The sequence below is a fragment of the Niabella sp. genome (assembly GCF_030150205.1).
Classification (GTDB): Bacteria; Bacteroidota; Bacteroidia; order Chitinophagales; family Chitinophagaceae; genus Niabella.
The window spans coordinates 173,015-288,357 of the sequence record NZ_JASLGT010000011.1 but is presented as its reverse complement, the minus strand read 5'-3'; the positions used below and the strand labels follow the sequence as shown (position 1 = coordinate 288,357).

Annotated in this window: 91 protein-coding genes and 2 tRNA genes (2 of these 93 running past the window's edge); 38 read left to right on the top strand and 55 right to left on the bottom strand. The window is 46.1% G+C overall.

Annotated features, from left to right (window positions below):
• From Q1V85_RS11550 to galB, 7 genes are all read left to right on the top strand, one after another.
• Positions 1 to 1,952: the 3' portion of a hypothetical protein gene (locus Q1V85_RS11550; RefSeq protein ID WP_300600043.1), read on the top strand. It extends 376 nt beyond the left edge of the window; the window shows 1,952 of its 2,328 coding nt (coding positions 377-2,328); the start codon falls outside the window, past its left edge; the stop codon is at positions 1,950 to 1,952.
• A 275-nt stretch (positions 1,953 to 2,227) separates the two neighbouring features.
• The gene (locus Q1V85_RS11545; RefSeq protein ID WP_300600041.1) at positions 2,228 to 2,434 is read left to right on the top strand and encodes a hypothetical protein; all 207 of its coding nucleotides are present in this window, start codon (positions 2,228 to 2,230) and stop codon (positions 2,432 to 2,434) included.
• Positions 2,435 to 2,666: 232 nt separating this feature from the next.
• Complete coding sequence (locus tag Q1V85_RS11540; RefSeq protein WP_300600038.1) at positions 2,667 to 4,880, top strand: glycoside hydrolase family 95 protein; 2,214 nt, start codon at positions 2,667 to 2,669, stop codon at positions 4,878 to 4,880.
• A gap of 94 nt (positions 4,881 to 4,974) precedes the next feature.
• Positions 4,975 to 7,293 carry a family 20 glycosylhydrolase gene (locus Q1V85_RS11535; RefSeq protein WP_300600037.1) on the top strand — a complete coding sequence of 773 codons (2,319 nt, stop codon included), beginning with the start codon at positions 4,975 to 4,977 and terminating at the stop codon, positions 7,291 to 7,293.
• Between the two features lie 142 nt (positions 7,294 to 7,435).
• Positions 7,436 to 7,558, top strand: a complete 123-nt coding sequence (locus Q1V85_RS11530; protein WP_300600035.1) for a hypothetical protein — start codon at positions 7,436 to 7,438, stop codon at positions 7,556 to 7,558.
• A 169-nt stretch (positions 7,559 to 7,727) separates the two neighbouring features.
• Positions 7,728 to 9,830, top strand: a complete 2,103-nt coding sequence (locus tag Q1V85_RS11525) for a family 20 glycosylhydrolase (protein ID WP_300600034.1) — start codon at positions 7,728 to 7,730, stop codon at positions 9,828 to 9,830.
• Positions 9,831 to 9,915: 85 nt separating this feature from the next.
• Positions 9,916 to 12,435, top strand: coding sequence for a beta-galactosidase GalB (galB, locus tag Q1V85_RS11520; protein ID WP_300600032.1), 2,520 nt, complete (start codon positions 9,916 to 9,918; stop codon positions 12,433 to 12,435).
• Positions 12,436 to 12,621: 186 nt separating this feature from the next.
• Here the strand turns inward: galB and Q1V85_RS11515 are convergent, their stop codons facing one another.
• The 3 genes from Q1V85_RS11515 to Q1V85_RS11505 all read right to left on the bottom strand — a co-directional run bounded on the left by Q1V85_RS11515 (position 12,622) and on the right by Q1V85_RS11505 (position 15,237).
• Positions 12,622 to 14,136: an FAD-dependent oxidoreductase gene (locus Q1V85_RS11515; protein ID WP_300600030.1), complete on the bottom strand. Its 1,515-nt coding sequence runs from the start codon at positions 14,134 to 14,136 to the stop codon at positions 12,622 to 12,624.
• Between the two features lie 9 nt (positions 14,137 to 14,145).
• Positions 14,146 to 14,625 carry a hypothetical protein gene (locus Q1V85_RS11510; protein ID WP_300600028.1) on the bottom strand — a complete coding sequence of 160 codons (480 nt, stop codon included), beginning with the start codon at positions 14,623 to 14,625 and terminating at the stop codon, positions 14,146 to 14,148.
• Positions 14,626 to 14,874: 249 nt separating this feature from the next.
• Positions 14,875 to 15,237 carry a hypothetical protein gene (locus Q1V85_RS11505; protein WP_300600026.1) on the bottom strand — a complete coding sequence of 121 codons (363 nt, stop codon included), beginning with the start codon at positions 15,235 to 15,237 and terminating at the stop codon, positions 14,875 to 14,877.
• A 547-nt stretch (positions 15,238 to 15,784) separates the two neighbouring features.
• Here Q1V85_RS11505 and Q1V85_RS11500 point away from each other — a divergent pair.
• Entirely contained in the window at positions 15,785 to 16,024 is a 240-nt protein-coding gene (locus Q1V85_RS11500; protein ID WP_300600024.1) for a hypothetical protein, read from the top strand.
• Between the two features lie 256 nt (positions 16,025 to 16,280).
• On the opposite strand, the gene Q1V85_RS11495 is transcribed toward Q1V85_RS11500, so the two are convergent.
• Genes Q1V85_RS11495 through Q1V85_RS11485 form a run of 3 tightly spaced genes read right to left on the bottom strand, consistent with a single transcriptional unit; the run spans position 16,281 to position 17,978 of the window.
• A complete protein-coding gene (locus Q1V85_RS11495; RefSeq protein WP_300600022.1) occupies positions 16,281 to 17,165 on the bottom strand; it encodes an alpha/beta hydrolase in 885 nt (294 codons plus the stop codon).
• The gene (locus Q1V85_RS11490) at positions 17,162 to 17,656 is read right to left on the bottom strand and encodes an SRPBCC domain-containing protein (RefSeq protein ID WP_300600021.1); all 495 of its coding nucleotides are present in this window, start codon (positions 17,654 to 17,656) and stop codon (positions 17,162 to 17,164) included. Before Q1V85_RS11490 ends, Q1V85_RS11495 begins: the two co-directional genes overlap by 4 nt.
• On the bottom strand, positions 17,631 to 17,978 hold the full coding sequence (locus Q1V85_RS11485) for a metalloregulator ArsR/SmtB family transcription factor (protein ID WP_300600112.1): 348 nt from the start codon (positions 17,976 to 17,978) through the stop codon (positions 17,631 to 17,633). Before Q1V85_RS11485 ends, Q1V85_RS11490 begins: the two co-directional genes overlap by 26 nt.
• Positions 17,979 to 18,324: 346 nt before the next feature.
• On the opposite strand from Q1V85_RS11485, the gene Q1V85_RS11480 reads away from it, so the two are divergent.
• Both Q1V85_RS11480 and Q1V85_RS11475 read left to right on the top strand, forming a co-directional pair.
• The gene (locus Q1V85_RS11480) at positions 18,325 to 18,882 is read left to right on the top strand and encodes a dihydrofolate reductase family protein (RefSeq protein WP_300600019.1); all 558 of its coding nucleotides are present in this window, start codon (positions 18,325 to 18,327) and stop codon (positions 18,880 to 18,882) included.
• Positions 18,883 to 19,225: 343 nt separating this feature from the next.
• The gene (locus Q1V85_RS11475; protein ID WP_300600017.1) at positions 19,226 to 19,750 is read left to right on the top strand and encodes a hypothetical protein; all 525 of its coding nucleotides are present in this window, start codon (positions 19,226 to 19,228) and stop codon (positions 19,748 to 19,750) included.
• 75 nt (positions 19,751 to 19,825) lie between these two features.
• On the opposite strand, the gene Q1V85_RS11470 is transcribed toward Q1V85_RS11475, so the two are convergent.
• Positions 19,826 to 19,911: transfer RNA gene (locus tag Q1V85_RS11470), tRNA-Leu, on the bottom strand.
• Positions 19,912 to 20,114: 203 nt separating this feature from the next.
• Between Q1V85_RS11470 and Q1V85_RS11465 the strand changes: the two genes are divergently transcribed.
• Positions 20,115 to 21,413, top strand: coding sequence for a folylpolyglutamate synthase/dihydrofolate synthase family protein (locus Q1V85_RS11465; protein WP_300600015.1), 1,299 nt, complete (start codon positions 20,115 to 20,117; stop codon positions 21,411 to 21,413).
• A gap of 493 nt (positions 21,414 to 21,906) precedes the next feature.
• Here the strand turns inward: Q1V85_RS11465 and Q1V85_RS11460 are convergent, their stop codons facing one another.
• The 3 genes from Q1V85_RS11460 to Q1V85_RS11450 form a co-directional block, all read right to left on the bottom strand.
• On the bottom strand, positions 21,907 to 22,326 hold the full coding sequence (locus tag Q1V85_RS11460) for an SH3 domain-containing protein (RefSeq protein WP_300600013.1): 420 nt from the start codon (positions 22,324 to 22,326) through the stop codon (positions 21,907 to 21,909).
• A gap of 15 nt (positions 22,327 to 22,341) precedes the next feature.
• On the bottom strand, positions 22,342 to 22,821 hold the full coding sequence (locus Q1V85_RS11455) for a BON domain-containing protein (RefSeq protein ID WP_300600012.1): 480 nt from the start codon (positions 22,819 to 22,821) through the stop codon (positions 22,342 to 22,344).
• Positions 22,822 to 22,973: 152 nt separating this feature from the next.
• Positions 22,974 to 24,569 carry an MFS transporter gene (locus Q1V85_RS11450; RefSeq protein WP_300600110.1) on the bottom strand — a complete coding sequence of 532 codons (1,596 nt, stop codon included), beginning with the start codon at positions 24,567 to 24,569 and terminating at the stop codon, positions 22,974 to 22,976.
• Between the two features lie 84 nt (positions 24,570 to 24,653).
• Between Q1V85_RS11450 and Q1V85_RS11445 the strand changes: the two genes are divergently transcribed.
• On the top strand, positions 24,654 to 25,502 hold the full coding sequence (locus Q1V85_RS11445) for an AraC family transcriptional regulator (protein ID WP_300600010.1): 849 nt from the start codon (positions 24,654 to 24,656) through the stop codon (positions 25,500 to 25,502).
• A 65-nt stretch (positions 25,503 to 25,567) separates the two neighbouring features.
• Here Q1V85_RS11445 and Q1V85_RS11440 read toward each other — a convergent pair.
• Together Q1V85_RS11440 and Q1V85_RS11435 are read right to left on the bottom strand one after the other, a co-directional pair.
• A tRNA-Lys gene (locus tag Q1V85_RS11440) sits at positions 25,568 to 25,640 on the bottom strand.
• 47 nt (positions 25,641 to 25,687) lie between these two features.
• Complete coding sequence (locus Q1V85_RS11435; protein WP_300600008.1) at positions 25,688 to 26,311, bottom strand: DUF3347 domain-containing protein; 624 nt, start codon at positions 26,309 to 26,311, stop codon at positions 25,688 to 25,690.
• A 116-nt stretch (positions 26,312 to 26,427) separates the two neighbouring features.
• Here Q1V85_RS11435 and Q1V85_RS11430 point away from each other — a divergent pair, with 116 nt between their 5' ends.
• Positions 26,428 to 28,383 carry an ABC-F family ATP-binding cassette domain-containing protein gene (locus Q1V85_RS11430; RefSeq protein ID WP_300600006.1) on the top strand — a complete coding sequence of 652 codons (1,956 nt, stop codon included), beginning with the start codon at positions 26,428 to 26,430 and terminating at the stop codon, positions 28,381 to 28,383.
• A 412-nt stretch (positions 28,384 to 28,795) separates the two neighbouring features.
• Here Q1V85_RS11430 and Q1V85_RS11425 read toward each other — a convergent pair whose 3' ends face one another.
• Positions 28,796 to 29,725: a bifunctional riboflavin kinase/FAD synthetase gene (locus Q1V85_RS11425; RefSeq protein ID WP_300600005.1), complete on the bottom strand. Its 930-nt coding sequence runs from the start codon at positions 29,723 to 29,725 to the stop codon at positions 28,796 to 28,798.
• 93 nt (positions 29,726 to 29,818) lie between these two features.
• Here Q1V85_RS11425 and Q1V85_RS11420 point away from each other — a divergent pair, with 93 nt between their 5' ends.
• A complete protein-coding gene (locus tag Q1V85_RS11420; protein ID WP_300600002.1) occupies positions 29,819 to 30,988 on the top strand; it encodes an AIR synthase related protein in 1,170 nt (389 codons plus the stop codon).
• A gap of 155 nt (positions 30,989 to 31,143) precedes the next feature.
• On the opposite strand, the gene Q1V85_RS11415 is transcribed toward Q1V85_RS11420, so the two are convergent.
• Entirely contained in the window at positions 31,144 to 31,713 is a 570-nt protein-coding gene (locus tag Q1V85_RS11415) for a four helix bundle suffix domain-containing protein (RefSeq protein WP_300600000.1), read from the bottom strand.
• Positions 31,714 to 31,935: 222 nt separating this feature from the next.
• Here Q1V85_RS11415 and Q1V85_RS11410 point away from each other — a divergent pair, with 222 nt between their 5' ends.
• Entirely contained in the window at positions 31,936 to 33,816 is a 1,881-nt protein-coding gene (locus Q1V85_RS11410; protein WP_300599997.1) for a hypothetical protein, read from the top strand.
• Positions 33,817 to 33,824: 8 nt separating this feature from the next.
• Complete coding sequence (locus Q1V85_RS11405; RefSeq protein ID WP_300599995.1) at positions 33,825 to 36,116, top strand: DUF2357 domain-containing protein; 2,292 nt, start codon at positions 33,825 to 33,827, stop codon at positions 36,114 to 36,116.
• A gap of 237 nt (positions 36,117 to 36,353) precedes the next feature.
• On the opposite strand, the gene Q1V85_RS11400 is transcribed toward Q1V85_RS11405, so the two are convergent.
• From Q1V85_RS11400 to Q1V85_RS11365, 8 genes are all read right to left on the bottom strand, one after another.
• Entirely contained in the window at positions 36,354 to 38,636 is a 2,283-nt protein-coding gene (locus Q1V85_RS11400; RefSeq protein ID WP_300599992.1) for an AIPR family protein, read from the bottom strand.
• Positions 38,637 to 38,710: 74 nt separating this feature from the next.
• On the bottom strand, positions 38,711 to 39,667 hold the full coding sequence (locus Q1V85_RS11395) for a PD-(D/E)XK motif protein (protein ID WP_300599991.1): 957 nt from the start codon (positions 39,665 to 39,667) through the stop codon (positions 38,711 to 38,713).
• Positions 39,667 to 42,444, bottom strand: a complete 2,778-nt coding sequence (locus tag Q1V85_RS11390; protein WP_300599989.1) for a Z1 domain-containing protein — start codon at positions 42,442 to 42,444, stop codon at positions 39,667 to 39,669. Before Q1V85_RS11390 ends, Q1V85_RS11395 begins: the two co-directional genes overlap by 1 nt.
• A gap of 2 nt (positions 42,445 to 42,446) precedes the next feature.
• Positions 42,447 to 42,641 (bottom strand): hypothetical protein, encoded by a 195-nt coding sequence (locus tag Q1V85_RS11385; RefSeq protein WP_300599988.1) that lies wholly within the window; start codon positions 42,639 to 42,641, stop codon positions 42,447 to 42,449.
• Between the two features lie 5 nt (positions 42,642 to 42,646).
• The gene (locus tag Q1V85_RS11380; protein ID WP_300599985.1) at positions 42,647 to 44,128 is read right to left on the bottom strand and encodes an ATP-binding protein; all 1,482 of its coding nucleotides are present in this window, start codon (positions 44,126 to 44,128) and stop codon (positions 42,647 to 42,649) included.
• 166 nt (positions 44,129 to 44,294) lie between these two features.
• A complete protein-coding gene (dcm, locus tag Q1V85_RS11375; RefSeq protein ID WP_300599983.1) occupies positions 44,295 to 45,572 on the bottom strand; it encodes a DNA cytosine methyltransferase in 1,278 nt (425 codons plus the stop codon).
• A 3-nt stretch (positions 45,573 to 45,575) separates the two neighbouring features.
• Positions 45,576 to 45,992: a very short patch repair endonuclease gene (vsr, locus tag Q1V85_RS11370; protein ID WP_300599981.1), complete on the bottom strand. Its 417-nt coding sequence runs from the start codon at positions 45,990 to 45,992 to the stop codon at positions 45,576 to 45,578.
• A 221-nt stretch (positions 45,993 to 46,213) separates the two neighbouring features.
• Positions 46,214 to 46,630, bottom strand: a complete 417-nt coding sequence (locus tag Q1V85_RS11365) for a helix-turn-helix transcriptional regulator (protein WP_300599979.1) — start codon at positions 46,628 to 46,630, stop codon at positions 46,214 to 46,216.
• 162 nt (positions 46,631 to 46,792) lie between these two features.
• Here Q1V85_RS11365 and Q1V85_RS11360 point away from each other — a divergent pair, with 162 nt between their 5' ends.
• On the top strand, positions 46,793 to 47,098 hold the full coding sequence (locus tag Q1V85_RS11360; protein WP_300599977.1) for a SymE family type I addiction module toxin: 306 nt from the start codon (positions 46,793 to 46,795) through the stop codon (positions 47,096 to 47,098).
• A gap of 87 nt (positions 47,099 to 47,185) precedes the next feature.
• Here Q1V85_RS11360 and Q1V85_RS11355 read toward each other — a convergent pair whose 3' ends face one another.
• From Q1V85_RS11355 to Q1V85_RS11335, 5 genes are all read right to left on the bottom strand, one after another.
• Positions 47,186 to 48,013: a KilA-N domain-containing protein gene (locus Q1V85_RS11355; RefSeq protein WP_300599976.1), complete on the bottom strand. Its 828-nt coding sequence runs from the start codon at positions 48,011 to 48,013 to the stop codon at positions 47,186 to 47,188.
• A gap of 12 nt (positions 48,014 to 48,025) precedes the next feature.
• On the bottom strand, positions 48,026 to 48,289 hold the full coding sequence (locus tag Q1V85_RS11350) for a KilA-N domain-containing protein (RefSeq protein WP_300599974.1): 264 nt from the start codon (positions 48,287 to 48,289) through the stop codon (positions 48,026 to 48,028).
• Positions 48,290 to 48,449: 160 nt separating this feature from the next.
• Positions 48,450 to 49,001, bottom strand: a complete 552-nt coding sequence (locus Q1V85_RS11345) for a helix-turn-helix transcriptional regulator (protein ID WP_300599972.1) — start codon at positions 48,999 to 49,001, stop codon at positions 48,450 to 48,452.
• Positions 49,001 to 49,342 carry a type II toxin-antitoxin system HigB family toxin gene (locus tag Q1V85_RS11340; RefSeq protein ID WP_300599970.1) on the bottom strand — a complete coding sequence of 114 codons (342 nt, stop codon included), beginning with the start codon at positions 49,340 to 49,342 and terminating at the stop codon, positions 49,001 to 49,003. The genes Q1V85_RS11345 and Q1V85_RS11340 overlap by 1 nt, the downstream gene beginning before the upstream one ends.
• 365 nt (positions 49,343 to 49,707) lie before the next feature.
• Positions 49,708 to 50,100 (bottom strand): VOC family protein, encoded by a 393-nt coding sequence (locus Q1V85_RS11335; RefSeq protein ID WP_300599968.1) that lies wholly within the window; start codon positions 50,098 to 50,100, stop codon positions 49,708 to 49,710.
• Positions 50,101 to 50,718: 618 nt separating this feature from the next.
• On the opposite strand from Q1V85_RS11335, the gene Q1V85_RS11330 reads away from it, so the two are divergent.
• On the top strand, positions 50,719 to 51,057 hold the full coding sequence (locus tag Q1V85_RS11330) for a hypothetical protein (RefSeq protein WP_300599966.1): 339 nt from the start codon (positions 50,719 to 50,721) through the stop codon (positions 51,055 to 51,057).
• A gap of 12 nt (positions 51,058 to 51,069) precedes the next feature.
• Here the strand turns inward: Q1V85_RS11330 and Q1V85_RS11325 are convergent, their stop codons facing one another.
• A complete protein-coding gene (locus Q1V85_RS11325) occupies positions 51,070 to 52,257 on the bottom strand; it encodes a hypothetical protein (RefSeq protein WP_300599965.1) in 1,188 nt (395 codons plus the stop codon).
• 425 nt (positions 52,258 to 52,682) lie between these two features.
• Between Q1V85_RS11325 and Q1V85_RS11320 the strand changes: the two genes are divergently transcribed.
• On the top strand, positions 52,683 to 53,282 hold the full coding sequence (locus tag Q1V85_RS11320; protein ID WP_300599963.1) for a hypothetical protein: 600 nt from the start codon (positions 52,683 to 52,685) through the stop codon (positions 53,280 to 53,282).
• A gap of 463 nt (positions 53,283 to 53,745) precedes the next feature.
• Complete coding sequence (locus Q1V85_RS11315; RefSeq protein ID WP_300599960.1) at positions 53,746 to 54,759, top strand: HEPN domain-containing protein; 1,014 nt, start codon at positions 53,746 to 53,748, stop codon at positions 54,757 to 54,759.
• 119 nt (positions 54,760 to 54,878) lie between these two features.
• Here the strand turns inward: Q1V85_RS11315 and Q1V85_RS11310 are convergent, their stop codons facing one another.
• From Q1V85_RS11310 to Q1V85_RS11285, 6 genes are all read right to left on the bottom strand, one after another.
• On the bottom strand, positions 54,879 to 56,102 hold the full coding sequence (locus Q1V85_RS11310; protein ID WP_300599959.1) for a DUF763 domain-containing protein: 1,224 nt from the start codon (positions 56,100 to 56,102) through the stop codon (positions 54,879 to 54,881).
• A 283-nt stretch (positions 56,103 to 56,385) separates the two neighbouring features.
• A complete protein-coding gene (locus Q1V85_RS11305; RefSeq protein ID WP_300599957.1) occupies positions 56,386 to 57,147 on the bottom strand; it encodes an SDR family oxidoreductase in 762 nt (253 codons plus the stop codon).
• A gap of 16 nt (positions 57,148 to 57,163) precedes the next feature.
• A complete protein-coding gene (locus tag Q1V85_RS11300) occupies positions 57,164 to 58,876 on the bottom strand; it encodes an IlvD/Edd family dehydratase (protein WP_300599954.1) in 1,713 nt (570 codons plus the stop codon).
• A 476-nt stretch (positions 58,877 to 59,352) separates the two neighbouring features.
• Entirely contained in the window at positions 59,353 to 60,099 is a 747-nt protein-coding gene (locus Q1V85_RS11295) for a hypothetical protein (protein WP_300599953.1), read from the bottom strand.
• Positions 60,100 to 60,253: 154 nt separating this feature from the next.
• Positions 60,254 to 60,769, bottom strand: coding sequence for a hypothetical protein (locus tag Q1V85_RS11290; RefSeq protein WP_300599951.1), 516 nt, complete (start codon positions 60,767 to 60,769; stop codon positions 60,254 to 60,256).
• A gap of 116 nt (positions 60,770 to 60,885) precedes the next feature.
• Positions 60,886 to 61,437: an alpha/beta hydrolase gene (locus Q1V85_RS11285; RefSeq protein ID WP_300599949.1), complete on the bottom strand. Its 552-nt coding sequence runs from the start codon at positions 61,435 to 61,437 to the stop codon at positions 60,886 to 60,888.
• 225 nt (positions 61,438 to 61,662) lie between these two features.
• On the opposite strand from Q1V85_RS11285, the gene Q1V85_RS11280 reads away from it, so the two are divergent.
• Together Q1V85_RS11280 and Q1V85_RS11275 are read left to right on the top strand one after the other, a co-directional pair.
• Positions 61,663 to 62,067, top strand: coding sequence for a VOC family protein (locus tag Q1V85_RS11280; protein ID WP_300599947.1), 405 nt, complete (start codon positions 61,663 to 61,665; stop codon positions 62,065 to 62,067).
• Positions 62,068 to 62,172: 105 nt separating this feature from the next.
• Positions 62,173 to 62,562: a VOC family protein gene (locus Q1V85_RS11275; protein ID WP_300599945.1), complete on the top strand. Its 390-nt coding sequence runs from the start codon at positions 62,173 to 62,175 to the stop codon at positions 62,560 to 62,562.
• Between the two features lie 40 nt (positions 62,563 to 62,602).
• On the opposite strand, the gene selD is transcribed toward Q1V85_RS11275, so the two are convergent.
• The 4 genes from selD to Q1V85_RS11255 form a co-directional block, all read right to left on the bottom strand.
• Positions 62,603 to 63,646: a selenide, water dikinase SelD gene (gene selD / locus Q1V85_RS11270; protein ID WP_300599944.1), complete on the bottom strand. Its 1,044-nt coding sequence runs from the start codon at positions 63,644 to 63,646 to the stop codon at positions 62,603 to 62,605.
• A 212-nt stretch (positions 63,647 to 63,858) separates the two neighbouring features.
• Positions 63,859 to 64,884, bottom strand: coding sequence for a tRNA 2-selenouridine(34) synthase MnmH (gene mnmH, locus Q1V85_RS11265; protein WP_300599942.1), 1,026 nt, complete (start codon positions 64,882 to 64,884; stop codon positions 63,859 to 63,861).
• A gap of 845 nt (positions 64,885 to 65,729) precedes the next feature.
• Complete coding sequence (locus tag Q1V85_RS11260; protein ID WP_300599940.1) at positions 65,730 to 66,317, bottom strand: hypothetical protein; 588 nt, start codon at positions 66,315 to 66,317, stop codon at positions 65,730 to 65,732.
• 27 nt (positions 66,318 to 66,344) lie between these two features.
• The gene (locus tag Q1V85_RS11255; protein ID WP_300599939.1) at positions 66,345 to 68,744 is read right to left on the bottom strand and encodes an ABC transporter permease; all 2,400 of its coding nucleotides are present in this window, start codon (positions 68,742 to 68,744) and stop codon (positions 66,345 to 66,347) included.
• Between the two features lie 290 nt (positions 68,745 to 69,034).
• Here Q1V85_RS11255 and Q1V85_RS11250 point away from each other — a divergent pair, with 290 nt between their 5' ends.
• A complete protein-coding gene (locus Q1V85_RS11250) occupies positions 69,035 to 69,775 on the top strand; it encodes a sulfite exporter TauE/SafE family protein (protein ID WP_300599936.1) in 741 nt (246 codons plus the stop codon).
• Between the two features lie 48 nt (positions 69,776 to 69,823).
• Here Q1V85_RS11250 and Q1V85_RS11245 read toward each other — a convergent pair whose 3' ends face one another.
• Positions 69,824 to 70,294 carry a hypothetical protein gene (locus Q1V85_RS11245; protein ID WP_300599934.1) on the bottom strand — a complete coding sequence of 157 codons (471 nt, stop codon included), beginning with the start codon at positions 70,292 to 70,294 and terminating at the stop codon, positions 69,824 to 69,826.
• Between the two features lie 283 nt (positions 70,295 to 70,577).
• On the opposite strand from Q1V85_RS11245, the gene Q1V85_RS11240 reads away from it, so the two are divergent.
• Together Q1V85_RS11240 and Q1V85_RS11235 are read left to right on the top strand one after the other, a co-directional pair.
• Positions 70,578 to 71,555: a metallophosphoesterase gene (locus Q1V85_RS11240; protein WP_300599932.1), complete on the top strand. Its 978-nt coding sequence runs from the start codon at positions 70,578 to 70,580 to the stop codon at positions 71,553 to 71,555.
• A gap of 200 nt (positions 71,556 to 71,755) precedes the next feature.
• On the top strand, positions 71,756 to 74,494 hold the full coding sequence (locus tag Q1V85_RS11235) for a bifunctional YncE family protein/alkaline phosphatase family protein (RefSeq protein ID WP_300599929.1): 2,739 nt from the start codon (positions 71,756 to 71,758) through the stop codon (positions 74,492 to 74,494).
• 193 nt (positions 74,495 to 74,687) lie between these two features.
• On the opposite strand, the gene Q1V85_RS11230 is transcribed toward Q1V85_RS11235, so the two are convergent.
• The 10 genes from Q1V85_RS11230 to Q1V85_RS11185 all read right to left on the bottom strand — a co-directional run bounded on the left by Q1V85_RS11230 (position 74,688) and on the right by Q1V85_RS11185 (position 85,869).
• Positions 74,688 to 75,230, bottom strand: coding sequence for a DUF488 family protein (locus Q1V85_RS11230; protein WP_300599927.1), 543 nt, complete (start codon positions 75,228 to 75,230; stop codon positions 74,688 to 74,690).
• A gap of 66 nt (positions 75,231 to 75,296) precedes the next feature.
• Entirely contained in the window at positions 75,297 to 76,106 is an 810-nt protein-coding gene (locus Q1V85_RS11225; protein WP_300599925.1) for an alpha/beta hydrolase, read from the bottom strand.
• A gap of 253 nt (positions 76,107 to 76,359) precedes the next feature.
• A complete protein-coding gene (locus tag Q1V85_RS11220; protein WP_300599924.1) occupies positions 76,360 to 77,397 on the bottom strand; it encodes a Gfo/Idh/MocA family oxidoreductase in 1,038 nt (345 codons plus the stop codon).
• 23 nt (positions 77,398 to 77,420) lie between these two features.
• The gene (locus tag Q1V85_RS11215; protein ID WP_300599923.1) at positions 77,421 to 78,623 is read right to left on the bottom strand and encodes a Gfo/Idh/MocA family oxidoreductase; all 1,203 of its coding nucleotides are present in this window, start codon (positions 78,621 to 78,623) and stop codon (positions 77,421 to 77,423) included.
• Between the two features lie 214 nt (positions 78,624 to 78,837).
• Positions 78,838 to 79,884, bottom strand: a complete 1,047-nt coding sequence (locus Q1V85_RS11210) for a hypothetical protein (protein WP_300599921.1) — start codon at positions 79,882 to 79,884, stop codon at positions 78,838 to 78,840.
• Positions 79,885 to 80,155: 271 nt separating this feature from the next.
• Positions 80,156 to 81,352, bottom strand: coding sequence for a C1 family peptidase (locus Q1V85_RS11205; RefSeq protein WP_300599919.1), 1,197 nt, complete (start codon positions 81,350 to 81,352; stop codon positions 80,156 to 80,158).
• Between the two features lie 166 nt (positions 81,353 to 81,518).
• Positions 81,519 to 83,144, bottom strand: a complete 1,626-nt coding sequence (locus Q1V85_RS11200) for an ATP-binding cassette domain-containing protein (protein WP_300599917.1) — start codon at positions 83,142 to 83,144, stop codon at positions 81,519 to 81,521.
• Positions 83,145 to 83,264: 120 nt separating this feature from the next.
• Positions 83,265 to 83,720 carry a GNAT family N-acetyltransferase gene (locus Q1V85_RS11195; protein ID WP_300599916.1) on the bottom strand — a complete coding sequence of 152 codons (456 nt, stop codon included), beginning with the start codon at positions 83,718 to 83,720 and terminating at the stop codon, positions 83,265 to 83,267.
• An 87-nt stretch (positions 83,721 to 83,807) separates the two neighbouring features.
• Positions 83,808 to 85,448, bottom strand: a complete 1,641-nt coding sequence (gene groL / locus Q1V85_RS11190; RefSeq protein WP_300599914.1) for a chaperonin GroEL — start codon at positions 85,446 to 85,448, stop codon at positions 83,808 to 83,810.
• A 139-nt stretch (positions 85,449 to 85,587) separates the two neighbouring features.
• The gene (locus Q1V85_RS11185) at positions 85,588 to 85,869 is read right to left on the bottom strand and encodes a co-chaperone GroES (protein ID WP_018628109.1); all 282 of its coding nucleotides are present in this window, start codon (positions 85,867 to 85,869) and stop codon (positions 85,588 to 85,590) included.
• Positions 85,870 to 86,293: 424 nt separating this feature from the next.
• Here Q1V85_RS11185 and nusB point away from each other — a divergent pair, with 424 nt between their 5' ends.
• The 10 genes from nusB (at position 86,294) to fbaA (ending at position 96,487) form a co-directional block, all read left to right on the top strand.
• Positions 86,294 to 87,223 (top strand): transcription antitermination factor NusB, encoded by a 930-nt coding sequence (nusB, locus tag Q1V85_RS11180; protein ID WP_300599910.1) that lies wholly within the window; start codon positions 86,294 to 86,296, stop codon positions 87,221 to 87,223.
• Between the two features lie 232 nt (positions 87,224 to 87,455).
• Positions 87,456 to 87,914, top strand: coding sequence for a DUF1573 domain-containing protein (locus tag Q1V85_RS11175; RefSeq protein ID WP_300599909.1), 459 nt, complete (start codon positions 87,456 to 87,458; stop codon positions 87,912 to 87,914).
• 16 nt (positions 87,915 to 87,930) lie between these two features.
• Positions 87,931 to 88,269: a preprotein translocase subunit YajC gene (gene yajC / locus Q1V85_RS11170; protein WP_300599907.1), complete on the top strand. Its 339-nt coding sequence runs from the start codon at positions 87,931 to 87,933 to the stop codon at positions 88,267 to 88,269.
• 227 nt (positions 88,270 to 88,496) lie between these two features.
• The gene (gene coaE / locus Q1V85_RS11165; protein WP_300599905.1) at positions 88,497 to 89,096 is read left to right on the top strand and encodes a dephospho-CoA kinase; all 600 of its coding nucleotides are present in this window, start codon (positions 88,497 to 88,499) and stop codon (positions 89,094 to 89,096) included.
• Positions 89,097 to 89,746: 650 nt separating this feature from the next.
• Positions 89,747 to 92,275 carry a TonB-dependent receptor gene (locus tag Q1V85_RS11160; RefSeq protein WP_300599903.1) on the top strand — a complete coding sequence of 843 codons (2,529 nt, stop codon included), beginning with the start codon at positions 89,747 to 89,749 and terminating at the stop codon, positions 92,273 to 92,275.
• 500 nt (positions 92,276 to 92,775) lie between these two features.
• A complete protein-coding gene (locus tag Q1V85_RS11155; protein WP_300599902.1) occupies positions 92,776 to 93,111 on the top strand; it encodes a YtxH domain-containing protein in 336 nt (111 codons plus the stop codon).
• A gap of 267 nt (positions 93,112 to 93,378) precedes the next feature.
• Complete coding sequence (locus Q1V85_RS11150; protein ID WP_300599900.1) at positions 93,379 to 93,549, top strand: hypothetical protein; 171 nt, start codon at positions 93,379 to 93,381, stop codon at positions 93,547 to 93,549.
• Positions 93,550 to 93,558: 9 nt separating this feature from the next.
• Positions 93,559 to 93,957, top strand: a complete 399-nt coding sequence (locus Q1V85_RS11145; protein ID WP_300599898.1) for a DUF5053 domain-containing protein — start codon at positions 93,559 to 93,561, stop codon at positions 93,955 to 93,957.
• Positions 93,958 to 94,092: 135 nt separating this feature from the next.
• Positions 94,093 to 95,220 (top strand): hypothetical protein, encoded by a 1,128-nt coding sequence (locus Q1V85_RS11140; RefSeq protein ID WP_300599895.1) that lies wholly within the window; start codon positions 94,093 to 94,095, stop codon positions 95,218 to 95,220.
• Between the two features lie 196 nt (positions 95,221 to 95,416).
• The gene (fbaA, locus tag Q1V85_RS11135) at positions 95,417 to 96,487 is read left to right on the top strand and encodes a class II fructose-bisphosphate aldolase (RefSeq protein ID WP_300599893.1); all 1,071 of its coding nucleotides are present in this window, start codon (positions 95,417 to 95,419) and stop codon (positions 96,485 to 96,487) included.
• 334 nt (positions 96,488 to 96,821) lie between these two features.
• On the opposite strand, the gene Q1V85_RS11130 is transcribed toward fbaA, so the two are convergent.
• Positions 96,822 to 100,157, bottom strand: coding sequence for a DEAD/DEAH box helicase (locus Q1V85_RS11130; protein WP_300599891.1), 3,336 nt, complete (start codon positions 100,155 to 100,157; stop codon positions 96,822 to 96,824).
• 144 nt (positions 100,158 to 100,301) lie between these two features.
• On the opposite strand from Q1V85_RS11130, the gene Q1V85_RS11125 reads away from it, so the two are divergent.
• Positions 100,302 to 101,738 carry a S41 family peptidase gene (locus Q1V85_RS11125; RefSeq protein WP_300599880.1) on the top strand — a complete coding sequence of 479 codons (1,437 nt, stop codon included), beginning with the start codon at positions 100,302 to 100,304 and terminating at the stop codon, positions 101,736 to 101,738.
• An 82-nt stretch (positions 101,739 to 101,820) separates the two neighbouring features.
• On the opposite strand, the gene Q1V85_RS11120 is transcribed toward Q1V85_RS11125, so the two are convergent.
• Together Q1V85_RS11120 and Q1V85_RS11115 are read right to left on the bottom strand one after the other, a co-directional pair.
• Positions 101,821 to 102,210: a septal ring lytic transglycosylase RlpA family protein gene (locus Q1V85_RS11120; RefSeq protein WP_300599878.1), complete on the bottom strand. Its 390-nt coding sequence runs from the start codon at positions 102,208 to 102,210 to the stop codon at positions 101,821 to 101,823.
• 394 nt (positions 102,211 to 102,604) lie between these two features.
• Positions 102,605 to 103,204 carry a Crp/Fnr family transcriptional regulator gene (locus tag Q1V85_RS11115; RefSeq protein WP_300599877.1) on the bottom strand — a complete coding sequence of 200 codons (600 nt, stop codon included), beginning with the start codon at positions 103,202 to 103,204 and terminating at the stop codon, positions 102,605 to 102,607.
• A gap of 122 nt (positions 103,205 to 103,326) precedes the next feature.
• Between Q1V85_RS11115 and Q1V85_RS11110 the strand changes: the two genes are divergently transcribed.
• Complete coding sequence (locus Q1V85_RS11110; RefSeq protein WP_300599875.1) at positions 103,327 to 104,559, top strand: isocitrate dehydrogenase (NADP(+)); 1,233 nt, start codon at positions 103,327 to 103,329, stop codon at positions 104,557 to 104,559.
• Positions 104,560 to 105,093: 534 nt separating this feature from the next.
• On the opposite strand, the gene Q1V85_RS11105 is transcribed toward Q1V85_RS11110, so the two are convergent.
• Together Q1V85_RS11105 and Q1V85_RS11100 are read right to left on the bottom strand one after the other, a co-directional pair.
• Positions 105,094 to 106,158 carry a winged helix DNA-binding domain-containing protein gene (locus Q1V85_RS11105; RefSeq protein ID WP_300599873.1) on the bottom strand — a complete coding sequence of 355 codons (1,065 nt, stop codon included), beginning with the start codon at positions 106,156 to 106,158 and terminating at the stop codon, positions 105,094 to 105,096.
• Positions 106,159 to 106,248: 90 nt separating this feature from the next.
• Positions 106,249 to 107,655 carry an alkaline phosphatase gene (locus Q1V85_RS11100; RefSeq protein ID WP_300599871.1) on the bottom strand — a complete coding sequence of 469 codons (1,407 nt, stop codon included), beginning with the start codon at positions 107,653 to 107,655 and terminating at the stop codon, positions 106,249 to 106,251.
• A 319-nt stretch (positions 107,656 to 107,974) separates the two neighbouring features.
• Between Q1V85_RS11100 and Q1V85_RS11095 the strand changes: the two genes are divergently transcribed.
• Entirely contained in the window at positions 107,975 to 110,215 is a 2,241-nt protein-coding gene (locus tag Q1V85_RS11095) for an alpha-galactosidase (RefSeq protein WP_300599869.1), read from the top strand.
• A gap of 690 nt (positions 110,216 to 110,905) precedes the next feature.
• Here Q1V85_RS11095 and Q1V85_RS11090 read toward each other — a convergent pair.
• Positions 110,906 to 115,343, bottom strand: partial view of an alpha-2-macroglobulin family protein gene (locus Q1V85_RS11090; protein ID WP_300599867.1) — the 3' portion only. 1,349 nt of this gene lie beyond the right edge of the window; 4,438 of the gene's 5,787 nt are visible here — the last part of the coding sequence; the start codon falls outside the window, past its right edge; the stop codon is at positions 110,906 to 110,908.

Below are 115,343 nucleotides of genomic sequence, written 5' to 3'. Positions count from 1 at the left end.
TATACAATGGCAACCGCTATCATTCCATCGGAAACGGTTATAATCCGGATTATACAAAGGAAATGTACTATAATCCCAAAGTTCCTTTAACGATCTCTAATAACCCGCGCCTGTCCATAGAACCGGGAACGGCATCACTAGTAGAGCTCCAGACAGGCAATACGGCCATACCGGCACTTTGTTTTTACGCGCCGGCAGCACAAAAAAGCTTTATGCTATTAACCGGTCAGCGATCGGAGTTTGGTAATCACGGGCTCAGTATCAGCGAAAATGCAGCCGGCGATCACTGCCGCTTTTCCATTACGGCTCCTGCTATGCGTAAACAGGCACCGGGTTTTGGCGACTTTCATCCCAGTGGGGATAAGGCGCCCGACTGGAAGGCCGGAGATCAGCTTTCATTGCGTTTCAGGGTATATACCATGCATGCAACCGGCATCCCGGATCTCCTGACGGCATTTATGAAACACCGGAAGGATATCATGGGTCCTAACCAGCCGCGCAACTGGCTGCCGATGAGCTATTATACCGGGCTTGCTACCACCATTACCAGCAATAACTTCCGGGAGTTTCCGGTGGGCAGCTACTACCTGCCGGAGAATAGTAAAGACTTCCAGTTGGGTTGGGTAAGTGGTATGATGAATACCTACCCGGTGCTGGCATTGAATAATAGGAAGGAGCGGGATCGCGTGGCGGCGGAACTGGATTTTGTGGTAAATAAACTGCAGGGTGCCAGCGGTTATTTTTACGGGGGTATTACGTCAGATGGAAAGATCCGGCCGGAAAAGATGCACCCGGCATTCCCGGAAGTACAGGCCATGGTCCGCAAAAATGCAGACGCCCTGTTATGGCTGTTAAAACACCTCATGTTGCTGAAGGCACAGGGCTATGGTGCGGCCATTCACCCGGAATGGGAAGCGGCAGCTAAAAAACTGGCGGCCGCTTTTACCCGTACCTGGAAACAGGAGGGCGAATTCGGACAGTACATCGCGCCGGCTACCGGCAGGATCGCCGTGTACAATTCCACTGCGGGGGCCATTGTGCCAGCCGGACTGGCCATTGCATCGGATTATTTTAAAAAACCGGAATGGCTGCAGGTTGCCAAAGCAGCTGCGGAATATTATTACCAGCGGGATGTAGTGAAACAGGGACTTACCGGGGGCGATTGCGGAGACATTTCCATGGACGCCAATTCTGAATCGGCCTTTGGTTTTCTCGAATCTCTAATGGCCGTTTATCAGTATACCGGCGATAAAAGTTGGTTAGAAAAAGCAGAAGTGCAGGCAGCCCTCTGTGCCACCTGGACGATCTCCTACGACCCGGTTTTCCCGGTCAACAGCCAGATCGGAAAACTGGGGAGTCATATGGCCGGTGCGGTATGGGCCAGCATCCAAAACAAACATGCAGCACCGGGTATCTGTACGGCTTCGGGTGATTATTTATTCAAACTGTTCAGGGCTACCGGTAACCCGCTTTATGCCGATCTGATCCGGGATATCCAGCATGCCCACGCGGAGGCTGTAAACATTCCGCCGGATCACTATACCACCCACAACCTGGTGGGCAGCAGCATGGAGCGCATTCAGCCCTGCGATGCAGAAGGAACAGGCAGTATTGGCAACTATATCAATACCCGCAATTCCTGGACAGAAACCAACGGTGCTTTGATGGCCATTGAGTTGCCGGGTATTTATGTACAGCCCGATAAAAAAATGATCCGGGTATTTGATCATGTGGAGGCAAGGATCGTAAATGCCGATAGAGCCGGCATAACGCTGGCTGTAAAAAACAATACCCGCTATGATGCATCCGTATCCGTGTTTGCCGAGAACAGCACCCAGGCTCAAAAGCCCTTATCCTATACAGCATTTACAGGCTGGCCAAAGATCGCAGTAGCCTCAGGCACAGAAGTGCTGGTACAGGTAACCCCCGATGGGAAAGTGCATCTTCATTAACACTGACCGTACCCAACTTTTCACTTTAAACTTCTCACTTTCAACATTTCACTTCTCACTTTACATTTCACTTCTCACTCAATGATATCACAAAACAATAACCCCATCACATACCCCCATAGTTGGCTGCTGTTGCTATGTCTGTGCTGCTGTACTATTGCAGGAGCCCAGCTTCCGGTATTGATTCGGGCGGCAGATTATGGCGTGAAGGCAAATAGCGAGGAGAATGCGGCGCCGGCACTGCAGCGGATGGGCAATTGCTGCTGGCCCGAAGTGTGGATGGACTGCTGTTTACCGGCAATCAAATAACCGCGCCTCCGGCAGCGGATGCCGGAGGATTAAATAAACCGGTATCCCTTACAGATTGCACCAATGTACGCATTGAACAGAACCAGGTATCAGGCTCCGCCGGGTTAACCATCGAACTGCGGGGAATGACAGAAAAAGATATTCAAACAGATTGGAAATCGAGCATCAGATAATAAAACGTCGGAAGGAAAAAATTCCTCCTGCCGCTTCTTTTGCTGTTTGCAATAACCGTTGCTGCCCAGGTAAACCCGGCGAAGGAAATTGTAGGCCATTACCGTTACCCACATCAAAAGGTGAAATTCTTCCATAGTATCATTACAATCCGGGGCATCAATGTTCTCCGAGTCTCCAGGTTCTCCAAAGAATAGTATAAAACCAATGCGATAAAAAATAGTAATATTGGGCATGAAAAAAAGAATACTGATTGCATTATTGACCTTACTGGCTACTTCCGCTGTTCGGGCACAGGACATGGCGCCTATTACGTTATGGTATGCCCAACCGGGTATGAAATGGGATTCCGAACGGCTTCCGATTGGCAACGGGCGTATGGGAGCCATGATGATGGGGGCCGTGGAAAGCGATACCATCCAGTTCAATGAACAAAGCCTCTGGAGCGGCGATAATAACTGGGACGGAGCCTATGAAACCGGCGACCATGGTTTTGGCGCCTACCGCAATTTTGGTGAACTAAGGATGCAGCTTGCTCCCGCAGGAACGGTTACCGGTTACAAACGGAGCCTGGACCTGGTTTCAGGACTTTACAATAGCAGTTATATGCGTGCCGGCACTCCGTTTCAGCGCGAGGCTTTTGCCAGTTATCCGGACCAGGTAATGGTATTCCGCTATGTGGCCGGCATCAATGGAAAACTCTCCGGGCGCATCGCGTTGTGGTCTGCCCAGGGAGCGCCGGCGGTGGCCGGTGGCAATATGCTGCAGTTCTCCGGCACCATGCCCAATCAACTCAAATACGCAGCAAAGCTAATGGCGGTACATGATGGGGGGCGTATTTCCGTAACCGGCAGTGAGCTGGTATTTACCGGTTGCAAAACCCTCACGCTTTACCTGGATGCCCGCACCAATTACAAACCCGATTATAATGCCGGCTGGCGGGGCACAGATCCGCTGCCAGTGATCGAAAAAGAATTAAAAGCAGCGGTTCGCAAGGGATATACAGCGCTGCGTACCGCACATATAAACGATTTTACAAGACTTGCTGTGGCTGCCCGTATTGATGTGGGAGCAACGCCTGCAGCCTTAAAAAACCTTCCTACGGATGTCCGCCTCGTGAAATATGCGGAGGGTGGGGCTGATCCGGACCTGGAAGAAACCCTGTTTCAATACGGTCGTTACCTGCTCATCAGCAGTTCTCGCCCCGGTGGATTGCCCGCAAACCTGCAGGGACTTTGGAACAACAGCAATAATCCGCCATGGGCCAGCGATTATCATAACAATATCAATATTCAAATGAATTATTGGCTGGCAGAGCCGGCCAACCTTTCCGAATGCAATCAGCCGCTGATCGACTACATCGTAGCACAGGCCGAACCCTGCCGGCTGGCCACCCGCAAAGCCTTTGGACAAAATACGCGCGGATGGACGGCCCGCACCAGTCAAAGTATTTTTGGGGGAAACGGCTGGGAATGGAATATACCGGCCAGTGCCTGGTATGCACAACATGTATATGAGCATTGGGCGTTTACAAAAGACCCGGTATACCTGAAAAATACAGCCTATCCCATTTTAAAAGAGATCTGTAATTACTGGGAAGACCGGCTGAAACAACTGCCGGATGGAAGCCTGGTGGTACCCAATGGATGGTCGCCGGAGCATGGCCCCCGGGAAGACGGGGTCATGCATGACCAGCAACTGGTTTGGGACCTGTTTCAAAACTACTTGGATGCTGCAAAAGCACTACATACAGATGCGGCATACCAGGCAAAAGTGGCCGATATGCAACACCGCCTGGCCCCCAATAAAATCGGCAAATGGGGGCAATTGCAGGAATGGCAGACAGACCGGGATGATCCGGATGATCAGCACCGGCATACCTCACACCTCTTTGCTGTATATCCCGGACGCCAGATCAACCTGACACAAACACCCGAACTGGCGAAAGCAGCCATCATCTCCCTGCGCAGCCGCAGCGGTAATTATGGAAAGAATATCGATAAGCCCTTCACGGTAGCGTCTACGGTGGGGGACAGCCGCCGCTCCTGGTCATGGCCCTGGCGCTGTGCTATGTGGGCACGCCTGGGGGAAGGCGAGAAAGCAGGTATGATGATCCGGGGATTGTTTACCTACAATATGTTGACCAACCTGTTTACCACCCATCCGCCGTTCCAGATCGATGGCAACCTGGGCATCAGTGGCGCCATACCGGAAATGTTATTGCAAAGTCATGCCGGTGAAATCAGCCTGATTCCGGCGATCCCCGCAGCTTGGAAAACTTCGGGATCATTTAAAGGCCTCCGGGCCCGGGGAGGCTTTACGGTAGATTGCAGCTGGAAAAACGGCACGGTGGTGAATTACCATATCTACTCAGATAAACCCCAGAAAGTACGGGTACGGGTAAATGGCCTGGTAAAGGAGATCGTATCTGAGGCGATAAAAAAATAGGAAATCAAAGATGAAACGTTCCGGCAACAGGCATATATGGCTTGTCGGGACCTGGTTGATAAATATAGCCGGGATCAAAAATAAAAAAGCAAAAATGAAACAGGGATTCATGATCAGTGTATGTGTATGGATCGCATGCGTACTCAATGCCCAGCCCCGGGTACATATCATTCCGCAGCCGGCAGATCTGCAACAACGGGAAGGGGCTTTCCTGCTGGATCAAAGCGTACAGGTAAAGGCATCGGTAGCCGGTAAGGAGATAGCAGATGTGGTTCGCTATTTCACTGCGGCCGTAAAGCAGGTAAGTGGTTATGCGCTTCCGGTTAAAACAACGGCCACCGGAAAACGGATCCGCTTTAACATCACAGCAACGGAAGGCATTGGAGCAGAAGGATACCGCTTGTCGGTTACACCCAGCCAGGTCGATATCCGGGCCAGTAAACCGGCCGGGCTTTTTTATGCTGTACAGTCCTTATTGCAAACCCTGCCGGCGATACGCACCAACCAGGTATTGCAGATACCCTGTATGGAGATTACCGATGAGCCCCGGTTTAAATGGCGGGGGATGATGCTGGATGTAAGCCGTCATTTTTTTTCACCGGAACTGGTAAAAGAATTCATAGACCTGCTGGCCGCCTACAAAATGAATACCTTTCACTGGCACCTGGTGGATGGGGCCGGCTGGCGGATTGAAATAAAGAAATATCCAAAACTCACCGGGCTGGCTGCCTGGCGTGTAGATGATTGGGGCAAGCCCTGGGACTGGTCGCAGATCCGGTTCAATGCGGACCGCAGCAAAGCCACTTACGGGGGCTTTTACACACAGGAACAGATAAAGGAAATTGTAGCCTATGCGGCAGCAAGGCAGGTGACCATCGTTCCCGAAATTGAAATGCCCGGACATTCCGAAGCAGCAATGGCGGCCTATCCGGAGTATTCCTGTTTACCACAGAAGCGCTCGTTTAAGGATACCGGTGATTTTTACGGGAAGGATGTGCATCCGAATTATTGCGCCGGTAATGATGCGGCCTTTGGATTTCTGCAGGATGTGCTGACAGAAGTAATGGCCTTATTCCCCTCAACCTACATTCATGTAGGCGGTGATGAAGTGGATAAATCCAGCTGGAAACATTGCGAGTTATGTCAGCGCCGGATCAAAAAGGAAGGGTTGAAAAATGAAGATGAATTACAAAGTTATTTTATTCACCGGATCGAAAAATTCCTGATCGCCCATAAGCGGAAGCTGATCGGCTGGGATGAGATCCTGGAAGGAGGGCTTGCACCACAGGCAACGGTGATGAGCTGGCGCGGAGAATCGGGTGGTATTAAGGCCGCTCAAATGGATCATGATGTGGTGATGAGTCCAACCGGTCCGCTTTACTTTGATTATTACCAGGGCGATCCCGAAACCGAACCCCTGGCATTTGGTGGTTTCAATACCTTAAAGCGGGTATACCATTACGAACCCATTCCCGCAGAGCTGGATAAAGACCAGGCAAAACATGTACTGGGGGCACAAGCCAACCTGTGGACGGAGCAGATCTCGAGCTATGAGCATGTGGAATATATGATTCTGCCCCGCATGCCGGCACTGGCAGAAGTATTATGGAGCACCAAGGATGCGCGCAACTGGAAAGATTTTAATCAGCGGCTGCAGCCTCACCTCGTTGGGTTTGAGCAGAAGGGCTTGCATTATTCCAAAGGCAATTTTAAAGTTGATATAAAACCGCAGGTGGTGGATGGTAAATTACTGGTAAGCCTCGAAACCGAAAATGAAGACGGTACCATCTTTTATACAACGGATGGTACCGACCCGGGCACGGGCAGCCTGCGCTACGAAAAACCTTTTGAAATAAAAGGTGCCCTGACGGTAAAAGCGGCATTGGCGATCCATAACAGCATGGTAAGGGGACGGCCTGCGCAGCAGTCCTTTACACTGAATAAAGCAACCGGGCGCCCCTTGCAATATGCAACGCCTTACAGTAAATATTATCCAGCCAACGGACCGTCTACGCTGGTCGATGGCATCCGGGGTACAACAGACGCCGGGAAACAATGGCATGCGTTTAACGGAAGCGATATGGTGGCCACCATTGACCTGGGGCAGCGTACAACAGCAGGTTCCATAACCCTGGGCTGTTTACAGAGCTACGGACAGTGGATCTTTTTCCCGCAATGGGTAAAATTTGAAGTGTCGGAGGATGGCAAACAATTCACCGAAATGGCAACGGTCAAAAACACGGTACCCGTGGCCGATAAAGCCCCGCAAACAAAGGATTTTACGGCCCGCTTTGAGCCGCGCAGTTTCCGCTACGTACGGGTTACGGCTAAAAACCTGGGACAATGTCCGAAAGGACATCCCGGTGAGGGACAGGCGGCCTGGCTTTTCTGCGATGAGATCATGGTGGAATAGCGATTTGATGAGTCGTCAATGGTAAATAGGGAATGGCAAGCGGTTTATCAGCCCCACAGGGGCAACCCCTGGTAGCCACGAAGTGGCGGGTTTTAATAAGTGTGCCGTAGGTACACCACGTTTGAAACTGTTTCACCCGGTAATGGTATACGGAACGCACAGCCTGGAATTGCCGGGATTAAATAAAAGTGTTCCTTATTATTTCCGGGTAGATGCTTTCAATGAGAACGGCGTTACGCCTGGCAGGCAAACCATCGCCTATTAAAAAAACAGACACGGAACAATCGTTTGCATAACAGGTATGCTTACAGCGTACAGCCCCGGGATTCTTTTTTTTGATCTGCATGAACTATTTTAGATGCCAGGGTAAGCCCCGGTTATGATAGGCGGTTGAATAGAAAAATTTTGAACAAGCTCAATTAAATCAACATAGAATGAAGAAAATGAAAAGAATCCGGATCCTCTACTGCCTGGTAGCTGCTGTAGTGGCCGGAATTCCGGTATGGATACAGGCACAAACCAACCCTGCACCTTTTATCATTCCGGCATTACGGGAATGGCAGGGCGCAACCGGGTCTTTTGAATGGAAACCGGCAACCCGTTTGGTCGTAGATCCGCGCTATAGTAATGAGCTGTTGCCGGCAGCGCAGTTACTGGCAGCGGATCTTGTGATCATGATACCCGGAACTACAGCACCGGTAAAAACGGGGCAGGCACAAAAAGGGGATGTATTCTTTAGTCTCGATCCAAAAGGAAACAACCTGCCTCCCGAAGGGTATAGCCTGCAGATCAGTGACCGCATCATCATTAATGCAAAAGATGCTGTGGGTGCTATCTGGGCTACCCGGACTTTGTTGCAACTATTGGAACAGGCTCCGCAACATAAAACAATACCAAAGGGAATGGCCCGCGACTATCCAAAATATGAGGTACGGGGATTTGTGCTGGATGTAGGTCGTAAATTTTTCAGTCTTGATTTTTTAAAGCACTATATCAAATTCATGTCGTACTACAAGATGAATGATTTCCACATTCACCTGAACGATAACGGCTTTAAACAATTTTTCGGAGATAACTGGGACAGCACCTATTCGGCCTTTCGCCTGCAGAATGACACTTATCCTAACCTGACTGCGAAAGACGGCAGCTATACAAAGAAAGAATTTATTGAGCTGCAGAAAATGGCACAGCGCTATGGGGTCAACATTATACCGGAAATCGATGTGCCGGCGCATTCCCTGGCCTTTAGCAAGGCGGTGCCGGGTGTGGGTAGTAAACAGTATGGCATGGACCACCTGGATCTGGATAACCCGCTTACCTACCAGGTAATTGATAATGTGTTCCGGGAATACCTGCAAGGACCTAACCCCGTTTTTATAGGGAAAGAAGTACATATCGGTACCGATGAATATGCCAAAAAAGACGCGGAAAAATTCAGGAAATTCACCGATCATTATATCCGGTTTGTAGAGGGCTTTGGAAAAAAAGTACGGATGTGGGGATCGCTGACCCATGCACAGGGTACCACACCGGTAAAGGCCGAAGGTGTTACCATGAACCTCTGGTACAATGGCTATGCGGAGCCAAAAGACATGTTTGCCCTGGGCTATAAAGGCATCAGCACGCCGGACGGATGGCTGTATATTGTGCCCGCTGCCGGCTACTACTATGATTACCTCAATATAAAAAAACTCTACGAAGAATGGACGCCCAACCGGATCGGGAAGGAAACCTTCGATGAAGATTATCCATTGTTAAGAGGTGGCGCTTTTGCCGTATGGAATGATCATGCAGGCAATGGCATCACCGAAAAAGATGTACATCACCGGGTCTTCCCGGCCATGCAGGTCTTGTCGCAAAAAATGTGGGGCGGCAGTGCAAAGCCGATGGAATATGCCGCTTTTTCAACACAGGCCAAACAGATCGGCGAAGGTCCCGGCTTAAATATGCTTGGACGCATCCACGCAAAAGATTCACTGGTGCTGACATTGAAGGCGGATGGTCAATTTAACGGCCGGCAGAAGACAACAAGGACCAACGTTTCATTTGATCCAAAAGAAGAAGCCCTCCGTTTAAAAGGGGGAACAAGTTTTATTACAACACCGTTTCCGGGGATCGGGTATGGTTATACGGTTAGCTTTTCTATAAAACCGGAACCTGGCAATACCGCCAATGCCGTATTGTTTGGCTCCGCAGATGCGGTGGTAACCCTCAACCAGCTGGGTACCGGTAAGCTGGGTTTTTCAAGGGAAGGCTATCAGTACAGCTTTGATTATGCTGTTCCGGTGAATGAATGGACAAAGATCACCATTAAAGGCAATCACAGAGGAACAGCGCTTTATGTAAACGGTGTTTTAAAAGAAAAACTGGAAGGTGCCAAAAGAACATTCCCCAATGGTAAACAAACGGCCAAAGTACAAACCCTCTTTTTCCCGCTGCAGCGGATCGGTGATGAAAAGAATGCTGCCAAAGCAGCGATCCGGGATTTAAAAGTATTTAATACAGAACTTTCAGATGGTGCAATTCAGGGTCTGTAACAACGCTTCCTTGTTGTACTGTGCTTCTGGAGAATGACGAATACAGGATGTATAAAACGATTTTATAACGCCATAACAGAAAAAAATGCGCTTTATTTTAGGCTTACTGGCAGTGCTCCTGTGCTGCAATAATGCTTCGGCACAAACCTCCTTTACACGCCTGGGCAATGCCGGTACCGGATCCTTTGATGAAGGATGGTTGTTTAAACGGTACGGACTGCAACCCGATGGCTCCCGGCTGGAAGAGCCGCAGCAGGCTGAGGCGACTGGTTTTAATGACCAGGACTGGCAACGGCTGTCCCTGCCTCATGACTGGGCCATTACCGGGCCCTTCCGCATCGACCTGGCCGGTGAAACGGGTAAGCTTCCCTGGAAAGGGATCGGCTGGTATCGTAAACACTTTGCGATACCATCTTCAGATACCGGCAAAAAGATCTTCATCGATTTTGATGGCGCCATGGCTTATGCCGAGATCTGGCTCAACGGGCATTATGTAGGTACCTGGCCCTACGGGTATACCTCGTTCCGGATGGATCTGTCGCCCTATATACTATTTGGAAAAGAGAACGTGCTGGCCGTAAAACTAAATACCGAAAAATGGGATTCGCGCTGGTATCCCGGTGCCGGCATTTACCGGCACGTATGGCTGGTAAAAACAGCCCCGGTACACATCGGTCACTGGGGCACGTATATCACCACGCCAAAAGTTACAGCGCAGGCAGCAGACGTAAAAATAGCCGTAACCGTATCTAACCAGGAAGGAAAGCCGGTAAAAGCAATGCTGCAAACCGATATTTATGAAGCGGGTGCAGGAAACACGCTGAAAAAGAAAGTGGCTTCTGTGCAACAAAAAGATATGGAACTGGCCCAGGGAAATGATAACAAGGCCAACCTTTCTGTTGTCATACGCAATCCCCGGTTATGGAGTATTGAGCGGCCTGGTCGTTATTTTGCCGTAACCACCGTATGGGTCAATGGCAAAAAAACGGATACCTATTATTCAACATTTGGTATCCGCACCCTTGCATTTACGCCGCGCAATGGTTTTTTATTAAACGGTAAAAGGGTGGAAATCCAGGGGGTATGCAATCATCATGACCTGGGCGCTTTAGGAGCTGCGATGAATACAAGCGCATTAAGACGCCAGCTAGTATTACTAAAAGAAATGGGCGTGAATGCCATCCGCACCTCGCATAACCCGCCGGCACCGGAACTGCTGGCATTGGCGGATGAAATGGGCTTCCTGGTTTGGGATGAAGCCTTTGATGCCTGGAAACATGGAAAGAAGAAGAACGACTATAACAAACTTTACGATGAATGGCATGAGAAAGACCTGGTGGCGTTGGTGCACCGGGACCGGAACCATCCTTCGGTATGTATCTGGAGCATCGGTAATGAAGTGATCGATCAGCGGGATGTGGCCATGACAAAAACATTGGCAGACATTATGCGCCGGGAAGATCCGACCCGTCCGGTTTCGAATGGCTATAACGATCCCGATGGCGGAAGAGCATCCGGTGCCGTTCAGGGACTGGACCTGATGGGCGTGAATTACTTTTTCGGACAGCAGGCAAAATGGGATGCCGATCCGCGTTATGCAAACATGCCTACCATGGGTAGTGAAACCTCCAGCTGTGTAAGCTCCCGGGGTGAATATTTCTTTGGAACGAACCGCCGGAACTGGCAGATCAGTTCCTATGACCTCGATCATCCGGGCTGGGGCTGCACACCGGATGAACAATTCCGGACCAACGCAAAATACCCGCACCTGCTGGGCGAATTTATGTGGACGGGCTTCGATTACCTGGGTGAGCCCACTCCGTATGGATCAGATGAAACCAATTTGCTGAACTTCAGGAATGATCCCTCAAAACGCGCAGAGCTGGAAAAAGCACTGGAAGAGCTACAGCGGAATAAACCACCTTCCCGCAGCAGCTATTTTGGGATCATCGACCTGGCCGGCTTTCCGAAAGATCGTTTTTATTTGTATCAATCGCATTGGCGCCCAAATTATCCGATGGCACATATTCTCCCGCACTGGAACTGGGAAGAGCGGATGGATTCCCTTGTGCCGGTACATGTGTATACCTCGGGCGACGAAGCGGAATTATTCCTGGATGGGAAAAGCCTGGGGCGGAAAAGGCAACAGCCGGGTAAGGATTTCCGGCTGGTATGGGACCAGGTCCGCTATAAGCCCGGCGAATTAAAAGTGGTTGCTTATAAACAGGGAAAACCCTGGGCAACGGATGTAGTAAAAACCACCGGTGCTTCGGCTAAACTTTCATTGACTTCCAATATGAAGAAAATTGCCGGCGATGGCATCGGTCTTGCATTTATAACGCTTCGGGTGGAAGATAAAAACGGCCGGATGGTGCCACGTTCCCATCCAAAGATCCGGTTCGGGGTAGAAGGCCCCGGGGAGATCGTTGCCACGGATAACGGGGATGCCACCAGCTTCGAATCGTTTCAAAGCCCGGAAAAAAGCGCCTACAACGGGATGGCCCTGGTAATCGTAAAAGCAAAAAAAGGAGCAAAGGGCGCCATAAAAATAAAAGCAGAAGCGGACGGCTTAACAGCGGCACAAACATCGGTTCTTATTGATTGAGTATCGATGGCAAAACGATATAGCAGATAGGGGGGCGGTCACCATGATGCCGGTTGGAATGATCACCATCATCCCGACCGTAGCGGAGGGATCCTTACCAAATCCTCCATCTGTGACGAATAAGATAAAAGGAGCCGGGTGGTTTTTCCAGGTTTCTAACAAAATAATGTAGATAGGAGCAATCAATCATATGGATAATCGATGTAACGCTTTTTGTGATGGTCCATTTAACACGGCTCCGGTTACATCGAAACGGGAACCATGGCAGGGACAATCCCAGCTGCGCTCAGCATTGTTCCATTGTACCATACAGCCGGCATGCGGACAAACCGGATCCAGTGTGTAGATCTTACCCTGTTCATCCTTATAAGCCGCGATCGACTGATCTTCATATTGGATCACCCGCCCTTCACCAGTGCCCAATCCGGCAAATACTTCAAGTGTTTTTACAGACAACCGGTCTCCAATAAAATGCTTTATCACGTCTGCGTTCTCTTTCACAAAATTGCTGAAACCAGCCACCGGTTTAATCCGCGATGGCGCCAGTAAAGCTGCATACGGATTATAGCTGTCAGTAATCAGATCCGCGAGGATACGTCCGGCCAGTGTACCAAAGATCATTCCGTTCCCGCTATAGCCGGTTGCCACATACTGGTGATCATTATTCCCCGGAAGCCGCCCGATATAGGGCAGGCCATCCGCCGGCTCATAATATTGTGAAGACCATCGATAGGGGATTGCAGCAACCTTAAAATATTTTCCGGCATAGGCCTCCAGTTCGCGGAACACCTGTTCAGTGTTGTCCTCATGTCCGGTTTTGTGGTCGCATCCGCCCGTAATTAACAATGGTACGCCTTCGTGCCAGGCTGTTCTGAAATAGTGATAGGGATCTTCGATGTCATAGGCCAGGGCGTCCGGGTAGGAATCGTCTTCGAGCGTGATGCCTAAAACATAGGAGCGGTAGGGTGCACATCGGAAATGCAGGAGATTAACGCCCGGCGGAATATGTGTGGCCCATACCAGGTCTACTGCCCGATATTGGCCGGTTGTGGTATCTACTTCCTGTATGCCTTCATTTTGTTCTACTTTTTGAACCATCGTAGCTTCTCTTACGATTCCTCCGGCTTTAAGGAACTGGTTGATTAACGCCGACAGGTATTTTAAGGGATGGAACTGGGCTTGTTCCGGAACGCGGATTGCTGTTGTGAAGGGAACCGGTACCGGGGTGGTAAGGCTGGGCCGGGCTTCGATTCCAACGGCCAGTATGCCTTCGAGCATCTGCTCCAGTTCGGCATCTTCTTTTTTATTTTGGGCATACAGGTAACCGGTCTTTTCTTCAAAGTCACAATCGATCTGATACTGCCGGATATGTTCTTTGATTAAGTCAATGGCTTCCCGGGCACCCTGCGCTACCAGGAGTGCCTGATCGGCTCCGAATTTTTTAATAAGCTCCGGATAAGTAGTATCCAATACGGTGTTCAGGTGCGCTGTGGTAGCGGAAGAGGTGCCAAAACAAGCGGTATGCGCTTCAAGGATCAGGCATTTTTTACCGGCTTGCTGTAAGCGCAGGCCTGTTGTAATACCCGTGATTCCTGCACCAACGATAATCACATCAAACAGCGTGTCCCTGATCTCTTTTTCAGCGATGCGGATGTGAAAACCGTCTTGCCAGGGGGTGGTGGTATAAGCATCTCTATTCATAATACAATATTAAAAGATGGTAAGGAGGAATTTAAAAGCCGTAACAATACCTGCTGCAAATACCAGGTGACCGGCAAAGATCGCCACCAGGAAAAGCCTCAGGGGAATGGCCGGAGACAACGGATGCAGCCGGAGCGTTATATACCAAACGATCACGGCCAGTATGCCAAGGGTACTCCCGTACAACAATCCGTTTACATATCCCTGTGGCAGTACTTCGATGCATACCAGCCAGGCATAAAGCAGCGTAAAAAAGATGCCGGTAAGATAATGGGCAACCGTGCCCAATATAAATACAGACGGGCGTGGAGATAGATAGCCCGCAGGACTTGCTTTAAAGGTTAGCAGGGTCCCCAGGATCCTGGGTACAGAAAGCCGGTAACTGGCAACCCTACCTATCAAACGGATCAATACCGTCATGGCTAATGTGCCAATGATTCCCGCAAGAATGCTGTCTAGTATGGTAAAAAGTACCATTGTGTTGTGCATACAGGAACTATGCCAGTGTTATGATCTGTATTTTTTATAATACCTGCAGCAGATCTGCGTACGGCAAATGGTTCTCAGGTATAATTCTTCACACCGACTTCTTTTTTAGATGGTGAAAAGTATATACAAATATGTTGCAGGATTGAGAAAAAAACGCCCCATGACCGCATTTTGGATTTGGTTGTCGGATCTTATTTTAAGCAGAAGCCGCCGGTTGCTGAATTCGTAAAAGGCAAGAGGTTTTCTGCATTAGAAAAATCGCTTGCCACGAAAGGCGCAAAACATACGCGTTGATGATCGGGACGGATATCTGAATGAATAGTAGCGCAATTGAAGGCTGTTATTTTCCTGGTTCTGCAACGGTTCTTTGCTTTCATCTTCCTGCAAAGGCGCTATTTCATCAGGTACTGTACCATCCGGTTGAACTTCATTTTCTTCTGTGCGGGGAACGGGGATTTCAGGCGCTATCCGCTCTTTCCCTGATCCGGCGGGAACAGCTTCAGGCAGGTCTTCCGGAGCATCGGGGGCAGGATGCCCGCTCCAGGTGCTGCTGTTCCTATACCCGGTTGCGCCTAAAGGCATGTTTTCAATTGTGCTTATTGTTTGTTGCATGATCGTTATATTTAGATATTAAGCAATATAAAATCACTGTCTCCGGTTTCTTTGCCTGATGTTAGCTGCATGGCACTCCAAGAATGTATTTTTTGAAAAACTGCCGGTCGATCAGGCGGAAACCTGAAATAGATTATAACAAGCGGTGGGCCAAAAACGGTGTTTGACATCCAGCCTGTTTTTCTTAATCAGGCATTTGCAATGCAGTTGCAGCAAACGGCTGTCGGGGTCATAGGATGTTCCGCACAAACTGCTAACCATGCAGGAAAAATTGCAACACATTGTGGTATACCCGCCTCAAAAATGGCCCGGTTAAAAGCCGGAACACAAATCTATTTTTCCGGAAGCCGCTGTTTTAGCTGGCCCGGCCGTCCTGCCTGGCCTCATTGGAAAATTGTATCGCTACAAATGCGCTCGTGGCAGATTATTTGAACATGAAATCCCAGGATCATTTTGACAACACCTGGAGTAGTGCCGGCTTCGTTGTTTAAAAAACAGAAAGCTGTAATTACAATCCAGGTAATTTTTAATCTGTAAAAATTTATTTATGGGCAATCATTCAGAAGGTGTATCCGCTAAAATAATTGAACAGCAAACCGCAAAAATTCCGTCGGATGTTTATTTATGGTCAGCCGTAGCTGCAATGGTAACATCACTTACATTAAAGATCTGTAAGCAAAACCACCGGGCGCTTTTTATCGGACAATGGGTGGCCCCGTTTTTACTGTTCGGGATCTATAATAAAATTGTAAAAACGCAGGGTTCTGATGCTATGTCCGGAAAATAAGTACCAGGTGCGATTGCTGTATATTTAAAATCAATGATTATGTTAACAGACCACCAGGAGGCTAAAATACCCGGGGAACTGCCACCGGAAACAGCTAGCCAGTTTTCAGAGACAACAGCAATGATCTCCGGCAATGAAACAGATCCGGAATCATTGATACGGTCTCCGGATCTATTTACAGCATGCAGACAGGCATATGGTATTCAAAAAACAGGATGCGCAACCTACGCAGATATTATACATATGCGGGTATCCGCTATGGTTCCCCATCCAGGAACCGCGTCAGAACCGGTATCACAGACCGGTACAATGTATCGCCGGGCGGGGATGCCACCATTTCACCGATATAGGCCCCGTGACCTCCCGGAATAATAGCGATCTTACTGTGGGGAACCAGCTTTGCCATGGCTGCAATATGCTCCGTACTGCCCACATCCGCATCACCGTTGATAAAGAGCACCGGAACCCTGATCGATCGCATTTCCATATCGCTGAAATCCGTAAAATTGTTCATCCGCTCAGCACAGCGCAGAAACAGGTTCCGCAACTTTGCAGTATCGGGGGTTACCCGGAGAAAGGCGTCCTTATAGGCTTGCGGCATTTGTTCAAACCGCGCGTTTTTCATCGATTCCCAAAACTGAGGAACCGTTCCGTTTCTTTTTAACAACACAGAGCCGGCAATGATCCTGTTACAAAGTTCCGGATGCCGGATAGCCATTTTGAGCGCTGTATTTCCTCCATTACTGAATCCGAAAAAGTCTGCTTTCAAAATCGAAAGATGTTGTAATAATGCAGCTACATCGTCGGCATCCTGATCAAACGACAAACCCGTATTCCGATCTTCCGTGCGGCCGTGGGCTTGCAGCTCCACACAGATCAGCTGGCGGTGTTGTGCCAGTAGCGGAATGATCCTTCCAAAACTGGTTTGTATGGTAGAACCGCCGCCATGGAGCAATACCAGCGGTGCACCCTTGCCATATATTTCGTAATACATTTTTATTCCGTTTACTTTTGAGTAACCGGATTGGAACGGAACGGTATCATGTATCATAAGCCCCTTATTTATTGCAGGGATAGTATTGCCGCCGGCCGTTGCGGTATAGCACAGGAATAAAGCGGCAGGGATCCATGCCCGTTTCATAATTGCTTGTTGAGACGGTTAAACATTTCGATCCAGCTGGGGAAGGCCCCGGTTGCTTTTGCCAATGATGCCGCCACGGTCTGATGCAGGGTCATTTCCGTTTGGTTGCCCAGCGGTTTAAATTGCAGGGTTACTACGGTTTTTGCCGGCCAATCGGCGGGCATACCTGCAGTTACAGGATCAATATCATTACCTGCTTCGTCTGTAACCTCCGCTGTAAATACCAATGTCCGGGGCGTTTCCACTTCCAGGTAAGTTCCTTTACACCAGCAATCACCATGCACCGGGTTGTGGATGCAGGAGTGATAATGACCTCCCTTCCGGATATCCGCTTTTTTGAAATCGATAGTACAGCCGTCGGGTGCATACCAATGCGCCAGTTGCTGAGGATCTGTCCACGCGCGGAAAACGGTTTCCGGATCAGCATTAAAAATATGGGTGATCCATACTTCCTGTGAACCTGTTTCAGCGGGACTTTGTACTTTTTCCATTTTTTGATTTTTGGGTTTTAACAGTATCTAAATAACGATCCAGGGCGCCAAACCGGCCTTCCCAGAATTTCTTATATTGTGCCGCCCAGGAGGCCACCTCACCCAGCTTTTCGAGCTTTGCCTCGCAGTACCGTTCTCTTCCTTCCTGCCGGATCACCAGGAGCCCGCATTCGGCAAGGATCTTTACATGCACGGAAACGGCCTGCCGGCTTACGTCGAACTTTTCCGCAATAGCATTTACATTGAGGGGCTCCTGCGCCAGCAGATCAATGATCTGTCGCCTGGTAGGGTCTGCAATAGCCTGAAAAACGTCGCGTCTGATAATCATATTATGCAACTAAGTGATTGCAAATGTAAATGCAATTATTTGGTTGCGCAATTATTTTTGAGAAAAATTTATTTGTGAGACGGCCGTCTTGTGGTTCTTTATGAACCGCATAACGTCCTCTGCGGTTTAGGAGTTAACCGCAAAGAGCCCAAAGAATCCGCAAAGACCGCAACGGCGTTATGTTAAGCTGTGGGTATAGGTTTTTGCCTTGCGGTTTATCTTTTACCGCAAAGAATATGCAATGATCCACGAAGATTTTATAATTTTATAGGCCATGGCCGGAGGCCGGAATAACGTTGAACCGGATCCAGGTAGGCGATCATTGATTAAAACCAAGAAAATGACAAGGATCATTGCCGCAATGAATATGACACTTGATGGGTTTTGCGACCATACGGCTGGTATTCCGGATGAAGCCCTCCATCAGCATTATACTGAATTATTGGATAAGGGGGCTATTGCGTTATATGGCAGGATTACCTATCAGCTGATGGAATACTGGCGCCCCATGGTGAAAAATCCAACAGGTAATAAATCAATGGATGAATTTGCTATAGCCATCGACCGTATCCCGAAAATTGTTTTTTCACACACGCTGAAGAATGTAGACTGGGAAACTGCAACGCTGGCCCGTCAGGGGCTTGAAGAAACGGTGCTGGCACTTAAACAACCGGGAGATGGGGGAGACAAAAACATTTTAATATGCAGCCCGGGATTGATTGTACAACTAACCAATCTTCATTTAATTGACGAATATCAGCTTTGCATCCATCCCGTGGTAGCGGGTAGCGGTCTTCCCTTGTTTAAAAATATCCACGAACAAATGATGCTTAAGCTTATAAAAACCAAGACCTTTGATTCCGGAGGAATCATCCTTTATTACGAACCCCAAAAATAGAGCTGGAACCCTGCCGGAAGTTTTGTTAACCTATAGGATGTTAACGGTCTGGAAAAAGCAGGATGATGCGATCGGCAAGCCGCGCGACGAAGGGGCGTATGGAAAAATACGGATATATAGGCAGGCAAGACCATTGCTCATGTTTTTCCTGCGGGCTATAGCGGATCAGTATTGTAACGAAACGGTTTGGTTTAAGTATGAATAGGAGCAGAATGCTGTAGCATAAGAAAATGATCGCTAACACTAAGACGGGTATGGAATTTCAAGCACAATGCATCTTATACCGGATGGGTTCAGCAGGAATGCTGAGTGTAGTAATTCCCTGAAAAAAGAATACCGGAGCATGTTCAGATTGTTATTTGCAGTAACCATTTTTGTTTTAAGTTGTAAAAGCTATAACGATAAGCATATTCATGATCTGTCGTTACCTAAAAACAATATAAGTCAGCGCAATGAGTTTTCAAATTTGTCGGTTATAATTGACTATGGTTTTAAGGGGATTGATTTGACCACTCATTCCTATTGGGTGATCGTTAACGGAAAGAAGGTTGCAACTCCCTTTGACCTTGCACCAGAAGAGTATAACTATATAAAGGAAAAATTAGTTAACAGCGGCATACTAAGCTTCCCAGATACAGTTATGATTTATGATGATTGCGATATGATGCCGAAGATCCCGACAAACGTTTACATAAAAGGTAATACCAGGACTAAATTTTTTCAGTTGGACGAAAATTGTCCGTTAAGCCATTCCCGGGATCCAACAAAAGCTATTCGAATATCTTCCGTTTTAGATGTCATCGATAGTGTCGTTTTAAATAAGCCAAGTGTTAAAAAGATGCCTCATTCTAATAAAATGTATCAGTGACAATCTTACCACAATTTACCTTTACCAAAAAGCGCATAAAAAAAGGTTGCAAGTTTATTACTTACAACCTTTTTGTGCCCGAGACTGGATTCGAACCAGCACGCCGAGTTACCAGCGCCACCACCTCAAGGTGGTGCGTCTACCAATTTCGCCACCCGGGCAGGAATTTAAGGTTACATATAAAATGCATCCCTGTTTTATCATAAAGAACTTCCCTAACGACCGGCGTTACCCGTTTAAGGATTGCGAAAATAGGTAAAAGACTTCATTTATCGGATAAATATCCACGGGTATTTTTTAAGCAGCTAAAAATACAGATGCCAAGGTTTAAGCTATAGTGCTGCTTATCTTTGTGTTTTTAATTATGACATATCAGCAAACGCTGGACTATATTTATGCCCAACTTCCCATGTTTAGCCGCGTGGGTGCCGTCGCTATTAAAACCGGGTTTGAAAATATAAATGCGCTCTGCTCTTTTTTGGGAGCACCGCAAACCAAATTAACGTGCATTCATATTGCCGGTACCAATGGCAAGGGCTCGGTGAGCCATATGCTGGCTTCCATCCTGCAGAGCCAGGGTTATAAAACCGGGTTGTATACGTCTCCCCATCTGACGGATTTCCGCGAGCGGGTTAAGGTCAACGGAAAAATGATCGGTGAACAGGATGTGGTGGCATTTATTGAAAAAATACGACCGGAGATCGAACGGGTGGAGCCCAGTTTTTTTGAAATCACGGTGGCGTTGGCCTTTGATCATTTTGTAAAGGAGAAGGTAGATTTTGCGGTGATCGAAACCGGGCTGGGAGGGCGGCTGGATAGTACCAATATCATCCGGCCCGTAATTTCGGTGATCACCAATATCGGGTTGGATCATGTGCAGTTGCTGGGCGATACACTGCCAAAGATCGCCGGTGAAAAAGCAGGCATTATTAAGGAAAAGGTTCCGGTTGTAATTGGAGAAACCCATCCGGAAACGGCACCGGTATTTATTAAAAAAGCAGCGGAAGAACAGGCGCCCATTTATTTTGCAGACCAGGTATTTCATCCGGAAAGCTGGTACTATCAGGACGATGCACTGGTGGCGGAGGTTTCGAAGCCGGACTCCGTCGATCATCTCCGGTATCAACTGGAGCTTTCAGGGGCCTACCAGGTAAAGAACCTGCTGACGGTTTTGGAAACCTGCCGGCAACTGCGACAAATGAATATTGCACTGGACGAAGCAGCCATTGCAAAAGGGATTGCACATACTAAAAAATTAAGCGGACTGCATGGCCGCTGGGAAACCATTCATAAAAACCCGAAGATCATCCTGGATGTAGCGCACAACGAAGACGGGATGCGGCAGGTACTGAACCAGCTGGAACTTACGCCGTACCGGAAGCTGCACCTGGTATTGGGTATGGTAAAAGATAAAGACATCGATAAAGTACTCTCCCTATTACCGGTCGCCGCCCTGTATTATTTTACCCAGGCCAACCTGCCAAGGGCCCTGCCAGCAGGCGAACTGGCGGAAAAAGCAGTAGCACTCCAATTAAAGGGTTCCATTTGGCCGGATGTAAATGCGGCACTGGATGCTGCTAAGGCGCAGGCGCATGCGGATGATTTGATCCTGGTTTGCGGCAGTATCTTTTTGGTAGGAGAGGTTAGGGGGCATTCTTCATAATGTATGCGCTTGTGTTCCCGTGGATTTTTGTATTATATCTGCGTGGATCTGCGGGGGTATTTCCCGCTGATTGACGCGGATTGGTTGCGCTGATCTTCGCCGATGTGTTGTTGGATGTAATAGTGTCGTGTTCAATACCTGCTTTTTTTTGCTCATAGATGGCAGAGATTTCTTTCCGTGGATTTTTGTAATACATCTGCGTGGATCTGCGGGAATATTTCCCGCTGATTGACGCGGATTGGTTGCGCTGGTCTTCGCCGATGTGTTGTTGGATGTAATTGTGTCGCGTTCAATACCTGCTTTATTTTTGCTCACCGATGGCACAGATTTTTTAAGCGATTTTTGTATTTTATCTGCGTGGATCTGCGGGAGTGTTTCCTGCCGATCTTCACTGATGTTTCTATTTTGTATCTGCGAAATCTGCGGGAATGATTGCTATATAAAAAAACCGTTCCGGTTAGGGAACGGTTTAAAAAGATCCTTGGCACCCTGCTTATGCTACAGGCTCCAGGTATTGTGAATAGGCATACCCCTCGGTACCATCGTCGGTACGTACGGATGACCATTGGTCATTTGCCTGACTGATCAGGGTGATGATCTCGTCCTTCTGAGCCTTGCCAACAATCGGCTGATCGGTGCCGGGGCCCTTGCGGATATTGAGCGCCGTTTCCTGCGTAGCTACCCGTACTTTAGAGCCGGCTTCCGCTTTGGCATTTACATTCAGGATCAGATCGCCACTGGTATAATTTGGATCGATCTGGTCATAGATGCTCCAGAGCTGGTCTTTCACCGCTCCGCTGGGGGCATCGCCGTCAATATATAAAACGCCATCCTGTTCTCTTACTGCAAGGTTTGCAACACCTGCCGTATGAGCAGCGTCAATTAATGCTTTGTATTTTTCTTCCAGTGCCATAGTTGGGTCCTCCTTTTATTTTACGGTTAATTTTTGTTCCACTTTTCTGGGATGAATGGAATTTACTTTCTGCATTAAAGTAGCAAGATCTGCTTTTTTGATCTCACCCGTCAATGTTACCACGCCGTCTTTTACTTCAGCTTTAACACCTGGATGATCTTTGATCGCATCCGCAATAGCGGTGTTCAGCATGTCATCCGGGTTGATGGTGGGCGGCGGTGGAGGAGGCGGTACAGTTGAATTGTTTACAACAGATTTTACGCCTTTCACTTCTTTAACAGCCGGATCTACGGCGGTTTTGGTGGCATCGTCTTTTACAGTACCGGAAATGGTAACGGCTCCGTCTTTAACGTCGGAACTAAGCTGTGCAAAATCGGGGTTGGTAGCTAATTTTGCATCCACTTCGGTTTTGATGTCTGCATCGCTTTTTCCTTTACAGGATGGCAGCGCAAAAGCAAACGCAGCAATGGCAATCATGGCCAGAACTTTTTTCATTTGATTCGGGTTTTAGTGAAGAAATTTAATTACAAACGAATATAAGTTAATTCCGATACAAAAAAATTAGGGCCATGTTTTTTCTTTCTTAATTTTTTAGGGTGTATTAAGATGACGGCAGCCGGCTTCCATGACCGGTATTTGGGTCGGTATCATTCCTGGTGCGTGCTGTTTTTATAGAGCGGGATCCCCCTGCGGCTAAACCTGGAACAGCCTGCCGGTGCAGTTCTAAAAATCAGGAAACTGATCAGCGCCAGCACCAAAACACCGGCGCCTCCGTACAAAAAGATTCGGCCAAAACCCTGTTCCAGTGCGTTGCCGAATACACCGGGTTGCAATGCACCCAGGGCGGTTTCTTTATTGGCGATCTGCTCCGCTGTCAGGCTTGCAGACACCAATTGTTTAGACAACTCAAACAATTCTTTAGCGCCGGCAGCAGAAAATGTATTGTTCAGATAGGAGAACGTACCCTGCAATAGCAGGAAGCCCATCAGGGCAATATTGACCGCAAGTGTGATCAGCCGGCTGCTGACATCGATCCCGGAGGCCATCCCCGCGCGGTTACCGGGTACTGTGGCCGTGGCGGTGTTGGTAACGGGTGTATTGACCATGCCCAAACTACTGCCGGCCAGGATGCAACCCGGCAGAAAGGACGGCCAGCCGGATCCGCCCGTACCGCTGCTTGCATACAGGAGCAGAAAACCGGCTCCGATCAGCAACAATCCAAACGGAATGATACGTTCCGCGCCATACCGTAGCGACAGACGTTCGCCCAGGGGCGGAAATATAAGCGTGGGTAATGTATAGGCCAGCAGGTACATACCTGTGGTGAGGGAATCATAATGCAGTACGGTCTGGAAATACAGGGGAAGAAAAACCATTAAAGGCCAGAAGGAGAAATTCATCCCGATGCATCCCATGATGGCACCTGTAAACCGGGGCGCTCTGAATACGCGGAAGTCGATCATGGGATAGGGCTGCCGCTGCTCTACTATTATAAATGTAATGATCAGCAGCACAGCGGTCAGCAATACCAGCAGGGAGGCCATACTGGTGAAACCGGCTTCCGGCCCCTGCGTAATATAATAGGTAAGCGCAAATACGGCGGCTGACAGTGTCAGTATCCCTGCCAGGTCCAGCCGGCCGCTATGGGGATCTTTTGATTCGGCGATGGAGGGTTTAACCAACAACAGGGTGCCCAGTGCCAGCCCGCCATGGATCAGGAAAATCCATCTCCAACTGAGAACAGCGCTGATGAGACTGCCGATAACAGGTCCAAACCCCAGCCCGATACCCGCAATAATGCCCCAGGCGGCAAATGCTTTACTGCGCAGGGCCCCATCCGGGAACCGGTGCGAGAGCAGGGCGATGGTACAAATGAACATCGCACCGCCGGTCATACCCTGGAAAAAACGTGCGGTGATCAGCAGTCCCGTGGTACCGGCGGCACCGCAAACCAGAGAAGTGATCCCAAACCCGGCTACATTGATCATAAATACTTTTTTACGTCCGAAACGGTCGGCCAGTGTGCCGGTGGCCATCAGCACCATCGTACAGGCAATGGTATAAGCGTTCATGATCCATTGCAACTGGCTGAAATTGCTACCCAGTGCTTTTTCAAGGGTGGGAAGGATGACGGGTACGCTGGTAATTTCCAGTCCGAACATCAGCGCAGCCAGGCAGATTGCTACCAGCGCCCGGCGGTCGGACCGTTTTTCTTTTTGTTGATTCATGAATGTTTTTTTTATGAGATTGCTAAAGTATACTGGTATTTTTCAAAAAATCGGTATACTTTTTATAAAAAGAAGTACTTTTATCAGATGGTAAAACATATGATGCACACACCGCTTGAAGTGGTCCGTCAGCACATGGAAGCCGGATCCACGGTGGATTTTCAGAATCACTTTTTCCAGATCTGTATCGTGGTGACCGGACAGGGCCACCTGGGAATGGATGCTCACCGTACGGCATTCAGGCCGGGAAGCGTGATCCTGCTGACGCCGGACGATGTGCATCATTTTGAACTGGAACAACCTACGGTATTTCTGATGGTGCGCTTCAGCAGCAGCTATATCCGGTCTTTTGAGTGGAAAAAGATGAACCAGATGGAGTGCATCCTTTATTATGCCCGTCACCTTACCGGCTGCATTATGAGAACGCCGGCCGATAATGTACTGGTAACCTCCATCGCCACATCGCTGCTGCATACGCTGGAGCATCCCGATTTGTACCAGGAAGATGTGGTAAAGCATTTTGTCAATGCCCTGATCGTGATCGCCGCGCGCAATATTGAAAAAGCGGGACCGCCGGCCGCATCAGAAAACACCGACAAAAAGCTGCTGGATATCATTCATTATATTGAAGACAATATCTTTAACCCCGGGCAGTTAAAGGCCGCAACGATCGGGAAGGCCTTTGGCGTTTCGGCCGGCTATATCGGGCAGTATTTTCAGCGGCGATCAGGAGAAACGCTGCAGCATTTTATCACGCAATATAAACTGCGCCTGATCGAGCACCGGCTAAAATTCAGTGATATGCGGGTAAATGAAATTGCAACAGAGTTCGGCTTTACTGATGAAAGCCATTTGAACAAATATTTCAAAAAGCAAAAGGGGGTTGCTTTGACCTCGTTCCGGAAACAACATGTTATAAAAGCGGCGCTTACGCAAGTGGAAGCTTGATGAATGAAATTCCATTGGCTGGCAATATCCATTAAAAAAAGAGACGCAATTGCTTGCGTCCCTTGTGACCCCGCTGAGGCTCGAACTCAGGGCCCACAGATTAAGAGTCTGTTGCTCTACCAACTGAGCTACGGAGTCAGAAATAGGTTTACCCGGCTATAAATCGGGGTGCAAATATAAGTGATTTATTTTGTTTGAAGCGAATCTGGCTTTGTAAAATCGATGGCCATTTTATTTTCTCCACAATTGATCATGGTTTTCCCGTACTTCGGGTCGTTGTTGCCCAAATAAGGATTCACCACCTGGTTCTTATCACTGAGCCAGTTCCCTGGCTGACCCTCACCAAAGGCCATCGGACATTCCTGCCAGTAGGCCGGGGCCTGATCATATTTAACGGTTAGCAGCAACATCCGCAACGCATCGGACAGATCATTCAGGGCATGTCTTTTTTCTGTCCAGTCTTTTGAGCTGATGATCGTGCCGGTATTTGTTTTTGCCGTTTCCATGGGATATTGGGCGGTTTGGTAAATAGCACTGTCTTTCTTCAGTTCATTAATCTTAAAATCGGTGAGTGCCGTTTGAAGTGATGCGGCGGCTTTTCCAACGGCGGCCGTATCCCAGTTTACGAAACCATCCGTCATTACATAATAAGCGGCCAGCACAGCTTCCATAGAACGGTTGAATACATCGCTGTGTTTGCTCACGGCAATGGGAACCGGTTCCTCCCTTGGTGGCTTATCTTTTTTTAATAACTTATAAACAAGGAAGGCAGCTACAAACACTGCAATAACGATCAAAAGCTTTTTCATATCACTTATAGTATCATTTACTCGTCTGTATTGACTAAATTTGCAGATTTTAGAAAAACAAAAATACTGATAAACAATCAATTATTTTAACAGAAGGGTAAAAATCGGGGGAAGATATGTTAATTGGCTTACAGAATGTTACGTTTGAATTTGGTGCACGGGTGATTGTAGAGGACGCTACCTGGCATATACAGCCCAATGAGCGCATCGGGTTGATCGGTTATAATGGTACAGGTAAATCGACCCTGCTGAAAGTATTCGTAAATCAATACGCGCCTTCTGCGGGAACCGTGGAGCGTAGCAAAGAAACCACCATCGGTTACCTGCACCAGGACCTCCTGAGCTTTGATACCAACGACTCCATATTACAGGTGGCCATGAGTGCCTTTGAAAAAGTACTGCAGCTGGAAAAAGAAATTGAGGAATTGGGTACCGAACTGGAAAAAACCGGCGATGAAAAGACCCTGCTTGAATACACGGATAAACTCCATGAAATGGAACTGCTGGGTGGCTATAACATCCAGCACAAAACGGAAGAGGTATTACAGGGATTGGGATTTTCCAATACCGACCTGAACCGTCCGTACAAAGAATTTAGTGGGGGATGGCGGATGCGGGTATTGCTGGCCAAAATGATCCTGGCCAAGCCAGACCTGCTGTTGCTGGATGAGCCCACCAACCACCTGGATCTACCTTCTATTGAATGGCTGGAAAAATACCTGCAGCATTACCAGGGAGCAGTGGTGATCGTAAGTCACGATAAATTTTTCCTCAACCGGATGGTGACCAAGATCGTGGAACTGTACCAGCGGGAACTGCATTTTTATAACGGCAATTACGAGTTTTATGAGAAAGAGAAAGCCGTTCGTATTGAAATGCAGCAAAAGGCCTACGAGAACCAGCAGGATTATATCCGCCAGAACGAACGCCTGGTAGAACGCTTCCGGGCCAAGGCCAGCAAGGCAGCCATGGCGCAGAGCATTATGAAGAAGCTCGACAAACTGGAACGCATTGAAGATGTGGCTATTGAGCGGCCCGACCTGCGGATCAACTTCAGGGTAGATAAAGTACCCGGGCGGGTGCTGGTGGAACTGGATCATTTGTCAAAAGCATTCGGCGATAATGTGATCCTGAGTGATGCCAAGGCAGAGATCGACCGGGGTGATAAGATCGCCCTGATCGGCGCCAACGGAAAGGGTAAGTCTACCTTATTGCGCATTATTGCTGATGCGGAGTCTTATACCGGCAACCGCAAATGGGGCCATAATGTAGAAGAAAGCTTTTATGCCCAGCACCAGCTGGAGGCCCTGAGCCTGGATAATACCATCCTGGATGAGATGCGGGGCTGCGGCAGCCAGATGACCGACATGGAATTACGGGCGCTGCTGGGTTGCTTTTTATTCAGCGGCGATGATTCCGACAAAAAGATCCGGATCCTCAGCGGGGGAGAGAAAGCCCGGGTAGCCCTGGCAAAAACCATCGTAAGCAAGGCCAATTTCCTGATGCTGGATGAGCCTACCAACCACCTGGATATGCACAGTGTAGACCTGCTGATCAATGCCCTCAACCGCTATGAAGGTACTATGATCCTGGTAAGCCACGACCGGCACTTTATTTCCAAGGCGGCCAACAAGATATGGGAGATCGTAGACGGGAAGATCAAGGAATTTAAGGGCCCTTATGATGAATGGGTGGCCTGGAATGAACGGATGCGGAAGCAGGCCGATGCCGAAAAACGGGGCGCAAACGCGCAAAAGTCGAAGCCTGCCGCAGTAGCTGCCCCGGTGCCCCCTCCGGTTCCGGTAAGCAATACGCCCATTAATAAAGAGTTGAAAAAAGAGCTTCAGCGGCAGCAGAAATTATTTGAGCAGGCAGAGGCCGCATTGAGTAAAAATAAGGCGTTAATGGCGCAGTTGGAAAAAGACCTGGGCGATCCGCAGATCTATTCCGACCGGAACCGTTTTGTAAAAACCGAGCAGGATTATGCCGCGGCTAGCAAAGAGAACCAGCGGCTGGAAAAGGATTATGAAACCATCTTTACAAAATTGATGGAACTGGAGGAGAAGCAATAAACGCAGGAATAAGGGGCATCGTAAAGGATTAATCTTTCATTAAATAGCATATATGCTTGTATACTATACTGAATAAAAATTTTTTATATTATTTTGTTTGATATTTTAAATGAGATTCAAGGCCTGTAATGTCATTTCGATATCTATTCCTGTTTCAGGATCTGTGCGAATTATTATGTCCCCATAGAAACCGAAACAAGTTGCAATGACAACATTCCATTCCTCAAGCTAGAAAGAGTATCCGTCACCTCGACCGAAGCGGAGAGGTCCCTACGAAAATACCCAAACAGAGAAGAGGGTGAGGTATTTGTTTAATGACGGAGATGCAGCGATTTCCCAATTGCGCCCGAAATGCCGGCGATACTTTTTTGTACAATACCTGCCTGGGGTGAAAAAGCCCCTGCTACCCGGTTTACAACACCGCCAAACTATCCACCTTATCCTGGTCGATCTGTTTCACCAGCGCATCCAGCGAATCGAAACGGACTTCTTCCCGCAGGAATTGTTTTACATATACCCGCAGGGTTTGCCCGTAAATGGAGGCATCAAAGTCAAAAATATTCACCTCCACGGTTCGCCTGGTACCATTTACGGTAGGGCGCAGGCCAATGCTCATCATGCCCTTAAAAAGGTGGGGATCCCCGGCCAGGGCAACATAAACGGCATAAATACCATTACCCGGGATGATTTTTTCCTCATCGGTGATCTTCAGGTTGGCGGTGGGGTAGCCCAGTTCACGCCCCAGCTTATCGCCATGGACCACTTCACCTTCAAAAAAGAAATCGTATCCCAGTAAATGGTTCGTACTCGTCGTATCTCCTTTCAGGATGGCTTCGCGGATCTTGGTAGAGCTGATGGAAATATTATCCAGGATGTGCTTGGGAATTTCCTGTAATTCGTAATGGTATTTTTCCTGCAATTGTTCCAGCAGCTTGTAGTCGCCCATACGGTCGCGCCCGAAACGGTGATCATACCCGATGATAATGGTATGCGGCCGGAATTTTTCGATCAGGAAATTACAGAGATAATCTTCCGGGAGCTGGTTGGCAAACACTTCGGTAAACGGAATGATCACCAGGTGATCGATGTCCAGGGATTCCAGCAGTTCAATCCGTTCCGCCAGCGTATTGATCAGGCGAAGCCCCAGGATGGAGGAGTTCACCACTTTACGCGGGTGCGGATGAAAGGTGATAATTACCGATTCGCCGTTTACAGCCCGGGCCTGGGCGGTGAGCTGGCGGATCACTTTGCGGTGGCCCTCGTGCACCCCGTCGAAGGTGCCGATGGTAATAACAGCATTTTTAAATGCAGGCAGCGCCTCAATATTCCTGTGAATGTGCATCAGGCGCAAAATTAGCGGCGAAACTTCAAACTTCAAACCTCAAATAGCAAAACCTGTCTTATCTTAGCGGCCTTAACAAAATAAGATCAATCGATGTCGTTGTATTCCAAAAGAGGGGTTTCTGCACAAAAGGAAGAAGTACATGCTGCTACACAAAAACTGGACAAAGGGCTTTATGAAAAGGCTTTTTGTAAAATTTACCCCGATGTATTGGTGGGCGATGCCGATTGGGCGAATGTGATGCATGCCGATGGAGCCGGTACCAAGAGCATCCTGGCCTACCTGTACTGGAAGGAAACCGGCGATGCCAGTGTATGGCGGGGCATTGCACAGGATGCCATCGTAATGAACCTGGACGATCTTTTGTGTGTGGGCATCTATGATCAGCTGGCGTTTTCCTCTACCATTGACCGCAATAAAACGGTGATCCCCGCGGAAGTACTGTCGGAAGTGATCAACGGGAGCCAGGAGTTTTTTGATACCATGCGTAAATTTGGTATCGACATTACTTATATGGGGGGAGAAACCGCGGACGTAGGCGATGTGGTGCGCACGATTGCGGTAAATGGTACCATGACGGCCCGCTGGCCCCGGAAAAAACTCATCACCAATGAAAAGATCCGGCCGGGAAATGTAATTGTAGGCCTGGCATCTTTTGGAAAAACGAATTACGAAAGTGCATATAATAGCGGACTGGCCAGCAACGGTCTCACCAGTGCCCGTCATGATGTACTGAAAAAAGAATACGGCAAAAAGTACCCCGAAACCTTTGAACCCGGTCTGCCGGAAGACGTGGTATACATCGGCCCCCATGGCATGACGGACATCATCGATGTTGATGGTGTTCAGACCACCATCGGGAAATTACTGCTGAGCCCCACCCGTACCTTTGCCCCGGTAATGAAGGTATTGCTGGAAGAGCATTTTGAGGCCATCAACGGGCTTATTCATTGCAGCGGGGGCGGACAAACCAAGTGTATGAAGTATGTGCCGGAGCAGGTAAAGATCGTAAAAGACAACCTGTTTACCCCGCCGGTAATTTTCGATATCATTCAAAAAGCCAGCGGCGCCGATGCCCGGGAAATGTACCAGGTATTTAATATGGGTACCCGGCTGGAAATTTACACTAATGAAAAAGATGCTACTGCCATTATAGATGTGGCAACCGCATTGGGTGTAGATGCACAGGTGATCGGCAGGGTAGAAGCCAGCGAAAAACAGGCGCTTGAAATTCATACCGGCAGCGAAACGATTTTGTTTTAGTAAAGGACGGCAAAAAAATTTCTCTATAATGAACGATCATCTGTAATACATGCAGGTGATCGTTTTTTTTGTGCTTTACTGCAAAATCAAACCGGCCACTATCCAATCTCTGTGTCACCCCGGTCCCCCATGTCTCCCAATCTAGCTCAAAACCACTACTCCCTATTCCGTTTTTGCAACCGGGCCTGGGTCATACGCTCGCGCAAACCACCTTCAAAGATAAACGCATGTTCCAAAGCAGTTACTTGTTTCCCCAGCAGGTAGATGGCAATCTTTACCAGGCATCTTAATACATTGGCACTTATTTCCGGTTCTTCGTGTTCAATGGCCTTTTTAAAAGTATCATAATTGGCATCCGGCGTCTGATTCAGCTGATCAAATCGTCGGGAAAAGGGGTGACTGCGATCCCATTGGGGCAGCCTATGCGTGCGTAAAAAATCTTCATAATCCAGTAACAGCTCTTCCAGGCTCGCACGGGCTACATTGGTTAGTTTCAGTTCCGTTTCCTTCGAAGTGGCGGACGCAATGCTAGCCTCCGCGATATTCTGCTTTCCGGAGCGGGCAGCCTGCACCATCTGGTCAATAGTACGGTCATATTTCTTAAAATAGCGGCCGGTGAAAAATACGGTACCGTCATAAATAATTTCAGCCTTCTGGAAAGTGATCAGTTTTCGGTAGCCTCCATGCACGGGAATAAATCCACGAGGGTGTTTTTCGATGGTCATAGGTGTTGTGTTTGATTTAAAGTTACGAAGTTTTTTGGAGAAAGCATATTTTTTGGATGTGCCTTTAGTTTTAGAATTGAGCCCCCATGTCCCCCAGTTCCCTTTGTCCCCAAAAAACCTTTTTCAAATTAAATATATTTAGTATATTGCAAAAATGAAAAACACCCGCAATCCTTTACCGCTCGCCGGAAAACCATAAATTTAGCCTTTTAAAACAGCATAGTGACAAACCTCATTCCCTTAAATATCACCAATACCGACATCCTCAAAGCCGTGCGGGATATCAATCCTTCTGCCATACCCCCAAGGCGGTTCTATACCAAGTATTACCTGGTGGTAGACGGCCACAAATACCCGCCCAAATATGTATTAAGCAACGCCAATCAATACGCCAACGGACAGGCGCTGGCCCTGGATCTGTTCACAGCCCGGCAGGCGGTGGATTACTTCAATAAACTGGGCTTCCTGGTGGAGAAAAGAGAAGAAGTACCCAGTTACTTTGATGAGCTCAACCGCTTCCTGGAGCAGACAAAGACAGATGACCTCAAATACAGTAGCTACCAGAAAAGTTTTATCAACCTCAACGTAAGTGTAGGCTTCGGGCGGGCCAATAAAGCAAAAGTGCCCCGCATTGCATTTTTAAATGAAGCCAACAGTGTGCAGGAACGTATTTATCCCGCCTATTTTTTCTATAAGGACCTGGGGCTGCTGATACTGGCCTATGGCGAACCGGATACCGCCAAACCAAAAAATAACTGGAAGCTGCACAACCCCACTTCCATTTCAAAATATTTTGCGGAACATCATTTGGGAAGGCCCCGCAACTATGGCAGCTCCTATGTATATAAAGTGTACAACACCAACAATCCCTTAAACCGGGATGAAATTGAGGAGGACTTGCTCGATATTATTGATATTTATAACGAAATGCAGGAGGATACGGATATGCCTACCACCAACACCAATGCAACCGCGCAGCAGGAATTCCGGCTACCCGCTTTTATAGACGCACTCAACGCCACCGGGCTCAGCTTTCATCCTTCGCTGGTCACAAGGTTTGTGGGCTCTTTGCTGGCCAAGCCCTTTGTCATCCTTACCGGGCTTTCGGGTTCTGGTAAAACCAAACTGGCGCAAGCTTTTGTACAATGGATCTGTAAGGACGCACAACAATACAGCGTGGTGCCGGTGGGGGCCGACTGGACGAACCGGGAACCGCTGCTGGGCTATCCCAACGCGCTGGATGCGCAGGAATATGTAAAGCCGGACAATGGCGCGCTGGATCTGCTCCTGCAGGCCAATGCGCATCCCGCCCAACCTTATTTCCTGATCCTGGATGAAATGAACCTCAGCCATGTGGAGCGCTACTTCGCCGACTTCCTCAGCGTGATGGAGTCGCAGGAGGCCATTCCCCTGCATGCGGGCGGTGTTCAAAAAAGATCGGGTGTGCCTGCTGCCGTTAAATGGCCGTCTAATTTATTTATTATTGGTACGGTGAATATCGACGAAACCACCAATATGTTCAGCCCCAAAGTGCTGGACCGGGCCCACACCATTGAGTTCCGGGTAACGGAGCAGGAGCTGACAGCGTTCCTTAATAATCCGCTGACTCCGGATAAGCAACCGCTAAACGCCGCAGGTGCTTCCATGGCGGAAAGCTTTCTGAAACTGTCACGTGACAAAGCGATCCCCAACAATCATGCAGAGCGGCAACTGATCAACACAACCCTTGTCAGCCTTTTTAAAGAGCTTAAGAAGGCCGGGGCGGAGTTTGGTTACCGTACCGCTACGGAGATCTTGCAACTTATGCAGCAACTGGAAGTAATAGACAACACACTGTCGGTAAATAAAAAGCTGGATATTGCCCTCATGCAAAAGCTATTGCCCAAACTGCACGGATCGCGTCGCAAGTTAACGCCTGTGCTCAGCACCCTGGGAACGCTTTGTTTTAACGGCAACGGAAACATAGAGCACGAAGTTTTTAAGGTAGTCGATTTTGATTTTGAAAAAGACGACCGGGTATTGTACCCAATGTCGCTGGAAAAAATAACCCGCATGTACAAAGGCGCTATCGATAACGGGTTCACCAGTTTTGCCGAAGCATAGGAAAACACATGAAGGCCGAAACCTCCATAGAACTCCATCTGGATCCAATCGCCGCAGGCTTGCGCCTGTACATCGATGCCCGCAGGCCGCATACCTTGTTTGATGCGGAGGAAAGCGCTGCGGAAAACAACGAGGCCCGATATCAGCTGGTGGAAGGCGCTTTTTATGATTATGCGTTCAATAACCCGGATTACCAGTTGGGCGATATAGGGGAGAACATCATCACCCCGCATAAAAGAAACCCGCACACGGGCACCCTGGCACCCAATATCTTTACCGGTACCCTGATCATTCCGGTATTGCACACGCACCACGCGGAGCCGCTTACCCATATTGAGCTGGAAGTGCAATCCGTAAAAACCAGCTACCGTACGGATTACCGGGATATGCTGGAATTTATTACGGAAAAATGTACGGACCTTTTATTACAATCCAACGCACCGGTAGCACATGCGCTGGAGGTGGATTATTCAACTGACAGCCACACGCTTTACCAGCAATTTGCCTTTATACAATCTGTGATTGGTACAGACGATTTTGCGGAGGCCATACACCGCATTGTTACGGCACCCGTTACCCAATGGGCGGATGCATTGGAGCTAAAAGACGTCCGCCGGGTGCGTCGCTTTTCCAATGCGCAGGTACAGGAGCTGCTAAAAGGCAGCAACCGTACAGAGCTTCCGGCAGCGCATGCACTGCGTAAAGCAGGCCTTACTACGGTACCTCAAAAAATTACCGCGGTTGCCAAAACCGATACGGTGGATACACCGGAGAACCGTTTTGTAAAACACGCGCTGGAAGTGTTTTTAAAATTTTGTACGGAGGTGCACAACGCCGCCGCCGCGCAAAGCAAACTGTATAAAGAATCACTATTAATCATCCGTACGCTGGAAGGTTTTTTGCATCACAGTTTTTTTACTGACGTTTCCGCGCCCACCACGCTTAAACTCAATAGCCCGGTATTGCAGCGCAAGGAAGGCTACCGGGAAGTGCTGCGCACCTGGCTGCTGTTCCAGGTAGCGGCCAAACTGGTATGGCAGGGCGGGGATGATGTGTACCGCGGTGGTAAAAAAGATGTAGCTACCTTATATGAATACTGGTTGTTCTTTAAGCTGTTGTCGCTGTTTCAATCTGTATTCAAATTAAACGCGGAGGATATCCATCAGCTCATCGAAAAAACGGAGGACGGGTTAAACCTGCGGCTCAAACAAGGGCGGCATTATCCCATCCACGGCGTATATGATGCCGGTTCCCGTAAGCTGTCCATCCGCTTTAGTTATAACCGCACGTTTAGCGGGGTTAAGGATTATCCCCATGCCGGCAGCTGGACCTCCCTCATGCGGCCGGATTATACGCTTTCCTTCTGGCCCGCAGGCATTACCGAGGCGGAGGCCGAGCAGCAGGAGCTCATCACCCATATTCATTTTGATGCCAAGTATAAAATTGATCACCTCAATAAATTTTTAGAACCTTCCTCCGCCGCTGCCCTTATGCAGGAAAAAAAGGAGAACAACAAGGGCATTTATAAAAATGCGGACCTGCTAAAGATGCATGCGTACAAGGATGCCATCCGGCGTACCGGCGGGGCCTATGTGCTGTACCCGGGTCATACCGCTTTAAACCGCCAGGGCTTTCATGAAATCATACCCGGGCTGGGTGCGTTCCCGGTGCGACCATCCAAAACAGACGATGGCATCGGCGCCTTAAAAGCCTTTATCCGGGCCATTATCGATCATTTTATCAACCGTACATCCCAGCGGGAAAAACTGGCCTACCATACCTTTGATATTTTTAAGGACAAACCCGGGACCGATCAAATATTACAGGAACCCTTGCCGGAGCCCATTGGCCCTAACCGGGATCTGTTGCCGGACGATAGTTTTGTGCTCATCGGGTATTATAAATCGGCGGAGCAACTGGAGTGGATCCAAAAACACCGGCTGTATAATTTCAGAACCGGCAGCGGGGCAGGGGCCCTGGTGCTGGACCGGGAAACCGTAAGCGCCCGCTACCTGCTGTTGCATACCGCGGGGCAGCAGCAGTCCGGCCAGTTGTGGAAGATCGTCAGCAAGGGTCCCCGCATTTTTTCAAGGCAGGAGCTGGAGGCCCGGGGTTATCCTTCCCCCACGCAGGCGCATTACCTGGTCATACAGCTGCAGCCCGTGACGGATCCGGAGTTCCACGCCCTGCAATGGAATTTTAAAGAGCTGCCCAACTATGCCACCGGCCGGCCCTCCGCCTTTCCCTTTACCGCCACCCTGGCACAGCTCATGAAGGTGATCTACCACGGTAAGGAGTAGCCCTCAATAATTACTGGGGTGATAATATGCTGTTTTTGGGCGTGCTCCCAGCCCGCCACGCATCAGGGCTAACGCACGGCTGGGGTCGGGCTATCCGCTCATACTCCGCCGCTCGGGCCACCACACAAAGGCTTCAGCGGGGTATCCGCTGCTATCCCTCACGCGGGCATCCGTACTATAAACCCGGTTTGCGTTTAATCTATAATTGGGTAAAATTAGCTACTTAGTGAAGGACAATCACATTGATATAATTTCAGAAACATTATAAATGTCTTCCATTGAAGGTACTTCATTTTTCGCAATACTTATTCCGATGTTACGATAACTATTAGCTTTAGTTGATGAAATTCCCCTCTTAACGGCCCTTATAGTTTCAAATTCAAAAGCTTCTTTAGCTCTGGTCAGGTTTCTATTATAGATTGCGGCAATCAGGCCCGCAACATTTATCAAAGGTTTATTGCCAGTTTTGAACTCAAGGAACCAATCTGGATTTTTTGCCTGCAGTTTTTTAATGATTTTTTCTTCAAATTGAATCATTTCAAGGCTGAGATATTGCTTGCCCTGAATCTGCTGGACAATTTCTTCTATTTTCCGCATCTCATTTGAAGTCAAGCTATCGTAGAAATGAAGTTTTACCGCTGAATAAAATTCAGTGCCATTCGAATGAATACGACAGTTTTCATTCATGTGAGAAAAATCGAATAGCTCAGTGACCTGATACCTTTTTTTGAACTCGCTTTCACTTAATTTGTATTTAAGGATGATATCTTTAGTGCTAGGTGTATTTTCGAACGCAGTAAACTCAGGGCTCTTTATAATCTCATTCCATAATTCTTCCTTTTTGGCATACTCACCAACATCATCACTCTTGCTATACATTTTAAGCCATTCATGAACTAGTCCAAGCATTGATTTTGAAAACTCTCTGAGATCGTCAGGTAACCGCTGTAAAATCCAAATGGCCCCAAGATCAAAATGATTTGTTTTTTTCACCAAGGTCATTTTATACAAAAGCGAAAGGGTATAAGGTACCACAGATGATCTTATTTGACCGATTGCATTTGGGCCTGAGCCATATAATTGTTCAAACTCCTTAAATAATATTGCCTTTGAAATCATATCTTCAAAAAAGATTCTTCCAAGATTTTCGGGGTGTAAAGTTTTTTCGCGATGGTCAAGCTGAATAAAATCCATAAAGTCCCGGAAAACTTTCTCCCCACCTTTTCTAACCAGGAAGGGGCTTGTTCCCCAGGCAACATAGTATTTAGCAACCTGCTCTTTACTAAGGCGTTTGCTTTTGGGATAATTTTTTTCAATCTGGGATTTCTGACTGGGAGATATTCGTAACATGGTGTTGAAATCCCCACGAATTCGCTCAAAAAACCATTTCGTTCCGGAAGGGTCTGTGATACTTTCCGAGAGTTTTTTAATTTTTACAAGGTAGGGACTTCTCGAATTTAAATCAACACTTGAAACCTTATTTTGTGAGTTCGAATATTGTGAGATTTTCGAAATTAGGTCGTCCAGATTTTCCCGGTTTTCAGAATTGACAATATTTATTTTTGCGGTAATATTTACTTTGGAAATATCAATGCCTTCTTTATTCGTAAAATAAATTGAAGCTGTTGTTTGTCCTCCATTCACAATTTGAAAATCAGTCAGAGAGCTGATCATTGCAATTCCGTTGGATTCAACAATGACTGAATCAGTTGCAGTTATTGTTAATCCATTGTTGTATGCAATAAATTTTTCTGGCTCCTTAATTATTGTGTCTTTTATTTGTTTATTAACACCTTTAAATTGTAAAAAAGACCGCACATTTCGTTCCAGCAGCCTAGAGCTATATTTATGGTAAAAATTAACCAATAAAGTAGCAGGAATAACTGCCAGATATGATTTAAAAATACCTGTATCATCGGCCGCTTTTATAGCAGGGAGCGGAGTGTCGAATGTAATAATTATTGGCTCCGCGTTACCTTCAGTTATTTCATAGGTATAAATTTTATTAAGGTCAATCAGCTGATATATAACTTTAATTTTTTTAGTCTTACGAATGCCGTTAATTGTATAACTAATATTAATTTCATCATCAGAAAACGAAAAATTCTTTGGTGACTGCGAGCCGCGTGTTTCTATCGAAATTGTATTTGATATTAAGAATATTTCCAGAACATCAATTTGTTCCTGAAAGGCAGCGGTTTCAAGGGAACGAATTAAAACGGCGGCCGGATCTCCCGCTTGCACATCAGATAACTGTTTTTTGACCGCTTTGTTAAAAAAAATCTTTGCCCTTGAAAACAGATTGTCGTAATAGTCCTTTCTTGCCACATAGATGTCCTCACTACCAGGCAATACAAGATTTGATAAAAATAATTGAAGACGTTCTCCGGATTCATTTATTTGATAGCCATTAACCTCAGTATTTTCTTTCTCCTGGCGGAAATAGGACTCGTTAATTTGTTCGGAATCTGTTAATCTCACAAGATTTAAAGCCGGCAAAACATATTCAAGTAATGCCATTCTGTTAATGTTATTGTCCTCTGATTTTATATTATTGAAAAGAGTATCAGAAAAGGAGTTGAGTTCATTAAGTGTCATACAAAAGGCCTAATGTCGTTTATCAGATAATGTTTGATGCCGCTTAGTGAAATTTCATATTCAGCGTTCTGGATTGCGTCAGATAGTTCAGATCTTTTCAGCGCGGGAAAACCAACAGCTGCGCAATCATACCAGAAAATGTTTTTTAAGGCAAACTGGTATTGATCATAGTCCTTAAGCATATTGTATTTGATCCCGGCTTTACCAAGACAGGTCCAGAAATGGCTCATATTACTGTTGCTGACTGACCGGAGCACAATAGCAATCTCATCAACAAGCTGGGCAATTGTCGCAGGTTCAGCCTCCTTACTTCCGAATTCAATTACACCAAGAAACAATCTTTGTCCGTTAAGATAGTCCAGTTGGTATTCGCTGGAAATCTGTACGGATGATTTATACTCGGAAATTCCCTTTATTTCAAAATGATTATCTGAAAGTTCAAAATCGTGTCCTTTACCGAATGGTCCCTTCCATGAATGAAGAATATCATTGTAATTAAATCTGGAGTTCAATAGCAGATACTTTAAAAAAGATAATTCTGCAAAAACACCCTGGATTTCTGACTTGCTTAATTGACCTGAAAGTGGCTCAAATAATTCAAACCATTCATTGCAAAGCATTACAAAATCAGTCTTGGCAGAATGTTTGTTAATTGCACGTGTCTGACTAACAATACTGATGATCAGGTCACTGAAAAGGTTTTTGGCGTTGTCGTTTAGTAAGGTTAATACCAAAGCTTTCCTGCCTTCTTCAAGTTTCTCCTCCAGCGAAATATTTGCCCTTATCTGGGGTTCAATTGGTAAGCTATGTACCTCTTCAAAATAGAAATACAGGCAGTATTGCATCTGTGCATTTATTCCGTAGCGAAAGCGCTCGTCTGAAAACTCCCCAAAGGACAAAAGCCTTGGAAATCTGGCATCATCATTTAATAGGATATCCCACTGTAATTTCATTAGTTAATATCATTTACATCAGCATTAAAGTCTTCAGGTATTTCATTATCATCATTACCTGCTTCTGCGTCTTCAGTTTGAATGTATTCATTAGCCATATAAATGGCTCCAGGATCGTCCTTGATTTCAGGAAAACTTAAAGCGTAACCAATCAGAGGAATTTCCAGATTGATTCCTTTGGCTGTAGCCGATAGCCTTAATTCTTCGTTATGAAAAACTGATCGTAAATCTATCAAATAGATAAGCAGAAGACCCTGCGCTTCCGGACGGGCTTCACGAAATATCCATCCTGGAACTGTTGTTTTATCAGCTTTTTCTTGGGCTTCGGTTTCTGTGATATTTCCGCTTTCTGAAAGTTTACCTTTTTTATACTCACGGAACTTTCGTATAGCGTTATTGACTACATCCTTACTCAGTCCAGTTGCTTCATCCATGCCTGAGGTCATAATGTGCATTGACCTGCCACCGGCAGTAAACTTCATTTCATTTTTTAGCTCTTCATAATAGGGTGCCTCATTTTCCTTCGGGCCACTTCTTTTAGTCAATTTCAATCTCAGGCTTTCCTCTTCGAGGTTCCGCCCTGTTCCGGTTTTCCGTATACAAATTTTCCAATTGGTCAGCATGCCCCTATCATTGCACATTCGTATATACCTGATCATGTCTTCTTTCATAAATGAATTAGAGACAAAAGATGAGGGCAAATTCATAAACCGGAATAGATCGTCTCTGTTTCCGTCATAAGTATAAAATGCTTCATTCTCCTTGTCGGTGAAGGCTATTTCGTTATATAATATCTTAAAGCCATCCCATGCCGATTCTAGGGCTTTTTTTTCTATCTTGAAATGTACAGATTCATGAGCAACATCCTGAAAAGAATAACGTACCTCATTGGCATTTTTAAGAATTGAAGCACGAGTTATTTTCAATACATCCGGGTGTTTGCGGATTCGCAATTCAAATTCTTTAGGAGATTTTTTATGAATTTCCATATTTTCAATCTGATCTTCCAGTTCACAGAGTGCAGCAGTGATAAAATTGTATTTATCCTCCGTAGCAGCGTCAATAAACAGACGGCAGGCGTCTATGTAACCAGGACGATAGCCAAACCATCTTCCCATTTGGAGTAACGCATCATAAAAATTTGTGTCCCTCAGGAAATAATTAATTGTAAGTCCCTCCAGTGTAAATCCCCTTGACAAGCGATTACCGCCAACCGCAATATATTTTTGAGATGCAGTTTCTGAGTAAATAAGCTTATCGCCGGTTTGTGAATTGATGGCTTTAACAACAATACCATTAACAGCAGTTGGAAGTAATTCTGAAATATCATTCCAGTTTTTGGGAATAAGGCCGTCAGTATTGTATTCTTTAGGTAAATAAGAACGAATATTTGCCACTTTATAAGCAAAAAAACGATTCCATTGCTTACGCAGCTTTTCATAAATGCCATCAGAGTCATTTATATTGTCATCATTGATTTTTTTTGACAGATAGGATACATATTTTTCAATTTTTGCTTTAGCATCATTCTGTTCGTTGATTAGTCTTGAAATATGTACCAACATTGTATTATGTACAGTGTAACCAGGTAGCACTTCAAGTATTGATTTTCTGGAATCTCTAAGTGCTATAGACAAAATAAAACAGTCTATGGCGTCAGTTAAAGATCTGCTGAGAACGGTCTCTTCTTCGCCAAATATAATGTATTCATCTTCGTGTGCATCAGGAATAGTTTCTATCAGTGGTATTTTTTGATCTTCATCCTGATCGCGACCCGAGGAGAAAAACCTACGGGGCCCAAGATAAGAAGAGGGCGATGACAGTTTATAAATAAATTTATCTGGAAAAAGTCCGGGCGACAAACTGCAACTGATTTCCTGGAGCTGGCCCTGGTAACGATAGGGAATAACCCAGGCCTGGTTGTCGGCTAGCTCTCCATGCTGATCCTGTAAAATATTTGCAAATGGTGTAGCTGTATAACCTAAGTATGACTTACGCTTAAATAAATCAAGCAATGCCCGGATATGCCCATTTACCTTGCTTGCATATTCTGCGCCTTTATGCCCCAGATTGTTCAGAGAGGCATTATCTGCCTCGTCGTCTATTATAAGCAGGCTATTGTTGAGATTATTATTTCCGGCAGGCATTGATGATTTGAGCCAGAAAATCAGATTCGTTAATACCGAAACGTTTTTCTTGCAGACTAATATTCTTTGATTGGTGAAATTAAAATTATTATCCACCATCGATTTTTTAAAATCACCTATAGTTGAAGTAATGGAAGTGATCTGGTAAATTCCATCCCTTCCAAACTTTTGAATCTTGCCTACGCCCACATCCTGATTGATCTGATTGCCTATTTCACCCAGCCCAATTACGTCGTGATTGATACGCCGCTGGGTTTGATAGCGCAAATCTTCCATAATGCCAGAGAAAACAATGATGATGTCATAACCGGCATCTATCGCCCGATTGATAACCCCGTTAAAATTTGCTGTTTTCCCGGATTGAACGGAACCAAGTACCAATCCCTTTTGCAAATGCTCAATATTACGTTTAGGATCGCCCAATCTTTCAATAATGGCATATGTGCTTCTTTCCGTATTGTTTATGACATCAACCGGCCTTTCAAGGCTACGTAGATAGTGTATATATCTGTTAAAATAATTCCATTGAACGGAGGTATTACGTCCTTCGATCCAACGCTCATATTGTTGGGTTTCATCAATCACATTGTCAGGGTCAGTGGTGGTGACTATTACAGATTTCAGACGCAATTTTATATTGGCGAGCCATAACGAAAGCTCATTATCATCTGCCCCTCAAACTCATAGTCAAAATCACTGGTATCTTTTAATGACTGAAATGCCGTTTCGATCTGATTATTCAACTGGTCTAGAGTAATACCACCATGATCCCGCTTATATCTTTCAACGCGTCTTTTGATAATATCAGATATGTGTTCCCAGGCCATTGGACTTAAATTAAGGTGTTAATTAATATTTTTGTATTTGGATTTTGACCGAAACTCTCCAACAAAAAGTCACGGATTTCTTCTTTCGAATATCCTTCAGCTTTATAATACTCCGCCAGTTTTTGAGCCTGTTGTTTTTGTATGTCGCTTATGCCTTCCTCTATATCTGATGCTGAATTTATGTCACTTTTCCAGATCTGATTTAATTTATTTTCTATGAGTCCAATAATAGTATTCAACATATCAAGCTGAGCAGGATTTAACTGGTCTTGAAGTTGCCTGAGTATATCGAATTCCTGATTTATCCTGAGTATTGGTCCTGCTGCACCATTTTCCCGAAGAATTAATGTCATTCCTTTTTTTGTAACCACATTCCTGATAACATTTGAGGCCATCCTTTCACGATATTCTTTTGCAGCCTGCGAAGCAACATAGGAAACCATTTCTGCCATGGCTCTGCGTAGGCCAAATGGCAATTTTAAGGAAGACTTGGCTACATTTAAATGAAACTCGCTATCATTGCTATTAGTTATATCAATCCGTATTCTGCCAAATTGCAACCATACTGATTTGGGAATAGTTCTTAGCCATCCGCCATAACTAATCAACCGATCGTTTCTGTATATAAACATCCCCTGAGTTTCATCCAGTGTTTTACCTTGCGGAGCCCACTGAGACAAAGGCTCCTTTGCTTCAATAGCTGAGCGCTTCGGCAAAATGATGCCCTGGAAACGTATAAAACTGTGTACAGTCTGCCAATAATTTTCTGCCACCAGCTGTACACCAGCTGCATTTACCGGAAACGGGTCAAAAGCATCGATAAGTAAATTGTTTAGCCTGATTTCAACTTTTCCGGATTTTATAAACCGATGAAATACCAACCCTATATGACTGCGTAATTCTTCCAGCTCATCATTAATCTCTGATTTTTTTTGCAGTTTCTCTAGTTTATAAAGGTGATCCCAAATGACAATAGTGCTTGGCTCAAAGGAGGAATTTCGGGCGTGAAAGTTTAAGCTTAGTGTTTCAAAGTCCTGAAGATATGAATTTGTGGTTGCTTCATTCTCAACCATTAGCGTCCAATCCTGGGTTTCTTTCAGGTACTCAACATCCCAGGTCCGGGCTTCATAGCTTTTTTTATCTTTTGATGAGATAAGAGAAAATCTTCGCGCCTGTGAAAAAGATGCGGTTTTCAAACCCAGGCCGAAACGTCCGAGGTCATTATCGGAGCGCGGTTCATCAAGGTCGGCACTGGGGAAACGCATGTTTGATGTTAATTCGTTACCACTCATCCCGCAACCATTATCAGCTATAAAAAAACGCAAAGGGGATGTATTTGGATCTATAAGCAACTCAATTCTGTTTGCTTCGGCTGCCAACGAATTATCAATCAGATCGGCAATAGCTGTTGATAGCGAATATCCCTGTTCAGAAATTGATTTAATAAAGAACACCGGAGGAGGTGATAATACTATACTTTCTGCCATTTTCTGATGAATGTAACTCTAGATTAATATACTATAAATATCATTGCTTCTAAAATCGATGCCTGATGAAATTGCCCGCATGTTTTATGAAGAAAACATCTTTGAGATAAATACCGATAGTTTTTGTTCTCTTTGTATTACTTTTTTTTCATAGGCATGGATTACATTAATGAGCCGTCTCCAGAACATGACTTAGGGCAGCGGCAATTTCATAAGCCATAAGCGGCGGCACAGCATTACCTATTTGTTTAAAAGCGGCAGTTCTGCTGCCTGTTTCCTTAACCCCTTCAAAATAATAATTATCAGGGAAGGATTGAAGGCGTGCAGCTTCCCTGACTGTCAGTGAGCGGTTCTGGTCAATATCAGGATGTATGTAATAATGACCATCTTTGTCTATATGTGCTACTACGGTCTGAGAATAAGGGCTATCACCTGCAACGACTTTAAAACGGTCTGTAAATGATTCCCTGTTGCTGTGCGTTTTCAGTACATCGGGCAGTGAGTTGTAATCAAGACGCTCTTTGTTCCGGTTCCATTTATCAACAGCAATCCGGTATATCTCCTGATCTTGCCTTGTATGCGGTCGTGCTACATGATGAGTAAGCTCCTTAAGTCCGTTTCTGATGCCTGATAAAGCCAGGTATCGGTTAGATGCCCCCGTATAGTTCATACATTTATCTTCGCCTTCGCCGGCATTTAAAAATGGCAGATCAGTTAACAAACTGTCTACCTGATAGCCTCTATTCAAACGGATAGCTTCCAGATCAGGTAGATTGGGAATAAAATCATCTTTCCAACCAATGATAATAATCCGTTTACGGTTTTGCAGTACATTAAAGTTATTGGCCTCTACTGTAAATACATGGATCTGATATCCCTTTTTGTTGAAAAGTTTCTCCATATTATTCAGGTACAGACCTTTTTGCGCAGATTTTAACCCCAGTACATTTTCAAAAACAAACATTTTAGGATTATAAACTTCCAGGTAGCGGGCATACTGAACATAAAGATAATTCCTTGGATCTCCCTTCATGCCATTTTCACTGCGAGCCCGGCCTACTACCGAATAGGCCTGGCAGGGTGGTCCGCCGATAATCAAATCGATATCATTTACCGGGATATTTTTATTCCCCAGTTGATTATCTATAAGGCTATGAATTTTGGGATTATACTCGCCTCCTATAGGCAGGTTTATTACACTTGCAAGTAATTCGTCAGGGATGTCGGAATAAAGTTGTTTTCTGGTAATCTCATTACGTAGATAGGAACGATAGATATTTTCTTTGTTATTTTCTTTAAGGTATTGGTATGCAACACGCGTTTTTAGCGTAAAGCAGGCCGCTTCGTCCATTTCAACATGAGCAATAGGCTCAAAGTTAGCTCTGGTAAAACCTTCCGATAGGCCTCCGGCACCAGCAAACAAATCTATGTATTTAAATCCCATTTTTTAGCTCGTTATTTTTTCAAAAAGGCTTTTCAGTGTTTTCTCCCGTTTATCGGGTTTTAACTCACATCCCCATACCTCATTTATTTTCCATCCTAGTTGCACCAGCCTGGTTACACTTTCTGCATCCTTTTTCTTATTTCCATTTATTTTAGCCAGCCACCAGTCCGTTCTGGTTTTAGGAATAACATAATACCGGCAACCCTCATGGCCATGCCAGAAGCAGCCATGTATAAACAGCACCGTTTTGTACTTTGGAAAAACCAAATCGGGTTTTCCCGGGAGTTGTTTATCATGTAGCTTATAGCGCAATCCTTTGGAAAACAAAAACTTACGAACCAGTATTTCGGGCTTGGTATCTTTGCCCTTAATACGGCTCATATTAAAGCTTCTTATTTCCTTAGAATGTACATCGGCCATTAATATACAAAAATAACTCCTTATTATAACAAAAAACGAGGGGAAACCCTCATTTTATATCGAAAATTTTTATTATAGTATGTCCGCGTGAGGGATAGCAGCGGATACCCCGCTGAAGGTATTGTGTGGTGGCCCTGTGGCGGAGTAGGAGTGTATAGCCCGACCCCGGCCGTGCACTTGGCCCCCGCAGCGTGGCAGGGCCGGGGGCACGCCCTAAAAAATTACTTTACCGGTATTAGCTTTTTTAACTCGGCCATCATCTCATCCTTCTCCTTTAGCATTCTTTCATATAGTGCAATCTTTTCCTCGTGCAGTTGAATGATTTTTTCAACTGGATTGATCGTAGGGTAGTGGCTATACAAGGAATGCATTGTTGAGTTGTCATTGTTGGTGATTGTATTCGCAATAATATTCACCGCTTGTTCCTCGTCAAAATTTTGAAAGGCTTCCACCGGTATTTTAAGCGCATCGGATATCTGTTGCAGCAGGGGCACATCAATGGTTTCTTTTTGCTCCAGTACGGATATTTTCTTTTGGTTCCAATCATCACCCAGCTCATAAGCCAGGGCCTCCTGTTTTATGCCCAGCATTTCGCGGAAACGCTTTACATTACGGCCTTCGTGTATCTTTTTCTCCATAGTAGTTGTATTTATCACAGGTTCAAATTTAAGATTTTATTGCTCAATAAGCACGCTTATAAAGATACGTAAAATATACGGCAAATGGTATATAATATGCGCCCGGGGATTTAAATACAGCGCAGGCTATGCGTTGTTTTGCCCTACAAAAACACCCTGATTATGACTATGGAAAACAACAAACGCAAACTGAAAGTGTATGAAAAAGCCATAAGCTACCACATGGGCTGTGCATATAGTACTACGGCATACTTTCCTGAAATTCGCCTGATGGGCAAATGGCTTGCTGACTACGGGTTTAAGCCGGGGGACTATGTGGAAGTAACCGCCAGGCCCAACGGCCTCATTATAACACTTTGCAAACCCCATTGCAAAGAACCGGACCTTACACTAACCCGGTATGAAAAACAAAAGGCGGCTAAAGTGAAAGCAATGGTAGAAGGCGCAGGCGGCCAGGCGCGGGGGTAAACCATGACCTGCGCCGTTTGCTAACACGCTGCCTTGCTTTTTTGATGAAAAACACCATACCCGGTAACAAACTATGCGGTTACCGGGTTATTTAAGCCTTTTAATAGCCTTGTTTTGGAGGAGCGATTTCATTTGTGTGATGGCCACCTGGTTAAGCTGCAGCAGCCTTTTGCCCTGGGGTAATCCTTGTTTTATGAGCAAGGCATTGATACTTTCCATATTGCTCAAAACCACTAACTGCTCCAGTGTAGCATAGTCCCGTATGTTACCGGGTTTGCCGGGGTTGGCATGGCGCCATTCGTTGGCGGTAATGCCAAAGAGGGCCACATTCAGCAGATCCGCCTCGTTAGCATATACATAACTGGCTTGCTGGCTGGTAATGGCCTTTGGCACCAGGTTTTCTTTAATAGCATCGGTATGTATGTGATAATTGATTTTGGAAATGGTACGCTGCAGGTTCCAATCCAGCTGCAGGCGGTTGTTTTCCTCGTCTTTGAGGCGCTGGAATTCTTTGATCAGGTATAATTTGAAACTTGCCGAAATCCAGGATGCAAATTCAAAAGCTATATCTCTATGGGCAAAGGTGCCTCCGCCATATCTGCCTGTTTTTGATATAATTCCAATGGCATTTGTTTTGGTAATCCACTGTTTTGAGGACAAAACATAGCCATTACTCCCGGCTTCGCTTTTAATGTTACTGAATTCAGTAACATTAAAATTGGGATTATGAATTTGCTCCCATAAACCCATAAACTCTACCGTGTATCTTGTACTCAACCAATGTGAGATGACCAGGCCTGTTGCTTCTTCATTTTTGTGCTTTGCAATATCTGTCAGCGAAATAAAATCATCTGACCTGTCGGAAATAATGGCTATTTCACGCCCTTCTACTTCTATTATCTTACTCTTTGTCATACTTTTAGCTTTTTACAGATGTACAAAACTGTTGAGCCCTGCCTGTTTTCTAAACCCGTCGAATTCGATGGGTTTAAAACCGGGATTGTAAATTGTTTCCCAAAATCCCAGCAGCTCGATGGTATTCCGGTTCCTCATCCAATTCTGAATGATGGTGTCCGTATGCTCCGCATCTTTGTGCCGGGCTATATCTGTCAGGGAAATAAAGTCCCACTGATTGTCTTCATACAAAACAATCTCAAGGCCCTCAACCTGCATCTTTTTATTTTTAGCCATATTGCTTTATTTATTCTTCAGCAAAATGCGATAACGCTTACACCGGTATTTTCCGCGCAGCGGATATTTGTTGGGGCAGGGGCGTATTAATGGTTCTCTGGTATCCGGTATGGGTGTTTTTGCAGGTGTCATAGGTTCAAATTTTAGTATTTTATTGCAGTTAAAAGGTCAAGGCTCTTTTTTCCAGCCTGGGGTTATTCAATTGCTGTAGGGCGGAAAGCACTTTGGTCCTGTCTGTAGCGGATAAAAAAGGAGGGATGAGCGTCTTCATATCAATCTTCAATAACTTGCTGATCACCAGCAGATCGGTCAGCTGAAAGGGTTTAACGCCATTGATCAGCTCCGACATATGGGTTTTGCTTTTATGGCCCAAAACAGCAGCCAGTTGCTCTTGTGTAAGATCGAGCGCTTTTAGTTCCTTTTTTATCCGGGCCGCCCTGTTTTCAATAAAGAGTCGTTCAGATTCGGCCAGTTGCTCCGCCTGGTGGCTTTCTGCCAGCTTAGCAGCAGTGGCTACTGTGTGTTTATTCCATTCCTTTTTTTCATACGCGGCAATGATGCTGCGCAGCCGGCTGCGCTTTTTTTTAAAATGCGGGTTTTCTTTCGCCAGCAGGCGTAGCTTGCGATCAGCTATCATAGCCCGCTCGTAATCCAACTCATTGGTAATGGAACCCGCATCTATCAGCTGTTCTATATCAAATGCTGTTTTCATTATTCGATGTATCCTTTATTCCTGAGCCATTTTTCAATAGTCAGTTTATTGTTTTTAAAAGTCCGCTCGTAATCATCGTGCGATCCGGCCCATATAATAGTAGCTTCTCCTTCATCATCGTATTCCACCAGGATCAACGTACGGTGAATATGAATATCAAAAAAATAAAAACCATCACTATGCACACAATCGGCATCTTTCCGAACCTCCGTTATTGATGCAGTAGCTGGATTAAACTGTTCCAGGTCCGTGATGAGCTGATCGATAGCATTGCATAGCTTTTTATTTCCAATGTTTTTCGATTGTAGCTTTACCAATATTTTTATACCGGTTATACGCATTGCAAAGGTAGTTAAAAGTTCGGTTTTATTCCGAATTTATTTTTTACAGACTTTTTCTGGTAAAAGCAGTATTCCTCTGTGTTTTTTCATTTTCCGGCATTTGTCAAAAGGTTAAAATTAGGCTTTACGATCAATAGGCCCTGGTATAAAGATAGCTAAAATAGCCGGTAAACGGTATATAATATTCATGCCGGCATCGGGTACTTCGTGGCCGTTGAATAACCGGATAAAAAATGCCGCAATGAAAATTAAACAACCCAAAGACCGTTTGATATGGAAGTGCCGGAGCGGCGGCCATCAAGCCTTTGTTGTTGTGGTTTTGCTATAGCTGGTTTTTATCAGTTGGGGCATATTCTACCATCCATTCAATACCATATTTGTCCCTGAACATGCCAAAGTAGGAACCAGGGACTATCGGCAATAGGCATTTCAACCTGTCCGCCGGCTGAAAGTCCGTTAAATAACCGGTCGGCTTCTTCCTTGCTTGCTGCACTGATTGAAATTTTACTCCTGTTTTCATTTTCGTTGGTTCGTCCTAAAATTTCGGGCACATCATTCGCCAGCAACATATTTTGACCAATGGGCAAAGCAATATGCATGATCTTATCCGCCTCATGTTCCGCCACAGGAAATCCGGCGCTTGCCAGGTCTTTAAAGCGGATCACTTTTGCAAATGCACCGCCAAATACGGATTTGTAAAAGTTAAACGCTTCTTCAGCATTTCCGTTGAAGTTAATGTGCGGATTGATCACTGCCATAATTGATATTTTTTTAAGCGGTTATTTTTATTCCAACAATTCAGGCGCCGTAATGGGTTCTTTTTGCTTCAGCCCGGCACCCGTATTGCGCATCGGTTCAAATTTAAGTTTTTTATAGAAAGGCCTGGGCCCTTTTTTTCAGCCTGGGGCTATTCAATTGCTGCGCTGCTGAGAGAAATTTCCTTATTACAACACGGCAGCTGAAAAAAGTGAACAAGCCCCTGGAACTAAGGCTGGTGCTGAATTCCGGGAATGGCGGGCTGCCATATATACACTGTCGTTCCGACCGCAGTGGAGGAACCTCTACGGGTACATTGTCGTAAAACGGGGATAAAAGGATTTGTCTAACAGAGCAGCATTTCGTAGAGACGTCTCCACTACGGTCGACGTGACAATAATTTTTTCCCTGTCGTTCCTACCCTGGCGGAGGAACCTTTGCGCGTGCATTGTCTTAAAACGGGATTTAGTAGTGCTTACCCTGATGATTGCCGAAAGTAAACCGGAAGAGATGGGTACAACAGTGAAGGTGGTTGTTAATTTCTTTAATTGGAATAACTGATTTCATGGGCGTATATTTCCGCTTATATTTCTTAAATTCGTTTATAGAAAATTAATAATATGGAACCAGCGAAACCACCAGGCTTTGAAAATTATTTATCGTCATTTGCACCGGTTGTGGATGATCCTTATTGTGGTGAACCTGTTGCCTGGGGCTTTAAAATTATAACCTATTTGGGAGAAGATCTTTTTAGAGAACTAGGCAAACATGGCCGGCTGGAATGTGTTGATGGCTTCAACAGCTCCTGGGCATTGATTGTAAAAACGTTGACCCGGGAGGATGCGGTTGAAAAGTATGGCATCATTTCAAATGAAGTATTTGGCCCTAGGGGAGGGTGGAAATCAACAACTTTTGGAGATAAGACTTTTTGCCATAGGTTTTTAAGACCAGAAAAGTGATCACTGATATAATTAAGTGTTAGCTGAAGTACATACAATAGCAGTTGCCTTTTCAATAAATAAATCTGGTTTAAACGGTTTAAAGATTGCTTTCTTTTTTCTTTTCAACATCCATCTCTTTAAAAGGAAGAGACTTTTGCGTGTTATGTCATGCGTAAAGACTGAAAAATCCTTTGCACTCAGGAAATAATCAACATCGCAGACCTTTATAGTTCGTGTTCTTTGACCTGGCTGTAGGTTGTCCTTAAGTATGGTATAGGTTACATAGATATTGTTTTCAACGTCAAATGTTATGATATTAGCTTGGACGATTTGTTTGTTTTTTAGTTCCAGGATATCGTCTTTTTGAATAATAAAATGTTCCAAAAAATATGATTGCTGATCACGTACAATATTTGTTTTTTCCGCCGGCAAATAATGGTTATATAAATGAGTAATTAAATATCGATACGTTACACCATGATAGCGCCTGTAATAATCATCCTTCAATTTCTTTTTAAGCGCTTCAACCAGTTCAGCGACATGTATCCGAACTTCGTCTATAGTACGGATCCCCTTAATCTTAATGGGCACATTATGTTCTAACAAAACAGACCGGATCCGTTCTATATCAATCCCTGATATTTGATGCACCTGAATATCTGTTAGGTTGAATTGATCTTTATTTTTAAGGTAAACCAGCTTCGATTTTTTTGCCAGTTCATGTAGCCTATTCCATTGCCATACATCATTTTTGAGCGCCCCATATGTAACCTTAAAATTATCATCTTGCAAAGCCGTATAAAGGTATTTCTTCGCATAATTAGCTTCCGGCCAAAAGTCTATTCCTTTTACTATTATCGCTGTTCCCGGAAGCAAATGTTCTTCAAGTTGTAAAACGGCATAGGCAGCAAGGCTTTCATAAATATGTTTAAATTCTGTCAACCGTAATATTTTCCTTTCTGCAAGATTTCCATGATCTTTATATGTAGATAGAGTAAATGTATAAGTAGGACTACCTATGAATGCACTATCCTGTTCCTGGTAAGGCAGGTTCTCCAACGCATCAGAGACATCAAGATAATAAGACAAACGAACATAGCTATTGCCAAAGGTCTCGTTATATTCATATCCGATGCTGACTTCTTTTATATAAGCTTTATACTTGATCGTATTCTCAATGCGCGAAAAGAGAAAATCAGACATTTTTATTGAATCCATATTCTACAATATTAAAAAGCAGGTAATTAAGATAAATATAAAAAATATTGTTCCGGATGTTTGCATAAATAGCAACCAAAAATCAATAGACAATACTGTTTATCAATGTTTTAAGATTATATAAAGATCTGAAGCCGTTGAAATAAGGTCAAAAGTTGGGAGTTTAAAAAGGGGAGAGAGGGACTATAAATTAAACTTCAATAACTTAGAAGAGTATAGGAGTCTTCCAGACCCTCTGATTATTTTAATAAAAAAAAAGAATTTTTTTAGGATTTGAGCTATTTTTCCGTGAAGATCGCTGCCTATAATATCGACTTACTTTTTCGTAAACATAGCTGGAGAGCAGATTAATAAGAAATCCTATTATGATTTCAGTAGTACTCATTAACATACCAAAGATAATGATAAATCAAAAGCAAATACGGATGTTATTCAAGAAAATGGAAGGCAAGTTTATTACGGTTTCTAATGCAGGACGTGTGCTACAACTTAGTATGAAAGCTGCTACTGATCTATTAACAACTTTAGAAGAACAGGGGCATATCGAAAAGTCAACAATCGATGAGTATTGGATAGTATCAATAAGAGGCAAGCTCTTAGCTTATCAAAAATTTGACCGTGAGTTCCGAGTAGAAACCTTGCAACAGCATTTAAAAGAGCTCCTAAAACGTGCGACGATCGTTAACACCTCTAAGAAATTTCCTGACTATATCACCTGTATTAAAATTATCAGCGAATATCCCATTGAAAACAGTAGCACAGGGCTTCACATTGCTTATTCGCTGAACAGAAAGAATATTACAAAGAAAGCTTATCGGGCAGCTGCAGAGCGCCTAAGAAAAGAGAACACCTCTACATTGGGAAATCTTATTGATTATTTATTTTACCCCCACGAAGCAATTAGATTCTTTTTAAAATCACGGAGTCATACTTTAAAGCTGAGAAAATATGAGACCAATGAAATAGAACAAGTTAAAGGGTATATAATTTTTAAAGCAGATCTGTCGAAAAAGAATAGTAAGTAAAATGATCCGGATAATTAAATTTACATATAATCAATTAATTATTATATGCTTATAGTTTAAGCTATAATGAATATACAACACTTAGAAATTTTTTTTAACTAAAAGATATTTTAGTATGCTGATTATCAGATTAATGTGTTTTATATGAGATTGTTGAACTAGAATTGGAACTTCAAATTACTTGGAAATTAGCTCGGCTAAAAATATAATATTCTGATTATTAGAATGTAACTAAAAAAGAAAAGCGTTCAGGTTCGAGTCCTTATTTAATACAAGAACAAAACCTTTTTTCGACGAAGAACGATTTCTTCGTAAATGTAACTGGAGAGCAGGTTGATAAGAACTCCAAGAATTATTTCTGTAATATTCATAACTATTTTAAAGGTATCACTTTTTTTGATACCGTTTTCAACTTGTAAAACCCGAGAGCAAGAAGTCTATAACTTAAATCCGTACTATAAAAATGAACAAAATAAAAATTGATATCTATCAGGGAGTGTTGTTTCCTTTAAAAATTGACCCACCTGAATGTCTGGACCTTTTGCAGCAATTAATTGCAGATCTAACAGCACAAACAATTAACTTTCCTCTTGATGCGGTAACGAAAGTAACGGTTAAAGTAACAAAAGTAAATACCCTGAGAGGGGAAAAGAAGCGGCTGTGGCATTTATATAAGCAATACGGAAGGCAGGAGTTCTTTCTGAAATTTTCAGCTACCATTTATTTCAAAGATCAGAATTATCCAGATGTGGCATCAGAAACAATGAGCTCAAATGACTTCCATGTAAATTATATATTAGTTCCTGGTTTTGAAAAACGATATTACGATTTTTTAATTGCATTAGATATCGCAAGAGTTGGTGCTTTGCAGCATGGGCAGGCATTGTTGTTTGTTAACAACACATTTGTTAAGCAATTGACCAAATTATCACTCCATTCAGCCGGAATTCTGGAACATGTGCAAGAAACGAAATGGCCTGTTTTTGAGTCTTTAGGCATATTAGAAACATGGAACTGGTACTTAACCAGAGCCTTTCCCGGAGAATTAGATGAAATATCTTTTGATAGTCTGAGCCGGGCAATTAACGCCTTTTCTCATCAGTATAGTGACGGGGCGAGCGATATTGAGCGCCTTTTTTGGGCAATGGTTGGTATAGAATCGTTGTATGTAACCGGCCAAAATAATATTACCGATCAGGTGAAGAAAAAAGTCCCTCTTTTTCTAGGTGAGATAAAAGAGCATAAAAACAGGTTGACAGAAATGTATAAATACCGGTCCGGCTTTTTCCACGGAAGCCAAAACTTTCCCAATTATTTTCACATACATGATGGATTAGATAGTTATGAAAATTTTATTAAGCATTATGCTACAGCCTTAATGACTGCGACCTCTGTGCTGATTGCTACTTTGCAGCAAATGGCGAAACATGATTTGGGCGCGTTGAAATTTGAATACACTTTAGTGAATCCCATGTGAAAATTTATTGATAAATAAGAAATAGCCTTTGCGCATATTTTACAAATAAAAAATATTCATATAAAGCATACAAAATTGCCGAAACACTACCACTGCAGAGTGCAGGAGAATCTCTTTTTCTATTGATCATTAAACAGATCCAACTGGCGGTTTTGAGAAGGCCGGGCTTTACCAAAAACAGTCCTGCCGCCATATTTCCAGGAGCTGGCCCGTTCATGGGCAATGTATTCGTCAATACTTCCATCCGGTACAAAATCTTCCGCCAGCCGGTCCGCTACTTTCGAAAGCGATTGGATGGCCTGTATCTTATCCTGCCGGCCCAGCTTTGATCTTTGTATGGCTTGTTGCAAGGTGTCGATCGTTTCATCATAGACCCGGGTGGGCACGGGGAAGGGGTGACCGTCCTTACCACCATGTGCAAAAGAAAAACGGGCTGGATCTTTAAATTGTGCCGGCTGTCCGTAGATGACCTCGCTTACCAGGGCCAGGGACTGCAGGGTTCGGGGGCCTAAACCGTCCAGTAACAACAGCTCCTCAAAATTACTTACGTTCTTTTCCTGTGCCAGCCATAACACCGCGCCCAGGCGCTTCAGGTCCACATCCTTTGCGGTTACATCATGATGCCCGGGTAGTACCAGATGCCTGCTGATTTTCGAGATCTCGGGCAACATCTTATCCGGGTTTTCTGAAGCCACCTCCAGCATCGCTGCTTTTAAAGGCTGCGCCTTTTTATCGGTAAGATTAAGGATTGAACCTTGATTTGCTCCGTAGATGCTGGTATGCGGCGTTTCGGTAAACGATCTTACCGTGGGAGAGTGCCAATGGTAGCGGCGGGCGGTAGCACTGCTATCGCGCATGCCTTGCTGGATAACGGTCCACTCGCCTTCATCACTTACAATAAAATGATGCTGGTACAATTGAAACCCATCCTGAACGGCCGTATTATCCACCTTTGCACTCAGCTTGCTGCTCCGCACCAGGTCCTGCGCCGGCAGCCCGGTGGTTTCGGCAAACCGCAGGATCTCGTTGGGGGTATTCCTGGATTGGCTGCCCTTGCCGCCACAAATGATGATGCCAAATTCTTTGGCCAGCGGATTAATACTTCTTCGTAAAGCGCCCATTACAGAAGTGGTAATACCGGAAGAATGCCAGTCCATACCCATTACCGCACCCAGGCTCTGGAACCAGAAGGGATCACTTAATTTAGATAGCAGGGCATTTTTACCCTGACCGGCAATAATTTCTTCTACAATGGCTTTACCCAATGTAGCCATACGCGTTGCCAGCCATGGCGGTACATGGCCGTGATGTAACGGTAAATCTGCGCTGCCGGATCTTTTCACGAATTGCTAACAAAATTAGCAAATAAAAAGTTGTTTATGAAATTTATAAATCGTCAAAACAATACCAAGCTGTCCCATGCCGACTCCAGTGGAGGTGCCTTTTTCTCCCGTCGTTCCGATCCTGGCGGAGGAATCGCCACAGGTGCATTGTCATAAAATGGGGTAAAGGATCTGGCTAACAGAGCGGTATTGCGTAGAGACGTCTCCGCTGCGGTCGACGCGACGATGTGCTGTCTGGTCAACGTCTTGTCTCAACAAGAGATTGACGACATTACGCAGGCCGTCAATCCGGCTGTACGCCCACACAGCTCCACCCGCCGTCAATAACGATATGTTGTCCGTTTATATGGCGGGATTGTTCATGAACGAGGAACAAGGCCGTGCGGGCAATATCATCCACCGTTGCGGGCCGGCCACCGGGTGTGATCTTTTCCCATTTGGCAGCATATTCCGGGTCGGCCTGGGTACGCTCTGTAAGCGTGGCACCGGGTGCAATGGCGTTGATATTGATGCCATAGCCGGAAAGCTCGATCACCAGGTTGCGGGCCAGCATTTCCAGCGCCGCCTTCGTCATGCCATAAGCTACCAGTCCCTTATGCGCCAGGTGCCCGGTTACGGAAGACATAAACAGGATGGAGCCCCCGGAGCCCTGGGCCTTCATTTGTTGCGCAGCGGCCTGCGCCAAAAAGAAAGAACCGCCCAGGTTTACCTGCAATACCTTGTAAAACGCCTCTGGGCTATAATCCAGGAAATCGCCAAACAAGGTGATCCCCGCATTGGCAATCGCAATATCCAGTCTGCCGTATTGGTCAACGGCAGCCTGTACCAGTTGCCGGATCACTTCCGGGTTGCTGCAATCGCCCCCAACGGCATAAACCCTTCCGGGAAACTGTGTATTGATCGTTGTTGCTGCTGTTTGAGCCAGCGCCGGGTCCAGGTCGTTCAGGATGACCCCCGCACCGCCGGCGGCCAGTTGCCGGCACAATTCAAAACCAATGCCCTGTGCGGCACCGGTTACTATGGCTGTTTTATTAGCGAACTCCATTCGTAGTATATAAGGTTTAGTGAGAATCTTTACTTACCTCCGCACCACTGCTGCCCGTTAAAAAATCAAGATCGGCCCCCAGGTGCGCCTGCAATACCCGCTGGGTATACAGCTGCACATAGCCCCTTGAGGCCTGCGGTGGCAATGGTTGCCAGGCCTTCCTGCGTTGGGCCAGTTCCTCGTCTGTAAGCTGTACATCAAGGGTGCGGCGCTCCACATCCAGGCTGATCATATCCCCGGTTTGCAATACGCTGAAGTTGCCGCCCAGGGCGGCTTCCGGCGATACATGGAGGATAACGGTACCAAAGCCGGTACCGCTCATGCGACCGTCAGAGATGCGCACCATATCGGTAACGCCCTGCTGCAGTAATTTTTTAGGCAGGGTCATATTGCCCACCTCCGGCATACCAGGATAGCCCTTGGGTCCTACGTTCTTTAATACAAGGATGGTGTTTGCGTCCACCTCCAGGTCGTCATCATTGATCCGGGTTTTGTAATCATCGATCGATTCAAACACCAGGGCCGGGCCCGTATGCTGCATCAGGTGTGCACTGGCGGCCGAAGGCTTGATGACCGCACCGTCCGGACAAATATTTCCTTTTAATACGGCCAGACCAGTAGCGGTATTGACGGGTGTTGCCGCCGTGGCGATCACCTCCCGGTTATAGCAACCGGCATTGCGGTTGTTTTCCCCAATGGTTTTGCCGTTTACCGTAAGCGCATCCGCGTGCAGCAGGTCATCCAGCTCTTTAAGCACCGCGGGCAAGCCGCCGGCATAATAAAGATCTTCCATAAAAAAGGCACCGGAGGGCTGCAGGTTTACCAGCAGCGGTATGTTTTTAGAAAGCGTATCAAAGTCCTGCAGGTTAAGCGGCACGCCAATGCGGCCGGCAATAGCCAGCAGGTGAATGACAAAATTGGTAGAACCGCCAATGGCGGCATTGGTGATGATGGCATTTTCAAAAGCCTGCCGGGTAAGAATATCGGACAAACACAATTGTTCCCGCACCATTTCCACGATGCGGCTGCCGGAATATTGAGCCAGCACTTTCCGGCGGGCATCCACCGCGGGAATGGCCGCATTACCGGGAAGGGAGAGGCCCAGGGCTTCCACCATACAAGCCATGGTAGAAGCCGTACCCATTACGGCACAATGCCCCTGGCTGCGGCAAAGCGCGCCTTCCATATCGTTGAGCTCTGTCTCCTGCACCGCTCCGGTTTCCAGTCCGGCGGCCAGTCGCCACACATCACTGGTGCCGATGCTTTGCCCCTGGTATTTTCCCGTAAGCATCGGTCCGCCCGATACAATGAGGGTAGGCAGGTTCACACTGCAGGCACCCATCAGCAGGGAAGGAGTGGTTTTATCGCAACCACAAAGCAGCACCACACCATCCAGCGGGTTGGCTCTTATGCTTTCCTCCACATCCATGCTGGCTAAGTTCCGAAACAGCATGGCGGTGGGCTTCATCAGGGTTTCGCCCAGGCTCATCACCGGAAACTCCAGGGGGAGGCCGCCTGCTTCCAGCACACCGCGTTTTACAGAAGCCGCCAGCTCCCGGAAATGCGCGTTACAGGGCGTAAGCTCACTCCAGGTATTGCAGATCCCGATGACGGGTTTCTTAAATTCGTGATCCGGAATGCCGCTGTTCTTCATCCACGAGCGGTAAATAAAACCATCCTTGCCGGTGCGGCCAAACCAGTTGCTGCTTCTGAGCTGTTCCTCTTTCATAGTGAAGATATCGTTATGCTGCAATCTACTATTAATTTTCGAGGTAAGCGATTAATGTCGTTTCCTTAAAGCCACAGATCACGCCCTGGGCGTGACAAGTTGCGCAGGTTTGGCATCCGCTTTAACAGCAACCATGTCGCAGAAAAGCGCCGCAGGCGCAATCTGTGGCAACCATAAAATCACCAAGGAAACAGCATTGAGTGAGCGATATCCTTTAAAAACAAAAGGCGGGGTATTGGCCCTGTGGTGGTAAGGGAAAATGCTTCCGCATGGTAAGGTGTGAAAATAAATTAACAACAGCAGATTATTTACGCATTGAAAAATAAATATAAAGAGTGACTACTTTTTCTTCCACCGGTAAATAAGTCCCTCGAGTAGGGGCCTGGTCTTTCCGGAATCAATACCAGGATTCGCTTTTGTTCACTGATCACAGCCAATGCTGCTTTTCGTTTAACACCGGTAAATCCGTTTTCCTTTCAGCCATTTGTCAGGATTTGATTTTCATAGATCAGTTTTTGTCCGAAAGATGCGATAGATCCTTCGCCTCTTTGAAAACAATCCGATAAGACGCTTAGATCATTGGTGTACTGCATCGCATCGCGTAGAAGCGTTTTCTCCACATCTGTCCAGGCCTCATAAGCCCGCGGGTAATTTGTTCTTGCGATCTGAATATAGGTGGCAAGGTTATCGGTTTTAAGAACACCCAGTTTTTTAATCGCCTCCTTTAATTCTATTATAGCATGTTCCGAAAGGTTGTTAAAACGATCCCTGCGAAAAAAGTCGATTGTTTTCCATGGCTCATTTTCAGAAGAGACCTTCTTTCCGTGTTTAGAATATCCGTTATCGGCAAGATATGCCATAAAAAAATCCAAAACCTGTCCCTTTTGATATCGTCCATGATACTTCCCATAAAGTCTATTTGAGTGAATCAGCTCATTTTCAAACCTGCGGGTAGCCAAAAAGAATCCGGCCAGCCGGCTGTAAGTTGGAGCTAATTCCAGTTGCTTAAAAAGCACAATGGCGTTTTTTATCTCTTCATCAGGTATATGAATGGTTCCCTCTTCTGGAGGTATTTCGTTGCTGAGCCGGTCGATTGCAATTTGTAGTGCCCGGATCACGTCCCGTTCATTCAAAATACTTTCCTCACCGATTACTTCTCCCGTTGACGGAGAACAGCCAGAGACAAGGGCTTCCAAGATTTCAATTGTTTTGCGTATATCCATATTACGTTAGTTTACTGCTGTGCAGGCAGGGTGTTGTCAAGCTGTCTGGCCTATCTCAGCCTTCGTTCAAAGTGCGTTCAAAAGTCTTTTCAGGCAGATAAATGATCTATCGATATAAAATAAGTCAACAATCAGCAAAATGACTAAGTCATTTCTACGTAACCGGTATATCTTTAAATAAAACTTCTTTCTCCACATAACGACCGGGAACAAAATATTTCAGGCTGATCAGCTTCAGCAGGGCAACCGAAGGGTCTAACTTTACAAACGAGAACGAGAGCTTCAGAGGTACATCCTGGTAAATATCACTTGCATACTTTTCTGCGCCAATTTTAATAGCATCAGGCGTATAAACATTACCCTGAACATCTATCGCTCTTGCGTATGTATCCGGCGAAAATTGAATTTTCCGGTTACCAGAAAGATTAGTTATCAGGATTTCCAGGTCAATTTGTTTTTCAGTTTTATTTCCCGTGCAACGTATGAGACTAAAGCTGAAGCTGTCGCTTGTGGCCTGTTTCAGGGAAGCCTCTTTAATATTCAGCGATTTCCGGAGGTATGCATTTTCCTCTTTTAGCTTTTTAAAATCTTCTGTTGTCTGAGCAGATGTTTTAATTGCAAAGAGAACCAAAAGAGCGTAGCATACGTGTTTTATCAAAAGCCTGATCATAAAAAAGTGTTTCGATGTTTAGGTGGTAGCTATAAAATTACAAATTTTATAAATACGAAGCGTTTTTGACACCTTGGGCGTCCTTATTCTTATTTCTGGTTTCCACCTTTGAAAAATTACAAACTCCTTATATCCGCCGCCACCACCGACAAATCATTATGCAACGCATGTCCGCCTTTTTCCAGTTCCCGGAACACCGCCCGGGGCAACTGTTGCCGGTAACGGGTAAAATGATTAAAGGGCACCACTTCATCATCCCTGCATTGATAAAAATAAAACGGGAGATCCTTAGGTAACTGATCCGCAAAACCGTCCTGTAGTTTCAACGGTTGTACCCAGTCCTGATCGCCATTCCAATAGGGTGGAGCCACCAGGAATACGCCGGCAATACTTGTTTGAACGGTATTTTCTGAAAGGTATTTTACCAACAGGGAAGCGCCAAGGGAGTGACCTGCCAGTATTAGTCCGTTCTTAGCCGCTGCGATCTGTTCGCCGATCTGGTGGAGCCATTGTGAAGCGAAATCAGGTACCGTTTCATCGGCTTGCATTTGGGGATAATGCACCTGGTAATCGTTGCCCAGCGCGGCTTGCAACGAAGCCACCAGCGGTGCATCGGTCTTGTAGCCTCCATTGCCGCCACCTTGTATAAAAAGGACCTGTTTGCGCATATGGGTTTATGATGTGATCAATTAAAAAAAGGTTAGTACTATGAGGAATTTTTATCATTCTAAAGATATGCAAAAAAATAGGTACCCCAAGACAGCGTGGATGAAAGACTCCATGTAATCAACGGGCTCATTATTGGGCCGCAATTCCCCCGTATATTGCCGGATTAACAAATCTGATCTTCGCAGCGTATTTATTAATTTAGCAGGAAATAAAAAATGATACAAATGAAACAGGTATTTATCAATTTGCCCGTAAAGGATGTGAACCGATCGATGGATTTTTACACAAAACTTGGGTTTATAAATAATCGACAGTTTTCTGATGATTCCGGAAAATGCATGGTGTGGAGCGAACATATTTTCCTGATGATCCTGAGCCATGAGAAGTTCAGCACTTTTGTAAACAAGCCAATTGCGGACACCAAAACGAATGTTGCCGGCTTATTTGCACTGAGCCTTGACAGTTTGGACCAGGTAAATGAAATGGCCGAAAACGGTCTGAAGGCGGGGGGCACAGAACCCATACCCGCACAGGATTACGGCTTTATGCAAAAAATGAATATTGAAGATTATGATGGCCATACATGGGAACTGTTTTTTATGGATATGAGTAAGTTTCCAACAGAATAAGCGAAAGCAAGGTCTGTTCATAACCCTATTGGCGAAGGGATCCGTTCCTGAAGGGGCGCGAATCCCTTCATTGCTATAAGCGTACTTTTTTGCTAAATTTATATAATGAACAGTGGTATTTTCTTCGCACCCGAACTCTTTATTCCCAATGGCGTGCGCGATATCTCCTTTTATGAAAAAGCGTTTGGGGCTGTGGAATTAAGACGCTTTCCCAATGAAGACGGCAGCATTCATGTATCCGAACTAAGTATCGACGGGGCATTGTTTCACCTGCATGAAACCACAGCAAAATCCTGTTATTTTTCGCCCGGTACGCACAATGGCACCACCGTTTGCATCGGTCTCTTTGTACCGGATGTGGATCGTATAATGAAGAACGCCATCAATGCAGGCGCAGAGGAAATAAGCCCGGCACAGGATTATGAATATTGCTATCGGCAAGGTACGGTCAAAGATCCCTTCGGACATTACTGGCCGCTGCAACAAAAAATCTGAGCGAATGATATTATTGAGCAATACGATGTTTAACTTCAGATCAGGCGACACGGATCAGCGGGCCATCGTCCTGCGGTTGCAGCCAGCCAAAGGATTCCAGGTCATACCCCTGTTCCCGCATCAGCGCTTCAAAACGGTCTGTACCATCTGCCGATACGGCCACCAATAAGCCACCACTGGTTTGCGGATCGGCCAGGATCTGTTGCTGGCGTTCAGTTAGCGGTCCGATCTGCTGTCCATAGCTGGCCCAGTTGCGACGGGTACCACCGGGCACAGCCCCCTGGTCGAGATAGGCAGCAATACCCGGTATCACCGGTACTTTATCAAATTCCACCACCGCCGATACCCCGCTGCCGGCACACATCTCCGCCAGGTGTCCCAATAGTCCAAAACCGGTTACATCCGTCATGGCTTTAACCGCTTCCAGTCCGCCCAACAGTTCCCCGGGCTTATTGAGAGTTGTCATACTTTTTAAGGCGACGGCCGCATCTTCCGGCTGCAATACCCCGCGTTTTTGCGCCGTCGATAATACACCTACGCCCAGGGCCTTCGTGAGGTATAACCGGCAACCCGCAGTAGCGGTGGCATTCTGTTTTAAATGCGAAAGCTCCACCAGGCCATTTACGGCCAGGCCAAATACCGGTTCCGGACAGTCGATGCTATGTCCGCCGGCCAGGGTAATACCTGCATCGGCACAAACGGCCCGGGCACCTTCCAGCACCCGGCCGGCAACCTCCGGCGGAAGTTTATCGATGGGCCAGCCCAGTATGGCAATGGCCAGTACCGGTTTGCCACCCATAGCATATACATCACTGATGGCGTTGGTAGCTGCTATGCGACCAAAATCGTAGGCATCATCCACGATGGGCATAAAAAAATCGGTGGTGGAGATCAGCGCGGTACCATTACCCAGGTCCAGTACAGCGGCATCGTCCCGTTTATCATTCCCCACCAGCAGGCGCGGATCCACGATCGCCTGCGGTACCGTTGTATGTAGGATTTTATCCAGCAGGGCCGGACTGATCTTACAGCCACAGCCGGCGCCATGCGAATATTGTGTCAATCTGAATGTTGTTGTTTCCATTATTTCCGTTGCTCGCTTGATGTTTGTGGTTTGAAGTTTGACATTAGACCATTAATGGGACTTTCGTATATTAGTAAGTTTATCAGAAATTCCCACATTCCCACATTCCCACATTCCCACATTCCCACATTCCCACATTCTCACATTCTCACATTCTCATATTTTCATATTCTCATATTTTCATATTCTCATATTTTCATATTCTCATATTTTCAAAGTGTCGCTGCAAACGCAGTCAACAGTTCGCTATCGGCTTCCAGGTTGCTTCCTGATGCTTGCAGACCAAACACTTTCTCTGCAGGGCGCATTGCCAATCCCTTGCGATAGGCCTTATCATAATAGACCAATGCGATACGGATAAAATCCGCCATGCGTCCTTCACGGATGGCCGCAACGGCCTGTTTAGTCTGCAATGGTCCCAGCCGTTTATGAATGCGCTCGGTGCTTTCCACCAAAAAATCCGGATCAAGATGCCCATAATCCTGTAGCAGGGTAGCCACCCGTTGTTCCAGCGGCACCTGCAGATCCACCAGTAATGCGCTCCGCATTTGGTGCCACAAGGGTAGGGGTATAGTCCGCTTGCCGATCTTCTGGCATTCATCCTCCAGCCATAACAACGGCTCCGGATGCATATCCTTTAGCTGCCAGGCCAGGTCGTTCTCAAACTGTTCCTGTGTGGGCTGTACCATTTTGTTCATGGTGCCATAAGAAGAACCCTGGTGCTGGGCCAGCTCTTCCAGGTCAATCACCTGCTGTTCATTTTGTTTCATGTATTGCAGCAAACGGGTCTTACCAGATCCGGTCATGCCACCCAATATCCGTATATTATAGTTCCGTTCAAACTGCCGGTGTGTCCAGCGCCGGTAGGCTTTATAACCACCTGTGATCGTGTATACCTCAAAACCATACATGCTCAGGGCCCAGGCCATGGCACCACTGCGCATGCCGCCCCTCCAGCAATGCACGGCCATCCGTTTGCCGGGTGCTATTTGCAGGCATTGCCGGATAAAGCCGGCCCACTTGGGTCCGGTGAGTTCAAAACCCAGGAGGATGGCCTCTTCGCGACTTACCTGTTTGTATGTTGTGCCCACCTGCACCCGTTCCTCATTGCTGAATAACGGCAGGTTAACCGCACCGGGAATATGTCCCTGTGCAAATTCAGCCGGGGTGCGCACATCTACCAGGGGGAGTTGCTGTACCTGTTCAATCCAATTGCTTATAGAAATGCTTTGTGTCATGTTTGCCGCGCGCAAAGGTAGTATATTTCTATGGCGCAGTTGCTTCGACCAGCGGTAACCGGGTACTGTTATCGGAATTATACAATTAAAATATTTTACAGGAGTGAAAACATTATGTTAAATAGGGTTTGGGAAGGAGTTTTGAAAGAAGGAGTGTGTAAAGGAGCACTCCTTTTATACTGTTTAATTGTTTATAATGAGCATTTATCTGCGGAAAATCAACGAAATAAGGAAAGCCGACAAGCAGGCGCAGGCACTTCAGGCTCATTTATGTTTAGAGACGTGTTTATCTTTCGTACCAGCTGTTCATCCCGCCAGGCCAGGTTGCTGGCACCACCTAAACGGCCAAATGATGAAGTTCCGTTCAGGGCTGATTTTTTGTTCTTTAGATCAGGATTAAAAAACGCCATGAACACCGGTATATACGCGCAGGACTAAAAAAAAATCAAACACAGGTGTCTGTAAACGGCTTAACGTGCAAATTGTGCCATGACGTTTAAAACAGTTATCGCTGACAATTATCAACTTATATTATACCCGCAAAGATTATAAATCTTCCTGCCGAAATAAAACAGTGTAAGCTGCGCATCATCAACAATAAATCAGCGCCATATAGAAATACAGCGCTGTCGTTTTTAAATGTAAACCCTAGCTAATGCTGGTATCATTATATCTGGTCAACGTTTGACCAAACAGCTTAATACCTGCGTCTACAAAGGTACGACGATTATTTGTTTCTCATAATTTATATTATGTTAAATAAATAACTACAGATAAAATGATATCCTAACAGCATCCCCTGCAGTCGGCCTCGAACACCTGGGACCCGTTAAGCTAATCCAGGATTACTCCTTCGGTATTTTGAACTCCTTTTGAATGTTGTATAACTGTTGCCAGATAACATGTGTTTTCCGTTGAGGTGATGTAATGAACAGCAGGTAGGTCTTTTTAGCAGGTGCATGGGTTAATACTTTTATTTCCGCATTTAATATAACCGGTGCTCCATCTGCAAAAACGCCGAAGACGTTGAGTGTGGCATCATAAATAGATCGGTCCTTTTTTTCTATTGAAACGGTTATCTGCGCTGTATCTATGGAAAGATTGCGTTGCTTAGCCGTACTGCCGCATAAACCTCTAAAATATGTAAGCAGGTAATTTTTTAAGGCGTCCTGCGTAATACTGGTGGTCTGATTAAGCTGCGCAACAAATGCATAACTAAAATAATCGGATGCGTCCTTATTAAACATCCCGGGCGAAAAACGCAACTCTTCCACGCCTGTGTATGGGAAACCGGGAGCAAAAGTGGGTGGCAGCACAAACTTTTCAAATTGCCAGGACGCCGGCTTTTTTAATAGTTCAGGCTTTTCATCCTGCGCATTTGCGTTTAACACAACCAGGATAAAACAGGCAATCGTCGTAATGATCGTTTTCATTGTTACTATTTAAAAACAAGGGTTCATTTATTCTGTCCGTAAACTTTTTACAGGGTTGGCTACAGAGGCTTTTATGGCCTGGTAACCCACAGTAAGCCACGCGATGATTTCAGCAATCAAAATGGTTAATAAAAACAGCCCGATACCCAGATGGACCCGGTAGGCAAAATTTTGCAGCCACCGGTGCATTATATAATAAGCAATCGGACTGGCAATTAAAAACGCAATACCAATGAGCAGTGTGAATTCTTTTGAGAATAAATAGACGATGCTGCTTACGGATGCACCCAATACTTTACGAACGCCAATTTCCTTGGTACGCTGTGCCGCCATAAAGGAAACAAAGCCATATAAACCTAAACAGGAAATAAAGATGGCAATGCCTGCAAATAACTGGTACAATTGTGAGAGCTGGTTTTCCTGCTGATAAAAGCTGGCGATCTTTTCATCAAGAAACTGGTATTCATATACAAAATCCGGGTAGGTTTTGTTCCAGAGGGAAGCGATAGCCGCCAGGGTTTGCTGGGCCTGCTGGGGTTGTATTTTGATGTTAAAGAGCCGGTAAAACATTTTGTTGGAACTCAGTACCATCGGTTTCATTTCCTCTTTTAGCGAATAGCCGTTAAAGTCTTTTACCACCCCTACCACCGGTCCATTTATCTTTCCTTCCCAGAAGCTGATTTTTTTTCCGATAATATTTTCAGGGTTTTTAAAGCCCAGTTTTTTTGTCATCATTTCATTGACCACAAAACCGTTTACCGTATCGGCGGGAATATATGGGTTGCCTGCAATGAACCGGATATTAAACGTTTTAAAGTAATCCGCGTCGGCCCATTTAAAATCGGTTTTAAAGCCTGCTTTTTTTGTAGCATTATCAAATATAAAATCATCATCCCAGCCGGCCTGGTCCATCGGGCTAAATGCGCTCAAACTCACGTCCTTTACACCCGTTAGCTGCTGCAGCTGCAGTTTTAACGCATCTCCTTTCGTACGGCCTGCCGTATCATTGGCCATCGGTACCGTTACAATGGCATCCTTATCAAAACCCAGGTCTGCATGCTGGAAAAATCGCATCTGGTGCACGACCACTAATGTACCGATGATCAAAACCTGTGCAATAACAAACTGAAAAACGACCAATACCTTTCGCATGGAAAGCCCTCCTGCCGCTTTGCTGGTAAATTTATTTTTGAGAACAACGATAGGGTTAAATCCGGACAAAACAACGGCGGGATAGATACCGGATAATAAGGTCACCGTAACAATGAGGCCACATAGAAACAGCATCAGCGAGGTACTGAACTGTATTTTCACGGATGTTTGTAATAAATGATTGAGTGATGGCAATAGCAAAAGGGCAACTCCAATTGCTATGATAACAGAAACCAGTGTAATGAGAAAGGTCTCGCTTAAAAACTGAAGGATCAGTTGCATTTTACTACTGCCCAGCACTTTCCGGATTCCTACTTCTTTTGAACGGTTTACGGCCTGCGCTGTGGCCAGGTTGATAAAATTGATGCAGGCGATGATCAACAAAAACAATCCAATCAGGCTTAAGGCCGTGATCAATTCTTTACTAAAGGTTTTCCCGCTAAGCGTTCCATATGCGCGCTCGTAATGCATCTGGTTTAGGGGTTGCAGCTGATACCCCTGGCTGGCATATTCAGCAGGGATGTGTTTTTTTACAAAGGTTTTTAGATCCGCGTCAAATTGTTGAACTGTCATGTTTTTGGAAAGCACTACAAAAGTGTTTAAAGATCCGTCCTGGGCTGCCCAATCTGTTGAAAGATCCTCTTGTTTCGAGGTCTTAAAAGAAAACACCACCTGCAGCGGAAAGTCGGTATTGGCCGGTGTGTTTTGCAGGATGCCGGTTACTTTGCAAACATTCCCATTATCATACTTAATCCACTTGCCGATGGCGGTGTGCCAGTCTCCGAAATATTTTTCGGCTGTGGCCTGTGTCAGCACCGCAGTATTTATTTCCGACAATGCTGTATTAGGGTCGCCTGCCAGGAAAGGGAAATTGAAGATGTGGAAAAACGCAGGCTCTGCATAAAGGACGTTCTCCCTGAATTTTTTTTGCGGCGTATGCGTGTCGTCGTTTAACAGGGTTATCTGCTTATTGTTCCGTGCATAAATACGGGCCACCTGCTCCAGCTGCGGATAATCCAGTCGAAGGCCTTCAGCTACGGGAAAAGCACTTCCCTGCGAATAATGCATACCCTCCGGCGTTTTGTTGGCTGCCACTACCCTGTAAATACGGTCTGTATCTTTATGAAAATGATCGAAGCTTGTTTCATATTGAATCAATAAGAAAATAAGCAGGCAGGCCGCCACGCCTATAGCCAACCCAGCAGTATTAATCGCTACATATGCTTTATGCTTACGTAAATTTTGCCAGGCCGTTTTTAGATGATTTCTTAACATAATGAACATACTATTAAAAAGAGTAAGAGGTATCCGTTAAAATGTTCAAGAAAAATGCCATTTACCTACTCTTTTGAAAAGCAACAAGATGCATGCATAACTAAAATATAAATGTACGTTTTTGATACAGTGATTGTTCATTTATACAACAATATTGCCAGCGCAACGTCTTTTTTTGCTTTTATCCAATCTAAAATATTTATGTATTTTAGCGCCCTTACGAAAACACGTTGTTGCACTTTTTTACGGTAGACTTTTACCGAAAAACAGCACAGGTATTAATATAAAGTATGAGCCTCTCCATCATTTCAATTCTTACGATTAGTTTTATTGCCGCACTTGTCCGGTCAACCCTGGGTTTTGGAGAATCTTTAATTGCAGTGCCGCTGCTGCTACTTTTTTTGCCCGCAACCACCGCTGTTCCCTTATCAGTGATGTTATCCATTGTTATTGCACTGATCATCGTGATCCAGGATCACCGGAAGATCCATTTCTATAGCGCAAAATGGCTTATTTTTTATGCCATTCCGGGTATTCCCCTGGGGCTGCTCATTCTTGTATATGGCAATGAAGCCCAGGTAAAAACAGTGCTGGGATTACTGATCATTTGCTATGCGCTTTATACCCTGGCTGTTAAAACAACAAAAACGTTAAAAGAAGACAGTCAAATATGGCTTTTTATTTGTGGTTTTTTGTCGGGCGTTTTCGGTGGCGCCTATGGATTAAACGGTCCTCCCCTTGTGGTATACGGAAATCTCAGAAAATGGACTGCTACTCATTTTCGTGCCACGTTACAGGCTTATTTTTTACCCGTGAGCCTGCTTGGCTTCATCGGATATTATGCGAAAGGACTGGTGACCGCCGAAGTGAATTACTATTTCCTGCTATCGTTGGCCACATCCATCCCGGCCATATTTTTAGGCCGGTGGCTGAACCATAAATTGAACAACCGGGCGTTCCTTAAGTATATTCTTTACGGACTTATGGGCATTGGTATTATTTTAATACTCAATGCATGGCTTGGTAAGTAGGACCGATAGCTCTCGTTTTCAAATTCAAATAATCCTCCTTTCCGGAGATCAGTTGGCCGTTTCTTTCTTTACCCGTATATACTTTTCGATATTGTACCGGTTTACATTGCTGCCGGCAATTTTTTCAATGCCCTGTTGTATGAGCGTATCCTTATAAATAGAAATAGTAAAGCTGAAATCATTGCCTTCCCAGTTCCGCGCATTGCAGTATTCCAGGTGCTCTGTGTAGGTGCTGTCTTTTAATGTATAGGTGCCTCCTCCTGCTGAAAAAAAGGAAGAATCTTTTCCATTTTTCAAACCATGATGCAGGAAGGCGAAATGGCTGTCGTTGATGATCTTTATAAAGGACCGGTCTTTTGTATAATCGGTAATGGTCGTATCGCCGTTCTCAATAAGCGTTCCCTTTAAAAGCTTCCAGGTACCAGTGATTGGAACCTGCGGCGTTTTTGCCTGTTCCTTTGGTTGTTGGGTGCAGGATACGATGAGGAAAGCAACAAAAACGATCATGCTGAATTTCATAAAAAACTATTTAGTTTGTGAAGATAGGAAAACCGCTGCAAGTGCGTGAAGGCCGTTTGCAGAACCGAACAGGCTTTATGCAGCACGCTCAGTTTTTTTTGCGATTTATGTTTAAACGCAAGGAACGCCAGGTACTCGCCAAGAACGCAACATTATTTTGCAGCCAGCCTCTCATTGCGAACCTTTGCGGAAATTTCGCGCTTTGCGGTTTATTTTTAATGCTGTTAAGTTTGCATCACCTCTTTAATAAATGGTGCTTTTGCCTTAATTTGTGTATTGAAATATGAACCAACAAACGACTTCCCTTAGCCGGCGGCAATTTATTAAGGCCGCGGCGTCTGCAGGGCTTGCCCTGAGCATTCCGGCGGCTGTATCAGCAGCATTAAAAAAAGAAACCATTAAGATCGGTATCATAACCGACCTCCACCAGGACCTGATCCCGACCGGCTACGAGCGACTGGCGGCTTTTCTGGCCGACATGAAAAAAGTAAAACCCGATGCGCTGCTGCAAATGGGTGATTTTGCTTATCCCGGTGACAAGAATAAAAGCGTCATTGAGGCATTTAGGAATGCGCATCCGAAAACCCTGCATGTGATCGGCAATCATGATACGGACGGCGGTTATACCAAACAGCAGTGTATCAACTATTGGGGCATGCCCGGCCGCTATTATGCCTTTAAACTAAAAGGCATTTATTTGCTGGTACTGGATGGAAACGATAAGGGTTCGCCGGCTCATAAAGGCGGTTATGCTGCTTATATCGGGCCGGAACAAACGGCCTGGTTAAGAGAGCAGTTGGAAACAATAAAAGAGCCCTGCATCATTGTGTCGCATCAGCCACTGGCAGGCTCCGGTGCTGTAGATAATGCGGCTGAAATACAGCAGCTGCTGGAAAAATACCGGAACAAAATCCTGCTTGCGATAAACGGTCATACACATATCGACGCCCATTATCACCTGAATGGAGTGCATTATGTACATGTCAATTCTGCCTCCTATTACTGGATGGGCGAAAAATACAAACACATGATCTATAACCCTGCAGTGCATCAGCAATACCCCTATCTTTCCTATACCTGCCCTTACAGGGATGCGCTGTTTACTACACTTACCATTGATCCTGTTAAGGGCAAGATTCATCTGAAAGGAAAAGCCAGTCAATGGGAAGGAAAATCGCCGGAAGAACTGAACTATCAAAATTCTGAAATGCTGCATACCGGTAAAGAAATCGTGCCACGGATCAGTGACCTGCAATGGTAACTGCCGTACCATTAAAACCGGCAGTGTCATCGTCATTTAGCATCATGAACCGTTCCGGCAGGCGGCCATCCCGTGATTAGGGAACGGGCTTAATGGTGAAAACATTCGTCCAACAAATTAATCGAAATAAAACGCTGCTAATGCCAGCGCATTTTATTTTCTTTCTACCTTGCAGCATATTTCTATACAAAGGCTCATTTATGCATTTATCCCAACTAAATAAACGGTTCTTTTCCCCTTTACTGATGGTATGGCTGGGCATCACCGGCCTATCGATCCATCCCTTACAGGCGCAGGTAGTCACACCTGCAAAAAAGACCACAGCAGATCCCTATCATGCAACGTATGATAACAGCACGCTTACCCGCAATGAATTGCCCGTATTGATGCCCTATAACCGCATTATACATCCGGCAGGATCGGTACTGCGCTATGGAGATCCTAACCTGGAAAACCACAGCCTGGATCTGAAGCGGATCCCCGGCACCTGGCTGGTAGCCGTGGAAGACCGCTATGGTATTTCTGTGATCGATTACCGGCAAAAAAAACTGCTGGCATCCTGGACCTATACCGGCACCATCTATAAAGGATTTATGAGCACTTATTCGGGTATAGAAGTTATACAAAGAGGCAAAGACACCCGCATTTTCTGGAGCGCAGCCCAAAGCGGGCAGAAGCGATCGGCTGTTTTTGAAGCGGTATGGAACGGAAAGAGCCTCGAAATAAAGGATACCATTGGTTTTGCATCGATCGCCCCCGCTCCCCTGGCCCTGCCAAATGAAGTGGCCGTGCATACCGAAGGCGGTATTCCTTACCTGTACGTGGTGCTAAACGGAAATAATACGCTTGAAAAGATCGATCTTACCAATAAACAGCGGGTATGGACGATGCCTACCGGGGTAGCACCTTATGGTATTACCATTGTAAATGGGCATGTTTATGTAAGCAACTGGGGCGGAACCCTGCCGGCGTCCGGTGCTGCTGCTGAAACGGCTGGCGTTCCGTATGGGAAAATGTTTATTGATCCTGCTACTGGCGCAGCTTCGGGCGGATCTGTTTCCGTTTTTACCACTGGTGGATCACTGGCGAAAGAAATCGCTGTGGGGCTGCACCCGAATGACCTGGTGGCCAGTCCGGACGGGCAATTCGTTTATGTGGCCAATGGCAACTCTGACGCTGTTTCGGTGATCAGCACGACGGATCTTTCTGTTGCTGCTACGATATCTGTAAAGATAGATGCGGCTACCGGTTTTATCGGTGATTCGCCCAATGCGCTGGATATATCTCCCGATGGACGCATTTTGTATGTGGCTAATGGTATGGACAATGCGCTGGCCGTGGTACAACTGGGAGCAGATGCCTGTTCCAAAGGAAACGGCCGGTCATTTGTAAAGGGGTTTATTCCAACGGAGGCGTATCCCGGTGGTGTACGGGTGATCGGCAACCTGCTGGTGGTTACCAACCTGGAGGGCGAAGGTCCCCGCATTAGCAGTAAGGAACTCAGCAACCCGGGCAGGGAAGCCACCGCCTATTCCAAACCCGCTTATAATTCGCATTATGCAAAAGCTACTCTTTCTTTTATACCCGTTCCGGAGAATCAACAGCTACAACGTTATACAGTTGATGTTAAAAAACTGATGCTATTGTTCCGTACGGAATTGTCGCGTTTGAGCCCTCGTAAAGGCGTACCCGCCCGGCCCATGCCGGAACGCATTGGTGAGCCTTCGGTATTCAAACATGTTTTGTATGTGATTAAAGAGAACCGTACCTATGACCAGGTGTTGGGCGACATGCCCAAAGGGAACGGATCCAGGAATCTTTGCCTGTACGGCGACAGCGTAACACCCAATCAACACCAGCTGGCCAGGGATTATGTATTGCTGGATAATTACCATGCATCCGGTAAATGTTCTGCCGAAGGGCATCAGTGGACGGATGCTGCTATGGTAACGGATTATATTGAGAAGAATGTACGCGCCTGGTTCCGCAGCTATCCGCATGTACAAACGGATGCGATGGTTTATAACCAAAAGGGATTTATCTGGAACAATGCCGCCGACCATGGAAAAAGCGTACGCATTTATGGTGAAGCGGCCCTGCCCGATATGGACAAAAAATTAACCTGGACGGATATTTATACCAAATATAAAAACGGAGAACCGCTGGAGTTTAAAAACGTAACCACCATATCCAGGGTGGGCCCCTGGTTGTCGCCCAATTATCCAGCCTCAGACGAATTAAAGATCACCGACCAGTACCGTGCCGATGCCTTTATAAAAGAACTGAACGCATATGAAGCCATGCCCGGGGATTCATTGCCCGAGTTGATGGTAATGGCATTATCAACGGATCATACCGTTGGTACACGGCCGGGTATGCCCACGCCCGGGGCCATGATCGCGGATAACGATCTTGCGCTGGGTCGTATTATTGAGGCCCTGAGCAAAAGCCGGTTCTGGAAGAACACGGTTGTGTTTGTGACGGAAGATGATTCGCAGGCGGGCTGGGATCATGTATCGGCCTACCGCACCACCGGCTTTGTGGTAAGCCCGTACAGCCGCACGGGCAAAACCATTTCTGTCAATTATAATCAAACCAGTATGGTGCGTTCCATTGAACAGATACTGGGTATTCCGCCCATGAACCTGATGGATGCTACCGCAAGGCCGATGTTCGAATGCTTTAGCAATAGTCCTGCCCTCACTCCTTTCCTGGCAAAGGCGAACCTTATCCCCCTGGATGAAATGAACGTGCCTTTAACCACATTGAAAGGCCGGGCACTGGAGTTTGCCAAACAATCGATGCGTAAGGAATATGATCATATAGACGGTGGCAATGATGATGTGCTCAACCGGATCCTCTGGTTTGCGGCCAAAGGCCATCAGCAATACCCGGCCCACCTGGCCGGCAGACAGGAAAAAGACGAGGATGATGATTAACGGCATGCATAGCCGGTATCATTTCCGGAGACACCTAAACCGCGGTAAAAACGGCGTTTCCCAAGGAGGTTAAAGGAATGTTCTGTTAACAGCGGCCTTCGGTATGCAGCTGTCCGGAGCTGCTCTTTGGGTATGATCGTCCTGCTTTGCATATTTCACCGGCTCTTTAGGATTACCATCCACCCGGCCTGCCTTATTGATCAAACAAACCGGCATCAAAATAAAATACCTGGTCGCCCGCAACCCTTGCCGGTGAGGTATAAGGATGTTCTTCTGCCTTTCCAATACCCATGATATGCAGGACCTGCCAGCCCTTTGCTTTCAGGTAGTCGGCAACCAGGGAGCGATGACAACGCCACCATACTGCTTCCGAACACATACAGGCGGTGGGTTGTTTTACGGCAAGTGCTTCCAGTTGTTTTATGCCTTTTGTAAATTCCGGAGTCTCCATATAATCGGCATATCCCCTGAACGAGGCATTGCGCCAGCGGTGGTTTCGGGAATGTTCCTGAACGTTCCTCCTTCCGCCTAATACCTCCAGATGCACATATCCAATACCGTTGCTTTTCAGCTCAGCAGCCAGTTCTTCGCTATTGAACCGGGGAAATTTCTTTGAACCGGGAAAGCGCCGGATATCAGCCAGCATCCGTATGTTGAAGGATTGCAACATATGGATGAAATCTTCCGAACTATGTGTGGAATGGCCTATGGTATAGAGTGTATGCAACGCTTGCATATTAATAGATGCAAGGTACAAATTCCGGCCGTTAAACCGAAATACCGGTTGCCGGTCTTACAACCTTTATTGTCCTGAAAGCCGTTTTGTTTCCCGCAACAGCAGCGGAAATGCCGGTTGTGCCATGCCGCCATGGTCGTAACCCTGCAGCTCATACAGTTTTACATCGGTGTTGCCCGTCAGTTTCAGCATGCGCAGCAGGTAGGCATTTTCTTCATAGCGTCCATAAAGCTCCTGCTCCTGGTCGCCCGTGACCAGCAGGATGGCCGGTTTGACTTTCCGGACATGATATAACGGCGCCAATGTATCGATCCTGGGTTGCAGAGGTGTTATACCCTGTTCTTCCCTTACGGTGAAATGTGTAATGCACTGCGGACTAAAAGGTACAATGCCCAGTATACTGTCGGCATCTATGTTGTATGTTTTTAAGTATTTTTTGTCGAGGGTCAGCATCAGATCCAGGTAGCCACCGGCGGAGTGCCCGGACAAAACGATGCGGGACCGGTTGCCGCCATATTGTTCAATATGCTGAAAGGCCCAGGCCACGGCAGCCGCGGCATCTTCAATATATAGCGGAGCTTTTACTATTGGTGAAAACCGGTAGCCCACCCCTATAATAATATAGCCTTTGTTCATCAGGGCTTCAGGAATTTCCTTTTTACCGGCTTTGAGTCCGCCCCCGTGAAACCAGATAATGGTTGCCGCATTTTTTTTATTCCTGGGATAATAGATATCCAGCCGGCATTGGCGTTGCTGGTAAGCATCCTGTTTTACCGAAGCCGGGTAGTAGGGTATATCTTTTTGCCAGTCATAATCGTTTTGCGCGCCTGCCCGGAGCGTCACGAAAAAAATGATAAAAACAAGAAGTCGCTTCATATCAGCTCTTTTAAAATGCGGATCAGCAAGATACGGCTTTCTGCCCGATCGGGGTTCGTTTCAGGGTTATTGGGCGATCTATATGATATAAAACAAGCTGCCCAAAAGAACAAGCATGCCACTGGAAATATTCCGGTCAAAATCCCGTCCGCTTCCACCCGCTTGTTCTTCATCAATGCAGTACCGGGGAAATCGGCGCCTGCTATATGACCCAAACGCACGCGAAAGATTGATCTTACTGTCCATAGCCGGTTTAGTTTGAGGCTTTATAGTTGGCTTTCTTATAAATGGACTCCAGTGTTACCGGAAGACCGTTCCTCTTTTTGCTTTCGTCTGCCGCTTCCATAAAGGCCAGGATGTCCAGGGTTTCTTTTGGAGCCACGGGTGATTTACCGGTTTCAAAAAAGCGGATAATCTCTTTTAACAACGGATCGTATCCTTTGAAGCTGCCCAGGGTTACGGTTTGTTTCTCCGTGAAGATGGTACCTCCGTAATCCGATTTGCCGCTCCGGGTACCGCGGAAGCTGCCGATACGGCCGTCGTTCCAGATACCCGCCACCACATCGGTTTCCGGCGTATGCATCCGTATCACCGACTGGCAGCCTGGTCCCATCGCAGTAAAGAGGATCTCTACTCCATGGATGCCATACCAGAACAGATCCGGGTGTGTTTTTTCCAGCGGGGCCGGGCTATAGGTTTGCGCCCCGATGACCTTACCATAATCGCCCCGTACAATTTCATTCAAACCGTTAATGTACCGGAGCGAGGAGCTGGAAAATACCGGTACTTTATACTGTTCCGCTGCTTTAAAAATAGCAACCGCATCTTTCAGGGAGGCCGTTATGGGTTTATCAATAAAAAGTGGCTTACCGGCTTTTAGCACGGGTAATGCCTGCTCCAGGTGCAGCCGGCCATCATTGGTTTCCAGGCAAACCACATCTACTTTCGAAAGCAGGTCAGCAATAGATGTGGCAATAACAACCCCGTATTTCTGTACTTCCGCCGTATAGCCTGGTATGCGTTCCACACTGCTGGGAATATCTTTACTGCCCTGTGGATAAGCAGCCGCAACCCGGTAGCCCATAAATACCGGATCGGGTTTATCTCCGTTCAGCGATTTTACAAAAGCCACGGCATGCGATGTATCAAGTCCTATAATTCCGATTTTTTTTCCTTCAGCGAAGGGTTTGTACCGCATTGCGGATGCGCTGCTCCGGATACCAATTCCGATACCGGCCAGCGCAGAAAGACGCAGAAATTGCTTCCGGTCTATCGTTTGTTGTTTAAGCATGTTATCGTTTGTTTTGAATGCGGTCATATGGCTGAATACTCCGGTTTCCAGCGCTGTATCTGGCCGGTTTCTGCCGCGGTATTCCCCATATGTACGGCGATGGCAACATCTTTCCCTGTATGTACATTGCTGGCTACCGGTGTTCCGTTGATAATGGAATCGGCAAATCCGCTCAATGCAAAAAATGTAGGCTCTATTTTTTTCTCGTCTTTGTATACATAGATTCCTTTGCCCTGCTGAAGGGCTTCCTTGGTAGCGCCGGTTACGCCATCTACGGTGGCATAGGTACGTACGCGGTTCTCGGTATAGAACATGGCCGTATCGCGTCCCAGTTCAAACGTGCCTTTAGAACCAAAGATCAGCATTCGGTATCCCACAAATTCGTTACTGAGCACCGAACTCACCTGCGAACGCACACCGTTGGGATATCCATACACCGCATGAATATTATCATAAGTAGTGCGGCCATCCTTCCAGAAATCGATGCCGCCCATCGCCACCGCCGTTTCCGGAGCGGCTCCGGCCAGCCAGTTTACCAGGTCGATCTGGTGAGCGGCCAGTTCAGCAAGCAGTCCGCCGGAATATTCTTTATACATCCGCCAGTTCACCGCTTTCTCACTGCGCCCCCCCTCCACCGGGCGACGCCAGTCGTTATTGCGGTTGTACTGCGATTCAAAATGCGTAACGGTGCCAATCATATCCTCCGCCAGCAGCTTTTTGATCTTTGCATACATTTCGTAATAACGGTATTGATGTCCTACCTGCAGCACCTGTTTGGGATGCTGCTTCATCATACGCGCCAGCGACAAAGCCTGATCAATGGTATAGGTCATGGTCTTTTCTACATATACATGTTTGCCGGCGCTGATGGCATCCATGGCCATCGGATGATGCAGGTACAAAGGCGTGGCAATGATCACGGCTTCCACATGCTTATCTGCCAGCAGGGCCTTATAGTCTTTATAGGACCGGGCACCAGGCGCTGTCAGTTTCATGCCGGATTGTAAATGGGCGTCATCAATATCACAACAGGCCACCAGCTGCGCGGTTTTTATTTTCTGAAGTGTACCCGCAAGCCCCAGCCCCCGCTGGCCTACGCCAATTAATCCTACCCGTACGTATTCTTTATTGAAATGGGGTGTTAATGCCGCTGCTCCAACGGAATAACCGGCAACCGCTACCGAACTTTGTTTGAGGAAATCACGGCGTGAAAATCGTTTGCTCATTTTGTTTGTTTAATCTAAAATATACTTAAGAATTTCAGCTGTACAACAACGGCCCATAAACAGCGGTATCGCTGTTATACAATCGTTGATACACCAAGCCCCCTAAAGATATTCAATTTTGCGGATGGTCCTGTCAAAATTTCCGGTTACGTTACCGAAAATAAAAAAAAATGGAAGGACGGCAAAAAAACGTGTAGAAAAGACGGCTCGTTGTTTACCGGGTGATCTTTATTTTGATGCGGTAATAGCGAAATTGCCGGCCGGTCTTTTCATAGTCACTATGTACCATATTAGTGGCGTAGTAATACAGCCAGTAGGTGTTTTTACCGGCCGGAATCAGGCCGGGACTTACAATTGCCCAGTTATTTTTACTTTTTTCCAGCAGCGCTTCCGTCAGATCCATATCCGTTGAAAAAGGCTGGTTACGGTACATATACAACAAGCCGATGCGAATGCGGTTGGTGGCTTCATTAAAATAAGTAGGAAAAAACAGGTCCAGGTCAGGACTGACCTTACTGGCCGCGGGGTTGTATAAATGCGGAAAATCACTATTGGGGTCAGCGGCAAAAACCGTTACCGGCTCTTCAATTGTATTCCAGTATCGATCAGTAATGGCACGGCCGATCGTCCGGTAGCGTACCTTATTTATGGTGGTCCAGTAGCGCAGGTAAATGTAAAAGCGGTTATCTTTTTGTATAACCGAAAACTGGGAATCGTGTTTGCGGTTCCACAATACTTTTGAAGGCCGCCATTGGATCCCATCTGCAGATTCGGTGATAAATGTCTTCTCCTTATTTCTGTCTCCGGAATCTCTTGCGGTGTAAATCATTTTGTATGGATAAGGCGTGCCTTGTACCATAAAAACATCCTGCTCTACTACCCCATCCTGCTGTGGATGCCCGGTGCCCATCAAAATATTTTTAGCACCACCCCGAAGCTGTTTCCGCCAGGTATGGCCATCTTTTGAAGCGGCATATAAAAGATAGCCGGAATAATCGTCTTTGCGGCGGTTATCCCAACCGGAATACCACATCTGCCAGTATCCGGGCCGTGGTTCCAGTACCTTGAAATATCCCATCATTTGTTCCTCCCAGGGAAGTGTTTGCTGCAGCACCACTTCCCTGCTGCTGGCAACTACGCTGATCGTAAAAGGTGGCTTCGGTTGTTGGACGGTGCTGCGCTGCTGAGCAGCACAACCGGTAGTTGCCGAAAAGATTATGGCAATGAGGACGGACAATCCTAATGGCGGGCGATGAAGCATAACGTTCGTTTTTATAAATTGTATCTACAGGATCAACCGGCAGCGTAATAACTGCCGGGATGCAGCTTGTTTTTAGGAACCGGAGCAGCATACCCTGCAATTTAATAAATATGTACGACATATATTTATTCATCCGGCCGCTTTTGTAAGCAACCGTTTGCATAAAAAGAGCCCGCAGCCGGCCGGGGCCAGGTGCGGGCTCTTTTTAAATCTCCAAACAGATCCGGCGGGGATCGCCGTTGAAACCGGGTTTGCAGCTGCCGTTACACTCCTACATCGTGATCTTTGACGCCACCGAGGCCGGTACCGCTTTTTTATTAACGAGGATGCTGGTTGTTTTCAACTGTACATAGGCCCTGGTTACATGCAAATAACCTTTATATTCATTTCCGGTTCCCCAGGAGTTTTTTACGATATAATATTCTTTACCATCCTGGTCTTTCGACAGGCCCACAATATGCATACCATGGTCATCTGTTGTTTGACCGTTTTCGATACCGGTCTGCCGCAGCTCCGCGGTAATTTCCGGTTCGGGTTTTGGGCCGCCGAACAGTTCTTTTTTCTGAGCTGCAGTAATATTCTTTACATAAGACATCGGGTTCTGCGGTACAAACGCAACTCCGTTGGGCCAGCTGAAATAGGGTTCGGAAACATCCGTTCCCCAGGCTACCGTATACCCGTTTTTAAGCGCGTTGTCGATAACATCTGTAATTGCCGCGGGCGGAATATTGTAATCCCACTGAAACGCCCAGTTATCCGGTACCATCATCATAGCTTTTTGCCAGTAGGGCGTATTATTCTGGGAAATAAACTCGATGTACTGATTGGGATCAAGCCCTACTACTTCTTTTGCAAAGCTCTGCGGTGTATAGCTTTTGTTCTGGTAGGTAAACATCGCCGGTACTGGTCCCAGGTAGGCATCCAGGGTAGCAGAAAAGGCCTTCTTCCAGCGTGGAGAAAGCACACCGGCCGGATTTTTAATTACCGCATCCAGCATGGCTTTTAAGATCGCCTGCATTTCGCTGAAATTATTGGAAGTAGCTCCGTTCAGCAAACCGGTATATACTTCTTCGGGCACTGCGCCGTATTTGGCGTACATATTGATCACATCATGTGCTTCGCCGCCATCGCCCCAGCTTACAGCACCATTCATTTTTACATAGCTGTCTGCCTTGTCTTCATAAGACCTGCGGGCCGTATAGATCTTTGCCAGTGGCACGGGTTTACGACCCGCTTTGATCATTTCCGATTCTAAAAAAGAATTGGTGGAATAACTCCAGCAGGTGCCGGAGGAGCCCTGGTTTTCGATGGGGGTAACGGCCAGGTTAATAATATCCGTAAACCGGAAGCCTGTACTGTCGCTGCGGTTGGTACTGATCTTTTTGATCAGGTCGTCCTGGGCATGTAACCAGCTGCTGCCGGCAACCGTTACAGACAGCACAAGAGTCAGGAAAAACTTTCTACGCATTTTATTCAAATTTATCGGTGGTTTATCAGCGGATCCCGCTAAAGCAATATTTAAATTCCCGCAAAGAAAACGTTGTTAAAGCAATTAAGATCTTTTTTTTTATGAGTGGTGGTACTAAAACAAAAAACGGAGCCAGGCTCCGTTTTGATCCATTCGTTTTAACCGCTTACGCGTACATTTCTTCACGCAATGCCTTTACCCGGTCATCTTCCAGGTATTCGTCAAAGGTGCTCAACCGGTCGATAATGCCTTTAGGTGTTAATTCGATGATCCGGTTGGCTACGGTTTGCATAAAAGTATGGTCATGACTGGTCAGCAGCACAATGCCGTTATAAACCGTACACTGTTCGTTGAAGCTCTGGATACTTTCCAGGTCCAGGTGGTTGGTCGGCTGATCCAGGACCACCACGTTGGGATTTTGCAGCATCATTTTGCTGACCATGCAACGTACTTTTTCTCCCCCGCTTAATACATTGGTTTTCTTCAGTACTTCTTCCCCGCTAAACAGCATCTTGCCCAGGAATCCGCGGAGGAAGGGCTCGTCCACGTCTGTAACATGTGGCGGAACAAACTGACGCAGCCAGTCCATCAAATTCAGGTCAGACTGGAAGAACTTGCTGTTCTCGATGGGCAGGTATGCCTGGGTAACGGTGGTACCCCATTCAAAACTGCCGGAATCTGCTTTTGCATCCCCATTGATGATTTCAAAAAACTGGGTTACCGCCAGGGGATCTTTTGAAATAAATGCGATCTTATCGCCTTTATTTACACTGAATGTTACCTGGTCAAAAAGTACCCGGTCTTCCGTTGCTGATTTTAGTTTTTCAACATTTAAGATCTGGTTTCCTACTTCCCGCAGGGGCTGGAAAATGATGCCTGGGTATTTGCGGTAGCTGGGCTCAATTTCCTGGAAGTCCAGTTTCTCCAATGCTTTTTTACGGCTGGTAGCCTGTTTACTTTTTGAGGCATTGGCGCTAAAACGGGCAATAAAGTCCAGTAACTCCTTTTTCTTTTCTTCCAGTTTCTTATTCTTATCGCTGATCTGGCGTGCCATTAATTGCGAGCTTTCGTACCAGAAGGAATAGTTACCGGTAAATACTTTGATCTTCTGGCGGTCAACATCGGCCACGTGGGTACAAACCGCATCGAGGAAGTGACGGTCGTGGCTCACCACCAGTACAATATTTTCATAATCGGCCAGGAAATTTTCCAGCCAGCCGATCGTTTCAATGTCCAGACCGTTGGTAGGCTCATCCAGCAATAAGATATCCGGATTACCAAACAGGGCTTGTGCCAGTAATACCCGCACTTTCATATTGGAAGGAATATCCTTCATCAGCATCTGGTGCTGCTCATCTTTTACACCCAATCCATTTAAAAAAGCCGCGGCATCACTCTCCGATTCATAGCCGCCCATTTCCCCATATTCAGCTTCCAGCTCGGACGCCTTCATGTAATCGTCTTCCGTGGCATCTGGGTTGGCATAGATCGCATCACGCCGCAACATGGTGTCCCACATTTTTTTATGCCCCATCAGCACGGTATTCAGTACCGTTTGATTGTCAAATTCAAACTGGTTTTGCTTTAAAACCGCCATGCGCTCACCCGGAGTAATGGATATCGTTCCTTTATTTGCTTCGATCTCCCCGCTTAAAATCTTCAGAAAGGTCGATTTTCCCGCACCATTGGCTCCAATAACGCCATAGCAGTTCCCTTTTGTGAAGTTTACGTTCACATCTTCAAACAATACCCGCTTACCGTAAGCAAGTTTCAGATCTTTAACACTTATCATGAGCCAATCTTTATTTATCTGTTTTCAAAAAGTGGTGCAAAGGTAACGCAAAGTTGACAGGTGGCGAAGTTTGGCTGTTTAAAAGTTGGGGAATCGCTCCTGTTTAACGGGTATTCCATGTTATTCAGGCCGGCAGATCATCAAACGCCGGTGATGATCCTTAAATCCGCTGGCTTCATACAACCCACGGGCCCGTTCATTATGATGCTCCACTTCCAGGAAAATGGCTTTCAGGTTATTATTGGCCGCATATTCCTTTACAAAGTTCACCGCGTATTTGCCATACCCTTTTCCGCGGGCCTTATCGCCCAGGTACAGTTCATCTAAAAAAGTGATGCGGCCGCCAAATTCAAAGCTGAACATAAAGGCCAGGATCAGGAAGCCGATCGGGGCTCCGGTTTCATCAAAGATCATAAAGACCGCCCCTGCTTCCGGATGCGCCAGAAAATAGCCGGTGTTTTCCCGCATTAATGTTTCATCAAACGGGTATCCGTCAATGGCAAAGAAATCCCGTTTCATATTGATAAAAACATCAAGAAAGGCGTCGGTTAACGGCCGGATGATTTCGTGGTTCATAAATAGCAATTTTTAAATGATGATATATTGCAAAAATAAAACCGCCCCGGAAATCCGGGGCGGTTCCTGTATGCTTTAAGCATGTAATTAGTAGCCCATGCCACCCATATCCGGGCCACCTGGCATTGCAGGAGCCGCAGCTTTAGGTTCGGGTTTATCTGCGATCACACACTCAGTTGTCAGTAACATACCTGCAATAGAAGCAGCATTTTCCAATGCAACACGGCTTACTTTTGTAGGATCGATAACGCCTGCTTTAAACAGGTTTTCGTAGTTTTCTGTTCTGGCGTTGAAACCAAAGTCGGCTTTACCTTCTTTGATCTTCTGTACAACGATTGAACCGTCGATACCCGCGTTGTCAGTAAGGGTACGTACCGGAGCTTCCAGTGCACGTTTTACGATAGCCATACCGGTAGCTTCGTCTTCGATCTGGCCTTTTACTTTTACGTCCAGGCTGTCGATGGCACGGATATACGCCACACCACCACCAGGAACGATACCTTCTTCAACCGCTGCTCTTGTTGCATGTAAGGCATCATCTACACGGTCTTTCTTTTCTTTCATTTCTACTTCTGTAGCAGCACCTACATACAATACAGCCACACCACCGCTTAATTTAGCCAGGCGCTCCTGTAATTTTTCACGATCGTAGTCGGAAGTTGTATTTTCAATCTGTGCTTTGATCTGGTTTACGCGACCAGTGATCTCCGCTTTTTTACCTTTACCACCAACAACAATCGTGTTGTCTTTATCAATGGTAATCGAAGAAGCCTGTCCCAGGGCTGCCAGGTCTGCGCCTTCCAGTTTATGACCCAGATCTTCAGAGATCACGGTACCACCGGTTAAGATCGCGATATCGGTCAGCATTTCTTTTCTTCTGTCGCCAAAGCCCGGAGCTTTAACAGCAGCTACTTTCAGGGTTCCACGCAGTTTGTTTACTACCAGGGTAGCCAGTGCTTCACCTTCCAGGTCTTCTGCAATGATCACCAGCGGACGACCGCTTTGTGCCACTTTTTCCAGGATACCCAGGATATCTTTCATAGTGCTGATCTTCTTGTCATAGATCAGTACATAAGGATTCTGTAATTCAGCTTCCATTTTTTCGCTGTTGGTAACGAAATAAGGAGAGATATAACCACGGTCAAACTGCATACCTTCTACTACGTCAACGGTAGTATCGGTACCTTTTGCTTCTTCAACGGTGATCACCCCTTCTTTACCAACTTTGCCAAACGCCTGAGCAATCAGGTCACCGATCTGCTCGTCGTTATTCGCAGAAATGGTAGCTACCTGTTTGATCTTTTTGCTGTCGTTACCAACTGTCTGGCTTTGTGCTTTCAGGCTGGCTACCACCAGGGAAACCGCCTTGTCAATACCACGCTTCAGGTCCATCGGGTTGGCACCGGCAGCTACCATACGCAGCCCTTCGCCAATGATCGCCTGTGCTAAAACAGTAGCCGTAGTGGTACCATCACCCGCGATATCAGCGGTTTTGGAAGCTACTTCTTTCACCATTTGAGCGCCCATGTTCTCTACCACATCTTCCAGCTCAATTTCTTTTGCTACGGTAACACCATCTTTAGTGATTGCAGGTGCACCAAATTTTTTCTCAATTACTACATTACGTCCTTTAGGTCCTAATGTAACTTTTACTGCGTTGGCTAAAGAGTCAACGCCTTTTTTCATTTTATTTCTTGCTTCAATATTGAAGAAAAGTTGTTTTGCCATTTTTTACTTAGTTTGAAAATTTGGAAATGTGGGAATGTGAAAATGCGTTTAAATCACCATTCCGGTTTTATTAAAGGATCTGATTAACTGATGTGCTAATTTTCAAATTTTCACATCAGCACATTTACACATTAATTAATTAAACAATCGCCAGGATATCGCTTTCTCTCATAATTAAAAGATCTTCGCCGCCGATCTGGATCTCTGTACCGGCATATTTTCCGTATAATACGGTGTCACCGGGTTTTACTGTTACAGGTTCATCTTTTTTGCCAGGACCCGCTGCTACTACAGTACCACGCTGGGGTTTTTCTTTAGCAGTATCAGGAATGATAATACCGCCTGCTGTTTTTTCTTCTGCTGCTGCTGGTTTTACAATTACCCGGTCGTGCAAAGGGGTAACAGTTGTTTTTTTAGCCATAATCGTATTGTTTTTTTAAATTTTAATTTAAAGTGCCAAAATGTAATTTTTGGGCTGCTAAAGTAGCATAAATAGTATGCCATCCCACTGTAAAGTGAAATTTTTTCAGTTTAAACCCCATTCCCGGGGAAAATCGCTCCCCTGATTAATCCATTCCTGTCAAAATTGCACTTTTGCCTGCAACCGATAAGGCTTTTGAATCATTGGTAATATAATATCTGAATGTCCTTATAGAAAAAGGATGGTGACCTTCCCTGTTGGATGGTTTTTGCTGGTATCCATAAGATCTTTGGTTCGTGATCTGCAGCCGGTTACCGGAGAAATGACCATTTATTTAAGTATGATCCCCGCATTTTCCCTGGTTTTTTCTTTAATTAGGTACAAATCAACTATCTTTGCAGCCGCAAAAGAGTTCATTCAATCAATGATTAGCAGAAGAAATATCAGGGTTAAAGTGATGCAGACCCTCTACGCATGCAGCACGGAAACCGAACAAAACAGTAAAGTTCCCAGTCCTTCCAGAGTTTTAGACCAGCATTTTAATCAAACCCGCAGCCTGTTTGTTTACCTGATCTATTTTTTAACGCAAATCGCCCGGTATGCTGAAAAAGATGCACATAAGCGTGCCAGCAAATACATTCCTTCGGCAAACGACCTGAATGTAAATACCAAGCTTGCGGGCAGCAGCCTGCTTTGGCAGATCCTGGAAGATAAGCAGCTCGAAGAGCAGTTTAAAAAGGATAAAAACGAAAGTAATATTGATGAGGAACTGGTTAAGAAAATATACAACCAACTTACAAAAACACCTGAATATCAGCAATATATTTCCGTAAGCCAGCAGGACAAAGCAGAAGACCGGAAGATCTTCGAATTTATCCTGAACGACTATATGTTAGGTAATGAGGAGTTTGTAGGGCATATTGAAGAACTGTTTTCCAACTGGAGTGATGACGGGGAAATGGTGGTGCAATTGCTGCAAACCTACCTGCACAAACCGGGATCCGTTAAATTCCAGGAAATGATCAGTGCGGACAAAGCCCGTTTTGCACAGAACCTGCTTACAACGGTTCTTGATAAAAACGACTACCTGCTGGAATTTATCACCCCCAAACTGAAGAACTGGGATCCGGAGCGGATTGCCCTGCTGGACATGGTGATTATGAAAATGGGGGTAGCAGAATTCCTGTATTTTGAAACCATTCCTCCTAAAGTGACCATCAACGAGTATATCGATCTTGCCAAAGAATACAGCACCGCCCAAAGCGGACATTTTGTGAACGGTATCCTGGACAATATTCACAAGGAGTTGGTACAGGAAGGACGGTTAAAGAAAACAGACTATAAAAAAGCCTGAGGACTTTTTAACCAGGGTTCATCCGGCTTTATGCGTTCTTACATCAGTAACGGTTGAGAGAAAGTTTAAGAAAAGAAAAAATGTTCGGGTCCCTGCTGATTTTGGACTAAGTTTGCATTCTCAAAAACGGTATTAATAAAGCAAGCGGAATGATTTTGCCAATATACGCTGGTCATTTTGCAGCATACCCCCGGAAATCCGGGGAGGCCAATAAACAAAAAAAATTAAACTGATGAAAAAGGGGTTACTCATTATTGTTGCAGCGGCAACACTTATTGCGTGTAAGAATTCATCCGGAAAAGGTGGCACCGCTTCCGGCGACAGTATTACTGCAGCAGAGAAAGCAACAGCGCTCACCGATTCTGCAAACTTTACAACGGCGGTTTGGGTAGATTCTACCTTTAAAGATATCGGCAAGGTAAAGAAAGGACAGATTGTTGAAATTCCGTTCACCATCAAAAATACCGGTGACAAGCCGCTGGTTATTGCCTCGGTAAGCCCTGGTTGCGGATGTACAGTAGGTGAAAAGCCGGAAAAGCCCATTATGCCTGGTGAGGAAGGAAAAGTGGTGGCCAAGTTCAACAGTGAAGGACAGGCAGAAGGTTCTCACAACAAGAATATGGTGGTACGCGCCAATATGAAACCCTTTACTGAAACCGTTTTAAATTTTAAAGTAGAAGTAGTTAAATAATCAAAGCGTAAATAGAATGACAAATGTATTATTGCAGGCGCAAGGTTCGCCTGGCCCTTTCGGATCGATGACTACCATGATCTTCATGTTTGGAATGATCATCGTTTTCTGGCTGTTTTTTATCCGTCCGCAGGCAAAACGAGCAAAGAATCAGAAAAAATTCATCGAGGATCTTCAGAAAGGTGACAAAATTGTAACCATTGCCGGTATCCATGGTAAAATCAACCAGGTAAACGAAGACGGAACCCTGAGTATTGAAGTTAGTCCTGGTAACTATATCAAGATCGAGAAGTCGGCGATCAGCATGGACTGGACAAGCCAGCTGAATAAAGGCACCACTCCTCCTGCGAAGTAGCGGTCAGCTGACGGCCTTTAGCTTTCAGCCAATCACATAATTAAAATCGAAACACGGCAAAGAAGTATTTTTGCCGTGTTTTTTATTATCCTGTTTTACAGCCACAGAGGCACTGAGACACTGAAGTTTTTTAAGACTGTTTGAGGTTGACGAATACAGGTGTCCGGCAGGATATAAAAAGATCTGTGTTTCTGAGTTTCAGTGGCAAATTAGAAAAAACAAACTTCATGCTTAAAGTAGGTATCACAGGAGGAATCGGGAGCGGTAAAACACTGGTGGCGTCTATATTTCATACGCTGGGTATACCGGTATACGACGCTGATGCAGCCGCAAAAAGACTGATGAATACCAGTGCGGAGATCCGGGAACAGATCATGCGGTTGTTTGGGGAAGATACGTATAAAGCGCAGCAGCTCGATCGAGCCCTGCTGGCTTCAAGGGTATTTGGCGATCCGGAAAAATTAAAGCAACTGAACCAGATCGTACATCCTGTTACCATCCGCGACAGTCAGGATTGGTTTGCAAATCAAACGGCTCCTTATGCAATTAAAGAGGCCGCTATATTTTTTGAAAGCGGCAGCGACCGGTATGTCGATTATATGATCGGGGTAACGGCCCCGGAAGCATTGCGGATCCGACGTACCATGGAACGCAGCTCCATTACAGAAGCGCAGGTGCGGGAACGGATGCAACAACAAATGGACGATGCTGAAAAAATGCGCCGCTGTCATTTTGTGATTGACAACGGTGAAACGATATCGCTGATAATGCAGGCAATGGATATTCATCATAAATTACTGGCATTGGATAAGGATCGGGTATCCTGATCAATGGAGCCTGTTTGTCCGCAGATGGGCGCAGATTTGATACGCTGATCGTCCGGATGATACCAAAGCAGATTTGCGGGAAATTTTGATCAGCACCCAATATCAGCATAAAAAATGCCCGTATCTTTGAACTTTTGACAACTCCTTTTGTTGAAAGGTAACGTTGACAACCATCGTGTTACGGAAACTGACCATATTACTTGTATTTGTTTTCTACAGCCTGGCCTCCTTTGGGGTCAGTCTTAATCTATTTTATTGCTGTGGCAAATTAAAATCGGTTTCCTTAACGTCTCATATTCCGGAAACAAAAGACTGCCCGGTACAAAAGGGGAAAAACTGCTGTGAAAACAAAACCGTCGATACAAAGGTCTCTGTAGATCAAAAAACAAGTGGGGCACCCGTTTTTGTACTGGCACAACCCGGCGCATTTTTCGTTACCCCTCCTGCCCTGTTTGGCAGTGTACCGGAGCCGCCTTTCGCCGCTTTTTTGATTCGCCCTCCTGCCGATCCTCCAGAACCGCAGCCGGAAAATCGCTCCGTGCTGTTTAGCGTTTTTAGAATTTAGAACCACCAACATTGTTGTTTGCAGGTTGATATGACTACCGGTCATGCCCTGTTGTTGTTGTTCCACTTTTCTAAAAAACAAATCCATGAACCATCGATACCTTGTAATTTTATTTTTACTGATCTCAACCGTTGGGTTTTCTCAAAAAAATATAAAGACCGAAACCTTTAAAGTGCTGGGCGCCTGCGAAATGTGTAAAGAGCGCATCGAAACCGCCGTACTTGATCACAAAGCCAAAAGCGCAAAATGGGACGCTATTTCTCAGTTGCTTACGGTTAGCTATGATCCAGCCAAAACCAGTGATGAAAAGATCCTGAAAGCACTGGCAGAAGCGGGTCATGATAATGAACGCTTCAAAGCTTCCGACGCCGTTTACCAGGCATTGCCGGCCTGCTGCCATTATCAAAGGGATGCTGATTCCGCAGCTCCAAAAGAAAAGCAGCTCATTACCGGGGTTGTATTGGAAGAAACCGCCAAAGGAAAGATCAATCCCATCGCCAATGCCACAGTGAAAAGCCTGCATTCGAACCAGTATTTCGTTACAGACAGCACCGGCGTTTTCCGCCTGGAGAGCGATCTGCCTACCCATATCGCCATCAGTTATGTAGGCTTTCAATCGGATACCATCAGTGTAAAGAAACCGGAAATGCTTACCATTATTCTTAAGAACTCCTCCACCGGTGATTTGAAAGAGGTGATCGTCAGTTCTAAAAATCCTTCCACTTTTGTATCTACCATGAGCATTCTGAATACGCTGAATATGGGTGCAAAGGAGCTCACCAAAGCTGCCTGCTGCAATCTTTCGGAGAGCTTTGAAACCAGTCCTTCGGTGGATGTAAGCTACAGCGATGCCGTTACAGGTGTAAAACAGATCCAGTTACTGGGCCTATCGGGAAACTACACCCAATTGCTTACAGAAAATACCCCGGAGATCAGGGGCCTTACCGCACATTACGGACTCACCTATATTCCCGGCCCCTGGATCGAAGGCATTCAGCTGACCAAAGGAACCGGTTCCGTGGTAAACGGTTATGAGAGCATTGCAGGACAGATCAATGTAGAGGAGAAAAAGCCGGACAATTCAGAACAGTTGTTTGTAAACACCTATGTTAACAGTATGGGGCGCCTGGAAGCCAATATCAATACGGCTCAAAAGCTCAACGATAAATGGAGCACAGCCTTACTGACCCATGGCAACTACAGCAATAAAAAGATCGATCACAATATGGATGGGTTCAGGGATCTGCCCACCGGGTCGCAGTGGAATGTGTTGAACCGCTGGAAATATATGGATAACAATGGCTGGATCGTTCAACTGGCGTTAAAGGCCATGAATGACCGCCGTTATGCAGGACAAATGGACTTTGACCCCAACCAGGACCGGTATACCACGAACCACTACGGTGTGGGAATCAATGCGCAGCAATATGGGTTTACCGGGAAACTGGGTTATGTTTTCCCGCAACATAAATACAAGAGCCTGGGACTGATTCTTTCTGCGATGCAGTATACCAACAATGCGTATTACGGGCTAACGGAATACGACGGCAGGCAGAAAAACCTGTATGGAAATTTTATCTACCAGTCTATCATCGGCACCACCGATCACAAATTCCGGACAGGCTTCAGCTTTTCTAATGAAAACTATAACGAGCAGCTCAACCAACGAACGTTCAAACGCAACGAGATCGTTCCGGGTGCCTTTTTTGAGTATACCTATACCGCTTCGGACAAACTTACGGCCATCGCCGGGTTACGGCTCGATCATCACAATCAATACGGTTTTATTACCACTCCCCGGCTGCATGTAAAGTATGACTTCACGCCCAAAACCAACCTGCGGTTATCCGGCGGATCCGGTTTCCGTGTCAGCAATATTTTTGCAGAGAACGTGGGTGTTTTTGTCAGTGCCCGGCAATATGAGATCCTGAACCCCACCTCTACCTATGGCTATGGGCTAGATCCGGAAAAGGCCTGGAACTATGGTTTGAATTTTATACACCAGTTCAACCTGGGTAACCGTAAAGGATCCATTGCCCTGGACGCTTATCAAACCCGTTTCCGGAACCAAACGGTGGCCGACCTGGATGCGCATCCCCAGGCCATCCAGTTCTATAATCTAAATGGCAAATCGGTATCCAGCAGTGTGCAGGCCGAGCTTAATTATGAGCTGCTGCGCAAACTGGAGCTGCGTATGGCCTACCGTTGGCTGGAGGTACAAACACAATACCGCCAGGGCCTGCTGGATAAACCTTTTACGGCAAAACACCGGGCCTTTATCAACCTGGCCTACGAAACCCGCAACAAATGGAAGTTTGACTATACCACGCAATGGCTCAGCCGGAAACGGATCCCCAATACAGCCTCCAACCCTGCCGGTAAGCAAATGGATGCATGGTCGCCTTCGTTCTTCCAGGTAGCGGCACAGGTAAGCAAACAGTTTAGCAAACAATGGGCAGTGTATGTTGGGGGAGAAAACCTTACCAATTATGTACAGGAATACCGGATCATTGATGCGGCAACCCCGTTCAGTCCCTACTTCGATGGCTCCCTGATATGGGGACCGGTTACGGGGCGGATGGTATACGCCGGTATGCGGTTCCGGATTCCGTAGGGGCAGGTTTAAAGTTTAAGGTTCAATGTTCCAAGTTAGATCCGTTTTATATCTGACGGGCAATCCCATTTCCGCATTCCCAAATTTTCAAATTATCAAATTTCCTCATGGTTGATAAATCCTGTTGGCTCTTAATGATCAACTGAAAACTGATTGCTAAAAGCTTATTCACTGTTGCCTTTTGGGGGACATGCAGACTGGGGAGACTCTGGGATTTTTCAGATATGCAAAACGATTCCGTTTACAAGAGCTGAACGTTCCAGGTTTAGGTTCCACGTCAGATCCGTTTTTATGCTTAATATAAGACGCTGGATACCGGATGCTGGATATTCGATACAAGATGTCTAATGTCTACGGAATATCGATCAAAAGAGGTTCATGGAGCTGTAACGGCATCCCCATTTTCACATTTCCACATTTTCAAATTCCGAAGGAATTGGCACGGGATTCGCATCTAAAGAGCGGCGGTTACTTTATTCATCACTTTTAAAACAACGATTATGGAAGAAAACAAAGCGTCGTTTTTCGACAAAGCCAAGGAAACCCTGTCTGACCTGAAGGAAAAAGCGGGCGAAGCATGGGATAAAACAAAGGATACGCTGGAAGATGCATGGGATGCCACCAAAGACAAGGTCGGGGAAATCAAAGAATCGATCAGTGAAAAAATAGACGAAGTCCGTGGCAAAGAGGATCATCCTGGTGCTGAAAAAGCGCAGGAAAAGGTAGCCGAAGCCGAAACATTTGTTAAAGAAAAACTGGACGAAGCAAAAGAAGGCGCCGAACATCTGGCAGACAAGGCGGAACAAAAATTGGAAGGATTAAAAGACAACGAATAACTATAGACCTATTTGCTTCTGAGCCGCCTTAACGGGCGGCTTTTTTAGTAAAGACAGTAACGGATGCCGGTATGTTTTTCAATAAGCCCAATGGCTCAAAAGCAAAAAGAGATCTGAAATGTAAATGCAGCGGTAAATCAGGATGTTATACCGGGAAGATTAAGGAAACCAATGCCGCATTTACTTTAAAATTTGATATTCTAAGTCCCCCCGGGACGCAATAACCAAAAGGTTATTATATTTGCATTGCAGAAAAACCAATGAAAAATGACGACAAATGAACTAAAACAGCTGCTTGAAGATGAGAAAAGGGCGTTGGAAAAATTTATCGTGGCGGCTGAAAAATTCAACCTCGATCCGGATTTCATAGAGGAACAAAAAAATTTCTACCTTGAAAGGATCTTTGAGTTGATGGAAAAGATAAAAAATATTAATTAAATCATTTTTATGCTTAAAAAGGAATTAGAAGCCTTATTTATTACCAGGAATAAGAAGGAATTCACAGCCGGTTTAGATAAGCTGTACGATAAATACAAAAATGATCCCAAAGCTATAAAAGAGATCTCTGCCTGTATAAAAAGCGGACTGAAGGACGTAGGCAAACGGCTGGATGACATTCAGCATGAAATAGATGTAAAACAGAAATTGGCAAATGTTTCTGAAATTATTAATCTGTCTTATATCGCTAAGACATATTTTGGGAAAACAAGGCAGTGGCTTTATCAGCGGGTAAATAACAATGTTGTGGGCGGAAAAACGCAACGGCTTACATCAGCAGAAATTGCAACGCTCAATAAGGCGTTAAAAGAAATCAGCAAAAATATTGGTTCTGTTACTATCGGTTAATACGGCAAACCGGGTACTCAGCAATGCCCGATAACCTGAACCATGATCTGATCATTTTTGTGCCTTGCGATACCTGTTCGTGAGCTATAATCCTTTAAAATTTGATATTTCTCATGGGTTATTTTAAATTGCCCTATGGATACTTCACTGATTGATGAGCTGAACGACAAACCGTCCCGTAAGAAACTGTTGTACCCCGTAAATCCGGAGCTGTCGGCCTATTTAAAACACCAGGGACGGGAAGTGAAGTTACCTGTATCGCACCGGGACCTGCTCAATTTTACCTGGTCTATTCCCATAAAAGATAAGGACGGCAATTATACCCATTGGGAAAAGGCCATTTATGATAAGCGCGACTGGGATTTTTTAAAAGAAGGGCTGGTAAAGATCTATGCCATTTTAAAAACAGAAGGCGATATGAGTTTTGCCGACCAGCTGGATGTGGCCCGTATCGATTATTGTAATTTTGGAAACTCCCTGCCCTTCCGCATCCGCATCATCAATAAGTTCAACGCCAATTTTGACCACTATTATATGAAGATCACGGATGCTTCCCGCATCTACGGGCTGGAGATGGAGCATATCCTTTCACCCAACCGGATCACTTTTTACACGGATGGAGGCACGTTGGTGGAAGAACATATTCCCGGTCTTCCGGGGGATGTATTCCTGAACCAGTACCTGGACCTACCAGAAACAAATAAGACCCGTTTTGCAAAGGAGTTTGTAAAATTCAATGAACGTTGCTTTGTACGGCTGTTGGGTGATATGCGGAGTTATAACTTTGTGATCGTAAGCACACCGGATATTGAAGGGTATCAATACCGCATCCGGGCGATCGATTTTGATCAGCAAAGTTATGAAGGGCGTAAAAGTTTGTACATGCCCCAGTTTTTCAAGGAGAACAACCGGTTTGTTCAAACCGTGCTCAGTCATCTGAATAAAGAATCGATTGAGCAGTATAAGGCCGAAGAGTGTTCGGCCATGGCTTTCCGGGTGGCTGCCGGCCGTTTCCGCCTGATGGAGCTGTTGAATATTATGTCGCGGGACACCATTTCTCCCATTGCCAAACAAAAACAACTGGCGGAACAACTGAACCAGCATTTTCACACCGCGGCCTTCAACCGCTGCAATTCTATGGGGCAGATCCTGAAACTACACCTGAAATATATGCTGCGTGAAAACCTGAAACTGATCCAGGAGAAAACAAGATCGCTCAAAAAGCCCGTATTCCAGCCCGTTTCCCGGAGCACGGGAAAATAAACCGGGATTTAGGTTTGTGTAAAAAATACACATTCCCCGGCCCCAAAACCACCCCCGGTTATTAAAAATTCACATTTCGGCAAAGAAGTTTAAACAACTTCAATATATTCTTCCAAATAGCAGATAATTTCTCAGGAATGGTTAACTTAGCGCCTCGTAAAACAGAAAATACAGTTGTTTTTTAAAATTTTAATGAATGAGTAAATACAGAGCCGGGGTTTTATTTGGCAAAGAGCTGGAAGACCTCTACAACGACGCAAAAGACAATAAGTTTGCATTACCTGCGGTAAACGTAGTGGGCACCGACAGTGTAAATGCTGTTTTAGAAACCGCAGCAAAAGTAAACTCCCCTGTAATGATTCAGTTCAGCAACGGCGGGGCTCAGTTCTTTGCCGGTAAAGGCATGCCGAACGACAAGCTACAGGCAAATATTTCCGGAGCCATCAGCGGTGCTATGCACGTACACAATGTGGCAAAATACTATGGTGTTCCCGTAGTATTGCACACGGATCACGCTGCTAAAAAATGGTTACCCTGGATCAGTGCGCTGATCGATGCCGGAGAACAATTTCATAAAGAAAAAGGCCAGCCGCTTTACAGCTCACACATGCTGGATCTGAGTGAAGAGCCCATCAACGAAAATATCGAGATCTCTGTAGAATATTTCAAGCGCATGGCGCCCCTGGGCATGAGCATTGAAATTGAACTGGGTGTCACCGGTGGTGAGGAAGACGGCGTGGATAATACCGACGTTGACAACTCCAAATTATATACACAACCCGAAGACGTAGCACAGGCATACGAAGCGCTGAGCAAGGTGGGCAACCTGTTTACCGTTGCTGCGGCGTTTGGTAACGTACATGGTGTGTACAAACCGGGTAATGTGGTATTAACCCCAACCATCCTGGACAATAGCCAGAAATTCATCCAGCAAAAATTTGCAACGGCTTCCGACAAACCGGTTTACTTTGTATTCCATGGCGGTAGCGGTTCTGAAAAAGCCAAGATCACGGAAGCCATCGGTTATGGTGCTATTAAAATGAACCTGGATACCGATATGCAGTGGGCATTTGCAGAAGGCGTGTTCGATTATTACAAAAAGAACGAAGCCTACCTGCAGGGACAACTGGGTAACCCGGAAGGTGAAGATAAGCCAAACAAAAAGTACTACGACCCGCGCGTATGGTTGCGCAAGGGCGAAGAAACATTTGTAAAACGTTTGGAAGAAGCCTTTACCGATCTGAATTGTATCGGCAGAAATGCATAGGACATATCTTAGTTTTTATAGGTCCCTGCTTCTTTTGAAGCGGGGATTTTTTTTTGAGAAGCCGGGTTCTCAGCCACAAATACCAAGGCTCGAAGATGCATGAAGGTAAGGTGTTCTGCAAAGATCGCTAAACGCTATCCCAATGCAATGGTTTGAATAGCGATCCTTGCGTATTCCTTGCGCCCATTGCGTTTTTCATTTAAACTCCAGGAAGCGCAAGCACAACGGGCAGTGACGCGGTTTCAGTGTTGGGCTCAAAGCCCCACGAAGCATTAATGCAAACCCTTCAGTGCCTCTGTGTTCCTGTGGCTTTATTTTTATATAAAGAAAGCTGCTACAAAATTTCCAGCAATTCCTTTTTTGACAGGTTTTTTAAAAAAGCGGCATCTGTTTTTATTAAGCCCTGTGCCAGTTGCTTCTTTTTCTGTTGAAGGCGGACGATTTTTTCTTCAATCGTGTTGCTGCAGATCAGGCGAACCGCTATGACCGGCCGGGTTTGCCCGATGCGATGACTCCGGTCAATGGCCTGGTTTTCTGCCGCAGGGTTCCACCAGGGATCTACCATGTACACGTAATCGGCTTCGGTAAGATTCAACCCAACTCCCCCTGCTTTTAAACTGATCAAAAACACGCGTACATTTTCATTGGTCTGAAAATGATGCACCCTATCACCCCGGTCCTTTGTTTGCCCGGTGAGGTACTCAAATGGAATATTCCGTTGTTCCAGTTCGGCTTTAATCAGCTCCAGCATGCCCACAAATTGGGAAAACACCAGTATCTTATGCTCTTTGGATTTGTTTTCGATCTGTGCGGTTAAAACCTCAATTTTTACGGCATGTTCCCGGGAATGTCCTTCTTTTAACAAGATGGGCGCGTTGCATATCTGGCGTAGTTTGGTTAAGCCGGTGAGTACGTGCATGCTGTTTTTCTGAATGGCTTCTTCATCCGTTGCTGATATCAATTCACGCAACTCCCGCTCGTAACGGTCATAGATGCTACGTTGCTCCGCATTCATTTCGCAATAGATCACCATTTCCGTTTTTTGCGGTAGTTCCCTGGCCACCTGCTTCTTTGTTCTCCGCAAAATAAACGGCTGCACTTTTTGCTGAAGTTCGGAAGCTCGTTTGTTGTATTCAAACTTGTCAATCGGTATGGCATAAATATCCCTGAAATGCTGTTTGCTGCCCAGCAATCCGGGGCAGGCGAAAGACAATTGTCCGTAAAGATCGAAGGTATTGTTTTCCACCGGTGTGCCGGTGAGCACTATTTTATTCCTGGACTGTAACAACCGGGCAGCTTTATACCGTTCGGAGTCCGGATTTTTAATGGCCTGCGATTCATCCAGGAAGATATACTGGAACCGGAAGGTTTTCAGGAACCGGATATCTGAAAGCAGGGTCCCATAACTGGTCAGTACTACATCAGAGTCCTGAAAGGCATTGTTATCTTTCTTCCTTTCTGCGCCGTAATGCAGCCATACCTTTAGCGTTGGGGCAAATTTTTGTAGTTCCTCCTGCCAGTTAAACAATAATGAAGTGGGCACTACCACCAGGTCGGTTTGATGTCCGTTTTTTTCCCGTTGCGATAACATGAACGCGATGATCTGCAGGGTTTTTCCCAATCCCATATCATCGGCGAGGCATCCGCCAAAATTGAACTGGTCCAGCAAAGATAACCAGTTGAGGCCTTCCCGCTGATAAGCTCTCAGCTCGGCGTTTAAACCCGCTGGAACCGGCATATCAGGCAACTCCCGGATACCGGAAAAGGCGCGGGCATATACTTCAATTTCTGCCACCAGGGTTTCATCGAGCACCTCCGCTTCAAATAAGCCGGAAATTTCACTGAAATTGATCTTTGGAATTTTTAATAAGGCCCCGTCGATATCCGCCACGTTAAAATAGCGGGTCATCCGCGCGATCCATTCCTCCGGAAGGATCCCCCGGGTACCGTCATCCAGTTGTACAAACTTCCTTTTATTGCGGATCGCACTGTGTAACTGCTTTAGCGATGCTTCCTGTTTTCCAAAGGACGCGGTCAGGCGTACATTGAACCAGTCGGTACCACTGTTTACCGATATATTTATTTTCGCAGGATGGGCATTGAATTTATTATGTGCTAGTTCATTAAACCCAAGTATGGTAATGCCTTCATTGCGCCATATTTCAAAGGCTTTCAGAAACCATTCATCATCCAAAAACAGATTCCGGTGCAGGTAGAAATATTCATGCTCTTCGATCTGTGTTGCAAAATCAGTATGCTGTTCCATCACGATGGCAGTCAACCGGGTTTCTGCTTCCGGATCCCGTTCTATTTTAAAAGTGTTTCCATTTTGGTCGGTATCAAACAGCTGTTTCCGGGAATACACCGGCACCTCTGCTGAACCATATTGCATTACCGGCGTAATGGAAACAAAATTGCCTTCCTGCCCAAGGTAGATGATCCGCTTTACATCAAAGGATTTCTCCGCAAGCTGCACCGGTGTGGCCGGATAGATGTAGCTGTAGTTGATTTGCACCCGGTGCTCCAGCGGAGCCAGTACGGTTTGAACAAATGCCTCGTATTTTGAGGCATGAATCAGCAGCAACTCATGATGGGCCTTGAAAAACTGAATGACGCGATGCAGATCGGAGTCCGCGATCAGGTTCCACTTACCCTGGTAACATAAAAAATATTCATGACTGATTACTGCCTGCTTAAACGGCAATACTTCATCATTAAACATCAGTTCACCGGTGATCTCATAAAAAGGTTCCTTCCGGAATACCATGAGCTGTATTTCGGCATCGAGTATTTTTAGCTGAACCGGCTGCAGGGACTTTGCATTGATGGTTTCCGAAAGTTCCCGGTCGTGATAGTATACTTCCAGCTCCATCGGGTTTTGAACGACCTGCTTTAGCGCCTCCAGTTCCATGGCGCTTCCAAGCTCCGCGTATTTATTCTGAAAAGTGGTGATGGCAGTATAGAATTTGATTTCGGAAGGGTTCTCCGTTTTCCAGATACATTGTAAGGGATTCAGGTCTGTTACCGGATTTTTGATCTTTCCTGCCTGTGTACGGCCAGCTTCCATCAACAGCAGGTTCAGCTGGTTGGAGTAGCGATGTTTGCTAATTACCAATACTGGTTTTTTACAGGCCTCTCCTGCTGCCCGGTCTTTTATAACGGATACACGTTGCGGCAGCAGGGCCTTTTTTAATACCGGCACATCTATAGGCAGCAGCTCTTTTATACGGGGCTCAATATGAAGCTTTCCATCCTGGAATGTCAATTGAAAATAGCGGTCTAAGTCCGGCTCGGTTTCCACACCATATCGTTTCGCCGCAGGCAGGAGTACCTGGTGCCGCAGCTCCCGGTCAAAGAAGACCCGGTAATTTTTTTGTTCAAGGATGCCATAAATAACGGTTGCCTGGTGTACACATAAGCGGGCCGTATCGTTATTGCAGGAGCAGGAAGTGACTATTGAAGTATCCGTTTGATTAACGACAATCCCTGGATAGTCCTTTATCGAACTTTTGCTAAACAGGCCTGTGTTCAATTCCAGTGTGAGCGGGTAAATATCCCGGAGATTTTCGGACTCCATAAAACCCGTGGCTGCCGTATGTTTCAATACCTCATACACGGAAAGCGTGCTGAAGGTCGTATGGGGCAGCATATAAACTCCTGGTATGGCCATATTGTACCGATGTAAATTTCCGGATGGGTAAAAGTAGAAAAAATCCGGGAAGGTTTAGCCTTGTTTTAACAGGAACGTGGCGGCCAGGCGGCTAAAGATCCGGGGGGAGATTTGTATATTTATACTGCATTTAACCAAAATAAAATGACAAAATACACTGCTATACTGGTATTGCTATTATGGGACCCATTTCTTTATGCGCAGCAGCCAACCCGGACAGAACAACAGCAAGTCCTTTATCAATTATTAGCAGCGCAACATGCACCGGCCGAGCTGAAAGCTGATGTAGACACCGTATACCGGGTACTGAAACAAAATCACCCGGACCTTTATGCTTATATCTCCCCCGGAAAATTAAAAAAAAAGTTCGATAGCTTAAAGTCCGGGCTTACAACCCCGCTTACCAGCCTGCAATTCCGCACACGACTGATGGCTGTACTAAGCCAGATCGGCGATGGACATATAGAGCTAACACAGGACATCTCCTTTATCGATGGCCTGGAAGCGGCCGATGTGGCTCCCTATAATGAAGACTATGTACGTCCCATTATGCAGTTGCGGCTAAAGATCATCAACAACCGGCTATTCCTGCATAAAAATTATTCGCGGGACTTCGCTATCAGGCCCGGTGCCGAGATCCTATCCATTGATGGCCGGCCCGCTTCCGAAATCATCCGGAAACTATTGGGCACCTACATGACCTCTGATGGATACAACACCACCTACAAATACCAGGTGCTGAACAACGGACAGTTTTGTAACGCCGCCCGGATGGCCTTCGATTATGGCGACACGGTACGATACCTGGTCCGGCAGGATGGCAAAACAACCACTCACCGGATCACAAGGAGACCGGAAGCTGATCTGGCTTTTGAAAATGAAGACCCTTCTAGCAATTTTGATGACGCGTTTCGCATTGATGGACCAAGTGCACCAATGGTACTTACCGTAGGGCGCTTTGCAAAACGCGACCAGGATCAATTTTACAGATCGACATTTAAAGCGGCTGCGCAGCAAAAGGTGGGCATACTCATCATTGATCTGCGGAACAATCCCGGGGGCGATCTGGAGCATTTAAAAAAATTATATGCCTTCCTCATCGATACCCCCTGTTACCTGATCCGGATTGGGGCTCCAAAACCGGGATCCGTTACGGACAGCGTAATGAAGCAGGATGCTTACCGGCGTGCGATCGCCGATCTGGATAAACCGGTGACACCGGCAGACAGCTTCCGGTTTACGGGTAAGATCTACGTACTGATCAATGGCGCCAGCTTTTCTGCAGCCAGTATACTGCCAGCAAGACTAAGGCAATTAAAGAATGTAACGCTTGTGGGCAGCGAAACGGGGGGCGGCAGCCATGGTGGCACCGCAGTATATTATTATACGGGCATACTGAAGCATACAAAACTGAAATTCAGACAGGGCTTGTTACCAGTTGTGATACCAGGCAGTCTGTCACCTAAAGGCCGGGGCGTAATGCCGGATGTAGAGATCCGGTACCGGCTATCCGATTACATAGATAAAAAAGATGTCGAAATGGACTGGGTATTCAAGCAGATCGGATACCATCCCCAATAGTAATTTAGTTTAAACTTACTACCAGTCACATGAAAAAACCGCCCCGGGAAGGAGCGGTTTACCATTATAAAAATTTCAACCCTTATAGTGTTTTATCATCGTTATCCGGTTCCTTACCGTCTAGTACATAAACTTTTACAGGAACTACGCCCGAGTTAACGGATGCTATTTTCTGGAAGGCAGATCTGCTAAGATCTACCCTGCCTTTCATATGAGGAGCCATTCGGTCATTTACCACTACTTCCACTTTTTTGCCGGTATTCTTATTTACCACGAGCAAACGGGTACCCAGCTTATAAATATTGGAAGCGGCTGTTAATAAATGATCCCAGTAGGTTTCTCCGGTCGCCGTTTTACGTCCGTTAAAACTTTTACTATAAAATGTTGCTTTTGCAGAGGTTCCATCTCCGCTTTGGGAGAAGCCGGCCAGGGAAATGGCCATTGCGGTTACAAAGATTATAACTCTCTTCATGTAACAGGTTTAAGTTAAACAATAGCTTCCAAGGAATTTGTTTCAGTGGAAGTTTGAACGCAGCGTCTTTGCAGAAACTGTGAACTTTTTTAGAACAGACCACCCGGCCTGTTTTACTGAATTACACGAACTGGTTGCCAAACCAGAAACGCAAGAAAGATGCAAAGGTAATGCATCCTAACCGATTTTCCAAGCAAAAACACTAACATCTGTTCACAAATAGTTCACATTTGGGCAGTTTTTTAACAGTTTAAAGTACCTGGTCTTCGTGATTTTATTTGACTTAATTCGGATAGCATCCTAAAAATCAAATAATTAAGATAGTTATATTTACTAAATAGATAAATAATCAGGAAATAATACTCCCGCCAACGTTAACGGTTTTTTCCGGAATTTAGTGCTTCTGACGGGTAAGATGTTTAAACCGGCTAAAGGTTTCCGGCTTGATATTTAAATAAGAAGCCAGGTATTTCTGAGGAACCCGCTGTAGTATTTCGGGATACTTGTCTACAAAACTCAAAAAGCGTTCCCTGGGAGTTTGACGGATAAGGCTGAACTGCCATTTATCCTTCAGCACCATGGTATGTTCGGTTACCAAACGGCCCAGGCGCTCCAGGTTATGACTGGATGCAAATACTTTTTCAAGCACATCATACTGCATGCTTAGCACCCTGGTAGGTTCTACCGCATCAATAAAATATTCGGAGGGGGTACGGGTATAAAATGATTCCTGGCTGGAGATCAGGTGCCCTTCAATCGATATTTGCACAATGATTTCATCCTTATCCTGCACATAATATTTGCGCAGTGTTCCCTTTTTGATAAAATTCATATACTCCTCTACTTCTCCCGCACGGGTAACCACATCCCGCTTATTAAACTCCCGTACCTGTATTGCCGGAAGCAATAAGTTTTTTACTTCTTCCGGCGAGATGGTTACAAACTGGCGCAGGAATGTTATAAATTCATCAATATCGGTTAGGGTTGCGTTCATACGCAAATGTAAGCGAAAAAAAAGACCACCTCCCAAATGTATTGTGAATTCTGGTAAGAAATATTCTATGAAATCGCTAGATTTGCGACTATCACTTTTTAATATTAAATCAAAATAAGATCATGGCCCAGAAAATTAAAGTAGCCAACCCGGTTGTAGAACTGGACGGAGATGAGATGACAAGGATCATTTGGAAATTTATTAAGGATAAACTGATCCTTCCCTATATAGATGTAGATATTAAATACTATGATCTGGGTGTAGAGCACCGGGATGCTACCGATGACCAGGTTACGATCGACGCTGCAAATGCGATTAAAGAACATGGAGTGGGTATTAAATGTGCCACCATCACACCGGATGAAGCACGCGTGACTGAGTTTAACCTGAAACAAATGTGGAAGAGCCCGAACGGAACCATCCGTAATATCCTGGATGGTACGGTATTCCGCGAGCCCATCGTGATCAGCAATATCCCCCGCCTGGTGACCAACTGGACGGCTCCGATCATTGTAGGACGTCATGCTTTTGGAGATCAATACCGCGCTACCGATACCGTGATCAAAGGGAAGGGCAAACTGACCATGACCTTTACGCCGGAAGACGGTGGTGAACCGCAGGTTTTTGACGTGTATAATTTCAAGGGTGATGGCGTGGCTATGACCATGTACAATACCGACGAAAGCATTAAAGGTTTTGCAAGAAGCTGTTTCAATATGGCCCTGAGCAAAAAATGGCCATTATACCTTTCTACCAAGAATACCATCCTTAAAAAATACGATGGCCGCTTTAAAGATATTTTCCAGGAGATCTACGAAAATGAATTCAAAGCGGAGTTTAATAACGCAGGTATTACCTACGAACACCGCCTGATCGATGACATGGTGGCCAGCGCCTTGAAATGGAATGGCAACTTTGTATGGGCCTGTAAAAACTATGATGGCGATGTACAAAGCGATACGGTAGCACAGGGCTTTGGTTCACTGGGATTGATGACTTCTGTACTGGTAACTCCCGATGGAAAAACACTGGAAGCAGAAGCAGCGCATGGTACGGTAACCCGTCACTACCGCGATCATCAGCAGGGTAAACCTACCAGCACCAACCCCATTGCCAGCATTTTTGCCTGGACAAGAGGACTGGCATTCCGTGGTAAGCTGGACAGCAACCAGGAACTGATCGATTTTGCAAACGCACTGGAAGCGGTTTGTATTGAAACCGTAGAACAGGGCAAAATGACCAAGGATCTGGCTGTTTGTATCCATGGTTCCAAGGTAAAACATGGTGAGCACTACCTGTATACCGAAGAGTTCCTGGAAGCTATCGACGAAAACCTGAAAAAGAAACTGAACTAAACCGGTTCATAAACGATCGATAGAAAGCACGCTGTTACAGGCGTGCTTTTTTTGTGGGTGGGTTTTCCGCTGATGCGTTTGTCTGTTGGAGATTTGCGGCTACATTTCCCGCTGATATGCGCAGATTGTTCCGCTGATGATCGCTGTTTTCTCCGGTGCTTGTTCTTATTCTTCTCACCGAAGACACGGCTGAACACTGATTTTTATGCAGATCATCTGCAGAGCTGCGGCTAAATTTTCCCGCTGATATACGCAGATTGTTTCGCTGATGATCGCTGAGGGGTTTACAGGGATGATCGTTGTTATCTCCGATGCTTGTTTTCATTTTTCTCGCAGAAGGCACAGATTTGCACAGAGTATCATTCTGCGGATCTGCGGCTAAATTTTCCCGCTGATACACGCAGATTGTTCCGCTGATGATCGCTGAGGGGTTTACCGGATGATCAGTGTCGTTTCCGATGCTTGTTTTTTTTTACAGAAGAATACAGATTTTTCTGCGGATGATCTGCGCGATCTGCGGGCCAGCCGCTCCTGTTAAATCAGGGTTACCGGTTTGCCGGTGTGTTGCTCAAAGAGTTGTACAGCATTTAGTAAGGGTCGGGATGGCTTTCCGGAATGATGCGACAGGAAGCTAAAGGCCAATTCGATGCCTTGTTTCTTTTCAGTCCGTTTCCAGATACCGGTGAGCTTCTGTTTTTCCATCATTACCGGCCGGAAGATCCCATTGCCCACCGATGCACCATCTCCGTCGAAAAGCAACCCGCGGCTTTCCCCATAACTTACCGTAAGCTCATCATAAGGCGGTAACAAAAAAGAATGCGGTATTGCTGCCCTATCCGGTACTTTTTCATCAAACATCCAATAGGTGGCAGCTTCAACGGTTACCGGGGTCAGCTGCTTTTCAATTGCCCTCCACCCCCTTGTGGCATCGGTGATGGAAAGGCCGCTCCACCAGGAAAAGTCTTTGATCGTGGCGGGGCCTCTTGTTTTAAAATAAAGGGAGGCAAGCCTGGCCAGGGCCTCTTCCCTGCTGATGGCTGCGGCCGGCGCCACCCGCTTATCAAAAAGTGTATAGGTAAAGCGGCGGCCTTTCCGTTTGCCGCTGCAGATCAGCATTTCGGTTTCTGCACGGATCAGCAGCTGGGTGGTCAACAGGTTATTTACTTTTATGCGCTGCTGTGCCAGGCGGTCCATGATCTCCTCTTTCGTCAGGTCTTCAGCTGCCAGTTCTTTTTCCAACACCTTGCAGGCCTTTGTATAAATGGCGGCGGTAAGTCCCGTTTGCTGATCGATATACCGGGCGGCTTTTTGTATGGACGCAGCAGACAACTGCATCATCCAACGTACATTTTCCGTAGTTACAAAATGCCAGGTAGGACGTAACACATGCAACCGGATGATGGCACCATTATTAATGGCCGCTTCAATGGGCTGCTCCCCCGGATCCCGCATCCGTGATCCGATGGCCCATTTGGCCATGGCATAATCCTGTGCCTGTATAGCGCCCATATGGGCTACCAGGGTTTCCGGACTATGTGCAGCCGGCCGGTGCAATTGCTGATTATAGATGCGGTATTGTAGTAATTCTTTTAAGGTCATGATACAGGCATTGAGGCGCCTGTTCAAAAATAGAACAGATCCGGCAGAACGGTCCGCATTTTTTAACACTACCGTCATGCCCTGAATCGATCAACCGGCTGCTACGCCCGTCGCCTGTAACATCAGCTGATGCAGATCGGTATTTTTTACAAAAGGCTTTAACAGCTCCTTTCCCGGCCCAAACATAGCCAGCTCCACATAATCGCCGGAATGCTCCATCGATCCCCAGCCAATTGAGGTATAGGACTGTTGCAGGGAAGCCAGGGTCTTAAAGGGCAAATGCCCTGAATTGTATACGCCCTCTTCATTCAGCCGGGAGTAGCTTTTCAGAAGCAGGGCTGCATCTTCTTGTTTCAATGCAAACCCCTGTGCTGCTTCCATCCGTTCCAGCACCTGGGCTTCTGTAAAGTTTTTATTGATCCCGTTCAGCAGCCAGTCATTGGTATGCTTAAATTGTTGCAGGCGGTCGAAGTTCCGGTTGGCATCATTGCTGTAAAATAAACCGGGATTGGCATTTCCATGATCGGTGGTCATGATCACCAGGGTATTCCCATCTTTTTCTGCAAAATCAATTACGGCCTTAATGGTTTCATCAAAAGCGATCTGATCGTACAACATAGCGGCCGCATCATTTGCATGCGCACCCCAATCGACCTTGCCGCCTTCTACCTGCATTACAAAGCCCCCGGGATTTTTATTTAATTTTTCGATCGCTTTTTTGGTCATCTCTGCCAGGGTTGGTGTTTGCCTTTGCAGCGTAACATCATGCTCGCGGTCGAGCGCATACGGCAATGCACCATCGTAGAACACACCCAGCATCGGTGCACTGGTTACGGGCTGCCCCAGCAGGGCATCCCGGTCGGTTACCACCGTATATCCCTTTTGCCGGAATAATTGTAAGAGGTCGGTTTTGTCTTTCCGGGTGGCTGCCTTAAAATTATCAGCACCGCCTCCCAACATTACATCAAACCGCAGATCAAGGTATTGCCGGGAAATTTCGTCCATATCACCCCTGCTGTCATTGTTTATACAAAATCCGGCGGGTGTGGCATGTCCGATCGGAACAGTGGTAACGCAGCCAACAGCCTTGCCCGCCGCTTTAAATTTTTGAAGGATGGGTTTATAATGTTCGCCATTGGCGCCTACATTCAACTTACCATTGGGTACCCGTACACCGCCACCCCAGGATGAGCTGCCGGCGGCAGAATCGGTTACCAGCGAACTGGCAGAGGCCGTGTCCATCAAGGCCCGAACGGCCCGTTGTTCATCATACAAACGCAGCCAGCTGCTTCGCTGTCCGTATTTCCGCTGCATCAGCAGGTCGGCCATATTCAGTGTGCCCGTGCTCATACCATCGCTCACCATAAAAATGATGTTTTTGGCGGCCCCTGCCGCACGCGCAGCCCGGATACGATTATTTTGTCCAAACAGATTGCCTGATACTACGGTTCCGGTCAATGCCAGGGCGCTGTTCCTAAAAAAATGCTTACGGTTCATTGGTTCTGTTTTGTTGATTGTTGTTCGTTTCTTTTACGTTCTTCGAATGCGCCGCAAAATACCGGTTCTTCGATATGCATGCATGAAGACGGCCGCAAAACTTATCCTCGTTTCCTGTTATCAAATTGTGTCCGCAATTTTCTAATAATTATCCGCTGTAACTAGAGAAAGGAGCCGGTTGATCAAAACAATCGCCGGCAGTCATAGGAATGAAAATGGTCAGCTTGCTTCCATATTCAATTATGTACAGCGGGTACCCAATTATATGGCGGGATAGGATCAAAATCGTAACTTCCGGCCTTCATATCTACTATTAACGATGCGTATGATCAAAGCTGCTATTGTAAAAAGAGCGATTTATTCCGCCTTCTGCTTCATGCTGGCTCTAGCGCAACCGGTACGGAGCCAATCCCTGCCTGTTTGGACAGAAAGTAAACATACTTTTACCGGTAAAGACTGGCTGGTAACACCTGTTGCGGCAAAGGCGGCCGTTTATAAAACGGCGGATGAAAAAGAGCTGGTGCTTGATAACGGCCTGGTGCAGCGCCGGTTTCGCCTTCAGCCCAACCTGGTTTGTATTGATTATAAAAACAAGATCAACAACCAGCAATTACTGCGCTCTGTAAAAGCAGAGGCACGGGTAACGATCAATGGTAAATCATACAATGTAGGCGGACTTTACGGACAAAAAGAAAATGCCTACCTGCTTCCTGCTTGGGTAGACCGGTTGAAGAAAGGGGCTGCTGATTTTGAATTCGTATCTTATGATGTAACCGGATTGCCTTCCTATCTGAACCCGCGTTCACCCTTTTGGGCCACCAATCAGCAGGCCGCAACCGGCAAGCGCGTACGCTTCCTGTTCCGTTCTCCCCTGCCGGAATTAAAAGACATCAACATAGAAATTAATTATGAACTGCATGATGGGTTACCGCTGATCGTTAAATGGCTGCGCATCTTCAACCGCTCGCAGCAGACGGTGCATTTGAACCAGGTGGTACATGAGATCCTGGGCATGGTGGAAGAAGAAAGCGCTGTAGTAGGCAGTCCGCAACAGATGAAAAAGCCATCCGGACTATACATCGAATCCAACTATGCATTTAACAATGCCATGCGCTATGATATAAGTGATCAGACCACACACTGGAAAACCGATAGTGCCTATACATCGCAGGTGAATTATAATTATGAAACGCCCTGTTTACTGGAAGTATATCCCGAGTATGGACCCGGGATCGATCTCGCACCACGCGACTCGTTTACCTCGGTGCGTACCTATGAACTGGCTATGGACAGTTACGACCGCCAGCGCCGGGGCATGGCGATCCAGAAAATGTACCGCATCATAGCCCCCTGGACAACGGCCAACCCTATCTTTATGCACCTGGTCAGCAAAAATGATGAGGAGGTCAAACATGCCATCGATCAGTGCGTGGCAACCGGTTATGAAGCCCTGATCCTGAGCTTTGGCAGCCATATCAATATGGAAGACAACCGGGAGCCCAATCTCACGCGCTGTAAAGCCCTGGCAGATTATGCGCATCAGAAAGGTATAAGGATCGGTGTATATTCCCTCTTCAGCTCGCGGAGGATCAGCGAAGCGGATGATGTGATCAACCCGCTAACGGGTAAGACCGGTGGTGCCTTTTTTGGAAATGCACCTTGCTTTGGAAGCAAGTGGGGATTGAACTACCGCGATAAGATCTTGCAGTTTTTTACGGTTACGGGGTTTGATATCTGGGAGAATGACGGGCCTTACCCGGGCGACCGCTGTGCCTCCACCACACATCCGGGGCACAAGGGCCTGGGCGATAGTCAGTGGCGGCAGATGGAGATCCAGAAGGGATTGTATCACTGGCTCAATAACCGGGGCATTTATATCAATGCACCCGACTGGTATTTCCTGGATGGCACCAATAAAATTGCCCTTGGGTACCGGGAAGTGAACTTTTCATTACCCCGTGAACAACAGAAGATCTTAAACCGCCAGAATATTTTTGACGGCACCTGGGAAAAAACACCATCAATGGGATGGGGCTTTGTTCCGCTGACCCGTTACCAGGGCGGAGGACCAGAAGCCGTGCTGGAACCGCTTTCTGAGCATTTAAAGGATTACGAGCAACTGATGATGCAGTACTATGGGGCGGGTGTTCAGGCATGCTACCGTGGTCCCCGGCTCTATGATACAGAAGCCACCCGGCAAACCGTTGCAAACGTTATAAGCTGGTATAAAAAATATAGGGAGGTCCTGAATGCCGACCTGATCCATTTACGCCGTGCCGATGGCCGCGACTGGGATGGGTGGCTGCACGTAAATGCGGGGTTAAAGCAAAAGGGATTGCTGATGTTGTTTAACCCGACGGATCAACCTTTAACGCGCCAGATCACGGTTCCGCTTTATTATACGGGGCTTACGCAAACAGCCCGTATCCGGGAAAAAGAAGGGGCTGCCAAAAGTTATGTGCTCAACCGCAATTATGAGGTAACGTTAACGGTTACCCTTCCACCGGACTCCTATTCCTGGTGGGTGATTGAATCTCCCTCGGGAAATGTAAAATATTGAATAGAATACTTGAAATGTAGGGAATTTGGGAATTTGAAAATTTGAAAATGTGGAGATGAGGCAATAGTCAATAGTTAATAGGCAGTGGATCTGCGAACATGAAACGGATCTAACCTCGAACCAAAATGTTAAACAGTGTTCAGCTGTCAGCCATCAGTTTCACTTGATCATAAAAGCCAACCGGATTAAGCGTTGAGCCATGAGGTAATTTGAAAATGTGAAAATGTGGAATCTGCCCTGCCAGGGACATTTTAAATGCAGAAGGATGAAGAGGCCTTTGCTGTTTGAACATTTTGATTTTAAAACAGCGTTGCCCGGATTGCCCTTTTATCGGTCGCCCCTACGGGGCTCTGTAATATGACGTTGATTTGTTCTACCATATTGCGCTCCCTACGGGAGCTGGAGCGTGATGAAGCGGCATCATCAACTAATACGCAACCAACGCTAAACCTGGAATCGCGCTCCCGGAATCGCATACTAAATCAGAAATTTTAAATGTAGAAGAACAGCGCTTCATTGCAAATATCGGGTTTCTGCGGAGGTTAAGAATAATGCACTCCCGAGATGCCGGCTTTCTTTTTCAAATTTTCAAATTCCCAAATTTACTATCCCCTTTCCAAAACATTGATCATACAATCCATTTTTCATTCCTTATTTAATATTCCATATTTTTCATTTCATATCCCATGTTCATTCAATGGCTATCTTTTTAATGGTTTCCCTTCCGTAAAAAACAGGATAGTACATCAGTTCCGCTTTGGCCGGGTTCAATACATAATTTCCGGTGTAGCGGGGCATCAGCATAATATCAAATGTGTACGTTCCCTGCTTCATTTTTGTGCAGAAGATGGCCGTCTTATTTTTGAGGTATTCACGGTGGGTTTCCACGCCCCAAAAATTTTGCATTTTAGTTCCATAGCTGCAACCTGCGGGTATCGGTACTTCAATCATTACATAATCTGCATCAGCCCTCGCGGTTACCTCTACCCGCAACAGGGCGTTTTTTCCTGCTTTTAATGTTTGTACATCTCGATTATCCTGTAGCAATCTTGAACTTACCGTAAAATCTTTCGATACGGCCTGTGGCGTCCGGTTCTGGAACTGCTGGTAGGCGGTCATATAAACCGGCATATCCCCTTCTTTTTTTATCTGTAAAACGGTTCCTGCCTCGTATTGTTGTTCGAACGGGAAGGTATTGAACCGCGTATGATTGATCTCAACCACGGCAGGTCTGGGTTTCTTATTGTGGTCGAACAATTCCGGTAAAATGGTTTCAAGGATGAGGGACGATTCGTAGGTGTTGCGCCACTGTCCATCCTTCCGCTGCTCCAGGAAATACTGCCGGATCTGGTCCAATGCCGCACTATAGCCGCCGGCCCGCCGTAGTATCCGGTACATTAGCAGCGTGTTCTGAATGCTGTTATCCCAAAACCGCCAACCTTCTTCGCCCCAGTAAATGCCTCCAAACATTGTTTGTTTATGCAGTTTTACAAGGGAGTCTATATGTATCTTTAATCCTCCCTCCTGTTTTAATTCCAGCATTTCCAGTTGTTCATACAGTGTCTTTTGCCGTTTTGTATAAAGGGTATCCGCCTCCTTTAATTGCACCCAGTTGCGGATCACATGGTTCCCGTTCAGCTGTGCCAGCAACCGTACCAGCTTCGGATTGGCCCCTGCACCCAGGTCTGCAACCTTAGCCTGCAGGTAACGGTATAACAGATCGGTATTTAATTGCGTGGCATATCCCTGCCGTTCCGCTTCCATCAGGGCTTCCACTACATGCAGACTAATCCAGGGTTCCACGGTTGTGCCCTGCCACCAGCCCCAAAGACCCTCCATCGATTTATTTTCATTCAACTTTTTTAATACAGCCCGAATGTTTTGTTCATAGGTAAACGGCTCCTGCATATATGTCCGCAACTTTTTTTCCAATAGCAGGGATTTCAGTTTGGAGGCCAGTTGTTCATTACACAGATACTCATAATCCCGCAGGCGCTTCATTTCATCCAGCAACACGGGAAACAGCGAGGTCTCAGCCCGAACGGTACCCGTACCCTTATCTTTGTCAAACCGGTATTGGGTAGCTGTATCACCCGGCAATACAGTGAACCAGCCTAAGGTTTCTTTTACTCCGGCCGGATACAACGGTATGCTTCTCCGTTCGCCGTCAAAATAACCGTTGGACTGTTTTAATGTATATTCAAAATGCAGGCTATCTGTGCCTCGTGCAGCGATCAATACGGTATCCAGGTGTGCATGCGTAACGGTAAGTTCACCATGACGCAGTGTTGTATCCATAAACTTAAAGCTGCGTGTGAGCGTCTCCGGCAAAGGTGTATAATTCATCAGTTTACCCATTACCTTCATACTATCGCCTTCCACCGCAAATTGTGGAGCAACAAAATTAGCACTCAGCGTTTTGAAGGAACGGATGCTTCGTTCCAGGTAGCCGCTTTGCCGCTGACCGGTAAGCGCGATCAGCCGGGTTTTCCAGCTGGTAATATCGTCCGGAAAAGTTATTGTAAAAGAGGCTTCTCCGTTTTCATCCGTTGCCAGGCGCGGTTGCCAAAAACCCTCGTCAGAAAAACGCGAACGCAGTGTTTGAGAACCTTCCCGTAATACACCCGATTCATTGACTACCGTATTACCTTTTTTGGTCTTAATGAGCACGACTCCATCTGCCGCCCTTGCTCCGTAAATGGCTGTGGCATCGGCGTCTTTCAGCACGTTCATTTGTTCAATATCATCGGGGTTGAGCGCATGAATATCATCGTCAAAAGGGATGCCATCCACAAAGATCAGCGGCTTTTTCCCGGACAGGCTGTTGGTGCCTCTTATCCGGATTTGTTCTCCTGCACCTACTGCAAGCCCGGCAACACGCCCGCTCAGGGAGGTGGAAAGACGGTTGTCAGCGATCGTTGACATCGACCCTGTCATATAGGATTTTTTTTGCGTGCCATATCCGGTCACTATTACTTCATCCAGTTGCCCTTTTGCATCTTCCAGTTTAACCGTGTCGGAGCGGGAACCCGGAGTATCCAACCGTTTTGCAATGAAACCTGCTGCAGAAACGGTAAGTATGCCTCGTGCGGGGATTTTTATGCGGAACTGTCCTTGTTTATCGGTAACAACGCCCATCTGCCGGTTTATTCCCTGGATTTCCACCGTAGCTCCGCTGATGGGTTTGCCATTGATTGATACCACTACCCCTTTTATTTCCAGCTCCAGTGCTGAAGAATTAAAGTAAGATTTGTTAAACAGCCGGACGATGGCCTCCGGCACCGGGGAACGGGAATAGCTGTATTGCGCATTTTTTTCTTCTTTGATGTACCGGTCCAATTGCAATGTGAAACTGTCTGCTGCATGTATCTTAAGCTGCGACCAGGAATGGTAGTTAATCCCCCCTGATACTACCGATACATTTTCTGCTTTAAAATACCGGTTGTCTTTTAACAGGAATAACAGCTGATAGTGTCCCGGAGACAGGGGTGCAAACGTACTGGTAGCCCCGCTGTATATCAACAAAAAGTGAGGCCGCGAGGGATCTGTAAGAATGATATTCTTTATATAGGGTAACTTATTGGTAAATGCAGTATCGATGTAAATGCAAAGCCGGCCGGTAGCCGTGTCATCCGGGGAACGGGTAGAAAACAGTTGCGTGGTACGGCTGCGCAGATCAAAGAAATCATTCCACATACGGTCAACATCCACATCGCGCAGCACCTCTTGCCGGTAATTATAGCTCAGGGCATTGTTGCCCCGCAGTACCGTATCAAACGTATACATCCCCGGATAGGATTTTTGTTTGATCAACCCCGGGGAAAAAGTATACACAAAACCAGGCTCTTTGGTAAACGGCTGATCGATCAGTCCCGACTCAAAAAATAAAACCAGGGGGCGCACAGGTCCTACCAGCAGCTCATTCATCCGGCTTGGGTTACCATCGGGTAAATTGAGCAATAAGCGTGTTGAGTCATACCGAATGAATGTTTGCTCACCGCCGAAATTATTTTGCACACGCAGAAAATACGGATGCAGCCGCTGCCGTTCCACCGGTGTCAGTACTTTTTTCAAACGCGTTACCCGGGCCTGTGTATTTGCCGTATCGGCCAGGATACTGAATACGGTACGCATTCCCTTTTTAAAATAAAAGTTACGGACCCACACTTCATGCTCCGGCGTTCGCAAACGGATGCTGTGCACACCCGGCTCAATGCGAAAGGCATACTGCTGTAACTGTTGTGCCTGCTCAAAATATACGGGCACTTCATCCACATAAATGATACTCACCGGATCAATGGCACCGTCTTTTACCACAAATGGTGCAAATTGCGTAATGCTGTCCCGGGCCTGTTCTGTTAACAGATATATGCCCCGGGGATTGGCAAACCGATAGTACTCGATGGTGTCCAAACCCAGCTGCCGGCCCCATCGTTGCCAGTTCATCAGCATATTTCCGCTGGCCCCTGCTGTTTCGCTTTCCAGCTGACACTGCCAGGTAATTCGTTTATAAAAGCTGCGGCCGAAATAGGGCACAAAGGGCGCGCCTGTTTTGAATTTGGCAGTATGTGCATATGCTGTAAGATCTGCGCCCGATACGGGTTTGTTGCGGGCATCTGTTATGGCCACCTTCATCTGCACCTTTTGCCCGGGATAAATTACTTCAGGGGCCAGCAGCTTTATATTCAGGGCCTGTGCATTGTAAAAGCTGCTTACTTCTTTTTGCTGTTCTTTACCGTTCCAGAAATAACTGATATGGAAATGAACCGCACGGTTCTTTGTATGTTTGATCACTGTATCCAGCGTAGTCGTATACCCTCTTAGCAATACATCATTTCCGGAAAAGACCGTATACCAGAAAGGAATTTTATGTTCGTTGGTCACCGTCAGGTATGCCTCTTTTTCCGTATGTGTGGCACCTATTCCCATACCATCTTCAAACTGATAGGGTGATTTCGAGGCCCTTATACCATTATCCAGTACCAGCTCATACCAGGCCGCCTGGTAGTTCACCTGAAGACCTACCGGCAGCTGTACCCGTTGCGAATCGATCACCTGCTCTTCGCTACGGGTATACAGCCAGGCCGCTTGTGATTGAGGTATAGAAAAGCTGCGGTACTCCAGATAA

Excerpts from the sequence above, each read along its gene's own strand:
- Q1V85_RS11540 (WP_300600038.1), top strand. The coding sequence starts at position 2,667 with ATGAAAAAAAGAATACTGATTGCATTATTGACCTTACTGGCTACTTCC.
- Q1V85_RS11535 (WP_300600037.1), top strand. The coding sequence starts at position 4,975 with ATGAAACAGGGATTCATGATCAGTGTATGTGTATGGATCGCATGCGTA.
- Q1V85_RS11530 (WP_300600035.1), top strand. The coding sequence starts at position 7,436 with ATGGTATACGGAACGCACAGCCTGGAATTGCCGGGATTAAATAAAAGT.
- Q1V85_RS11525 (WP_300600034.1), top strand. The coding sequence starts at position 7,728 with ATGAAGAAAATGAAAAGAATCCGGATCCTCTACTGCCTGGTAGCTGCT.
- galB (WP_300600032.1), top strand. The coding sequence starts at position 9,916 with ATGCGCTTTATTTTAGGCTTACTGGCAGTGCTCCTGTGCTGCAATAAT.
- Q1V85_RS11515 (WP_300600030.1), bottom strand. The coding sequence starts at position 14,136 with ATGAATAGAGATGCTTATACCACCACCCCCTGGCAAGACGGTTTTCAC.
- Q1V85_RS11510 (WP_300600028.1), bottom strand. The coding sequence starts at position 14,625 with ATGCACAACACAATGGTACTTTTTACCATACTAGACAGCATTCTTGCG.
- Q1V85_RS11505 (WP_300600026.1), bottom strand. The coding sequence starts at position 15,237 with ATGCAACAAACAATAAGCACAATTGAAAACATGCCTTTAGGCGCAACC.
- Q1V85_RS11500 (WP_300600024.1), top strand. The coding sequence starts at position 15,785 with ATGGGCAATCATTCAGAAGGTGTATCCGCTAAAATAATTGAACAGCAA.
- Q1V85_RS11495 (WP_300600022.1), bottom strand. The coding sequence starts at position 17,165 with ATGAAACGGGCATGGATCCCTGCCGCTTTATTCCTGTGCTATACCGCA.
- Q1V85_RS11490 (WP_300600021.1), bottom strand. The coding sequence starts at position 17,656 with ATGGAAAAAGTACAAAGTCCCGCTGAAACAGGTTCACAGGAAGTATGG.
- Q1V85_RS11480 (WP_300600019.1), top strand. The coding sequence starts at position 18,325 with ATGACAAGGATCATTGCCGCAATGAATATGACACTTGATGGGTTTTGC.
- Q1V85_RS11475 (WP_300600017.1), top strand. The coding sequence starts at position 19,226 with ATGTTCAGATTGTTATTTGCAGTAACCATTTTTGTTTTAAGTTGTAAA.
- Q1V85_RS11465 (WP_300600015.1), top strand. The coding sequence starts at position 20,115 with ATGACATATCAGCAAACGCTGGACTATATTTATGCCCAACTTCCCATG.
- Q1V85_RS11460 (WP_300600013.1), bottom strand. The coding sequence starts at position 22,326 with ATGGCACTGGAAGAAAAATACAAAGCATTAATTGACGCTGCTCATACG.
- Q1V85_RS11455 (WP_300600012.1), bottom strand. The coding sequence starts at position 22,821 with ATGAAAAAAGTTCTGGCCATGATTGCCATTGCTGCGTTTGCTTTTGCG.
- Q1V85_RS11445 (WP_300600010.1), top strand. The coding sequence starts at position 24,654 with ATGATGCACACACCGCTTGAAGTGGTCCGTCAGCACATGGAAGCCGGA.
- Q1V85_RS11435 (WP_300600008.1), bottom strand. The coding sequence starts at position 26,311 with ATGAAAAAGCTTTTGATCGTTATTGCAGTGTTTGTAGCTGCCTTCCTT.
- Q1V85_RS11430 (WP_300600006.1), top strand. The coding sequence starts at position 26,428 with ATGTTAATTGGCTTACAGAATGTTACGTTTGAATTTGGTGCACGGGTG.
- Q1V85_RS11425 (WP_300600005.1), bottom strand. The coding sequence starts at position 29,725 with ATGCACATTCACAGGAATATTGAGGCGCTGCCTGCATTTAAAAATGCT.
- Q1V85_RS11420 (WP_300600002.1), top strand. The coding sequence starts at position 29,819 with ATGTCGTTGTATTCCAAAAGAGGGGTTTCTGCACAAAAGGAAGAAGTA.
- Q1V85_RS11415 (WP_300600000.1), bottom strand. The coding sequence starts at position 31,713 with ATGACCATCGAAAAACACCCTCGTGGATTTATTCCCGTGCATGGAGGC.
- Q1V85_RS11405 (WP_300599995.1), top strand. The coding sequence starts at position 33,825 with ATGAAGGCCGAAACCTCCATAGAACTCCATCTGGATCCAATCGCCGCA.
- Q1V85_RS11400 (WP_300599992.1), bottom strand. The coding sequence starts at position 38,636 with ATGGCATTACTTGAATATGTTTTGCCGGCTTTAAATCTTGTGAGATTA.
- Q1V85_RS11395 (WP_300599991.1), bottom strand. The coding sequence starts at position 39,667 with ATGAAATTACAGTGGGATATCCTATTAAATGATGATGCCAGATTTCCA.
- Q1V85_RS11385 (WP_300599988.1), bottom strand. The coding sequence starts at position 42,641 with ATGGCCTGGGAACACATATCTGATATTATCAAAAGACGCGTTGAAAGA.
- Q1V85_RS11380 (WP_300599985.1), bottom strand. The coding sequence starts at position 44,128 with ATGGCAGAAAGTATAGTATTATCACCTCCTCCGGTGTTCTTTATTAAA.
- dcm (WP_300599983.1), bottom strand. The coding sequence starts at position 45,572 with ATGGGATTTAAATACATAGATTTGTTTGCTGGTGCCGGAGGCCTATCG.
- vsr (WP_300599981.1), bottom strand. The coding sequence starts at position 45,992 with ATGGCCGATGTACATTCTAAGGAAATAAGAAGCTTTAATATGAGCCGT.
- Q1V85_RS11365 (WP_300599979.1), bottom strand. The coding sequence starts at position 46,630 with ATGGAGAAAAAGATACACGAAGGCCGTAATGTAAAGCGTTTCCGCGAA.
- Q1V85_RS11360 (WP_300599977.1), top strand. The coding sequence starts at position 46,793 with ATGACTATGGAAAACAACAAACGCAAACTGAAAGTGTATGAAAAAGCC.
- Q1V85_RS11355 (WP_300599976.1), bottom strand. The coding sequence starts at position 48,013 with ATGACAAAGAGTAAGATAATAGAAGTAGAAGGGCGTGAAATAGCCATT.
- Q1V85_RS11350 (WP_300599974.1), bottom strand. The coding sequence starts at position 48,289 with ATGGCTAAAAATAAAAAGATGCAGGTTGAGGGCCTTGAGATTGTTTTG.
- Q1V85_RS11345 (WP_300599972.1), bottom strand. The coding sequence starts at position 49,001 with ATGAAAACAGCATTTGATATAGAACAGCTGATAGATGCGGGTTCCATT.
- Q1V85_RS11340 (WP_300599970.1), bottom strand. The coding sequence starts at position 49,342 with ATGCGTATAACCGGTATAAAAATATTGGTAAAGCTACAATCGAAAAAC.
- Q1V85_RS11335 (WP_300599968.1), bottom strand. The coding sequence starts at position 50,100 with ATGGCAGTGATCAATCCGCACATTAACTTCAACGGAAATGCTGAAGAA.
- Q1V85_RS11330 (WP_300599966.1), top strand. The coding sequence starts at position 50,719 with ATGGAACCAGCGAAACCACCAGGCTTTGAAAATTATTTATCGTCATTT.
- Q1V85_RS11325 (WP_300599965.1), bottom strand. The coding sequence starts at position 52,257 with ATGGATTCAATAAAAATGTCTGATTTTCTCTTTTCGCGCATTGAGAAT.
- Q1V85_RS11320 (WP_300599963.1), top strand. The coding sequence starts at position 52,683 with ATGTTATTCAAGAAAATGGAAGGCAAGTTTATTACGGTTTCTAATGCA.
- Q1V85_RS11315 (WP_300599960.1), top strand. The coding sequence starts at position 53,746 with ATGAACAAAATAAAAATTGATATCTATCAGGGAGTGTTGTTTCCTTTA.
- Q1V85_RS11305 (WP_300599957.1), bottom strand. The coding sequence starts at position 57,147 with ATGGAGTTCGCTAATAAAACAGCCATAGTAACCGGTGCCGCACAGGGC.
- Q1V85_RS11300 (WP_300599954.1), bottom strand. The coding sequence starts at position 58,876 with ATGAAAGAGGAACAGCTCAGAAGCAGCAACTGGTTTGGCCGCACCGGC.
- Q1V85_RS11295 (WP_300599953.1), bottom strand. The coding sequence starts at position 60,099 with ATGGATATACGCAAAACAATTGAAATCTTGGAAGCCCTTGTCTCTGGC.
- Q1V85_RS11290 (WP_300599951.1), bottom strand. The coding sequence starts at position 60,769 with ATGATCAGGCTTTTGATAAAACACGTATGCTACGCTCTTTTGGTTCTC.
- Q1V85_RS11285 (WP_300599949.1), bottom strand. The coding sequence starts at position 61,437 with ATGCGCAAACAGGTCCTTTTTATACAAGGTGGCGGCAATGGAGGCTAC.
- Q1V85_RS11280 (WP_300599947.1), top strand. The coding sequence starts at position 61,663 with ATGAAACAGGTATTTATCAATTTGCCCGTAAAGGATGTGAACCGATCG.
- Q1V85_RS11275 (WP_300599945.1), top strand. The coding sequence starts at position 62,173 with ATGAACAGTGGTATTTTCTTCGCACCCGAACTCTTTATTCCCAATGGC.
- selD (WP_300599944.1), bottom strand. The coding sequence starts at position 63,646 with ATGGAAACAACAACATTCAGATTGACACAATATTCGCATGGCGCCGGC.
- mnmH (WP_300599942.1), bottom strand. The coding sequence starts at position 64,884 with ATGACACAAAGCATTTCTATAAGCAATTGGATTGAACAGGTACAGCAA.
- Q1V85_RS11260 (WP_300599940.1), bottom strand. The coding sequence starts at position 66,317 with ATGAAAACGATCATTACGACGATTGCCTGTTTTATCCTGGTTGTGTTA.
- Q1V85_RS11255 (WP_300599939.1), bottom strand. The coding sequence starts at position 68,744 with ATGTTAAGAAATCATCTAAAAACGGCCTGGCAAAATTTACGTAAGCAT.
- Q1V85_RS11250 (WP_300599936.1), top strand. The coding sequence starts at position 69,035 with ATGAGCCTCTCCATCATTTCAATTCTTACGATTAGTTTTATTGCCGCA.
- Q1V85_RS11245 (WP_300599934.1), bottom strand. The coding sequence starts at position 70,294 with ATGAAATTCAGCATGATCGTTTTTGTTGCTTTCCTCATCGTATCCTGC.
- Q1V85_RS11240 (WP_300599932.1), top strand. The coding sequence starts at position 70,578 with ATGAACCAACAAACGACTTCCCTTAGCCGGCGGCAATTTATTAAGGCC.
- Q1V85_RS11235 (WP_300599929.1), top strand. The coding sequence starts at position 71,756 with ATGCATTTATCCCAACTAAATAAACGGTTCTTTTCCCCTTTACTGATG.
- Q1V85_RS11230 (WP_300599927.1), bottom strand. The coding sequence starts at position 75,230 with ATGCAAGCGTTGCATACACTCTATACCATAGGCCATTCCACACATAGT.
- Q1V85_RS11225 (WP_300599925.1), bottom strand. The coding sequence starts at position 76,106 with ATGAAGCGACTTCTTGTTTTTATCATTTTTTTCGTGACGCTCCGGGCA.
- Q1V85_RS11220 (WP_300599924.1), bottom strand. The coding sequence starts at position 77,397 with ATGCTTAAACAACAAACGATAGACCGGAAGCAATTTCTGCGTCTTTCT.
- Q1V85_RS11215 (WP_300599923.1), bottom strand. The coding sequence starts at position 78,623 with ATGAGCAAACGATTTTCACGCCGTGATTTCCTCAAACAAAGTTCGGTA.
- Q1V85_RS11210 (WP_300599921.1), bottom strand. The coding sequence starts at position 79,884 with ATGCTTCATCGCCCGCCATTAGGATTGTCCGTCCTCATTGCCATAATC.
- Q1V85_RS11205 (WP_300599919.1), bottom strand. The coding sequence starts at position 81,352 with ATGCGTAGAAAGTTTTTCCTGACTCTTGTGCTGTCTGTAACGGTTGCC.
- Q1V85_RS11200 (WP_300599917.1), bottom strand. The coding sequence starts at position 83,144 with ATGATAAGTGTTAAAGATCTGAAACTTGCTTACGGTAAGCGGGTATTG.
- Q1V85_RS11195 (WP_300599916.1), bottom strand. The coding sequence starts at position 83,720 with ATGAACCACGAAATCATCCGGCCGTTAACCGACGCCTTTCTTGATGTT.
- groL (WP_300599914.1), bottom strand. The coding sequence starts at position 85,448 with ATGGCAAAACAACTTTTCTTCAATATTGAAGCAAGAAATAAAATGAAA.
- Q1V85_RS11185 (WP_018628109.1), bottom strand. The coding sequence starts at position 85,869 with ATGGCTAAAAAAACAACTGTTACCCCTTTGCACGACCGGGTAATTGTA.
- nusB (WP_300599910.1), top strand. The coding sequence starts at position 86,294 with ATGATTAGCAGAAGAAATATCAGGGTTAAAGTGATGCAGACCCTCTAC.
- Q1V85_RS11175 (WP_300599909.1), top strand. The coding sequence starts at position 87,456 with ATGAAAAAGGGGTTACTCATTATTGTTGCAGCGGCAACACTTATTGCG.
- yajC (WP_300599907.1), top strand. The coding sequence starts at position 87,931 with ATGACAAATGTATTATTGCAGGCGCAAGGTTCGCCTGGCCCTTTCGGA.
- coaE (WP_300599905.1), top strand. The coding sequence starts at position 88,497 with ATGCTTAAAGTAGGTATCACAGGAGGAATCGGGAGCGGTAAAACACTG.
- Q1V85_RS11160 (WP_300599903.1), top strand. The coding sequence starts at position 89,747 with ATGAACCATCGATACCTTGTAATTTTATTTTTACTGATCTCAACCGTT.
- Q1V85_RS11155 (WP_300599902.1), top strand. The coding sequence starts at position 92,776 with ATGGAAGAAAACAAAGCGTCGTTTTTCGACAAAGCCAAGGAAACCCTG.
- Q1V85_RS11150 (WP_300599900.1), top strand. The coding sequence starts at position 93,379 with ATGACGACAAATGAACTAAAACAGCTGCTTGAAGATGAGAAAAGGGCG.
- Q1V85_RS11145 (WP_300599898.1), top strand. The coding sequence starts at position 93,559 with ATGCTTAAAAAGGAATTAGAAGCCTTATTTATTACCAGGAATAAGAAG.
- Q1V85_RS11140 (WP_300599895.1), top strand. The coding sequence starts at position 94,093 with ATGGATACTTCACTGATTGATGAGCTGAACGACAAACCGTCCCGTAAG.
- fbaA (WP_300599893.1), top strand. The coding sequence starts at position 95,417 with ATGAGTAAATACAGAGCCGGGGTTTTATTTGGCAAAGAGCTGGAAGAC.
- Q1V85_RS11130 (WP_300599891.1), bottom strand. The coding sequence starts at position 100,157 with ATGGCCATACCAGGAGTTTATATGCTGCCCCATACGACCTTCAGCACG.
- Q1V85_RS11125 (WP_300599880.1), top strand. The coding sequence starts at position 100,302 with ATGACAAAATACACTGCTATACTGGTATTGCTATTATGGGACCCATTT.
- Q1V85_RS11120 (WP_300599878.1), bottom strand. The coding sequence starts at position 102,210 with ATGAAGAGAGTTATAATCTTTGTAACCGCAATGGCCATTTCCCTGGCC.
- Q1V85_RS11115 (WP_300599877.1), bottom strand. The coding sequence starts at position 103,204 with ATGAACGCAACCCTAACCGATATTGATGAATTTATAACATTCCTGCGC.
- Q1V85_RS11110 (WP_300599875.1), top strand. The coding sequence starts at position 103,327 with ATGGCCCAGAAAATTAAAGTAGCCAACCCGGTTGTAGAACTGGACGGA.
- Q1V85_RS11105 (WP_300599873.1), bottom strand. The coding sequence starts at position 106,158 with ATGACCTTAAAAGAATTACTACAATACCGCATCTATAATCAGCAATTG.
- Q1V85_RS11100 (WP_300599871.1), bottom strand. The coding sequence starts at position 107,655 with ATGAACCGTAAGCATTTTTTTAGGAACAGCGCCCTGGCATTGACCGGA.
- Q1V85_RS11095 (WP_300599869.1), top strand. The coding sequence starts at position 107,975 with ATGCGTATGATCAAAGCTGCTATTGTAAAAAGAGCGATTTATTCCGCC.